Genomic DNA, 115,343 nt, shown 5'->3' with positions numbered 1-115,343 from the left:
TATTGATTTTTTCATTGGGATAGTTATTTAGTATCTGTTTATTGTTTTATTCAATTCTTAACGCTTCAATGGGTCTAATTTTTATGGCATTTTGTGCAGGAATAAATCCAGCCAATAATCCTGAAATAATTAATATACTTAGTGCCGCTATTACAACACCGAGGTTAACGCTTGGGTTTGCAAACATATCTACAGGTCCGCTACTGTCAATTGCAAAATTGATTAGAAAGATGATTAGTGATGCAAATACAATACCTGCCATACCCGATATGATCGTTAAAAAAACAGATTCCGTAAGAATCTGTCCCCGTATATTCCATGGAGATGCACCTAATGATCTTCTAATTCCTATCTCCTTGGTGCGTTCTCTTACCACGATAAGCATAATGTTACTTACGCCAATAACACCGGATAATAACACCATTATACCTACAAAATAAGCGATGATTCTTATGGCCGAAAAAAGACGTTGTACTTTACTATATTGCTCAAATAAGTCAAAATGTCCAATAGCTCTTTCGTCTTCTGGGTGTATTTTATGATTTTTTCTTACAATGTCAAATACACTTTCCTTTATGTCTGTAATCGGTTTGCCATCAACTGCTGTTACGGCCATCCAGCCCACACGATTCCCCATGTTAAAAGCTTGAGAAAATGCAGTGAATGGAATGTATATTTGTTTTTGATCTTCTTCACCATCACCACCAGAAGATTTTTTCTTATAAACCCCAATAACCATAAAGTTTACCCCTTGAATTTTAATGTAGGAACCTAGAGCATCTTCACCTTTTTCATATAAACTACTTCTTACACCTCTTCCAATTATGGCAACCTTGCGGTTTTTATTAATATCATTTTGGTTTATAAATCTACCTTGGATAATATCCATGGGTTCTTGCTTTATAATTTCAGGATAATCGCCATACACATCAAAAGCACCTGTTTTAATTCCTCTAACAACATTGTTTGCTCCATTGAAGCCACCTAATTGATTACGTGGAGAAATATATCTAAGGTTTGGAACATTTAGTCGTATATCTTCAACGTCTTGTGTTGTGTAATTTATGCGTCTATCTTTCGGCATACCTTGATAGGCTTTGGTTGCGGTTCTTGTCCACATAAACATAGTGTTTGTGGCAGTATCGCCAAAGTCAATATTTACACCATTTTCAAAACCTTTTCCTGCAGCTAATAAAATAATTAATATAAAGATTCCCCAAAAAACACCAAATGCAGTTAGTGTTGTTCTGAACCAATTGGCAGACATTACTTCTAATATTTCGCTCCAGCGGTCTCTACTAAACATTATTCATCTCTTAACGCTACAATGGGTTGAACTTTTGCCGCTTTCCATGCAGGAAAAAAACCTGCCAAGGCACCTGCTACTATTAATAAAATTACCATGGTCATGGCAATTGAAAAATTGACGGTTGGGTTTGAAATATAATCGACTTCAATATTGGGCCCCAACACTTCCAATAATCCCATACTTAAAATTAATCCTGCAAATCCCGATACTGCGGTTACAAAAATAGACTCATGCAGAATCATACCTACAATTGATAAAGGTTTAGCTCCTAATGCTTTTCTAATTCCAATTTCTTTGGTTCGTTCTTTCACGATGATTAACATAATATTACTTACGCCAACTACGCCAGCTATAATAGTACATATGCCTACAAACCAAAAGAATAGTGAAATGTTATCTGTTAATGTGAAAAAGCGTTTGGCTTCTTGCTGGGCATTAAAAATACCTATGGCATTATCGTCTGGAGCTACTTGATGCGATTGTTGGAGATACTGTTTTAATTTATTTGTGAATTTGGTTGATGCTATTACTGATGCTTCAAAAGTTTCTTGAGGGGCAATCGTAAAAGACATATTGGCCATTCTATTTTTACCATTAAAAACACTTTGAGCTGTACTAGTAGGTACATAAACTCTATTTTCTTCACGTTCTCCACCAGCATCGGTATATACACCAACAATTTTAAAATTAATACCTGAGATTTGTAAAAATTCATTCAAGGGGTTTTCAACCTCCTTCATTAATTCGCGTTTGATTTTTTTACTGATAATAACCACTTTTTGAAGTTTATCCATATCAATTTGGTTCAAAAAACGTCCAGTAATCATTTTTACATTTTCTATTTTTTGATAATCAGGGCTCACGCCTTGAATACCAAAAGAGCCAGATTCTTTCTTGTAATTTATGGTAGAACCCCAAACTCTAAATACTCCAGATTTATATTCTATATCATCACTAAAAAGGATAGAAGCTTGGTTATAGTCTGAGTTGCTCAAGTGAATTGATCTTCCAGGGTTTAAGCCGTTAAATTCTTTGGTAGTAACTTCGGTCCAAACCCAAACTCTATTGGTAGCATCACCTTCAAATTCTTTTTGAATGCCATTTTGAAATCCTTGTCCAAAACCTAATAAAATTACCAAAATAAAAATACCAGAAGCCACAGAAATACCTGTAAGAAAGGTTCTTAATTTGTTTTTTGATATAGTATCAAATATTTCTTGCCAACGATCAATGTCGAACATTAATTGGATTTTAGTGTTGAATGAAAAATGTATAAAAGCGTATTGCTTTTATAAGAGACGCCTTAAGACATAGGTTTGTTACACAAATACTGGAAAACTTTGAAATTTAACACTTATCGTACTTCTATTATCTATAAATACCACTTTAGAAAGGAGCCATTGTGAATTGATTTTTTATAGAAATAATTTTAATCGAAATTGAAAAATAATATTTAGTAAAATGTAGGGAATTAGTTACTTATGTTGACCATAAAAAAAGAACTATTTAACAACTGTTTTTTTGTGAAATAAAAGATAAGAGTCATCGTTTACATTGTTTAACAAAATAAAAATTAATTAAATCATGAAAAAATTATTAGTAGTTGCAGCAGTTGCATTGTTTAGTTTTAATGTGAATGCTCAAGAGGAAAATGTAAGTCAAAATGCTAGCCAAACATCTCAAGGTAAATGGTTAATAGAAGCTAATACTAAGTTTGCTGCTTTTGGTAGCCTAGGTTATGGCGGTAATACAGGTTTTTCTTTTACCGATATTGATGGTGATAATCAATGGAATGTTGGTGCAGAAGGGGGTTACTTCGTTATAGATGATTTAGCTGTAAAAGTTGGATTGGGTTATGGTGATTCTAGTAATGGTGATGGAATTTTCTCTTATAAAGTTGGAGGTAAATATTATATTATGGGTAAGATTCCTGTAGGAATAGATTTAAACGGAGTTTCTGGAGATGAATTTAGTCCAATGTTTATTGGTGCACATGCAGGATACGCTTGGTTTTTAAATGAAAATGTGAGTATCGAGCCAGGTATAAGATATGATTATGGATTCAATGAAGATGCAGGAGATGGTGAAACTAATCCTCTTTCATTAAATATTGGATTTGCTCTTCACTTCTAAGAAAAACAAATAATAAGTACAAAAAAACCGAAGCCTTGGCTTCGGTTTTTTTATCAATCAAATTCAAATATTAAATAATTGTCGATTGTCCAATATGAATATTATGATAATTCATATTTGTATCTTCTGGATAATGAATATAGTCGGCAATGAAATCGCCCACTTTAGACGTTGTGATTTTAGAATCTGGTAAAATATCAGGTGTTGATATTTTTAATTCTAAAGATTTATTTACCGCTTTATGAATTACCGCAGCTTCTTCATTCAAACCAAAATGTTCGAGTAACATTGCAGCAGATAAAATAGAAGCAATTGGATTTGCAATTCCTTTTCCTGTTGCTTGAGGGTATGATCCGTGAATAGGCTCAAATACAGCATGTTTTTCACCTATAGAAGCTGATGCTAATAAACCAATTGAACCACCTATTACACTAGCTTCGTCAGAGATAATATCGCCAAATAAATTATCAGTTAAAATAACATCGAATTGTGTAGGGTTTAAAATCATTTGCATTGCAGCATTGTCTACAAAAAGATAGTGCAATTCTACATCTTTATATTCTTTAGCAATTTCAGTAACTACTTTTCTCCATAATCGAGAAGATTCTAATACATTGGCTTTATCAACCAAGGTTAATTTTTTTCTTCTAGTTTGAGCTGCTTTAAAAGCTGCGTGAGCAATACGTTCAATTTCGTAGGCACTATATTCTCCTAAATCAGAAGCCGTTTTACCATCTTCGCTTATTTTTTTCTCACCAAAATAGATACCGCCAGTAAGTTCACGGTAAATTGTGAGGTCAGCTCCTTTAATAATTTCCTTTTTTAGAGGAGATTTATCTAATAATTGTTCAAAAGCTTTTACAGGTCTAATATTAGTAAATAAACCTAAATCTTTTCTCATTTTTAATAAACCTTGCTCAGGTCTTACTTTTGCAGAAGGATCGTTGTCATATTTAGGGTCGCCAATAGCACCGAAAAGTACCGCATCAGTATTTAAACATAAATCCATTGTTTCTTGTGGAAATGGTTCTCCTGTTTTATCAATTGCCACAGCACCTACTAAGGCTTCCTTAAAAATAAAAGTATGATTGAATTGATGAGCAACTGCTTCTAATACTTTTTTAGCCTGTTTTGTGACTTCTGGTCCGATACCATCTCCTGGTAAAACTGCTATATTTAATTTCATATTATATGTTCTATTATTTATTCTTATTTACTGTTTTTTCTATTCTCTATTTTTTTAATTAAGCAACTATAGAGCAATCTACACTACTATTCTTAATTATTAGATGAATATCCATATCAACAATTTCTTTCTTTTTATCCGCAAAGTTTAGAAATATTGGATACACTTCATCCAATTGAATTTTAGTAAGATCATAACCTACTTTTTTAGCTCTATATGCCAAAGCCGCTCTTCCACTTCTAGCAGTTAATATAATAGCTGAATCGGTTACGCCTACTTCATTTGGATCGATAATTTCGTACGTTTTTTTGTTTTTTATCATTCCATCTTGATGAATTCCTGAGCTATGAGCAAATGCGTTTGCACCAACAATTGCTTTGTTCGGTTGAACATAAATACCCATGTTCTCAATAACCATTTGACTCGTGTCATATAATAATTGTGTATTGATATTAGTGTCTAAGTTCAAATATGGATGTTGTTTTAATATCATTACAACCTCTTCCAAAGCAGTGTTACCAGCTCTTTCTCCAATGCCATTAATGGTACATTCTATCTGTCTTGCACCATTTACTACACCAGCAATGGAGTTGGCAGTTGCCAAACCTAAATCGTTGTGACAATGACAAGACAAGATAACTTTATCTATACCTTTTACATTTTCTTTTAGGTATTTCATTTTTGCACCATATTCTTCAGGTAAACAATACCCTGTAGTATCTGGAATGTTTAATACCGTAGCTCCTGCTTTGATTACAGCTTCACAAACTTGGGCTAAATAATCGTTATCCGTTCTACCCGCATCTTCGGCATAAAATTCAACATCTTCTACAAACGATTTTGCATATTTTACGGAATCAACAGCACGTTCTATAATTTTTTCTCTAGTTGAATTAAATTTATGTAGAATATGAGAATCTGATGTTCCAATACCAGTATGAATTCTTGGTTTTTTAGCATATTTTAATGCTTCAGCAGCTACTTCAATATCTTTTTTTACAGATCTTGTTAATCCGCAAACAGTAGCATTCTTTATTAATTTTGAAATTTCTTCAACCGATTTAAAATCACCTGGACTAGAAACGGGGAAGCCTGCTTCAATAATATCAACACCTAACTCGTCTAAACGTTCTGCAATAACTAACTTCTGTTCTGTATTTAGCTTACATCCAGGGACTTGCTCTCCGTCTCTTAGTGTGGTGTCGAATATTTGGACTTTATCTTTGCTCATTTTTTAATGATATATTTCTTTATTATTTAACGAATTTATATTTTGCTGTGCTTTTTAAAGCGAAATATAATGTATTTTTACAATGCTTAACCAAAGCGTGAGGTATTTAAAATACTGATAATAAGAGGTATATCACTTTATTTGTTACAATGACTAGCCAGCAAAAAGATAATTTATTTGTTTTAGTAAAATCACTATCAAAATCAGAAAAAAGACAGTTTAAACTTTATGTAGGTCGACTTGGAGGTAATACTGATTCTAAGTTTTTGGCTTTGTTTAATTTGCTTGACAAATTAAACAAATATGATGAGAAATCTATTCTAAAGAGCGATATCGTTAAAAAGGCACAACTCTCTAATTTAAAGGCCCACCTATACAAGCAAATTTTAATTAGTCTACGATTAAATCCGCTTCATCAAAATACTAGAGCTCAGATAAGAGAGCAGCTTGATTTTGCTACCATACTTTATCATAAAGGGTTATACAAACAGAGTTTAAAATTATTAGATAAAGCCAAAAATACAGCTATTGATAATGAAGAGAAAATATTAGCTTATGAAATTGTAGAGCTTGAAAAAGTAATTGAATCTCAATATATTACACGAAGTCTTAGTAATCGTGCTGATGAGCTTACCGAACAGGCAAAGATGTTGAGCATTCAAAATACCATAACCAGTAAATTGTCGAATTTATCCTTACAACTGTATGGTATTTTATTGAAGTCTGGTTATGCCAAAAACAATGCAGAATATCAAGAAATTACAGATTATTTTAATGCGAGAATGCCAAATTTCAAGCTTTCCGAATTGGGGTTTAGAGAAAAATTATGGCTGTATAAATCCCATCTGTGGTATAGTTTTTTAATCCAAGATTTTTTAAATTCTTATAAATATGCCACCAAATGGGTTGATTTATTTATGAAAAATGACAGCATGATTCGTTTAAATCCTGTATTCTTTTTAAAAGGGTATCATTATTTATTAGAATCACTTTTTTATACCCAATACGATTCTAAATTTAAAAAAGCGTTAGCTAAGTTTGAGATTATAATTGCAGATAAGGACTTGTTGCCAAACGAGGATAATGTAAACGTGTTGAGTTTTATGTATCTGTATAGCAATAAACTAAATTTACACTTTCTGGAGGGTACCTTTAAAGAGGGATTGCCTTTAGTTGATGAAATTTTAAAAGGAATTAAGCTTTATAAGGATAGGATTGATAGTCATCATGTTATGGTGTTTTATTACAAAATTGCGAGTTTGTATTTTGGAGCTGGAAACTGTAGGAAATGTATTGAATATTTAGATAAAATTATCAATAACAAAACCTTAGAAATGCGTGAAGATTTACTCTGTTTTGCAAGGGTGCTAAGTTTATTTGCACATTATGAGGTTGGTTTAGATTATCATTTAGAAGTACAGTTGAAGAGTACTTACAAGTTTTTACTGAAGATGAATGAGCTCAATGAGGTGCAAAAAGAAATGATTAAATTTTTAAGAACTATTGGAGATGTGTATCCGCATGAATTCAAAAAAGAATTTATAAAATTACATACTACATTGAAACAATACGAAGACGATCCTTACGAACGAAGAGCATTTTTATATCTAGATATTGTGTCTTGGTTAGAAAGTAAAATAGAAAATAAGCCCATAGACGAAATTATACAAGCAAAATTTAGATTAGCAAAGCGGTAATATTATTAGGTACAGCTGTTCCATACTGGTTCGTTGGGTGTCTCACTGATTATAGAAATCAACTCTTTACTTACGGGGTGTGTAAATGCTATAGCTTTGGCATGTAAGCTTATTCCGCCGTCTGGGTTACTTCTTTTAGCACCATACTTTAAATCGCCTTTGATAGGGCTTTTTATGGCCGCTAATTGTGCTCTGATTTGATGATGACGTCCGGTTTCTAAATCTACTTTTAGTAAGAAGTAATTATCTAACCTTTTAATAAGTTGATAGTGTAGAATTGCTTTTTTTGCTTCTGGTGTTGGGTTAGGGAAGGTCGTTGATTTATTGTTTTTCGGATTTTTTTTCAAGTAGTGTATTAGTGTGTCCTTTTCCTTTTCAGGCTTGTTTTTTACAATGGCCCAATAGGTTTTCTTAATTTCTTTATCACGAAGCATTTTATTAAGACGTTCTAAGGCTTTTGAAGTTCGTGCAAAAATAACAATTCCACTTGTTGGTCTATCTAAACGATGCACTACGCCTAGAAATACATTTCCTTTTTTTTGATATTTAATTGCAATGTATTGCTTTACAATTTCACTTAGGGGTGTGTCGCCAGTTTTGTCTCCTTGAATAATATCCCCAACGCGTTTATTCACGATAATAATATGATTATCTTCGTGTAAAACTTGTAAATTGTCTTTGGTGGATTTCACTTTATAAAAATTATTTTACTGCTATTTTTTTTACTCCTCTTGCGATGCGATCATTGCATTTAATTCGCCTATATATTCTAGCAGTTCTTCTTTTCCGTCTTTTCCTGTTGCGGAGGTAACAAAAGCTCTAGGGATAGCTCCCCAACCAGCTTCTAACATTTTCTTTTCAAATATTTTTAAGTTTTTGTGAATCGCACCCGGTTTTAGTTTGTCTGATTTGGTAAAGACAAGCATAAATGGAATTTCATGCTCTCCTAAAAAACGCATAAATTCTAGATCTACTTTTTGCGGTTCGTGTCGGCTGTCAACTAAAAGAAAAGTACAAACGAGTTGTTCTCTTTTTAGGAAATATTCAGTTATAAACTCTTGAAAAACTTTACGTTTACTTTTGGAAACTTGGGCATAGCCATAGCCAGGTAAATCTACTAAAAACCATTCGTCATTAATTTTAAAATGATTGATTAGTTGTGTTTTCCCAGGTCTTCCTGAAGTTTTAGCCAATTTGTTTTGATTGACTAACATGTTAATCAATGAAGATTTTCCTACGTTAGATCTTCCGATAAAGGCATACTCTGGAATTTGATCTGTAGGACATCTTTTTATGTCTGTATTGCTAATAACAAATTCAGCGGTTTTAATTTTCATATTTCAAAAATCAATTTATAAGTACTATCAGGAAGTATCTTTATTTAATGAGTGAAGCAGATATATGTCTTACAACTTCTCTTGATTTAACCATGCTTCCAAATGCTCATTGAACTTATCTGGATGCTCCATCATAGGGGCATGTCCACATTTGTCAATCCAATATAGTGTAGAATTTGGGAGTAGCTGATTAAACTCTTTAGCAACTTCAGGAGGTGTAACCTCGTCGTTTTTACCCCAAATTAATCCTGCTGGTAACTTCATTTTAGGCAGGTCTTTTGCCATGTTATGACGTATAGCACTTTTGGCAATGGCTAATGTTCTAATCAATTTGTTTCTGTCGTTTATGCTTTCATATACTTCATCAACAATTTCTTTTGTAGCCACTTTTGGGTCATAAAAAACACTTTCGGCCTTGTTTCTTATATATTCATAATCACCTCTTTTTGGGTAGCTTTCACCCATAGAGTTTTCGTATAAACCAGAACTTCCAGTTAGCACAATTCCGTCAACTTTTTCTGGATATTGCTTTGTGTAGTAAAGTGCAATATGGCCACCTAGTGAATTGCCTAATAAAATATAATTATCGAGTTTTTTATGTTCGGTAAATGATTTAATAAATTTTGCCAGATTTTTTACATTAGTTTTTAGTATCGGAAGCTTATAAATAGGTAATTCTGGCATTAAAATTTTGTACCCTTTTTTGGAAAAATATTCAAAAACTTTATCGAAGTTACTTAGGTTACCCATCAATCCATGTAAAATAATGATAGGTCTTCCTTCTCCAGCTTCTAAGTAATTAAATTTCCCTTCTTCCTTGTATTCGTATCCCATTAAAAATTGGTTTGTTGCGTTATTGACAAAAATAATGATTTTGGATTAAAGTACTGCAATTCTTTAAAATGATCTATCATTTATTGCCAAAAAAATGAACAAAAAATTTAAATGCTTATCAATCAATGCAATAAATTTCAAGATATAAAGTTATTAACAAAGTGGTAAAAAATGGTAAAAAGTGGTAAAAATCTGTATATTTGTCCTTAAATATTGCATCAAGTGGTAAACCTGATTGGGACATACGAATGTAAGGCCGATAAAAAAGGTCGGTTAATGTTGCCATCTCAGCTTAAAAAACAACTGAATTCTGTTATAGATGAAGGTTTTGTTATTAAGCGAGCGGTGTTTCAACCCTGCCTGGAAATTTACCCAATGAGTGAGTGGAATGTGCTAATGCAAAAAGTGAACAAACTGAATAGGTTTGTGAAAAAGAACAATGATTTTATAAGAAGGTTTACGGCTGGTGTAAAAATGGTCGATTTAGATGCTTCTGGCCGGTTATTAATACCGAAGGACTTGCATTCTTTTGCAAGTATTTCTAATGAAGTAGTGTTGTCTTCAGCTGTGAATATTATTGAGATTTGGGATAAGGATAGTTATGAAAAAGCAATTGATGATGCTACGGGAGATTTTGCTCAATTGGCAGAAGATGTAATGGGTGGTGAAAATGACATTCCAGATGAGTTATCATAATCCTGTATTACTTACTGAAAGTATCGATGGTTTAGAAATAGAACCTAATGGCATATATGTAGATGTTACATTTGGTGGGGGTGGTCATTCTAAAGAGATTTTGAGAAGGTTGGGTCCAGAAGGAAAACTTTTTGCTTTTGATCAAGATGAAGATGCGTTGCTGAATACTATTGATGACGATCGATTTGTGTTAATTCATGAGAATTTTAGATATGCTTCACGATTTTTAAGGTTTTATGGAGTAAAAAAGGTAAACGGAATTTTAGCTGATTTAGGTGTTTCGTCACATCAATTTGATGTTGCAGAGCGTGGGTTTTCTACTCGTTTTGATGCTGAATTAGATATGCGAATGCATCAGAAAGCTAAAAAATCTGCCTATAAAATTATCAATCAGTACAGTGAAAAGAGGTTGGGTGAAATTTTGTTTATGTATGGCGAGTTGAGAAACTCAAAGGCATTGGCAAAAGAGATTGTAGAGAAAAGAAAAAACGAACCAATTAAAACTAGTTTTCAATTAAAAGAAGTTTTAAAAAGGTTTTTACCAAACAGTAAAGAGCATAAAATTTTAGCTCAGATTTTTCAAGCAATTAGAATTGAAGTTAACGAAGAGCTAGATGTGTTAAAGGAGTTTTTATTACAAACTGAAGATTTATTGGAAGTGGGTGGTAAATTAAGTGTGATTTCGTATCACTCGTTAGAGGATAGATTGGTAAAGAGGTATATCAGAAGTGGTTTGTTTGAGGGTGAGCCTGAAAAGGATTTTTATGGAAATTATTCTGTTCCATTTAAAAAAGGAAAACTGATAGTGCCATCTGCGAAAGAAATAAAAGTAAATAATAGGGCACGAAGTGCAAAATTAAGAATAGCAACAAAATTATAAATGGCTAAAGTAAAGCAAACTTTATATAACATTTTAAAAGGAAAGTTTTTGGTAGACGAAGGTGCACCTAAGACTTGGTACATGCTTGTTTTTTTAGCGGGACTCGCTTTGTTTATGATTGCAAGTTCTCATGCTATTGATAAAAAAGTACAAGAAATAGCTGTTCTAAATAAGGAAATGCGTGAAAAGCGTGACGTTTTTATAGCCACTCGGTCTCAGCTGATGAAGTTGAAAATGGAGTCGTCAATTGTGTCAAGGTTGGAGGAAAGAGGTTTGTTTATGCCTGAGAATCCACCAAAAAAAATAATGGTAAAATCAGAATAAAAAATTGGCAATAGAAAAAAAGAACATATTGAATAGATTGTATTTGTTAGCTGGTGCTATGTTTTTGTTTGCATTGGCTATTACTTACAAAGTTATTGATATTCAGTTTATTCAGGGTGATTTTTACAAGGAAAAGGCAGAGAGTCTTACTGTAAAAGATTTTGTAATAAAGGCAAATAGGGGCAATATATATTCTTCAGATGGAAGTCTTTTGGCAACCTCAGTTTCACGATTCGATATTAAAATGGATGCTGTGACAGTGTCTAAGGAGAATTTTGAAAAAAATATAAAAGGACTGAGTAAATCCTTGTCTCAAATGATTGGAAAATCGGCTAGCTATTGGGAGAATTACATACGTAAGGGTAGAAAAACGGATAGTAGGTATATGCCAATTACTCGTAATCTGGGATATAATGACTATTTGAAAATTAAAAGCTTTCCTATGTTCAATTTAGGAACGTACAAAGGAGGGATTATTACAGAGCAACGTACGGTGCGAGAGCATCCCATAGGCAAAATAGCAGAGCGAGCAGTAGGATATGATGATGGTAGAGGAAGAGTGGGTATAGAAGGTAATTTTTATGAGTTTTTAAGAGGGAAAAATGGTAAACGTTTAAAGCAAAAAATTGCAAAAGGACAATGGAAGCCGTTAAATGATAATAATGAGGTAGAGCCAATTGATGGTAAAGATGTTATCACTACGATAGATTTAGATATTCAAGATGTTGCTCATCATGCGTTGTTAAGTCAGCTACAGAAATTTGAAGCTGAACATGGAACTGTGGTGGTTATGGAAACTAAAACGGGTGAAATTAAGGGGATATCGAATTTAGGTCGAAATAAGGAGGGTAATTATTATGAGCGATTAAATTATGCGGTAGGTGAATCGCATGAGCCGGGTTCTACCTTTAAGTTAATGAGTCTGATGGTAGCTTTAGAAGATAAGGTTATTGATACATCTACAGTTATAGATACAGATGATGGAACTTATAAAGTTTATAACAGAACGGTGCGTGATTCGCATCGAGGGGGTTATGGTAAGATTTCTGCAGGTCGCGTTTTTGAATTGTCTTCAAATGTTGGTGTGGTAAAAATTATAGAGAAGTATTATAAAGATAATCCTCAGAAATTTATTGATGGTCTAAATCGAATGGAAGTGGGTTATAAATTAGATGTACCTATCAAAGGAGAAGGGGTGCCAACTTTACCAAATCCGAATGATAAAGAACATTGGTTTGGAACTTCTTTGGCTTGGATGGCCTATGGTTATGGTGTGCATATAACACCATTACAGACATTGGCAATTTATAATGCCGTAGCAAATAATGGTGAGATGGTAAAGCCACGATTTATAAAGGAAATAAGAAATCAACACAGCGTTGTTAAAACATATGATAAGGTAGTTATTAACCCGAAAATAGCATCTCAAGCCACTATTGACAAGATGAAAGTGCTAATGAAAAATGTTGTTAAAAAAGGTACAGCTACAAATATTTACAATAAGAATTATGAATTGGCGGGTAAAACAGGTACGTGTCAAACTGAATATTGGACAGATAATACACAGTATATAGCCTCTTTTGCAGGTTATTTTCCAGCTGATAATCCTGAATATTCATGCATTGTGGTTATTCACAAGCCTAATAAGAAAATCGGATACTACGGTAATGTAGTTGCAGCACCTGTGTTTGAGCAAATAGCTCATCAAATATATACAAAAACACCTGTAATGGATGAGGTGAGTGGTTATAAACAGAGCCCTGAGCTAATAGTTGAAAATTTTGATCGCTATAATGTTAAGGCGAATAAAAAATATGAAACCATGCCTAATCTAAAGAATATGAATGGGATGGATGCTGTTGCGTTATTAGAGAATTTAGGATTTACAGTAGTCTTTAAAGGTACTGGAAAAGTATTAAATCAGTCTTTAAAAGCGGGTCAAAAATTTGATAAAACTAAAATTATAGAATTAACACTTTCGTGAAAAAGTTAAAAGACATATTGTATAGAGTAGCTGTTGAAGCGGTGTATGGTAGTACCGATATTCACATAAATACGCTTGTTTTTGATTCGCGGAAAGTGACAGAAAACGATGTTTTTATAGCCATAAAAGGAACCGTAGTTGATGCTCATAAATACATTTCTTCAGTAATTTCTCAAGGAGCTACTGTTGTTGTGTGTGAAGATTTACCTGAAAATCCACTAGATAATATTGTTTTTATTGTGGTGAAAGATTCGCAAGAAGCCTTGGCAATCATGGCTGATAATTTTTACGGAAATCCTTCTCGGGAATTAAAATTGGTAGGTGTTACTGGTACAAATGGGAAAACAACCATTGCAACATTACTTTATAATTTGTTTAAAAAAGCAGGATTTAAAGTGGGGTTGTTATCAACTGTAAAAGTATTGGTTGATGATCAGGAGTTCCCTGCAACACATACAACTCCAGATTCTTTAACCATCAATACATATTTAAGGTCGATGGTTGAAAATGGTGTTACGCATTGTTTTATGGAGGTAAGTTCGCATGGAATTCATCAAAAACGAACAAAAGGATTGCATTTTACGGGTGGTATTTTTAGCAATTTATCACACGATCATTTGGATTATCATAAAACGTTTGCAGAGTATAGAGATATAAAAAAGTCATTTTTTGATGAATTACCAAAAACGGCTTTCGCTTTGGTAAATATTGATGATAAGAATGGTTCGGTAATGCTACAAAATTGTGAGGCAAAGAAATATAGTTACGCTTTAAAAACGGTTGCAGATTATAAAGCGAAGATTTTAGAGAACCAACTAGGTGGATTGCTATTAACTATAAATACACACGAAGTTTGGTCTAAGCTCATCGGTACTTTTAATGCTTATAATCTTTTGGCAATTTATGCTACTGCAGATTTAATGGGGTTAGAGTCTATAGAGAATTTAAGATTGCTAAGTGAATTAGAGAGTGTAAGTGGTAGGTTTCAATACTTAATTTCTGAGAGCGGAATAACGGCAATTGTTGATTATGCCCATACGCCAGATGCATTAAAAAATGTATTGGAAACCATAGGTGCTATAAGAACTAATAATGAAAAAGTAATTACCGTAGTAGGTTGTGGTGGTGATAGAGATAAAACAAAACGGCCAAAAATGGCACATATAGCTACACAATTATCCAACCAAGCCATTTTCACATCTGATAATCCTAGAAGTGAAAATCCACAAACGATTATTGAGGAAATGGAAGCTGGTGTAGAGCCTCAAAATTTTAAGAAATACATTTCTATTGTAGATAGAAAGCAAGCCATTAAAACGGCGAGTGCCATGGCTGAAAAAGGAGATATTTTATTGATAGCGGGTAAAGGTCATGAAGCTTATCAAGAAGTGAATGGGGTAAGAGCTCATTTTGATGATTATGAAATCATCACAGAAACATTAAAGGAATTACAAAAATAAAAACAACAGTATATAGATGTTATATTACTTATTTGACTATTTAGACAAACATTACCAGCTTGCCGGTGCGGGGTTATTTCAATTTATCTCCTTCCGTTCTGCAATGGCATTTGTTTTGTCATTGTTGATTTCTACCATTTTTGGTAGAAGGATTATCGACAAGTTAAGACGTCTTCAGGTTGGTGAAACCGTAAGAGATTTAGGGTTAGATGGACAAGTTCAAAAAGCGGGTACGCCTACTATGGGTGGTATTATTGTTATTCTAGCAACGTTGGTTCCAGTATTTCTTTTTGCCAAATTAGACAATGTATACATCATCATTTTAGTGGTTTCTACTGTTTGGATGGGGCTCATTGGTTTTATAGACGATTATATAAAAGTATTCAAAAAGAATAAGGACGGGTTAAAAGGAAAGTTTAAAGTTTTAGGACAAGTTGGTTTAGGTGTTTTTGTGGGGCTAATGCTTTATTTTTCACCGCAAGTAGTAATTAAAGAAAAAATAAACAGTCCAGCAATTGTACAAACACAGGAGTTTCAAACTGCAAACCCATCAGCCTTATTTGGTAAAGAAACGAAGTCGTTGAAAACAACTATTCCGGGAGTAAAAAATAATGAATTTGACTATTCAAAACTAGTAAGTTGGATGGGAGATGGGTATGAGAAATATGCTTGGATTCCTTTTGTACTGATGGTGATTTTAATAATAACGGCTGTTTCAAATGGAGCTAATCTAACCGATGGTGTTGATGGTTTGGCAGCAGGTACTTCCTCAATTATTGTATTAGCCTTGGGGGTTTTCGCTTGGGTTTCTGGTAATATTATTTTCGCTAGTTATCTGAATGTGATGTATATACCCTATTCAGGTGAAATGACCATTTTTATTAGTGCTTTCGTAGGTGGGCTTATTGGTTTTTTATGGTACAATACCTATCCCGCACAAGTATTTATGGGAGATACGGGTAGTTTAACAGTAGGTGGTATTATTGCGGTAATTGCTATTTCTGTGCGAAAAGAATTATTAATTCCTATTCTGGCGGGTATCTTTTTGGCTGAGAATTTATCGGTCATTATTCAGGTGAGTTATTTTAAATACACCAAAAAGAAATATGGTGAAGGAAAAAGAATATTCTTAATGTCTCCTTTACATCATCATTATCAGAAAAAAGGATATCACGAGAGTAAAATTGTTGTCCGTTTTTGGATTGTAGGAATCATGTTAGCTGTATTGTCAATAATCACATTGAAAATAAGATAAGATGAAAAAGATAGTAGTGCTTGGTGGTGGTGAAAGTGGAGTAGGGACGGCAATGCTTGCTAAAAAAAAAGAGTATTCAGTTTTTGTTTCTGACAAAGGAACAATAGCTGATGAGTATAAAAAAGTTCTTTTACATAATGATATTCTTTTTGAAGAAGAAGGGCATACGGAACGTAAAATATTTGATGCCGATTTGGTGATGAAGAGTCCTGGAATTCCAGATAAGGTAGCTCTTATACAAGAGTTATTGAAAAGGAATATTCCTATAGTATCAGAAATTGAATTCGCCTCCAAATATACGGATGCTATGCTGGTGGGTATTACGGGTAGTAATGGTAAAACCACAACGACCATGCTAACCAACCATATTTTAACAAAAGAAAGGTTAAATGTGGGTATGGCAGGTAATATCGGCGATAGTTTTGCTTTGCAAGTGGCAAATGAAACTTATGATAAATATGTATTAGAACTGAGTAGTTTTCAGTTAGATGGAATTGTTGATTTTGCTCCACATATTGCGGTGATCACCAACATTTCACCAGACCATTTAGATAGATATGATTACAAATATGAAAATTATATCAATTCTAAATTTAGAATTACAATGAATCAGACAGCTGACGATTTTTTAATCTATGACGCCGATGATGAAGCCATTGAAAATTGGCTTAAAAACAATAAAACAAAAGCACAATTGTTGCCTTTTTCTTTAGAGAAATCATTTGATAAAGGAGCGTATGTGCAAGATGATAAAATTATAATTAACACTAATTCAAACCTATTTACAATGAGTATAGCAGCATTAGCATTACAAGGTAAACACAATACAAAAAATGCTATGGCATCGGCCATGATAGCAAAATTACTAGGTGTGCGTAACAATACGCTTAGAGAGAGTTTAGAAGACTTTGATAGTGTTGAGCACAGGTTAGAATCTGTCTTAAAAATAAATGGTGTCCAATATATTAACGATTCAAAAGCGACCAACGTAAATGCTGCTTATTATGCGTTGGAGAGCGTTCGAACTCCAATTGTTTGGATAGTTGGTGGTACGGATAAGGGTAATGACTATACTTCATTATTACCTTTGGTAAGAGAAAAAGTGAAAGCCATAATCTGCTTGGGATTAGACAATGCAAAAATTATAGAAACTTTTGGTAATGTGGTTGATTTTATGATAGAAACTGCTGGTGCGGAAGAAGCTGTAAAGGTAGCTTATAAAGTTTCTGAAAAAGGTGATACGGTGTTATTAGCACCTGCTTGTGCAAGTTTTGACTTATTTGAAAATTATGAAGATAGAGGTAGACAATTTAAAGATGCGGTTAGACAATTGTAAATGACAAAAGTATTAAAAAATATAAGTGGCGACAGAACCATTTGGGCTATTATTACAGTATTGGCAATTTTTTCCTTTCTCCCTGTGTATAGTGCCAGTACTAATCTAGTAGGTGTAGTCGGAACCGGCACCACCCTAGGGTATTTGCTTAAACACGCTATGCTATTGGTCCTTGGTTTTGTAATCATTTATGCTACACACAAAATTCCGTATAGATATTTTAGTGGCCTTTCGGTGCTGTTAATTCCGGTGGTTTTAGTGTTGTTAATTTATACTTTATTTCAAGGAAAAACAATTAGTGGTGTAAATGCGAGTAGGTGGATCAACATTCCATTTGTCGGAATTGGTTTTCAAACTTCAACGTTGGCAAGTGTTGTGGTAATGATGTTTACAGCGAGGTATTTAGCTAGAAATAGAGAAAAGAAAATATTTTTTAAAGACAGTCTATTCCAATTGTGGATTCCTGTAGGTGTTGTGTTGGCATTAATATTGCCCGCTAACTTTTCAACGACTGCAATCATTTTTGCAATGGTTTTATTAGTGGCTTTTTTAGGAGGTTATCCAATAAAATATATAGGAGCTATTTTAGGTTCGGGTATTTTAATATTTACTCTATTTATTCTTTCGGCAAAGGCATTTCCTGAGACTTTTAAAAATAGTAGAATCAAAACTTGGACCGCAAGGATAGAAAATTTCTCTAGTCCTAATGAAGATGCTAATTATCAGGCTGAAAAAGCAAAATTGGCAATTGCATCTGGTGAAATTCAAGGAAAAGGGCCGGGGAAAAGTGTTCAAAAGAATTTTTTACCGCAATCATCTTCAGATTTTATTTATGCAATAATTGTGGAAGAGTTTGGCTCTGCAGGTGGGTTTATGTTAATGATTCTTTACCTTTTATTGCTGTTTAGAATTGTGATTGTAGCTACAAAAACAGATACCATATTCGGTACATTATTAGTGCTCGGTGTTGGTATCCCTATTGTGTTTCAAGCCCTGATCAATATGGCAGTTGCTGTAGGTTTATTTCCTGTAACGGGGCAGCCATTGCCGTTAATAAGTACGGGTGGAACTTCCATATGGATGACCTGTTTTGCACTAGGTGTTGTGTTAAGTGTAAGTGCTGATAGAGAGGCGAAAATTGCTACCCATAAGAAGATAAATGATGATAACCCTTTAAGTGTACTACATGAAGCAATCGGTTAACATATTGATAAGTGGAGGTGGTACAGGTGGACACATCTATCCTGCAATAGCGATTGCCAATGAGTTAAAAAAACGCAATGTAAATGCTAAATTTCTATTTGTTGGTGCAAAAGATAGAATGGAGATGGAAAAAGTACCACAAGCAGGTTATGAAATAAAAGGATTGTGGATTACAGGTTTGCAGCGAAAGTTAACCTTAAAGAATATGGCTTTTCCATTTAAGCTAATAAGTAGCTTATGGAATGCAAGGAAAATTATTAGAAAATTTAAACCCGATGTGGTTATAGGAACTGGTGGTTTTGCATCAGGACCCACCTTAAAAATGGCTCAAAGTAAAGGGGTGCCAACCTTGGTTCAAGAACAAAATTCGTATCCAGGAATTACCAATAAGTTGTTGGGGAAGAAAGTAAATACCATATGCGTCGCTTATGACGGATTAGAACGCTTTTTTCCAAAAGATAAAATAGTCAAAACAGGTAATCCTGTAAGGCAAGATTTAATTGAAATTTCAGATAATAGAGTTGAAGCACAAGATTATTTTAAGATCAGCAAGGACAAAAAAACATTGTTGATTTTAGGAGGTAGTTTAGGGGCGAGGGCAATAAATCAGTTAATTGAAAAAAACATAGAATGGCTAGTAAAACAAGAAGTACAGGTATTGTGGCAATCAGGAAAATTGTATTATCAAGAATACAAAAAATACCGCAATTTAGAAGGCGTAGAAGTGCTTGAGTTTATCAATAGAATGGATTATGCCTATGCTGCCGCAGATGTGATTATAAGTAGAGCAGGAGCTAGTTCTATTTCGGAATTATGTATTGTAGGAAAGCCTGTAATATTTATACCGTCACCCAATGTGTCAGAAGATCATCAAACAAAAAATGCGTTAGCGGTTGTAGAAAAGAATGCCGCTATTTTGTTAAAGCAAAGTGAGTTGGATGGTTTTGTAAGTGTGTTTGAAGGTTTGTTGCATGATGATTATAAGCAACAAGAATTAAGTGAGAATATTAAGAAGTTAGCCTTGCCAAAAGCAACGGAGCATATTGCAAACGAAGTAGAAAAATTAATTAATAGTTAGCGAGTAATGGATTTAAAGAACATACATAACATTTATTTCATCGGTATTGGCGGAATTGGTATGAGTGCTTTGGCTCGTTATTTTAATGCCAATAATTTCTTTGTGAGTGGTTATGATAAAACACCATCTCTAGTTACTAAAGGACTTAATGAATTGGGTATTTCTATTCATTTTGAAGATGATATCAAGGCTATTCCTAAGCAGATTTTTGACAAAAAAGATACAGTAATAGTTTATACACCCGCTATTCCGAAAGACCATGCAGAATTTAATTATTTTAAGGATAAGGGTTATACCATTTATAAGCGTTCTGAAATTTTAGGGGCCATTACTAAAAATACCTTTTGTTTTGGTGTAGCGGGTACACATGGTAAAACAACAACATCAACTATTTTAGGTCATATTTTACACGAAGCAAAGTTAAATGCAACTTCCTTTTTAGGTGGTATTGCTGTGAATTATAATTCAAATCTGATTTTAGGTGGTGATAAGATAAGTGTGGTTGAAGCCGATGAGTTTGATCGTTCGTTTTTGCAGTTGTCGCCCAATTTTGCTTGTATTACATCAATGGATGCAGATCATTTAGATATTTATGGTGAAGAGGCTGCGTTGACACAATCGTTTAACGATTTTGCAAATCTAGTTTCCGATAAATTATTTATCCGTAAAGGTTTGCCTATTGAAGGAATTACTTATGGAATAGAGGAAGGTGCAGATTACGATGCTAAAAATATAAAAATTGAGAATGGGACTTACATATTTGATGTACAGACACCAACAGAATTATATAAAAATATTGAGATAAATATCCCAGGAAGACATAATGTGCTAAATACTGTGGTTGCTTTGGCAATGGCTGATAGTTACGGAGTTCCGTTGGCTACCATTGCTGAGGCATTAAAGTCTTTTAAAGGAATAAAGCGTAGGTTTAATTATAAAATTAAAACGGATAATTTAGTATTGATTGATGATTATGCACATCACCCAACAGAAATAAATGCGGTGGCAGATGCTGTTAGAGAATTGTTTCCATCAGATAAAATACTTGCTGTTTTTCAACCTCATTTATTTACAAGAACAAGAGACTTTATTGATGATTTTGCAACAAGTTTATCAAAATTTGATGAATTAATTCTTTTAGATATTTATCCCGCAAGAGAAAAACCAATTGAAGGAGTAACCTCTGAATGGTTATTAGGTAAAATTGACACTCAAAAGAAGCAAATTTCTTTAAAAGAAGAAGTTATAAAAAAAATAAAGGCGTCAGATGCTAAGATTATTGTAATGATAGGAGCTGGTGATATCGGAGTATTGGTAGAGGAAGTGTATCAGAACTTGAAAATTGAAACACAAAATTGAGAACAATGAAAAAATACATACCATTTCTGAAAGGTCTGCTATTGCTGGTTTTTGTGATGTTTCTATATGGGTTTTCAGCATCAAGAAATAAAGCAAAACGAGTAGAAAAGGTGAATGTTACTTTTGAAAATGGAGATAATTTATTCATTACATACGAAACGGTTAATAAATTGTTAATACAAAATTACGGAAGACTACAAAGTCAGCCAAAAGAAGAATTATTTTTGAACAAATTGGAAGAGACGCTGCTTTCTAATGAAATGGTTGAAAATGCGGAAGTTTTTATTAACATAGATGGTGAATTAGGAGCTACCATTAAGCAAAAAACACCGATTGCAAGAATAAATGAGAATGGATTCGCTTACTATATGGATAGTAATGGCAAAAAAATGCCATTGTCTAAAAGTTATTCTGCCAGGGTTCCAATTATAGAAGGTGTTAAAGATGGTCAGATTTCTGATGAACTTTTTGAGTTGGCTACCATTGTTGATAATGATGACTTTCTTAGAAAGCAAGTTGTGGGTATCGTTCAGCAGCCTAAAAAAGAATTTGTATTAAAAACGAGAGTTGGAAATCAACAAGTAGAATTGGGAACATTGAACCAACTGGAGGAGAAAATAAAAAAATTAAAAGTATTCTATCAAAAGGTGATTAAAGATAAAACCTTAGAAAACTATAAAACTATTAATCTTGAGTATATTAATCAAGTTGTGTGTACAAAAAAATAAATTATGGAAGAAGATAATATAGCCGTAGGACTAGATATTGGAACAACAAAAATTGTTGCCATAATAGGAAAGACGAATGAATATGGAAAGCTAGAAATACTTGGTATGGGGAAGGCCAAAAGTATGGGCGTTCATCGTGGTGTAGTTAATAATATTACACAAACCATTCAGTCTATTCAACAAGCAGTTGAGGAAGCTGAGAGTGTTTCAAATCATAAAATAAAAGATGTTGTTGTAGGTATTGCAGGTCAACATATTCGTAGTTTACATCATAGTGATTATATAACAAGATCAAATTCAGAAGAGGTTATTGACGAGTCTGATATTGAAAAATTAATCAATCAAGTACATAAATTGGTAATGCTTCCTGGTGAAGAAATTATTCATGTATTGCCACAAGATTATAAAGTGGACGGTCAAGCTGAAATAAAGGCTCCAATTGGTATGTATGGAGCTAGATTAGAAGCAAATTTTCATGTAGTTGTTGGCCAAGTTTCATCGATTAGAAATGTTGGTAGATGTATTAAAAGTGCAGGTTTAGAGCTTTCTAATATTACATTAGAACCGTTGGCATCGTCAGAAGCGGTGTTGAGTCAAGAAGAAAAAGAAGCAGGAGTAGCACTAATTGATATAGGTGGTGGTACTACAGATTTAGCAATTTTTAAAGATGGAATTATTCGACATACGGCTGTAATTCCTTTTGGTGGTGGTGTTATTACCGAAGACATAAAAGAAGGGTGTTCAATTATAGAGAAACAAGCTGAATTGTTAAAAACGAAGTTTGGATCGGCATGGCCAGGTGAAAATAAAGAAAATGAAATTGTTTCGATTCCTGGATTACGAGGAAGGGAGCCAAAAGAAATAACATTAAAAAACTTGTCGAAAATTATCCATGCTCGCGTGGTAGAAATTATTGAACAGGTTTATTTAGAAGTGAAAAATTATGGTCATGAAGAGACCAAAAAGAAATTGATTGCTGGTATTGTTTTAACAGGTGGTGGGGCTGAATTAAAACATATAAAGCAATTAGTAGAATATATTACTGGAATGGATACAAGAATTGGATATCCTAATGAGCATTTAGCGGGAAGTACCGAAGTTGATTTGTCAAGCCCTGCTTTTGCAACGGCAGTTGGTTTATTGATGAAAGGCTTAGAAGCTAAAAAGAGTGAAATCAGTAAAACAAAGCATAAAGAAGTTGTAGAGCCGCAAGCGAATAGTAAAAAATCAATTCCTGTTGAAAAAGTTGACCGCAAATCAATTTTTGAAAAGTGGGCTGACAAGTTTAGAGAGTTTTTAGACAACGCAGAATAGAGCTGATAAAATGTTTTTTTACATTTTAATAAAATAAGAAGAATTATAATATCCCCAAAAAAATAAAACTATGAGTACTGAATTTGAAAATCTTGCTTTTGATTTACCCAAAAATCAATCTAGTGTAATTAAGGTAATTGGTGTTGGTGGTGGTGGTAGTAATGCCGTTAATCACATGTTTAAAAAAGGCGTTGCAGGTATCGATTTTGTGGTTTGTAACACAGATGAACAAGCGTTGCATAACAGTCCGGTTACAAATAAAATACAATTAGGTGTTTCTTTAACGGAAGGTTTAGGAGCTGGGGCTAATCCAGAAGTTGGTGAAGAAGCAGCTATTGAAAGTATAGAAGAGATTAAGGCAATGCTTAGTACTCGTGCAAAAATGGTTTTTATAACTGTTGGTATGGGTGGGGGAACTGGTACTGGAGCAGCACCTATTATTGCTAAGGTTGCAAAAGAAATGGATTTACTTACTGTTGGGATAGTAACAATACCTTTTTCTTTTGAAGGAAAAATGCGAAATGAACAGGCTCAAAGAGGGATTGAAAAATTGAGCAAACATATTGATTCATTGGTTGTTATTAATAACAATAAATTAAGAGAAGTATATGGTAATTTAGGCTTTAAAGCGGGGTTCTCTAAGGCAGATGAAGTATTGTCAACTGCAGCCATGGGTATTGCAGAGGTAATTACTCATCATTACACACAAAATATAGATTTAAAAGATGCTAAAACAGTGCTTTCTAATAGCGGTACTGCTATTATGGGTTCTGCTATAGCAACAGGTCAAAATAGAGCTCAAGAGGCTATTACAAAAGCATTAGATTCTCCACTATTAAATGATAATAAAATTACAGGAGCTAAAAACGTATTATTGTTAATTGTATCTGGAACTACAGAAATTACAATTGATGAAATTGGAGAGATCAACGATTATATTCAGAGTGAAGCTAAGAGTAATGTTGATATTATAATGGGTGTTGGTGAAGATATTGAATTAGGAGAGTCAATAGCTGTAACAATTATAGCTACGGGTTTTAATAAGGAGCAACAGATGGAGATTTCGCATACTGAGGCTCCAAAAATTGTTCATGATTTAGAGCCTTCTAAGGGTATTAATGAGCCTATTGCGAAACTGAATCCAACAGAGCCTATTGTAAAGCATACATTAGAGATAGAACAAGAAGAAGTTGAGGTTAAGCCAAAAATTACAAATCTAACTCAAAACCCACGTACTATTAATGAAATAGATGTTGTTTATGAAGAGGTTAATGGTGATGATACGCTAGATGATTTTGTAATAAATCAGGTTACTTCAATGGAAGAAGTTAAAGAAGTAGTTCAAGAAACACAAGGGATGCTTTCTTTTGATTTGCCATTGACTCCAAAAAGGAAAGTGGAGACGTTAGAAACTGAAGAAGTTGTAAAACATGCATTGTCTTCTTCAAGTATTAGAGATATAGAAGTTATAGATCCTGAGTTTATTGAGCCAACCATAACTTTTGATGGTAAAATAAAGCATGGATTGGAACACTTTATGGAAGATGAAGTTAAACAAAATAGTAAACCAATAGCTGAAGAAATTAAAGATCAAGAATTAGCTTTTAATATTAGAGTTGAAAAGAAGAAAGAAGTTGAAAAAAAGATATTGAGCTCAGATGAAGAAGAATCACCTTTAAGTCTTACAATTGAAGAATTGCAGAAGAGAGCAGATGATAGAAGAAGAAAAATGAAAAATTTTAATTACAGGTTTACCAATAGACCGAGTAATAATGATGAATATCAAAGTAAACCAGCTTATAAGAGGATGGGTGTAGATTTAGATGATGTTGAACCATCATCAGAGCCTACAGAAAGTAAATCTAGAATATCATTAAGTTCAGATGAGAATGATGATATTCAGTTACGTTCTAATAATTCATATTTGCATGATAATGTGGATTGATTAGTATTTAGTTTTGTTTGTAAAACCCAAAATGATGTTTATCATCGTTTTGGGTTTTTTTATTTCCGTCATTTGGTTAAATCTTTCTGTGTTAGGCGTAAATTAATGTTTTAATTCGATGTAATATTAATCCCCGTTTTCTATCTTTGCAGTTATAAATTAAAAAAAATGAGTTTACAAGATAAAGTAATGGGAAAGCTTAAAGAGGCTATGAAGGCAAAAGATACTGTTGCCTTAGAATCTTTAAGAGCTATAAAATCAGCGATATTAATAGCTCAAACAGAATCAGGAGCTAAGCAAGAGTTGACTGAAGATGAAGAGTTAAAACTAGTGCAAAAATTAGTAAAGCAACGAAAAGATAGTGCCACACTTTATCAAGAACAAGGAAGAGCAGATTTAGCAGACCCAGAATTGGCACAAGTTGCTGTAATTGAGCAATTTTTACCAGAACAAATGAGCGAAGAAGAGCTTCAGAAAGTTGTTGCTGGTATTGTTGAAAAAACAGGAGCTACTTCAATGAAAGATATGGGTAAGGTAATGGGTATGGTTTCAAAAGAGTTAGCAGGTAAAGCAGATGGTAAAGCAATTTCTAATGTTGTCAAGAGTTTATTAAGTTAAAATAGAATAGTACAATAATAACGGCCTCGTAGTTCAACTGAATAGAATATCAGATTTCGGCTCTGAGGGTTACAGGTTTGAATCCTGTCGAGGTCACAAAGAGCACAAAGTCCATTCCTTTTTTGGAATGGATTTTTATTTTTATAGAATGTCAAAAGCCAGAGCTTTTGTAGATGCAATAAAAATAAAAAACAATCGCCTATGCGATTGGACTTTGTATTGTAAAATGTGAGTTTTTCAGGATGGCGAAGCCAATCCTGTCGAGGTCACTTTAAGCATAAAACCTGTAATTGATAAATTGCAGGTTTTCTTATTTTTGAATGATTGAACTGTAACTTCAGAATCAAGAAAAAATAATAAAAGCGGTAACGCTTTGCGTTACAGTTTTATATTTACAGAAGAGAGTTTATTCAGGAAATGTAATCCTGTCGAAGGTAATCCTGTATAATAAAGCATAAACTCTGCATTTTGCGTTTTGTCATTGTGTTATTGTTCAATTCATGGGTAGGAGGGTTTCTGTTAGGACTGCCTAAGCCAGCCCTTTAGAGTTTATATTTCATTGAAAAGACTCCATATATTTTATAAGGTAACTCACTTGTGATTTTAAGAATGGTCTTTTATTCTTTATTTAAAATATCTTTTACTGACATTTCATTATCTTTTTGATCAACGATTGAACCAAAATCTTTATCAGTTATTACTCTAAATTCGTCCAATGACTTATTGTTTTCATACTTTTTCATTAAACCTGTTAGTTGTATTTTTAAATCGGAAATAGTATTTGAGTAGGCCTCGTCATTTATAATGTTATTCATTTGTTGAGGATCTTTTTCTAAATCGTACAATTCCCAAAGATCTATATTGTAATAAAAATGTGCTAAAGTATATTTTTGAGTTCTTATTCCGTAATGTGGTTGAACATGATGCCAATACGGAAATTCATAATAATGATAATACATAGCCTGTTGCCAATCTTTCGGTGTATTACCCATCAAAATAGATTTGAAACTTTTACCTTGCATTTTTTGTTCGGTATTAATATTTGCTAAATCTAATAATGTTGGAGCAAAATCAATATTTGTTATAATATCTTCATTTATAGTTTTTGATTTAACTTTTTTAGGATATTTAACTATAAATGGCATTCGCAAAGATTCTTCATAAATAAAACGCTTGTCAAAAAAGCCATGGTCACCTAGGTAAAAACCTTGATCTGAAGTCAAAACAATAATTGTATTTTCTGTTAAATTATTTTCATCTAAATAGTCTAATATTCGTCCAACATTATCATCAACGGATTTTACACAGGCCAAATAATCTTTAATATAGGTTTGGTAACGCCATTTTTTACCTTCATGTGCCGACATTCCTTTCGGTTGAACTATTTCTTCTTTTTTTGCCCCATAAAAGGCCCAAGCAAGTTTTTCTTTACCTTTTAAATTTTTAGGTTCAACGTATTTCATATCTCTTCGTGAGAAATAATCCATGGTCATTTCAGTATCACCAGCGGTTTTCTCACGACCTTTGTAATCGTCATCAAAGGTAGCTGGGTAAGGCATTTCAATATCTTCCCATAGCTGTTCGTATTTAGATTCTGGTTGCCAAGATCGGTGTGGTGCTTTATATTGTAAGAGCATCATAAAAGGAGCTTCTTTTTTTCTCCCTGATTCGAGCCAGTTTATGGCAAAGTCAGTGCTTAAGTTGGTTGCATAACCTTTTTCTTTGATGTCTTTACCATTTTCATTATAAATAGGATCCCAATAATTACCTTGCTGACCCGCTGAATTATGATATTTATAATCATCAAACCCTTGTGGTTCAGTTCCTAAATGCCACTTGCCAAATAAGCTTGTTTGATATCCGTTTTTTTGAAATTCTTGTGGAAACGTCCATTGACTTTTATCAAATTTACCACCACTTTCATTTTTATAATAGCCATTTTTATTGCTGTAATTACCTGTTAAAATTGAGGCACGTGATGGGCCGCAAATAGCATTAGTGCATAATACGTCTTGAAACAACATACCTTCGTCGGCAAGTCTATCTATATTTGGTGTAGGAGCAATGTCTTTATAAATTCCACCGTAAACACTTATGGCTTGAGTAGTTAAATCATCTGCCATTATGTAGATGATATTTGGTTGAATACTATCAAGCCCTTTCGTTTCATTTACAGCTTGAGTTTTATTCGCTTCTTTACAAGAAGTCATCATGATTAAACAAACAAATAATATCTTTATCGCTTTTAGCATTTGACTTTTTTTTATTAGAATTGTTTATGTTTTATTATCGCTCTCTATATTATATCTATTCAGATCACAAATAGGTTTAAAACGCAATTTGTACTGTAGTAATTTTCAGAAGAGACAAAACAAAGTTATGAATTAATGAGCAACAGCACCATTACTTTCAACCTTAAAAATGGCTTTCTTTATTATAAAGTAATTCAATTATGGAGTACTATTTATTTCATTTCAATGTGATGTGTTAATTATCAGCTTAAATATAGTATTAACTTGTAGTGATATTTCAGGACTAGACACAATAAAGAGATTGGGTTAAGGTCATAAAATATTTGTTCACGCAGTCTTTATACTAGTTCCTTCACTAGGCATGGCCTCAAAAGCCGTGAGTTTAATTTTGTATTTGTCAAAATAGGCTTTAGAGGCTTCTTTGATAAAAGAGATTACAGCATCTTGATGAATAATATTTATAGTACATCCACCAAAACCACCACCCATCATTCTAGCTCCAATAACTTCGTCATAATTTCTAGAAAAATCAACTAGGAAATCTAATTCAGGACAACTCACTTCATATAAATTCTGTAAGCCTTCATGCGTTTTATACATATTTTCTCCTACCTTGTGCAAAAGTGATTTTTTTAATGCTGCTACAGTGTTTAATACACGTTCTTTTTCTTCAACAACATAGGTGCATCTTTTGAAAATAACCTTAGAAAGTTCGTTTTTAAACTCGTTTAGCATAGTACTAGAAACATCACGTAAAGAATGTACATCTGGATATCTTTTCTTAATAATTTTCACACCTTCTTCACATTGACTTCTTCTAATATTATATTCTCCAGAAGCCAGATTATGTGACACATTTGTATTTAATAGTAAGATTTTAAAGGGTTCTATTTTAATAGGGACATATTCAAAATCTAAAGATTGGCAATCGAGAAGAATCACATGGTCTTTCTTGCTCATAACAGATGCAAATTGATCCATTATACCACATTTGGTTCCTACATAATTATGCTCTGCACGTTGAGACAATTCTACAATGGTTAGTTTTGATAACTTCAAATCAAACAATTCATTCAAGCCAAAAGCCAACCCACATTCTAAAGCTGCTGATGAACTTATTCCTGAACCAACAGGGATGTCACTATCTAATACGCAGTCGAACCCTTGTAATTGATCAGAAAGTTGCTGTATTTCGTAAATAACTCCCAAGACATAATTTTCCCATTGCATTTCACTTTTAGCTATCGCATCTAGCTCAAAACTAAAACCTGTATTGAAGTTGTTACTATGAATGTTACACGTGTTTAAACTTCCGTTTTTATTAAATTTAAATTGAATTTTTTTATCAATAGCTGTGGGTAAAACAAAACCATGGTTATAGTCTGTGTGTTCTCCAATAATATTTATTCTTCCAGGAGAATCTATAATTAAATCCCAATTGCTTGCATTAAATTCTATTTCTTTCATATCCTTGAATGAAGTTTAAGTGTTTACTATTTGGTTCTATATTTGTCAAGACTAAGTTATTTTTCTTTTAAGTATAATCATAAGATCATTGGTCAAGTTGACCTAAAAAGAGTTAAAGTTACAAAACTTTAATCTCAAAAAAAGATTGAATTATTATTTCTTGCGTAAATCGTCTTCAAAAGATTACCATAACTTTCAGAACCTATAGGTTAATCAAATTCGTTTTTGCCAATTAGAGGTTTTTAGTCCTAATAAAAATCACTTTCCTTAATCAAATTTCTTCAACAAAAGGTTTTTAATCATTTTTTTTACATTTCTAATTTATTTTCAATTTATTCATGAAATTTGCACCTTTGTGTTCAATGAAATGTCAATAGAATCGTAAAATTTAAGAGACGCATCATTTGTCTTATAGGTTGATTGATTTGTGATAAGTATTAGAAGAACCTAGATGTAAATTTGTAGCTGACTCCAAGGGATAATTAAAAATGAAATGGAAGGGCTTTGGAGCGATTTTAAAAAAAACGAACTATTTATTTTATCACCTCATTTATGAAACTCACTTTACAATTTAAAAAACCGTGTATTACATTAGTTTTAATGCTCATTATTGGTATTTGGAATTCATATAGTCAAAGTCAATTTAAATATCAAAATACATCACTTTCTAACAAAGAGCGTGTAGCTGACTTGATTTCACAGATGACTCTAAAAGAAAAGGTGTCTCAAATGAGATATGATGCTCCTGCAATTACTCGTTTGGGAATACCTACCTATAATTGGTGGAATGAATGCCTTCATGGTGTTGCTAGAGCCGGTGAAGCTACAGTCTTTCCTCAGGCAATTGGTATGGGTGCTACTTGGGATCCGGATTTATTGTTCAAAGTAGGAACGGCAATATCTGATGAAGCAAGAGCAAAGCATCATAGTTTTGCAAATAGCAATCGAAGGGGTATTTATCAAGGACTAACATTTTGGTCACCTAACATCAATATATTTAGAGATCCTAGATGGGGTAGAGGTCAAGAAACATATGGTGAAGATCCTTTTTTAACGAGTAAAATGGCTGTTAATTTTATAAAAGCTTTACAGGGAGATGATCCAAAATATTTAAAAGTTATAGCAACAGCGAAACATTTTGCGGTACATAGTGGTCCTGAAAAGTCAAGACACGAGGACAATTATCACACCTCTAATCGTGATTTACGTCAAACCTATTTACCGGCATTTGAGGCGGCGGTTAATGACGCTAAAGTACATTCTGTAATGTGTGCATATAATCGCTATAATGATGAGGCTTGTTGTGGTAGTAATTTATTGTTAACAGATATATTACGCAATGAATGGAAGTTTGATGGATATGTAGTTTCTGATTGTTGGGCAATTAATGATTTTTGGGAGCCAAACAAGCATGAGCTTGTTGATACTCCGGAGGAAGCTGCTGCATTGGCTGTTGATAGAGGGACGGATTTGAATTGCGGTAGTGTTTTTGATCCAAACTTAACGGAAGCTGTGTTAAAGGGTATAATTAAAGAAGATAAAATTGATCTAGCATTATCTAGATTATTTATGGCCCGCTTTAAATTAGGGATGTTTGATGGAGATGAAAATGTAAAATGGGCAAAAATACCTTACAGTGTAGTTTGCAGTCCAGAACATTATCAATTGTCTGAAAAAGCAGCAAGAGAGGCAATGGTATTGTTGAAAAATGAAAACAATATGTTACCTCTTAATAAAAATATCAAGTCCATTGCTGTTATTGGCCCAAATGCAGATTTTGAACAAGTTCTTTTGGGTAATTATCACGGAACTCCACATAATAAAATAACTCCCTTAAAAGCAATTACAAACAAGTTACCAAATGCAACAGTTTATTACTCTCAAGGTAGTGAAATTGCTGAGGGTTGGCCATTGTTGACTGCAATTCCATCAGCTAATCTTAAAAATGGAGAATTTAGTGGTTTAAACGGTGAGTATTATCAAAATGAAAATTTTGAAGGAAAGCCCTCATTTAGCAGAAATGATGTTCAAGTAGATTTTAGTTGGTTGTTAAAAAAGCCGATAGAAGAATTGAAGAACGATGATTTTTCAGTCAGATGGACAGGGGAATTAATCCCCGAAGAAACAGGAAAATACAGAATTGGTCTTAAAGCGAGAACCGGAGGTAAAGTTTACTTTAATGATTCATTGCGAGTTGATTTTACTAATGAGCACGAACCTAAAACGGGTTATTTTGATGCTGAATTGAAAAAAGGGAAGGCGTATTCTGTTAAAATTGAATATACGAACCATCATACAGATTCTCAAGTACATTTATTATGGGCTAAAACAGATAAGGATTTATTAAAGCCTGCAATTGAAGTCGCTAAAAAAGCAGAAGTTATCATACTTTGTTTAGGCTTGTCTCCTGAAATTGAAGGCGAAGAAATGCCGGTCGTTTTAGAGGGTTTTGATAAAGGAGATCGCTCTGAAATTACGTTGCCAAAGTCGCAAATTAAACTAATGAAAGAAATTCAGGCTTTAGGTAAACCAACGATTTTAGTTTTAATGAATGGAAGTGCCTTGGCAATAAATTGGGCAGGTGAAAATATTCCAGCAATTTTAGAAGCATGGTATCCTGGAGAGTTTGGTGGTAATGCAATTGCTGATGTATTATTTGGAGATTATAACCCTGCAGGAAGACTACCAGTTACCTTTTATAAGTCCGTTGATGATCTGCCAGATTTTAAATCTTATGACATGGAAAATAGAACTTATAAATTTTTTAAAGGAAAATCTCTTTTTCCTTTTGGTCATGGATTAAGTTATACTAACTTTACATATCGAAATTTCGCGGTGCCAAATGGCTTAAAAGCTGGGGAACAAATACCAGTATCAGTGGAAGTTACTAATGCAGGAGCATTAAATGGAGATGAAGTAGTGCAATTATATGTGTCGTTAGATGAGAGTAACGAAAAAACTCCAATTAGATCACTGGTTGGTTTTAAGCGGATTCAGTTAAAAGCTGGTGAAACAAAAATTGTAAAATTTAATATTTCTTCAGAGAAATATGCCTATATAAAAGAAAATGGAGAAGCAGAAATTAGAAAAGGAATGGTTACCGTCTCAATTGGAGGTAAACAGCCTTCTTTTAATGGAATTGCAGATGCATCATCGACTCAGGTAATAACAAAAAAAATAAAGATAACGAACTAAACGATGTTAATTTAAGAATAGAAACATGAATAAACAAATTGATCAACAAGCAGCTGATAATATACGTGCATTAGCAGTAGCAATGGTAGAAAAGGCAAATTCGGGACACCCAGGAGGTCCAATGGGTGGAGCAGATTTTATGCATATCTTATATTCAGAATTTTTTAAGTATGATCCAACAGATATGACATGGCCGTTTAGAGATCGTTTTTTTATGGATGCAGGCCATTTATCAACATTAATGTATGCTCAGTATTATCTTTTAGGTAATTATAAGAAAGATGATGTTGCTAATTTTAGACAATGGGGTTCAATAACTCCTGGTCATCCAGAAGTTGATGTAAAAAGAGGAATAGAGAATACTTCTGGGCCATTAGGTCAAGGACATACTATGGGTGTTGGAGCAGCTATTGCAACTAAATTCTTAGAAGCTCGATTTGGAGATTGGATGAATTATAAAACGTATGGTTTTATTTCTGATGGTGGTGTTCAAGAAGAGATTTCGCAAGGAGCAGGTAGAATTGCAGGACATCTAGGCCTAAGTAATTTTATTATGTTTTATGACTCTAATGATATTCAATTGTCAAGTTCTACAGATGAGGTGACAAGTGAAGACACTGAAATGAAGTATAAAGCTTGGGGCTGGAATGTATTGACTATTGATGGTCATAACCATGATGAAATTAGAAAAGCATTAACTGATGCAAATAATGAGACAGAAAGACCAACTTTAATTATTGGTAAAACCATAATGGGTAAAGGTTGTGTTGCCGCTGACGGAAGTATGTTTGAGGGCTATTGCGAATTGCACGGTCAGCCTATTGGAAATACGGGGGCAGATTACGCAAAAACAATGGTAAATTTAGGGGCAAATACTGAAAGTCCATTTGATATTTTTGCTGATGTAGAGCAATTTTATAAAAACTTGATAGCACAAAAAACTGCTGAAGCGGCGAAAAAGAAATCAGAAATTGCGACTTGGAAAAGTGAAAATGAAGCATTAGCTAAAAAATTAGATTTCTTTTTATCTGGAGAGTTACCAGAATTAGATTTTGAATCTATAGAGCAAAAAGCAGGATTGGCAACAAGAGCAGCTTCTTCTAATGTGTTAGCGTATTTAGCTGAAAATGTAGAAAATATGATTGTGTCATCTGCAGATTTATCAAATAGTGATAAAACGGATGGCTTTTTAAAGAAAACACATGCATTACAAAAAGGAGACTTTAGTGGTTCATTCTTACAAGCAGGTGTTGCGGAGTTAACAATGGCTTGTATTGCAAATGGTATTGCATTACATGGTGGAATTATCCCAGTAGTAGCAACATTCTTTGTGTTTTCAGATTATATGAAACCAGCCATTCGATTGAGTTGTATTCAAGAGTTACCTGTAAAGTATGTGTGGACACATGATGCTTTCCGCGTAGGAGAAGATGGACCTACACATCAGCCAGTTGAGCAAGAAGCTCAATTGCGATTGTTAGAAAAATTAAAAAATCATAGCGGTGATCCAAGTTTTTTAGCCTTAAGACCTGCTGATTCAGCAGAAACAAGCGTAGCATGGAAAATGGCGTTGGAGAATAAAAGTACACCTTCAGGTTTAATACTTTCAAGACAAGGTATTAAAGATTTAGAAGCAATTGGTTCTTCAAGATATAGTGAAGCTTTAGCGTCAGAAAAAGGAGGTTATTTAGTGAAAGAAGTTGAAAATCCAGATGTTGTTTTAATAGCCAACGGATCAGAAGTTGCCACTTTGGTTGCTGCAGCTGAAATTTTAGAGTCTAAAAATGGATTAAAAGTGAGCATTGCTTCAATAATTTCAGAAGGTTTGTTCAGATTACAGTCTAAAGACTATCAAAAAAGTGTAATTCCTAATGATAAGCCATTGTTTGGTTTAACGGCAGGTTTACCTGTAAATCTACAAGGATTAGTTGGAGGTAACGGTAGTGTCTTCGGATTAGATCACTTTGGGTACTCTGCTCCGGCAAATGTGCTTGATGAAAAATTCGGATTTACAGGAGAGAAAGTAAGCAATGAAGTATTAGAATATTTAAAAACCTTATAAAAACAAATTATATGAAATTTTTTATAGACACAGCAAATCTTGACCAGATTAAAGAAGCTCAAGATTTAGGAGTATTAGATGGTGTAACAACAAATCCATCATTAATGGCGAAAGAAGGAATTACTGGAGCTGAAAATATTTTACAACATTACCGTGATATCTGTGAAGCAGTTGAGGGTGATGTATCAGCAGAGGTTATTGCAACAGATTATGATGGAATGGTAAAACAAGGTGAAGAGTTAGCAGCCTTAAATCCTCAAATTGTTGTGAAATTACCAATGATTGCAGCAGGTGTTAAAGCTTGTAAATACTTTTCAGATAAAGGCATTAAAACAAATGTAACATTAGTGTTTTCAGTTGGGCAAGCATTGTTAGCAGCCAAAGCAGGAGCTACTTATGTTTCTCCATTTTTAGGACGTTTAGATGATATCTCAACAGATGGATTGAATTTAATAGAAGAAATTAGACTTGTTTATGATAACTATGGTTTTAAAACTCAAATATTAGCCGCTTCTATTAGAAATACAATGCACGTAATTAACTGTGCAAAAATAGGCTCAGATGTAATGACTGGACCTTTATCATCAATCACGGGATTATTGAAACACCCACTAACAGATAGTGGATTGGCTCAGTTTTTAACCGATTACGCTAAAGGTAATTAAGAATTTTTTTTAATGAGTTAGCCGGTGAATCAAATTTCATCGGTTAACTTTTTTATATAATGAAACGTCAGAACAAATTTATTGGTAATTTATTAATTGTAATTTCCCTTTGTTTTTTATTTCAATGTAAAAAGGATATAAAAAGCAGTTTAAATTTAAAGGATGACGCTTTAAAAAATCATGCTATGACTATTAATAAAAGTAAGTATGGAACTACTCCTGATGGAATTTCTATAGACTGTTTTACCTTAAAAAATAAAAATGGTGTTGAGGTTGAAATAATAAATTATGGAGGAATAATAAAATCTATTAAAGTGCCTAATAAAAAAGGTGTAATAGAGAATGTTGTTTTAGGTTACGATTCGTTACCCCAATATATAAATGGTGATTCTTATTTGGGAGCTACTATTGGACGTTTTGGAAACCGTATTGCAAATGGCAAATTTAGCTTAGATGATAAGGAATATACCTTAGCTTTAAACAATGCTCCAAATAGTTTGCATGGTGGCGATAAAGGCTTTGATAATGTAGTTTGGAACGCCACTACTAAATCAGATGAAAATTCTGTTTCTTTGGTCTTAAACTATCTAAGTATAGACATGGAAGAAGGATTTCCAGGAAATTTAAATACAACGGTAACGTTTACCTTAAATTCTGAAAATACTCTGGATATTTTATATGAGGCGAGTACAGATAAAAAGACAATAATCAATTTAACAAACCATTCTTATTTTAATTTATCTGGGGATTTTAAGAATGACATTTTAGACCATAAATTACAAATACGAGCAGATAAAATAGTGCCCGTAAATAAAAATCTTATTCCCACTGGTGAGCTTGTTTCAGTTGAAAATACACCCTTTGACTTTAGATCATTTAAAATAATTGGTGCTGATATTGATGCCGATAATCAACAAATAAAGTTTGGTTTTGGGTATGACCATTGCTGGGTGTTGAATAATCAAAATGAAGATGTCAGGCTAATTGCAGAAGCATATCATGAAGAAAGCGGAAGAGTGCTTGAGGTTTTTTCTGATGAACCTGGCGTTCAGTTTTATACAGGGAACCACCTTAATGGCACGCATGGTAAAAGAACAGGGTTTTGTTTAGAAACACAACATTATCCGGATTCTCCAAATCAGCTCAATTTTCCATCAGTTGTACTGAATGTTGGTGAAACTTATAAATCAAGAACATCTTATAAATTTTCTGTTAAGTAGCGTATTGCTAATAAATAACGATATAGTGATAGTTCATACTTTTTACCAAGATAGATGTACTAATTATGACGAAGATTTATATGCTTACTAAAAGGTACTTGATATTGGCAATGAAATATTAAGTATTTTTTTTTATTTTAGAATCCGCTTATTTTAATAAAATAAAAATTTTCAATACGTTTAAAGAACAATTACAGGTTTATGTTAAAAGACAATAACAGCGTGGTTAATAGAGTAAGTTTGAAAAAACTGATGTTACTATTTCTTGTTGTTTGTTGTTTTTTTACAAGTAATTTGTCCGCACAATTGCCAAATTTGGACTACAGTTTTGTCAATATAAAAAATGGTATTTCTAATGTCGCCATTTCTACAATTATTCAAGATCAGTATGGTATTATTTGGATGGGTACCAATGGAACCGGATTAATAAGGTATGACGGTATTGATCATATTTCGTACAAACATAAATTAAATGACGATAGCTCTATAAGTAATAGTCTCGTTAATTGTGCAAAGTTAGATTCTAAAAATAGAATATGGATTGGCACTGAAGAAGGACTGAATTTGTACAATCAAGATTTAGATCAGTTTAAAAAGATTTCTTTGGGCAGTGAAAAACAAACCAATGCTTCCATTCGTAGTATAGAGCAAGATAGTTTGGGTAATCTTTTTGTAGGTACCTATAAACAAGGGCTTTTTAAGTTGAATTTAGAAAGCTTTAAGGCTGAAAAAGTATCCAATTCTACTTTAAACAATCAATCTGTTATCATAAATATAAATAGAATTCAACTAGCAGGATCAGGAAGACTATTTGTCGGTACAAATTTAGGCCTAAAGGAAGTTGATGTTGAAACAAATTCATTAGTTAATGTGGTGTATGTTGATAAAAACAAGAGAACACCAATAGCTAATTTTATAGAAACCATGTTGGTAGATACCGATAATAATTTATGGGTAGGAACTTTGTCTGACGGGGTTTTTAAATTTAAGATTGGGAATAGTCGTAGTAAAGAACTAACTGAATATAATCATTTTGCGATTTCTGATAAAATGATTATGACGATGATTCAATTAGACGACCATAGCCTAATGATTGGTACTGAGAATGATGGACTGTTTCATTTAGAGACTTCGGGTAAAGTAATTAAGAATTATTTACTGAATAAGCAAGATGAGAAAAGTATTCATTCTAATTCTATTTGGTCTTTGTTTTTAGATTCTAATAAGAGAATTTGGATGGGATACTATAATAGTGGTCTTGCAGTAAGTGATAATCTATATGATAAGTTTAGAAATATAGAGAGTTTATCACGTAATCCAAATTCTTTAAAAGCAAATTCCGTTATGGGAATTGTAAAAGATAAATCAGAAAGGTTATGGATTGGTATGGATGGTGGTGGTATAGATATTTATAATCTGAAAACGGATAAATATACGCACATTAATAAAGTAGACAATTTCCCTTATTCAGGATTGACGAGTGATTATATTGAAACTATTTTTATCGATAGTAAAGAGAATATTTGGGCAGGAAGTTGGGATAGTGGTGTTTTTCTATTGAAGAAAGGTAGTAATAAATTTATTAATTACAATATAAAAAACACAAAAGGGAAGTTAACCTCTAATACCATATTAAGTATTAGTGAAGATCCTAATGGTACTATTTGGATAGGTACTTTTTTTAAAGGGCTTCACTCTTTTGATCCGGTTAGTAAAGAAATTACGCATTATAAGTCAAAACCTTTTGTTGAAAATGGTATTACTACAAGTGATGTTAGAAAAGTGTTGATTGATCCAGAAAGTAACATTTGGTTAGGTACTACAAAGGGGTTGTTTAAGATAAAAAAACTACCAAATGGCCAATTTTCAATAGTTTCTATGGAAAAAAGGTTAGCTGAAAAATATGGTAATTATGCCAGTGCTAATCATATTTTATCATTACACTTAGGTACTGATAATATTTTATGGATTGGTACAAGAGGGGCCGGTTTATGTAAATACAATATTAATACTGATGAGTTAGAGTGGTACAACAGGTTGTCGGGTTTGCAAGAAGAAAATGTTGCAGGAATTATTCAAAGTAAAGAAGGCGATTTATGGTTAACAGGTAATGAGGGCATCTCAAAATTAGATAGAAAGAGTAATACTTTTATAAATTATACAGTTAATGATGGTCTACTTTCCAATGACTTTAATTTTAATGCTGCGTTAAGAGATAAAGAGGGTATTCTTTATTTCGGTAATTATAAAGGTATTGATTATTTTAATCCTAAAGACATTAAAATTAATATTAGTGTACCTTCATTATATTTAGTAGGCTTTAAATTATTCAATGAATCCATATTGCCTTATCAAAAAAACTCTCCATTAAAAAAAGTAATTGCAGAAACTAAAAGTATTACGTTAGATAATTCACAATCGGTATTTACAATAGAATTTGCTGCAATTAATTATACAAGATCAGAAAAAAATCAATACGCTTATTATTTGGAAGGCTTAGAGAGTTCTTGGAATTATGTGGGCAATTTACGCAGTGCTACTTACACACATTTAAATCATGGTGAATATGTTTTCAAATTAAAAGCAGCTAATAATGATGGTGTATGGAATGAGGTACCCTTAAGTTTGTCGATTAAAATCCTACCCCCTTGGTGGAAAACGAATTGGGCATTTTTGACCTATTTAGCTCTTCTTTTATTGATTTTATATTTACTCTATACGATTACTCAGAACAGAATTAGAGAAAAACAAGTAATCGCTAATGAGAGAAATAAAAGGTTTCAAGAAGAGGAGTTAAATGATAAGAAATTTCAATTTTTTACAAATATATCCCATGAGTTTAGAACACCATTAACACTTATTCTAAGCCCGTTAACAAATTTAATTAATAATAAAGTTGCAGATTTTCCTGATGATGTCAAAGGAAAACTTCAAATTATTGAAAAAAATGCAAAAAGATTATCAAGGTTAACCAATGAGTTAATGGACTTTAGAAAACTGGAGCAACATAAATTAAAAATTAAAGCGAATAAATTAAATCTAATTCCATTTTGCGAAGACATTGTTAGTTACTTTGACGAAGAGGCTACACGGAGGAATATTTATTTGAATGTAGATGCAGACGTTTCTGAATTAGATTTGTGGGCAGATAAAAATATGCTTGAAAAGATAATTTTTAATATTCTTTCCAATGCATTTAAGGTAACTCCAGAAGGAGGTGCTATTACTATTGAAATATCAATGAAAGATTCTAATTCTAAATTAGAGGAATTAAACGATAATTTATTGATCAAAGAATACGTAGCAATTAGTATATCTGATACAGGGCCAGGTTTAGAACCTGAGCAGTTAACTAAAATATTTGAGCGGTTTTATCAGGTTGATAACTTAAATAAGGCTTATTATGGAGGAACAGGCATAGGTCTAGAAGTTGTTCAGAGTTTTGTTAGATTACATAGAGGAATTATTGATGTGGAAAGTGAAATAGGTAGTGGAACAAAATTTAAAGTTTTATTGCCTTTCGGTAAAGAACATTTAGGTAAAGATGAATTGGCTACTACTATTGAGACAGAAAATTTTGTAAGGAATAAACATCCATTATTAGAAAAATTGCCTAATGAACAAAACAAAGTTGGTGTAACAGAAAAGGGGTCACGGACAGATACGCTTTTAATTGTTGAGGATAATGTAGAATTAAGAGACTATCTAAGAGGTGAATTAAAGGAGTATTATAAAATAATAGTAGCTAACAATGGTGTTGAGGGTTTAAAGTTGGCTCATGAAAATTTGCCAGATATTATTATTACTGATATCATTATGCCTGAAATGGATGGGTTAGAGTTTTGTAAAAAAATTAAAAGTGATATTAGAACCAGTCATATTCCAATTTTAGTGCTTACCGCGAAGTCTAAATTGGATGATAGAATAGAAAGTGTTGAAATTGGTGCAGATGCCTATATGAAAAAGCCCTTTGATATGAGGTTGGTTAAATTAAGGTTGGCACAATTAATACAAAGTAGAAAATTGATCTTTAATAAGTATTTTAGTGAAATTAGTGGTGCTGAAGAGAATAAAAATGCAACATCCATAGATAAAGAGTTTATTCAGAAAATTTTGACTTACATTAATGATAATATTAGTGATTCAAATCTCAGTGTTGAAGTTCTAGCATCTCAGTTAAATCTCAGTCGCAGTCAGTTATATAGAAAAGTAAAAATGCTTACTGGGCAAACGGTTAATGAATTTATAAGAAATATTAGGCTGCAAAGAGCAAATCAATTGCTAGAAAGCGGCAGTGCCACAATAAGCGAAATTTGCTATCAAGTAGGTTTTGCATCTCCTTCTTATTTTACAAAATGTTTTAAAGCTCACTTCGGAATTTTACCTACCGAGGTTAAGGTTAAGTAATCATAAAAATTTAATATTTAAGTCTAATAAGATTAAATAGTAGAGTGAGATTATTTTTTATTAAATTAAAAGTGTAAATTGCACACTTAAAGTTTTAAAATGATGATATAATGTTAATCTATTTGATTGACCTTTAAAGGGGTTATTTGACAATAAAAGACGATGATATAAATAATCTCGATATTATTTATTTTTGAAATAGCCTTTTGATTCTAAAACAGATGTTGTATTGAATTTTTTTAATAGGCCAGTTTACTTGTGTTTTTGGCATTTTGCAACAAATGTATTACGGCATGCATGATTTGTATTATATAATATACAGTACTACTCTTTATATTTGAACACTGGAAATCAGATACTGTAATTTGATATTTTTATTGTTTAACAGGTTAGTGCAGGATAATCTAAATTAATAATAGAATTAACATTGTAATAATAGATATTGAAAATAAACTTAAACTCAGACTTAAAATTTTACTAACTTAAATATAATTAAATATGATGAAGCTTAAAATCGCAATGATCGCTTTGGTGATGATTTGCACACAAAGTGTTCTTGCACAAACTAAAACCGTGAGTGGAACGGTGATAGATAGTGACGGAATGACACTGCCGGGAGTTACAATTCTCGTGGTTGGAACAAGTAATGGTGTAACTACTGATTTTGATGGTAAATATCAAATTGAAGATGTAAGTGCAACAGATCAATTATCATTCAGTTTTATTGGAATGAGTACACAAACAATTACTGTTGGTGAACAAGCAACTATTAATGTAACCTTATTAGTGTCAGCCGAAGCTTTAGACGAAGTTGTTGTAGTAGGTTATGGAACACAAAGTAGAGCCGAGGTTACGGGAGCAATTTCTTCAATTGATTCAGATGAGCTAGCTGCACTTCCAGTTGCAACAGCAGAACAAGCCCTACAAGGTAGAGCATCTGGTGTAACTGTAATAAACAGTGGTTCTCCTGGTACAGCTCCAATAGTAAGAATTAGAGGTTTAGGTACGGTAGGTAATAATAATCCATTATACGTTATTGATGGTGTTATTACAGGTAGTTTAGCAGGTATTAGTACCAATGATATTGAATCGGTGAACGTTTTAAAGGATGCATCTACTACTGCTATTTACGGGTCGCAAGGTTCTAATGGTGTGGTTATGGTAACTACTAAAAAAGGAAAATCAGGTAAAGCCAAAATTTCCTTTAATACTTATGCAGGTTTTCAAGATATAACGCAACGGTATGACGTGTTGAATACACAACAATATTTACAATATGCTTCAGATGCTTATGGTTTTACGCCTTCTTCTCCTAATAGTTCTTCAAATGCCGAAACAAATTGGCAAGATGAAATTTTTCAAAGTGGATTGATACAAAATTATGATTTAAGTGCGTCAGGTGGTAACGAAAATTCTAATTATAGATTTTCAGCAGGTATTTTAGATCAAGAGGGGGCAGTTGTTGGAACTGGATTTAAAAGATATTCTTTTAGAGCAAATAGTGGTTTTACATCAGGTAAATTCAAATTTGGTGAAACAATGGCCATTTCTTTTAACAATCAGAATCCAGAATTGCAAAGCGGAGGTCGTTCAATAATTGAACATGCGATTAAGATGGCACCCTATTTAAGCGTTTATAATGCAGATAATTTAGGTGGATTTCAAGGTCCAGATAATACTTTAGATGGTCAAGATTCAGAAAATCCTGTAAGAATTATGACGTTAGGTAATAACTTAAATAAAACAACTGCGATTACAGGTAGCTTATTTGCAGAATTTGAAATTATTGAAGGATTAAAATTTAAATCTCAAGTTGGTTTAGACTACTATACCTATAGTAATAATAGATTTGTACCGTCTTATAACGATGATAGTGTAGCAGGAGCTTTTACCGGCTCACAACTTTTTGCATCAATAACAAAAAATACAGGTGTAGGTCAGACGATCACATTTACCAATAGTTTAAACTATGAAAAAACCATTGCAGATGTTCATAATTTTGATGTGTTATTGGTAGCAGAAAAATATGAAAATAATACATCGTATATTAATGCCGCTAGTCAAAATCTTATTAGTGACGAGGTAGATCAAGTTTCAGATCAGGGTTCTGCATTGAAGAGTGAATCTTTTGAAACCAATAGAATAGGTTATTTAGGAAGGGTTAATTATAATTATGATGGTAAGTATATTTTTGCAGCTTCTATTCGTAGAGATGCTTCATCACGTTTTGGTGAAAATAACCGATGGGGTACTTTTCCGTCATTAGCTTTAGGTTGGAATATTGCCAAGGAAAGTTTTATGGGAGATAGTAAATTCAGTAATTTAAAAATTAGAGGAAGTTGGGGGCTTGTAGGTAATGACAATATTTCAAATTATTTATATAGTCCAACACTAACCAGTGATTTTACATACCCAATTGGAGGTGTAGCAGCAGTAGGTACTACCGCAGCAGGTTTAGCCAATCCAGACTTAAAGTGGGAGGAAACTACCATGGTTAACATCGGTTTAGATTTTGGTCTTTTTAATGAAAAAGTTACAGGTTCTATTGAGTACTATAAAAATACGAGTGATGACTTGTTAATGAGCAGAACAACGCCTGTATCTTTAGGATTCCATGCGGGGTCAATTACAGAAAATGTGGGATCAGTGGAGACCAATGGTTTTGAATTAAATTTAGGCTACAATCATTACGGAGATGATTTCTCATGGTCAGCCAACCTAAACTTAGGAACTAGTAAAAATGAAGTAAAATCTTTAGGTCAATTAACTGAGATTACTGGTGCCCTTTTTGAAGGATCTGATATTTCAAGAATATCGGTAGGTGAATCTTTATTTTACTTTTATGGTTTAGAAACGGATGGTATTTATCAAACGCAAGCTGAAGTTGATGCTGTATTTACGGCTAACCCTGGCCAAACAACGGTTCAGCCTGGAGATATTCGCTTTGTAGATCATAGTGGTGATGGAGATATAACTTCTGATGATAGAGTTGTTATCGGTAATCCTTACCCTGATGTTACATATGGTTTAAATTTAAGTGGTGATTATAAAAATTGGGATCTTAATTTATTTATTGCAGGAGTTGCAGGTAATGATGTCTATAACACAAATATTTATGATTTAGAAGGAATGCCAAGATTGTTTAACGCAGGTACTGCTGTTTTAGATAGATGGACGCCAACTAATGCTTCTAATAGTGTGCCTAGGGCAGGTGGAGCTCCGCAAAACGTTGCTATTTCTGATCGATTTGTAGAAGATGGTTCGTATACAAGGTTAAAAAATATATCTTTAGGCTATACTTTACCAGAAAACGTATTTGGAGAAAAATTATTCTCTTCATTTAGAATTTATGTAAGTGGACAAAATTTAATTACATTATCTGACTATTCAGGTTTGGATCCAGAAATTGGAAATTCTACAGTGCTAACGAATTCGGCATTCGAAACAGGAATTGATAGAGGTAATTATCCTCAACCTAAAACATTTTTGTTGGGTTTACAAGTAACATTTTAAAAAATAAACATTTAAATTATGAAAAAATATAAAATAATCTTTACAATTTTCACTATGCTATTGCTTGTAAATGCATGTAGTGAAAAAGATTTGGAGTTAACAAATCCAAATCAATTGTCTCCTGACACATTCTTTAAGAATGAGGCACAGGTTCAGTCTGCAGTAAATGCAGCCTATGCAAACTTTCAAACGCATGGTATGTATTCTAGAGGAATGTTTTTTTCTTCCGATAATATGTCACATGAAAATGCGGGTAATCCACAATTAGAAGCAGATAAAAAGCAATATCTAGATTTTTCTTTTGATTCTAGTCACGGTCTTAATAAGGCCTTTTGGGATAGCTGTTTTAGAGGTGTTAACAAGGCAAATTTTGTAATAGAAAATAAAGAAGCGATAGATGCCATACCAGAAACTTTAATGAGTACCACTACCAAAGCAAAATTTATGGGTGAAGCCAAATTCTTAAGAGGACTGTATTATTTTTGGTTAGTTGTTAGATATGGTGATGTTCCTTTGATTACGGTAATTCCAGAAGCTCCAGTGGGCTTTCCGAAAAGTTCAGCAGATTTAGTGTATCAGCAAATAATAGACGATTTAAAAGATGCCCAAACCACATTACGTGATAAAGGAGTTGAAGATAATGGAAGAGCTAATAAAGGGGCTGCTACAGCATTATTAGGTAAAGTATATTTATATAGAGGTGAGCATGCTTTGGCATTAGCTGAATTTAATAAATTGTCAGGTTATGCATTGGAGGCAAACTTCTTTGATAATTTTAAGGAAGAAACTGAGCATGGAATTGAGTCTATTTTTGAAATTGAATATGATGATGATTTAGGGTTTTCTGCACAATGGAATTCTGACGCTTCTGGTGCAGGTCCAAATGAAGCTACTTTTAGAGGTCAAGAATACGGATGTTTAAATTGGTTTAACGTGTATCCTTCTGATGATTTGTTAGATGAATATGAGGCTGGTGATACTAGATTTGGTGACACTTTTTACTCTGTGGGTGATTCTTACGCAGAAGGAGCACTTACAATTACTACATCAAATTTAACTGTTGGAACAGATGTTCGTAGAGCAGGTTGGAAAAAGTATCAAAATTATTATAAAGATGCTTCTGAAGATCAAACTTCTGGTATAAACTTTAAATATCTTAGATATGCAGATGTTTTATTAATGATGGCTGAGTGTGAAAATGAAGTGGGAACACAATCAGATGCAGTGGGTTATATTAATAGAGTAAGGCTAAGAGCCGGTTTAACAGGGTTAGCAACAACGTTAACTAAAGATCAGGTTTTTACTGCTATAGTACATGAACGTAAAGTAGAGTTGGCAGGTGAGCAGGTACGTTTTAATGATATTGTTAGATGGGGTAATGCATCTACTGAACTAGCTGGAACCAATTTTCAAGCGGGTAAACATGAGCTAATGCCAATACCAGATGCAGAGATTAGTTCAAATGAGAGCATTACATCTGCCGATCAAAATCCTGGTTATTAATATTAAAAAATAATATAGTAATTGAGTTAGTTTGAAAACAGCGTATTAAATTTTAATACGCTGTTTTTGTTTATTGTGGTAAAATAAATGACCTGGTGTTACTATAAAATTCGAATAATAATTAAATCAATAATTTACGTTGGATTTAAAAAAATAGTTATTGATTAAACAACTAATTATAGTTAATCTAAATTACTGTAATATCAGCAAAAAAGGATGCTTTTTTAGCTCATAATAAAGCTACATTAATTATCTTTAATGCAAAATAAATTCAAAAAAAGTATAATATTTATAATTGTTAAAATGATTAATAAAATTAAAATATTCGTAAGTTTCTTTGGTGTTCTGTTATTATTATTATTATTATTAAATTGTACTGAATCAGAGAAGATAAGCCAAGAAAAAATGTTTACCAGTTTAAGTGAATCTGATACTGGAATAAACTTTGCCAACAATTTGACTGAAAATGATTCTTTAAATTATTTTTCCTATTCTTATTTGTATATGGGTGGTGGTGTTGCTGCCGGAGATATCAATAATGATGGTCTCATAGATGTTTTTTTTACGGGTAATCAAGTCTCGAACAAATTGTATTTGAACAAGGGAGATTTAAAATTTGAAGACATTACAGAAAAGGCCGGTGTATCTGGAGATGAGCGGTGGTATACAGGTGTAACCATGGGAGATATCAATGGCGATGGTTTCTTAGATATTTATTGCTCTGTTGGTGGTAAATTTACTCCTAAAAACAATCAATTATTTATAAATAATCAAGACGGCACTTTCACAGAAATGGCTGAAGCCTATAAATTAGATGATATAGGGAATGGTGTACAAGCTACTTTCTTAGATTATGATAGAGATGGCGATTTAGATTTATATGTAGCCAATTACCCTCCAACCTTATTTACTTCTCCAACTTTCGTTTATAAATATAAAATGAATAACGTTGAAGACGTTGAATCGAATCACTTATATAGAAATGATGGAGATACATTCACTAACGTAACCGAAGCTTCAGGTTTAAAAGCTTTTGGACTTACCTTAAGTGCTACAGTAGGCGATTTAAATAATGATGGTTGGCCAGATCTATATGTTTCACAAGATTTTAATTCACCAGATTTTATGTATCTAAATCAACAAGATGGTACTTTTAAAGAAGTGTTAAAAGAGGCCACTGCTCATACTGCATTTTATGGTATGGGGTCTGACATAGCTGATTTTAATAATGATGGAAATCTTGATATTTTCCAAAACGATATGGATGCTAATAGTAATAAAAGGCAAAAAGCGAATATGGCAAGTATGAACCCTGAATTATTTTGGGATGTGGTTAATGCTGGTTTTCATTATCAGTATATGCAAAATTGTCTTCAGGTAAATTCAGGTGTTTTTAACGATGGTGTGCCTTACTTTTCAAATATATCAAGACTAGCAGGGGTTTCTTCTACAGACTGGAGTTGGGGCCCTCTATTTGCTGATTTTGATAACGATGGATTCAAAGATTTATTCATTTCTAATGGAACAAGGAGAGAAATCAATAATAATGATTACTTCAACAAGCTAAAAAAGGTAAAAGTAGAACAAGATACCATGCTAAAACTGAGTTTAGAAATTCCTTCAGAAAAAATAGACAATTTTATGTTTAAGAATACTGGAGATATGAAATTCGAAAGAACCAATAAAGATTGGGGTATAGAATTTAAAGGCTTTTCAAATGGTGTTGTATATGCCGATTTAGATAATGATGGCGATTTAGAAATAGTTACAAATAATATAGATGATAATGCTTCACTATTTAAGAATAATAATGCCAATGCTAATAATTATATTACTGTAAAATTTCAAGATGATTCTAAAAATAAATTGGGAATTGGGAACAGAGTGTATCTGAAAACTGGAGATAACACACAACTGCAAGAACTGACGTTGTCGAGAGGATTTCAATCTTCAGTAGCTCCAGAATTACATTTTGGAATCGGTAAAGTAGAAAAAATTGATGAGTTAAAAGTAGTTTGGACAGATGGTAAAGTACAAGTTGTAACGAATCCAACCATCAACAAAACAATAGTTCTAAAACATAGTGATGCATCCGAAGAAAAGGTAGAAGTTGCAACTAGTGATAAATTATTTATGACGGACAATAGCAATCTATTTCCATCTTATAAACATGAAGAGAATATCAATGACGATTTTGAAACCCAAGTACTATTACCACATAAAATGTCAACTTTTGGTCCTGCTCTAGCTGTAGGCGATTTGAACAATGACAACTTAGAAGATTATTACATTGGTGCTTCTAAAGGTAAAAAAGGAGCTATTTTCTTACAAAATGAAAATGGATTTGAAGCATCGACTCTTGATTTCGATGAGAATAGTGAAGATCTTGGGGCTACAATTTTTGATGCTGATGGAGATGGTGATAATGATTTGTATGTAGTCAGTGGAGGATATGAGTATAAAGCTGATTCAAAAAATCTACAGGACAGATTGTATTTAAATGATGGAAAAGGAAATTTTACCAAAGCAAATGAAGGGGCGTTGCCTAAAATGATTACCAGTGGTTCTAAAGTATATCATGCAGATTTTGATGGTGATGGTAAGGAAGATGTATTGGTTTTGGGGCGTCAAACTCCTGGTAACTATCCGTTACCTGCAAGTAGTTATTTACTGAAGAATAATAGTAAAAATGGAATTGCAAAGTTCGATGTGTTTACTGAAATGATGCCAAAAGAATTTACTGATTTGGGTATGGCCACGAGTGCTGTTATTACAGATTACAATAATGATAAGATGTTAGACATCATCGTTGTTGGAGAGTGGATGCCAATTCGAGTATTTAAAAATACAAAAACCGGATTTAGTGATGTTTCTGAAGAGCTTGGGCTCACTGTAGACACCACGGGTTGGTGGTGGAGTATCAATCAAGGTGATTTTGATAATGATGGTGATATGGATTATATCCTAGGTAATAATGGCTTAAATTATAAATACAAAGCTAATGAAAATGAAACCTTTGATATTTTTGTTAATGATTTTGATAAAAATAATAAAAGTGATATTGTACTAAGTTATTATAATGGAGGAAAACAATATCCCGTAAGAGGCCGTGGATGCTCTTCACAGCAAATACCATCAATAAAAAAGAAATTCGAAAATTACGAAACATTTTCCGAAGCCACCTTGGTCGACATCTATTCAGAGCAAGCATTAAATGCTTCTTTACATTATCAAGTAAAATCTTTTGCCAGTATTTATCTTGAAAATCAAGGAGACAAATTTGTAATTCACCAACTTCCAGTAGAAGCTCAAGTGTCAAGTGTTAATAAAGTTTTAATTGACGATTTTGATAAGGATGGGGCATTAGATGTTTTATTAGCGGGTAATCTTCACATGTCTGAAGTAGAAACACCGCGTAACGATGCAAGTTACGGCTTGTACTTAAAAGGAAATAACAAAGGGGCATTTGAAGCTATTCCAGCCTCTGAAAGTGGCTTTTTTATGCCTGGAGATGTAAAAGACATCCAAACAATTAAAGTGAAAGGTGATAATTACATTATTTCGGTAAAAAATGATGACTATGTGCAGTATGTAAAGCAAAATAAGTAAAATGATGATTTTAAAAAAAGAATATAATTTAGTTTTAAAGTTGTCCATTATTTTGTTACTCATAACAAGTTGTAAGCAGTCTGAACCGTCACAAACAGGTTTGAAAGATGTCGCAAATTTTCCAATTGGTACCGCTGTTCGTATCACAACGTTACTATCTGATTCAGAACTACAAGTGTTAGAAAAGGCAAATTTTAATAGTATCACGGCAACTAGTGATATGAAAATGCAGCAAATTCTTCCAAAAGAGGGAGCGTATCAATGGTCTAGAATTGATAGTATTTTAAATTATGCAGAAAAAAATAAGCAACGACTTTTTGGGCACAATTTAATTTGGCACAGTTCTACACCTAAATGGGTGATAGAAAAGGCAGAGAAAGACAGTTTGTGGTTAGCTGAATTTATGAAAGAATATATTCATAAATATGTGGGTAGATATAAGGGTAAAGTACATGGATGGGATGTGGTTAACGAAGGTTTAGAAACGAAAGGTGGAGCCTATAGAGAAACAATCTGGTATAAAGCGATGGGTAAAGATTATATTGCGAAGGCCTTTACATATGCTCATGAAGCAGATCCTGATGCTGTATTATTCTATAATGATTTTAATATTGAACGCGACACTGCTAAATTAAATGGAACACTTCGCATGGTTGAAGAATTAAAAGCACAGGGAGTTCCTATTTCTGGAATTGGATTTCAAATGCACATTCGAATGGATATTCCTGATGAAACAATAGCAGATGCCTTAAAAAAAGCGGCAGCTACGGGTTTGCAAATACATTTATCAGAAGTAGATATTATTTTTAATACACATGACGATTCTAGATTAGGAGGAGTTCAATTATATGATGAATTGACTGACGAAATGAAAGAAGCTCAAGCAGAAAAATATAAGAACCTCGCCAAAATGTATCGTAAAATTGTGCCTAAAGAACAACAGTACGGAATTACTTTTTGGGATTTTACAGATAGAGATACATGGATTAATGGGTTCTTTAATTTGAACGATTGGCCGTGTATATATGATGAAAATTTAAAGGAAAAACCTGCTTACTTTGGATTTTTAGAAGGCCTAAAGGAAAATAACTAACGGACATTTAAATATAATTAATAGCACAAATTCAGTAAGAAGTTTATTGATATTTCTTTGTGCGTTTTTAAGTTTAAAAAGATATAGTGATAATCGCTATGACCTTTGGCTGATAGTATCAAAAGATAGAAAATAAAGCGTCACTGAATACCTATGAAAACACCCTAAATTCAATTTCATTTACTGGTAATGCAGCAATATTAAATGTAGCTAAAGAAGAAATTGTTAGAGATCTATGTGGTTTTTTAAATCATGAGTATACTATTTCAAATACTGTGGCGTCTACGAATACTTTAATTATTGCGACTAAGGCGAATATTGATAGCCAATTTACCCAGCAGTTAAAAAACGATTTTAAAAACGTAGTAGAAAAGAATTATTTGAAATTAAGAATTTAGATAAATAGTAATCTGTAACCTAGTGTGTAAAAAGCTCATAAATTATCTATATGTAAATGCAAATTAGTATCAGTGAAATGTTGGTTTTCAAATAGTAATGAAAACATATTTTAAAAAAAAATATAAAACTAAAAGTTTATTAGTTATGCGTAAAGTAAGTTTAATTATTCTGTTGTTGTTTTTGCAAAATGGATTTAGCCAAGAGGTAATCCCTCGTTTTAATTATAATGCTAAATACGAACCAGAAACAGGAGTTTATCACGGTGCTGGTCAGGATAAAAATGGCTTTCAAGATTATGTAAATGCCGTTGGGCAAAATAAGATGCCTGCAATATATATGACTTATGTTAATATAACCGCACCAGTGAAAAAGATTGAATCTTGGGGAAAAGATTTAAAACATGTTTTAGATAGTTTGCCCAAAGGGATTATGCCTCAAATTGGTTTAGGTTTTACTGGTGGTAATGATACTGGGGCAGGCTTAGATAAAGAAGTAGCTGATGGAAAATATGACAAACAATTACAAGCATTCTATAAATTGCTTTTGGATATAGACAGACCATCCTTTACCAGAATAGGGTATGAGTTTGAGGGTGATTGGAATGGATATTCTCCTGAAAGTTTTAAAAAAGTTTTCATAACTATTTCTAAAGCATTTAAAGAAAAGAATATAAAATCGGCTACGGTTTGGTGTTCTGGTGGTGGTTCGGCTGACTTTATAGGGCTTGAAAAGTTAATGGCATATTATCCCGGAGACAAATATGTCGATTGGTGGGGTATTGATATTTTTAGTCCAGAAGAATTTTCAAATATTGGCTTACAAAACTTTTTTGATAGAGCTCATATGCATGAAAAACCAGTAATGATTGGCGAGTCGACACCACGATATGTTGGAGTTTTAGATGGTAAAACTTCTTGGGATAAATGGTTTAAACCTTATTTCGAGATGTTATATGATAATCCAGGGATAAAAGCATTTTGCTACATCAATTGGGATTGGATATATTGGTCTAACAAAAGTGGTTTTCAATGGCATGATTGGAAAGATGCCCGTATAGAAAAAAATCCATTTGTTTTAGAGGCTTATAAAAAGGAAATGGAGAATCCATTATTTATTCACCTTAATAATAATTAAGTAAAGATGAAAAAAGTTATATTTTTAGCTGTAATTTTTATGTGTTTTGTCGGTTTTGCTCAAGAAAACTATAGTATATCTTCTCAAAAAGATAGACTAAGACAATACGCTGGTCAGTGGATAAGTGCTGTAAATCCCAGCACAGATAGTGTAGCAAAATTTCCAGAAATAAAAATGAGTAGTATGAATAATTTCAATAATCATTCTCTCACAGTTAAAGTTTTACAAAAAGATAGTAGTAACCAATATAATCCTTTGCTTCATGAAATTATTGGTTATGATAGTTTTACTGATACTATTTTTGCTGCAGGTCATAATACACAAGGCGTATTTTTTACTGGAAAAGGAATCTTTGCTTCAGAAAAAAAATGGACGATGCAAGACAAAGACCTTAATGGTAATAACACAATGAGGGTTGATTTTAACTTTCAAAATTATACGGATGTTATATTAGAAGGGTTTGATAATGAGAATCAAAGCTTATGGAAAACCAGATACATAAAAAATAATCCTAAAAACAAAAACATTGGTATTCAGCTCGTTTCTGTACATGATAACATGCTTGATAACCCAGAAGAAACCTTAATTCAACTAGGTAGAATGGGGTATAGCTATGTTGAAACTTTTGTATATAAAAATGGTAGTTTTTACGGTCAAACCCCAAAACAGTTTAAGGCTATGGTTGAAAAATCAGGTATGAAATTTTTGGGTTCTATGACTTTTTTCGATCCTGAAGATAAAAATGATGATACTGTAATAAATACGTGGTGGAATAAAACGATACAAGACCATAAAAAAGCTGGTGTTGAATATCTATCTACCTCAAATAGTAAATTAAAAGACATTAAGACGATCAAAGAACTTCAAGAGTATTCTAATTATTATAATAAAGTTGGAAAACTTTGTAAAGAGAACGGACTTAAGTTTGTGTATCATAATCATGCTGATGAATTTTTAAAGGTAGAAGGCGTAACCATTTATGATTATTTTCTTCAAAACACCAATCCTGAGTATGTCTATTTTCAATCAGATGTATATTGGATGCAAGTGGGAGGAGTGAATCCTGTCGATTATTTTAAAAATTATCCTAAACGATTTATTAGTTGGCATGTGAAAGATTATAAAGAATTAGGTGAAAGTGGTAAAATAGATTTCAAGGATATTTTCAACTATCAAGAAATAGCTGGAGCTCAATATATCTTGTCAGAAGTTGAAGATTATAGTTTTCCACCTTTATTCAGTGTTAGTTTAGCTTGGGAATATATTTATTATGAATTATTAAAATAAGCGTTTGATTCTAAAAATTTTTACAATGAAGTATCTTTTATTAATTATAAGTGTCCTTACAATGATTAAAACAAATGCTCAAGATCAGTTTAGTGTTTTATTGTTTACCCAACATGATACTTGGCATTACAATACTATCCCTGTTGCTATTCAAGCTTTTGAAGAAATGGCAGAAGAACATCAGTTTACGTTTAATTGGACACAAAGGCCAAATGATCTTATAAAGAAATTACCAGAACATGATGTCGTAATATTTATGAACGCTAATGCTGATTCGTTGAAGACAAAGCATATGGTTGCTTTAAAAGCATTTATGAAACGAGGAGGAGGCTTTGTTGGTATCCATGGAACAGCAGATGGTGAAAACAATAATTCTTGGTTTGATGGTCTTGTTGGAGCAAAATTTGTAAATCATCCAAAATTACAAGCAGCAATAGTAAAAGTTGAGAATAATGATTTTCCTGCAACTTGGCATCTACCAAAGAAATGGCTTCGTAGTGACGAATGGTATAACTTTGAAAACATGAATTTAGATAAACTAAATATTCTTTTGACTGTTGATGAAGCTTCTTATGATTTTACTGCGGGTTATGATGATATCCCGTTAAAAGGTATGGGAGAGAAACATCCTATTTCATGGTATCAAGAGTATGAAGGAGGAAGGTCATTTTACACTGCTTTAGGTCATAAACCTGAAACGTATAAAGACAAAAACTTTTTGAATCACATTTTTGGTGCAATATACTGGACACTTAATAAATAAATTATTTTGTTATGATTTTTTAAAAGTTCCTTTTTTTTAATGATTTTATACCAAATGAAAGTGCTGAAGTGGTCTATCCGTTTATGTATTATAATAATTTTGTTAAATTTTATTCAAATGAATATGAAAAAAGTAGTTATCCAAATTTTAAGAAAATTAAAAGGGAGCCTAGAATTTTTGTCATTTTTCTTTCTATTGTTTTTATTAGTAGCATGTAATGTTGAGTCTGATATTAAATTTCCAGTTAAAGTGGGTATAAAACCTGAAAGTATTACCAAAGGATTTAATGATAATTATTATGTATCTGTAATGAATGGTAAAGAGAAAGGAGATGGTGAGATTGTTGAAATTTCAAAAGAGGGAGTACGTGTATTTGCAAAAGGATTTGATGAACCAAAGGGGATTGTATTTATAGAGGGACACCTCTATTTTTCAGATCTAGATTGCGTTTGGAAAGTAGACAAGGATGGAAAAACGGGTGTTTTTGTAAAAAAAGATGATTTTCCAAAAGAAGTATTATACTTAAATGATGTTGCTGTTGATGCGGACGCTAAAGGTTTTTACGTGGTGGATATGGGAGCAACCAAATATATGCGAGATGAAAAGAACAACCTTTGGCCTTTAGATAGTGATGAGGCAAAGTTAGTACCAGAATTAGGTCGAGTTTACCATGTAGATTTACAAGGAAAAGTGTCTTTAGTGCAAGATACATCTCCTCTTATGTTGAATCCAAATGGCGTTGGGCTGGATAATAATAACAATATTATGGTTACATCATTTTTTCTTGGAAATGTGTTGGTAAACAAAGGAGGTGAATTAGCACCTTTAAAAGGTGTGTTTAGAGGTGCAGATGGTATAGAGCAAGACAGTGCAGGTAATTATTATGTGAGTAGCTGGAGTGAAGGAAAGGTTTGGAAAATAAATGGAAAAACAGAAGAAGCCACTGTGTTGATTGACGGATTAAAATCGGCGGCCGATTTTTATTTAGAAGAGCATAACGAACGATTACTCGTTCCTGACATGCTCTCAGGAATTATTTATGCTGTTGATATAAACAAGTAACTCAAACTTACGGATTCGAAAGTCTGAGTTATTGTTATAAAAACGATGATATTAATACATTAAAAAAATCAATTAATTTTCATAGATAGCATCATTGCCAGTATAGGTAAAAGAATCAAAATACGCTTTATTAATGCTTTCTTTTCCATTTGAAGTGGTATACATCCCTAAGGTAACTCCAACAAAACCACCCGCTACTTTAGTGCTTAAGTACTTTCCGTCAATCTTTTCTGCAAGGATTTTCCAGTCGTTTTCTATAGCGTAAGAAAAGTTATAGGTGTCTACATTCGCTTCTATTTTTAATTGGATTGTAGAAGTTGTTTCGGGTAAATCAACAGAAGCAATTACGGTCGGCTCTTTTTCACCGCCTTTTATCAATTCAACAACAGGTTTGCCATTTTTAATTGATTTACATAAATAGTAAAAATGTGCTTCGTTCTGAAAGGCAACTAAACCTGCACTTTCATTAGGAGTCTGAGTAGAAAAGTCTATCGTTACACTAGCAGAACCTTTTAAATGTTGCTGTCTATGCCCAATAAAACTCGGATTCTTTATGCCAGATAGTGTTTCTGGCCTTGTGTTTATAGTTAAATAACCTATCTTTTCTTCTAGACTATACCAAGTATCTTTTGGAGTTCTTAAGAACATCCAATTATAACCTAATTTATCATTGTCAAAATTTTCAGTATAAGTGAAGTTTCCATTGAGGTTGAAAAGTTCTTTGTTGATTTTTACACCTTTTGGTAATGGATATTGATATTTAATAGTTTCACCATCCAAATCAAAGATTGGCCAATCATCAATCCACTTTACAGGAGCTAAAAAGGTTTCTCTACCCGTGTTGTAATGATCGTCTCCATAATCTCTTGTAGCCAAAAATACGCCATACCATTCCCCCTTTTTAGTTTGAATTAAATCAGCATGTCCAGCGGATGTTATCGGGTCTTTTCGATTGGGATCTAATTGTCTTTGCGTAAGTATTGGATTGTCTTTATAAGGTATAAATTCGTCATTGATGTTTTTATTTCTCAGGATCACCTCAGAGTGGTCTACTGAAGTTCCTCCTTCTGCCGCCATTAAATAGTAATAACCATTCAACTTATACATTCTTGGGCCTTCAATCCATACTGGTTTTTTAGAAATGTCAACACCTCCATTAATTAGTATTCTATTTTCACCAACTACTTTTAAATTTTCTTTATCAAATTCAAACATTCTAATGGTACGATGACCTTGATATAATGGTTTGTTATCAGGAGCATCACTATTATAAATAATATATGATTTGTCATCGTCAAAAAATAGGGCAGGGTCAATACCATTAACTTCAGGTAAGTAAGTGGGGTTAGACCATGGACCTGCTGGATTTTCTGCGGTTACTACAAAATTACCTTTGCCATCAACTACGGTACAGGTAAGATAAAAAATACCATTATCATAACTGATATCTGGGGCAAAAATTCCTCTAGACATTCCTAAACCCTCCAATTCTAATTGTTCAGGTCTATCTAAAACATTACCAATTTGTTTCCAGTTTACTAGATCCGTACTATGAAAAATAGGGATGCCCGGAAAATACGAAAACGTAGAATTAACAAGGTAATAATTTCCTTTACCATCATCCGTAATGCTAGGGTCAGGATACCAACCCGCCAAAATTGGATTATTGTAATAGCTTTGTTCTATTTCTTTTTGTAGGGTCGTATTGTTTTCTTTGCTTTTGGTATTACAACTCCACAATGCAATTGCGATGATTAGAAATGGTATAACTTTTCTCATAAAATTAAATTTATGTTTTTATCAATCTTTATACGGATCTAATGTTACAATTGTTCCATCTTCCAAATAGGTAATTTCAGCAACTTTTACCGATCTTAAATGTGTTACTCCTTTAGATAAAGAAGAATCATGGTAAAATAAATAGGTTTTTCCTTCAATTTCACAAACCGAATGATGCGATGTCCAACCTACAACTGGATTTAATATTCTTCCTTTATACGTAAACGGACCATAGGGATTATCACCAATTCCATAACATATAAAATGCGTATCACCGGTAGAATAAGAGAAATAATAGTTACCATTATGTTTATGTAACCAAGCAGCTTCAAAAAAGCGACGCTCGTTATCTCCTGCTAATAATAAAGCACCCTTTTCATCTACAATTTCTATTGTTTTAGGTTTTTCTGCAAATTCCAATAAGTCATCTGTCATTTTAGCAACATAGGGTAATAATGCAAGTTCATTATCATTAGGAAGAAAGGCAGTGGGACTATCAGGTTCCGCAGCATTAAATGTTCCAGTTCTCCATCGCTGTAATTGTCCGCCCCAAAGGCCTCCAAAATACATATAACAGCTTCCGTCATCATCTTTAAAAACAGCAGGGTCAATGGAAAAACTCCCTTTAATAGCTTTAGGTTGAGCCGTAAATGGACCAGTAGGTGATGAACTTGTAGCTACACCAATACGAAATATGCCATCATAGGCTTTCGCTGGAAAAAATAAATAATAAGTACCATCCTTTTCATTAGCATCAGGAGCCCACATTTGTTTTTCTGCCCATGGTACATCATTTACATGTAAGGCGATGCCATTGTCTATAGCTTTACTGTCAATACTGTCCATTGAAATTACATGATAGTCTTCCATGGCGAAATGACTTCCAAGATCATCAAAGGCTTCTCCGGCATCAACATCATGTGAAGGGTATATATAAATTTTCCCATTAAAATAATGTGCCGATGGATCAGCCGTATAAATATGTGAGACTAGGGGCTGAGAGATCGCTTTTTTGTTTAAAGCATCAAAATCGATATGTTCTATACTTTCTTCTGGCATAATTTTAAATTTTAATTTCTTCTTTCGTTTAATTCTGATTCTATTTGTGTTTCCATTTTTTTATTTATTTCATAAAAAAACAACAACACAACTCCTAATAAGAATGGAATTGCAGGGTAAATACTTACGAGCATTTTAGTCCCTTGTATGGCACTATCAGGTTGTATAATAGCTTCGCCAGCAGTAGCTAATTCTTTTGTAACATAGCCATAAAGACCTAAAATCCATGTTAATAATGCACTACCAATACTTAGTCCACCTTTTAAACCAACCATCATGGCGGAGAAAATTATGGCTGTAGCTCTTCTATTGGTTTTCCATTCAGAATAATCAGCAACATCTGCGATCATTGCCCATAGTAACGGAATTGTAATTCCATAGAAAAAACCATGGAATATTTGTGAGATAAACATTAACTCCACTGATTTTGAGGAGAAAAAATAAAAGAAAATAATAAAAAGTGTTGATATAAATAAGAACACTTTAAAAACATCTCTTTTGCCATATTTATCTGCTAATTTTTTGGATAAACCGATACCAACAATCATAAAAATAATTCCACCAGCATTAAACAAACCAAAACCAGCAGAAACCGGGTCTTCTCCAAAGAAGTTAATTCCGATATTAGATAAGAAATCTAAAATGGGACTAATGAAAGTGGTTAGCTCATTGGCATCAACATAATTTTTAAAATAATAAACGTATGAACCACCTTTCATAGCGAGTGTAATAAAAATTAATGTTGTTAAAACCAACATGATAATCCATGGTTTATTTTTGGTTAAATCACCAATATCTTCTTTTAAGCTCGATTTTTGTTCAGGTTTAGGTATTACACGTTCCTTTGTTGTTAAAAAAGTTATGATGAGCATAATAGTACCAATAATAGCTAGCCAAGTCATTACAATTTCAATACCAACGGCTTTGTCACCACCACCAGCTGTTTCAATGATAGGTAGCATAAATACTTGCACAAAAAATTGAGCGAACATTACGGCTACAAATCGATATGATGATAAGCTATTTCGCTCTCCCATATCACCAGTAATTACACCACTTAAAGCAGAGTAGGGTAAGTTGTTAGCAGCATAGAGTAATAATAAAAGAGAATAGGTTGCTGCAGCGTAAATAACCTTCCCCTTATACTCAAAATCAGGCGTGCTAAATGCTAAAAGGGCAGCAACTCCGAGTGGTACAGCTGTCCATAATATCCAAGGTCTAAATTTTCCCCATTTAGAGGTTGTTCTATCTGCAAGTGCTCCTATAATTGGATTAAAACCGAAAGCGGCAACCAAACCTACTGTTAGAATAATAGCCGAGGCATGATTTGTTTCAAGCCCATAAATATCGGTATAAAAATAGGCGAGGTAAGTCATTAGCGTTTGAAAAACCAAGTTTGCGGCAAGGTCACCTAAGCTATAGCCTATTTTTTCTTTTATGGATAATTTTTGTGAAATAGAACTCATAATTTTATGTGTTGATTAGTTTTGTTTTTTAAGCCCTATTATTTGTTGATACGCTTTTTTTGGATTCAATTTTCTGTCAAATAAAAGCGGGTGATTTGTTCTTCCTTTTATAGGCCAGTCATTGAGCCAAGATTGACCATCATGTACTCCCCAGAAAGTTACCCTACTTATTTTATCTTTATGTTTTAAAAATAAGTTAAAAATGTCTTCATATCGTTTAGCTAGTTTGTTTTGTATTGAATCAGGTAATGTATTCGGATAAGGGTTCATCGTAGGATCTCCTTCAAACTTATCATAATTTTGTTCCACTGCCGCTCCGTTTAAATCCCATGGATTTGGCAATACGGTTACATCTAATTCCGTGAACATCACCTTTACACCTAAATCTGAATAGGCAAGAATACTGTTTTCAATATCTTCTATTGATGGGCCTTCTAAACTCCAATGTGCTTGCATGCCAACGCCATCTATCTTTGTACCTTTTGCTTGTAAGTCTTTCACGAGTTGAACTACACCTGCTCTTTTTTCAGGTTTCCAAAGGTTATAGTCATTATAATTTAGTTCCGCTGCTGGATCTGCCAGAGCCGCAAGTTGAAAAGCATAGTTAATATAATCGTTACCCATTACTTTTAAGAAAATAGATTCTCGTAAGGTACCATCTTCATTTAAGGCTTCATTTACAACATCCCAACTATGTATTCTTCCTTTGTATTTACCAACTATTGTGTTAATATGACTCTTAAGGTTGTCAGCCATTGTAGCACTGTCACTTATCGTATTTATATACGGAGCTAGTTGGCTATGCCAAACTAAAGTATGGCCAACGATATGCATGTTGTTTTTTTCACCCAAAGCCACATATTGATCAGACATATCATAATTAAAAGTATTTTCTTCAGGATGAATATTCATCCATTTCATAATGTTTTCTGGTGTAAGTGTATTAAACTCTTTTCCAATTAATTGTAAAGCCAGCGTGTCTTTTCCGTTAATATGATTATCATTTACGGCAGACCCAATAAAAAAGTCGTCTGCAAAGGCACTTTTTAATGTTAATGATTCTTCATTAACTTGTTCTTCTACTTCTTCTACTTCTTCTTTTTTTTCGCAACCAATTGCTGAAACCATAAATAGGAGTAGGAATACGGTGATTTTAAAGTTGATTTTCATGTGATGATTATTAGTTAATTGTGAATTTAATTTTTTTTGTGATATGATCCGAGGCGTTACCCACATAAATGTAGTAATTGCCAGTTTCAAGTTGCCAATTGGCAGTAGATTCATTATAAAAAGAAAGGTCATCAGTATTTATTAAAACCTCAATAGTTTTTTGTTCACCAGCGTTGAGATTTACTTTGTTGAACCCTTTCAGTTCTTTGAAAGCTCTTTGGACTTTAGATTTAGATTTGCCCACATATACTTGTACTACTTCGGCACCATCTTTAGTCCCAGTATTGGATACCGTGCAAGTCACTTTAATTTGACTTTTAGGAGTATATGATTTTTTGTCAGTGGTAATGTCGGTTAAGTCAAAAGAACTATATGATAATCCGAATCCAAAAGGAAATAATGGTTTTATTTTTTTAGTATCGTGCCATCTATAGCCTACTAAAATTCCCTCTTTGTATTCTTGATTAATAGAGTCGCCAGGATAAGAAATATCACCATAAAAATGAGCTGCATTATCTTTTAATTTTTTAGGAAAAGAAAAAGGTAATTTACCAGAAGGGTTCACATTGCCTATAACAACATCAGCAATGGCTTGACCAGCCATACTTCCTAAATACCACGATTGCATTAATCCGTTCACCTGCTCTAACCAAGGCATTTCTACTGCGTTACCACTAACTAGAATAACACCCATGTTTTTGTTAACCTTTAAAAGTTCATCGATTAAATCTTCTTGACCAAAAGGAAGTCCGAATTTTAAACGGTCACCACCTTCACAATCTTGATGATGATTTTTATTTAATCCACCCACAAATAAAACAATATCCGCTTTTTGAGCTGTAGCAATAGCTTCTGTTTTAAGTTTCTCAGCATCTAATGTAGATGGTAGAACTTTCGCATAAGCAGATGGTCCTGAGGCATAACCCATAGCATGAATTATAGTTGCGTTTTTGTAGATTTTTTTAAGGCCTTCCAATGGTGAAATTTCAAACTGTGCTTTTAATTCTGAAGAACCACCACCTATAGTCATAGAACGTGTAGCATTTTCACCAATCACAGCTATTGTTAGGTTTTTATCATCTTTAATAGGAAAGAAATTGTTTTCATTTTTTAATAATACGATACCTTCAGAAGCTACTTTTCTTGCAACTTCGTGGTGTTCCACATTATTCATTCTACCCATCGGTCTATTAGAACTCATGGTTGTTCGATACATCAACCTTAAAATTCTACGTACTTTATCATCTACATATTTCTCGTCAATTTCACCACTTTTTAATAATTGTAAAAAAGGGTACGCCAGATAATAATTGTCATAGGCATTTTTTTGGTTTGTAGTTAAACCGTCAGTTCCTGTACCCATTTCAATATCTAATCCATTAAGAATTGCCTCTTTGGTATCATGTGCACTTCCCCAATCGGTAATTACAACACCATCAAAACCCCAGTCGCCTTTTAAAATTTTATTGATTAATTTATCATGATGACTACAATATTGTCCGTTGTGTTTATTGTACGAACCCATAAGCGACCATGCACCGCCTTCCATAATGGCAGCTTTAAAGGCAGGTAAATAGATTTCATGCAACGCTCTTTCGCTTACTTTCACATTTATATGATCACGCCATTCTTCCTGGTTATTTAGAACATAATGTTTTACACAAGCTGAAACACCATTTTGTTGTACTCCTTTTATATAAGGAACTACCATTTTTGAGGCAAGAAAAGGGTCTTCACCCATATATTCAAAATTACGGCCGTTCAAAGGTGTGCGGTAAATATTTACACCAGGTCCTAATAAGATATCTTTCTTTCTATACCGTGCTTCTTCACCAACACTTATTCCATAATCATTGGAAAGACTTGGGTTAAAGGTTGCGGCAAGACAAGTTAAAGCAGGAAATGCTGTTATTGAATCATTTGTCCAATCTGCATAGCCCCAATTGTCCCAATTAATTTCTCCTCTAACACCATGTGGTCCATCTGACATCCAAATTTCAGGAATCCCTAATCTAGGAATTCCGGGAGTGCTAAATTTTGATTGAGCGTGGACTAGCGATACCTTTTCTTCTAATGTTAATAAAGAAATTATACTGTCAATTTTTACTTCAGTATTTTTTGAATGAATATTACTTGATTGTTGAGCGTTTGTAAGCGAATAGCTTAGTAAAAAGCACAAAGTAATTATAGAATGTATTACTTTGTGTCTTTGAATGATGAATGTGTTCATATTGTAATATTTTTAATAGTTTATCCCATGATTACTTCTATAGTATGTTCTTTTCCTTTTTCTAGGATAGGAACGATAGTAGAATCGATAGCTTTTCCATTTACATTAATTAATTTTATTCCTTTACTAACATGATCAGGGTTTTTAACTTCTATATGATAGGTAGCACCTCTAAAATCTCTTTTCATTTTAAAACCATCCCATTTTTTTGGAATACAAGGATTAATGTTTAATCCATCATAATCAGTTTTAATACCTAATATATATTGAGTAATTGCAAAGAAGTTCCAAGAAGCAGTTCCAGAAAGCCAAGAATTTTTAGCCTCTCCAGGCTTAAAAGCCTCTTTACCTGCAATCATTTGACAGTATACATACGGTTCAACGCGATGCAGTTCTGATATATCTTCTAAAAAGCTAGGAGCTATTTTTGTATAATAGTCATAAGCTTGATCACCGCGACCTAATACTGTTTCTCCTATCATTATCCATGGATTATTGTGACAAAAAATGCCTCCATTTTCTTTGTAACCGGCAGGATATGTTGAAATCTCTCCATATTCAATATGGTATTTTGTAAAAGCAGGGCTATTTAAAACAATACCATAATCACAATCTAAATGTTCTTTAACAGCATCTAATGATTTTTTAACCATTCCTTCTTCTTTACCAATTTCGGCCATAGTACACCAGCCTTGAGATTCTATAAAAATCTTTCCTTCTTCATTTTCATTAGATCCAATTTTGTTTCCATAATAATCATAGGCACGCAAATACCAATCGCCATCCCATCCGTGGTTTTTTACAGCTTCGATCATATTGTTTACATGATTTTCAGCTTCATTAGCTTCTTCCTCTTTTCCTATTCTGCGACATAATTTTACATATTCTTTACCATAAACCACAAAAAGACCAGCAATCATTAATGACTCTGCTTTTCCATCCTTTTTATTTCCTGTAGTTTGAAAAGATTCATTTGGATCTTCTGAAAAACAATTTAGATTCAGGCAGTCATTCCAGTCTGCTCTTCCAATTAGAGGAAGTCCATGTGGACCAAGATTATGAACAACATGGTAAAAAGACACTTTTAAATGTTCAAAATGTGGTTTTGCTTTTGAGGCATCATTATCAAACGGCACCATTTCATCTAATAAAGAAAAGTCACCTGTTTCTTTAATATATTCTGTCGTTGAAAGGATTAACCATAAAGGATCGTCATTAAAGTCTCCTCCAACGGCTGAATTTCCTTTCTTAGTTAAAGGTTGGTATTGATGATAGCACGAGCCATCTTCAAATTGCGTTGAGGCAATGTCAAAAATACGTTCTCTTGCTCTTTCCGGAATTTGATGCACAAACCCAATCAGGTCTTGGTTAGAATCTCGGAATCCCATTCCACGTCCAATACCTGATTCAAAGAATGAAGCAGAACGAGACATATTAAAGGTAACCATACATTGGTATTGATTCCAAATGTTTACCATTCTATCTAATTTATCATCGTTAGATTGGATATTTATTTTACCTAAAAGATTATCCCAATAGGTTTTTAGTTCATCTAAAGCAGCTTGCACCTTTTCAACAGTATCAAACTTGGCAATCATTTCCTTTGCAGGTTTTTTATTAATGATTGATTTACTTTCCCATTTATCTTCCTTATCAACTTCTACATAGCCTAACATGAATACATAGTCTTTTTCTTCACCTGGTTGTAACTCAACTTCAATATAATGAGATGCTATTGGTGACCAGCCATGAGCAACAGAGTTTTTAGGTTTTCCTTCGGTAACAACATCTGGTGCGTCAAAACCATTATATAAACCAATAAATGATTCTCTATCGGTATCAAAACCATGTATAGGTTGGTTAACTGAGTAAAATGCATAATGGTTGCGTCTTTCTTTAAATTCAGTTTTATGATAGATTACAGAATCTTCAATTTCAACTTCACCTGTATTAAAATTTCTTTGAAAGTTGGTCATATCATCTTCAGCATTCCATAAACACCATTCTACAAAAGAAAATAATTTCAATTTTTTAACTTCTGAAGATGTGTTTTTAAGGGTTACTTTTTGAATCTCTCCCCAAAATCCAAGCGGTATAAACTGAATAACTTCAGTCTCTACGCCATTTTTTGAGCCTTTGAATTTTGTGTAACTCATACCATGACGGCATTCATAACTATCTAGTTCTGTTTTAGAAGGTTTCCATCCTGGAGACCAAACCGTATCACCGTCTTTTATATAAAAGTATTTACCACCATCATCTACAGGGACGTTATTATATCTGTAGCGAGTTAATCTTCTGAATTTAGCATCTTTATAAAAGGTGTAACCTCCAGCTGTGTTTGAGGTTAATGAGAAAAAATCTTCATTACCAAGATAATTTATCCAAGGATAAGGAGTCTTAGGGTTCGTAATTACATATTCTCTGTTAGCATCATCAAAATGTCCGTATTTCATAATATATATCTTTAATCGTATTAGTTGTTTTGTTCTTTTAATCTTCTGGTATTTAATTCTAAAGTAATCTCATCAAGTTTCTTTTGGTTAAGAGGATATAAGGTCATTAATGCAGCAGTTACTACCGTTATTATTGCTGGAACCCAACTCATAAGCATAATAATACCTGGAATTGCTCCTTTTATAGATGTTGTATCTTGTCCATTATAATGAAAAGCCCCTAATACTAATCCAATTATTGCTCCTGCAATTCCGCCTCCAAATTTAGTGGCAAACGAACCTGCTGAATAGATAAGACCTGTTGCTCTTCTTCCATTTTTAAATTCTGAAAAATCTGCAGCATCACCCAACATCACAAAAAACAAAGTTGGAAACATTGCAGAGGCAAACTCTGAAACAATACCGATGGTGAAAATGGCACCAATATCTTCTGGGCCACAAAACATCAGTAATGCATTTATACCTCCAGAAAAGAGTAAAGCATATATAAATAAATTGCGTTTACCTAGTTTTCTTCCTAAAGGAGAAGTAAGCATGGCACCAGCTACAGAGGCTAACATGAGTCCAACCAAATAAGAAGCCGCTAATAATTGATCATTTAAATAATGTGTAAAATAGATAACAACAATACCTTGTTTTATGGAATTGTAAACATTGAATAGGAGTCCGATAACCAATAGAACAACCCAAGGTTTATTAGAAATAAGGTCTTTTAAATCTTGTTTTAAATTATTTTTTTGAGCTTTAGGGGGTTGTACTCTTTCTCTTGTTGTGTAAAATGTAATGAACATGAATAGTGCTAAAAAAGCAGACATCACATACATGGAATTACTATAGCCTTTCTTTTGATCAATAATTGAAATAGTACTGTTGGTAATATTTTCTTCTCCTGTTACAATAAATGAGTACTTTTTACCGGCTTGCATTGCAAAACTCTTTCCATGGGTTGGAATATTTTCTTCAGAATCCATATTCGCATCTTCCCAAACAAATGTTGCGATACCGTCTTCTGTTTTTATATTGACACTCTCTACATCTTTTGATGTAGAAACTTCTACTTTAAACTTTTCATTAGCTAATTTATTGATCTCAATGTCTGGGTTCACATTCCCAAAATGAGCTACTAAAAACAATAAGGCACCTTGAACAAGCATACCACCTGCAAATGCTCCTACCATTCTATAGGAACCTAAAGTTGTTCTCACTTTATCATCTCCTGTCATAACTGCCATAAGAGCACCATATGGAATATTATTGGCTGTATAAAGTAGCGTAAAAAAGATATAGGTAACATATGCGTAAGCAATTTTACCAGATGCACTTAAATCAGGGCTTGTAAATAATAGTGAGAGTATTACAGCCAATGGTATAGCTGTCCATAATATCCAGGGTCTAAATTTACCATATTTAGATTTGGTTCTATCGCCAATAACACCCATTAAGATATCACTTATTCCATCACTAAATCTAGCTACTAGAAATAGAACACCAACGGTTACTGGACTTAGTCCAAAAACATCAGTATAGAATATAAATAAGAAGGTGGCTACACCTCTCCAAGCAATATTTGCTGCTCCATCACCTAACGCGTAGCCGATTTTTTCTTTTAATGATATTTTCTGATTTATGTTCATTGTTGGTTTTGAAGATTTAACTAATTAATGGTTATAGAAAAGCTTATGTCATTTGTTCTTTTTCAAAAAAAATCAATTATGGGTAATGAAGTAACTATAGTATTACACTGTAAAAATAATCCAATACAAAATGAAGTGATATAAATGATGAAGCGTGTAATAATACAATTGTTGTATAGGTAATATTTTTGTGTAAGTTTTCACTAAAACATGTATGTTATTAGGGTTTTGTTAAATATATTTACAATAGGTCGGATTGATTTTATGATATATAATATTTTATTATAGACAATTCAACTTATTATATGAGTGGATTTATTGATACAATTGAAAGAACTTATCATTTGAAATATTTAGAATTATGAAACATTTTTTATTTGCTTACGTATTGCTCAGTAGTGTTTATTTTTATGGACAGCAGAAAGTAGATTCTACTCAAATTTTTACTATTAATACTTTGGAGTATTTAGAAATGCAAGGTGCTAATGTTATGTTGGCACATGATTTTTACCCCGAGAGTCATCAAGGAGGTGTCGGAATTATTCAAAATGGTATTCGAGTTGCTACTAATGGTGATTTAAGATTAGAACCTACACCCGGTCAATGGCAACCTGTTCCAAAAGTAGGTGAAAGAAAAGTGGATTGGAAAAGCCATGAGATTAGTGTAAAAATGACCTATCCTGATGCTACAAAAAACCAAACAGGGTTTAATCCTATTGTGTATCCTGATTTAAACATGTCTTATAATTTAAAAATTGTTCCTCAAGGAAAATCTTTTAAAATTGTAGTTGATTTAGATGAGCCAATTCCAGAAAAGTGGGTTGGCAAAGTGGGTATGAATATAGAACTGTTTCCTGGGGCGTTATTCGGTAAGAGTTATTATATGGATGATCATTTTGGGTTATTTAACAGACAAGCTAATGGACCCGGATATAAGGATGGCGATGATGAGTTTCAATTGACTCCCATGGCTAAAGGAAAAGAACTGGTTATAGTTCCTGAAAATGAAAGTCAAACACTACATATTAAAAATCTTCAAAATACGGATTTACAATTAATAGATGGTAGAGCTAAACATAGTAATGGATGGTTTGTGGTTAGGTCTTTGGTGCCTTCTGGTAAAACTAAAAATGCTATAGAATGGCTAATTACTCCAAATGTTGTTGATAATTATAAATACAGTCCAGTAGTACAAGTGTCGCAGGTTGGTTATCATCCAAATCAAGAAAAAATTGCCGTTGTTGAAACTGATAAGCTTGATAAAAACATTCAAGAAATAAAGCTATTAAGAATTAACAATAAAGGCGGATTTACAGAAGTGTTATCGCAAAACCTTAAAGATTGGGGCAACTTTTTACGGTACAAATACTACCAATTTGATTTTTCTGAAATAAAAGAACCTGGAATGTATGTAATTAAATATAATGAGTTTACAACACGTCCATTTCAAATAAGTACAACTGTTTTTCAAAGAAATGTTTGGCAACCAACATTAGAATATTTTTTACCTGTGCAAATGTGCCATATGAGGGTAAATGATAGGTATAAGGTTTGGCATGGACGCTGCCATATAGATGATGCAAGAATGGCACCGGTCAATACCAATCATTTTGATGGTTATTTACAAGGCCCAAAAACGCTTACCACTTTTAAATCTGGTGATCATGTTCCCGGAATTAATTTAGGAGGTTGGCATGATGCCGGAGACTATGATCTTAGAGTAGAATCTCAAGCTTCAACCATTCAAGGATTAGCTCATATTTACGAAATCTTTAAGGTAGATTATGATAATACCAGTATTGATCAAGAGACAAAAACGGTAGAAATGCTTCAGCCAGATGGCAAAGCGGATGTGTTGCAGCAAATAGAACATGGAGCCTTGTCAATTGTAGGAGGTTATGAGTCCTTAGGTAGATTCTATAGAGGGATTATTGTACCTCATAAGCGTCAATATATTCTACTAGGAGACGCGGTGAACCATAGTGATAATGTAGTTTATTCAGGAAATGATAAATTATCAGCATCAGGAGTATCTGACATTGAAAAAGGATTGGATAATGCACCAGATGACAGATGGGTTTTTACAGAAAACAATCCCAAAAGAGAAATTAATACAGCGGCAGCACTTGCGGCTACCGCAAGAGTTTTAAAAGGATTTAATGAGGGCTTAGCATCAAAATGTTTAACAATAGCAGAAAATATTTGGGCAAATACGTCCACCAATAATAAGTTAGATAAAATTGAGTTGGCTGTCGAGTTATTAAGAACTACAGGCAATGCTAAATATGCAGAATATTTAAGTGATAATGTTAAGGTGATAACTGAAAATATAGAAAAAGTAGGATGGGTCGTAGGCCCTGCATTACCACTCGTGAAAAGTAAAAAGTTCAGAACAAAAATTGAAGGTGCGGTAAAAGAATATTTAGAAAAAGTTCAGCAATTGGAAAATGAAACACCATATGGCTTAGTTTATAAACCAGACATTTGGGGAGCCGGTTGGGGCATTCAAAACTTTGGAGTAAGACAATATTATTTCCATACTAGCTATCCAGATATTTTTCCTAAAAAGTATATGTTAAATGCTATGAATTTTATTTTGGGCGTACATCCTGGTATAAATACATCCTCATTTGCTAGTGGTGTAGGATCAAGATCTTTAACACAGGCTTATGGAATAAATAGAGGAGAACATTCTTATATTCCGGGAGGTATTGGTTCGGGTACAGCATTAATTCGTCCCGATTTTCCAGAATTATTAGAATGGCCCTTCTTATGGCAACAAACTGAATATGTGCTGGGAGGAGGAACAACAGATTATATATTTTTAATATTAGCAGCAGATCAACTGTTGAATAAAAATTAAATATGAAATATTATTATTTACTAATTGCCTTGGTCTTTAGTGTCGTGTGTAATGCACAGATGGAACCAGTAAACAAAGAAGCCTCTAAAGAAGTAAAAGATTTATTGACTTATATAGGTAATTTAAATGGTCAAATTCTTTCAGGCCAACATTGTTATAGTCATGAAACAAATCGATTTTATGACAGTGTAAAAAATATGACCGGAAAATACCCTGCCATTTGGGGAGCTGATTTTTATTGGAGTAATGGTGAGGTTGATCCTGGTTATAAACTTGTAAACGAAGTCATAAAAAAACATGAAGATGGTGCGATAATTACATTAATGTGGCATGTAGGTAAACCATCAGATGATGCACCTTATGGTTGGAAAGAGAGTGTTCAAAGTGAAATTTCTAATAAAGATTGGAAAGACCTTGTAACACCAGGAACTTTAGTGCATAAGAGATGGCTAGATCAAGTAGATCAACTGGCAATTCACTTAAAAGAGATTCAAAAAAATAAGATACCTGTATTGTTTAGACCTTATCACGAAATGAATGGTGTTTGGTTTTGGTGGGGAGACAAAAAGGGTGAAGAAGGGTTTATGAAACTATGGAAAATGTTATATCAACGTTTGACAGATTATCATAGCTTAAATAATTTAATTTGGGTTTGGAATGCCAATGCTCCTAGAGATATACCCAAAGATGAAGCTTTTGAATACAAAGATTTTTATCCAGGACATCAATTTGTTGATGTGTTAGCTACAGATGTGTATCATTATGATTATGAGCAAAAAGATTATGAACAATTATTGGAATTGGCAGATGGCAAACCAATCGCTCTTGGTGAAGTGGGACAATTACCAAATGTTCTTATTTTAGAGGCTCAACCAAAATGGTCTTGGTTCATGGTTTGGTCAGGATGGCTTAAAACTGCAAATACAGATGAAGGTGTTAAGGATATTTATAAGTACTCAAATACGATAACCAGAGATGAATTAAAAAATGAGCATTAATATTAATATTTATTACAGTTTGGATGTTAAAAAACAGAAAATTTGTAATTAAAACAGTAAGTAAAGAAAATCCAAATGCGTTTAATTATAAGCCCGAGGGGCAAACAGTAACGTACAACGGGGAAGTAATAACAATCCAATTAATTTAATACTTAAAATATAACAGAAATGAAAAATAAAATAGTAGTACTAATAGTCATAGCAATTTCCTTTATATCGTTTAATGGCCATGCTACGGATATGAAAATCTCAAGCGAAGGTGATTTTAATAAAGAAAAAGATTTATTATTAGTTCAATTTGATTGTAAAACGGATGTAGACGACTTACACACGGCTGCAGCATTAGCTACTATTTTGTCTGACACCTTGTATTCGAAAATAAACTTTCATGCAGTAGCGGGTACATATGGTATTCAAAAAGGGTTATATGTGCCTCCAAATGATTTAATGAAATTGGCTTTTGGAGATAATTGGACAGATGCACATGAAAATTTTAAAAATGCGATAAAAAAGGTTAGCGTTATTGTTAAAAATACAGTACTCAATGAAGGTGATATTTGGATTGCTGAAGCAGGTCAGTCTGATTTTACAGCAGCCCTTTTAAGGGTGATTCAATCAGATATGCCTAACGTGGACATTTCTAAACGTTTTCATGTGGTACAGCATAGTGATTGGAATGAAAAGACAACAACTCCAGAAGAGTTACTCTTTGTGAAAAATAATACGGATTATCAAAAAATACCAGATGGTAATGCAGTTGGAAACGGAACTCCAGGGTTTCATGATTCTGAGTTTAAAAATTGGAAAAGTAAAATTTCTGATCCAAAATTACTTGCTATTTGGCGACTAGCCATTAAAACCTCAAATAAATACAACGGTCAAGAGGGGAGATACAAAAATGAGGCTATTTTTGAAGGCGGTTTAGACTTCTCAGATCTTTCTGAAGTCTGTTGGATATTAGGTTTGAAAGATTTAAAAGACACCGAACAGTTTTTTAATGACTACGCAAAATAGAAAAATGAACTGAGTACTATCGAAGAAATAAATTGTGGGTGGTTTCTCTTAAGCTTTTCAATGTCTGGGAATACCCATTATTTAGAAAGGCCAATTAATCATATTCCATATGCTTTAGGTATTCATAAAATTGTCAAAAATTTCGAATATTGATACTATATTATCAATCTTATAAACTAAAAATTCAGGCGACAAATTTTTATAAATATTATTAAGACCTTTACGTAACTATTCAATGTTTAAGTAGCAATTATTTAAATAATGGAATAGGTGTAGCACTCGTAACAACTGCTAATCAAAATAGTAATAATCTTATAAAAATAAAAACATGAAAATTTTCTTGAATAAAACTGTGGCAACTTTTATCTTACTTCTTGCTATTAATTTTGTGCATTCTCAAGAGGTCTTAAGTAGGGTTAGTGTTTCAGGGAATAGCTTTGTGAAGGAAGATGGAAAAATTGCAGTTTTTAGAGGGTTAAATACTAGTGATCCTGATAAACTCGAACGTCAACAGTTGTGGAATAAATCATACTTCGAAGAAATGAAGCATTGGGGAGCTAACTTGGTGCGGTTTCCAGTACATCCAACAGCATGGAAGAAAAGAGGAAAAGAAGCGTATCTAAAACTTTTAGACGATGGTATTCAATGGGCAGGTGAATTGGGAATGTATGTTGTAATAGATTGGCATAGCATCGGGAATTTACGTACTGAAATGTATCAACATGATATGTATGATACGGATAAAAAACAAACCTTTGATTTTTGGAGAACAATAGGTAAAAAATATGGAAAGAATACAACCGTAGCTTTTTATGAGCTTTTTAATGAGCCTACTACTTATAATAATGAATTGGGAACAATTACATGGGAGCAATGGAAGGAACTAAATAAAGAAATGATTGGCATTCTTCGGACCAATGGGGGAGAAGGTATTCCGTTAGTTGCCGGATTCAATTGGGCCTATGATCTTACTCCAGTAAAAGAGAGTCCTTTGGATGTTGAAGGAATAGCTTATGTTTCTCATCCTTATCCTCAAAAACGTGAAAAGCCTTGGGAGGAAAAATGGACAAAAGATTGGGGATTCGTAAAAGATAAATATCCAGTAATTTTAACAGAAATTGGTTTTTGCGGTCCTGAAGATCCGGGAGCTCATTCTCCTGTGGTTAGCGATGAGTCTTATGGTGATGCTATTACCAACTATTCAGATGAAAAAGGTATTTCTTATGTGGTTTGGGTTTTTGATAAAGAATGGGCACCCCGCCTTTATATTGATGAAAAATATACACCTTCAAGACATGGGAAGTATTTCAAAAAGAAATTACAGAGTTATAAATACTAAGAGCAAGGAAAAAGGATTTTGAGGCTGATCCCTTTGAAAACTAGTTCTTTGTTTTTTAGAAGTTATTGATAATCTAGAATTGACTCAAATGTTAGAAAAACTCCTGATAGGTACAATAAAATTGTAGTTATCAGGAGTGTAATTAAATAGTTAATAATAATAATAATTGAGTGCGTTTTAACTAACGACTCTATTTTAATTCTAGTTTGATCATCAATACATCATGCACACCAATTCTGCCTTTTAAGTTTTTAGCTGTACTCCCTAAGTTTTTATGGTTAAATAGATCTTCAATAGTATAAGTATCTTTCTTAGTATCCAAATTACGTTCATTAACATCATCTCCAATGTTATGTTTTTTCCAATCAAAATTAATTTCAATTGGTTTATCATTCATATTTACAAAACACATTGCCCAGGAATTTTTATTTAAAGGTTTTAACCAAATTTCTATCTTGTTTTCGTTTGAAAACCTAAAACCTTGTATGCCTAGGTTGTCTTGATTTACTGAAATTACTTCTTTGTTTGTTAGTGTTTTGATTGTTTGGGGAGAAGCAACTCTTAAATCATTACCCATAATTAAAGGTGAGGCCAACATGCTCCACATAGCAAAATGGCTTCGATCCTCGGCATCAGTCATGCCATTGCCCACTTCCATCATGTCGTAATCGTTCCAATGACCAGGGCCAGCCGCCTTACGTATAGCTTTACGCATATTAATAATCTTCCATACACCCCATGAAGACCAAGACCCATGGCCAATTTCACAATCCCAACAATTGATAATATCTCCTGTAACTCTCCAAGAGTGACCAACATCTTTTGCCCATTCCCAAGGCTTATTATCTCCCCATTCGCAAATGCTAAATACCATTGGTCTTCCTGCAGTTTTTATGGCATCTCTCATCGTAATATAAGCTCCTTCTGCATTTAATTTATCTGTATTACACCAATCGTATTTCAAATAGTCAACATCCCATGAGGCATATGAACGGGCATCTTGATATTCATATCCTCTACTGCCTGGATACCCGGCACAAGTCTTAGAGCCGGCACAATTGTATAATCCGAATTTAAGTCCTTTTGAATGAATATAATCGGCTAAAGCTTTCATACCACTTGGAAACTTTACTGGATCGGCAATTAAATTTCCATTTACATCTCTCTCCTTAGCCATCCATCCATCATCTAATACAATATATTCATAACCTGCATCTTTCAAACCTAATTCAACAAACTTATCGGCAATATCTTTTACCAATTGTTCATTGATGTTAGTTGAAAAAGTATTCCAGCTATTCCAACCTAATGGAGGTGTTTCAGCTATGCCTTCAAATTTTTGTGCGTGTGTATGTGCACAAAGTAATAGGACAAGAATTCCGATTGTTATTTTCTTCATAATTTAAATAATTTAAAAAAAGCATCTCGAAAATATTCCAGATGCTTTTTATTACTACTAACTCAATTAACAACAATTACTATTTTAATATGTATCCAAAATTATCGAAATAGTATTCTCCACCATTCCCGGTAAATTCTTGAAATGATATATTTTGTACATGTCCGGCATCTAGCAATTCTGCCCAAGTAAAATAATACTCTTTCCATTCAGAGGTAAGCGTAATTATGGGTGCGGTATCATCACTCCAATTTCCATTAAAAACTAATTTTAGTTTAGAGCCGTCAGGGCCTTTTAAAGACATTCTGATTCCAGCATATTCGGCTATTTGATCGTCCCAACTCCATTCTCCTTGTAGATTATCCCAACCTCCCATATCTTTTTTGAAATAGGTTGTGCCTTGGGCAGCCGTGTTATTGGTTTCATAAACATGGTTGTTCCATTCTGGTGGTGCAAATCCTCCATACCAAATATCATCATAAAGTGCTGTACCTACTGCGTAAGTAGATGTTATATCACCCGAAATTGTAGTTACAGTAATGTATTGTTTGTCACCTCCTGCAGGAACAATGGCTATGATTTCTGTTAATGTATTTGAAACGATAGTAGCTTCGGTTGATCCAAAAGAGACCACAGGATCTAAAAAGAAATCTCCATAAATTGTAATTTGTTCACCTTCAGCCGCATTTACAGGTTGAAAACCTCTCGTTAATTGTGGAGCTGGTGGAGCAATAACAAATGGGTATATTACGGTACCACCTTTGGTTACCACTTTTAATTCGCTTGATGCGTTTTCATAAGGTGTATTCTGATCAATATTGACAAATATATCCGTATCTGTAACCATTGTTGGATTAAAATAGGTGTCTACATCGTTAAAATATATTTTTTCTAACGTTGAAAAACCTGATCCTTGAATAATGTATACGTTATTTGCGTAACCTACAGTTGTTGGTACTAAATCGCCTGCACTGGCTATACTTACATTGTTTATAACTGGAGGTGCGGAAGAATTAATACTTTCACTATCATCGCTGGTACATGAAGTAAGTGTACCTACCAATATTGACACTATAATAAGAAAGCTAAATATGTCTTTGATTTTGAATTTTTTCATGATCTTTTTATTTTTTAATTAAAAGTATATGGTACTGGTTCTTCTAATAACTTAGGATTTTTTGCCACATCGTTATCAGGATAATCCATAAAAAAGTCGTTGGCATTATGATCGGAAGAAAATGTAGGAGTAAAATATTCTGCGTTATCCTTGTTTCCTCTGTTTTGTGCAGACATAATAGCGATAGCATCTGTTTTATCTAATCTGCCAAGGTCGAACCAATAATCACCTTCAAAACATAATTCCTTTCTTCTTTCATTGAAAATATCATCAAAAGTAATGGAAGTTAAGCTTGATAACCCAGCTCTATTTCTAACGGCATTAAATGAATTCAACGCCATAACATCAGAAGTACTTGAACCACCTGCCAAAATAGCCTCTGCATGGATTAATAAGAGCTCTGCATATCGCATAATATAGGTATTGTTATCCATCATTGCCCAAGCATCAACAGGGCCTGTAGCATCAGATTGTACGCCAATACAGTACTTTTTAATACCTCCTCCAGAATTTTGAGCATTATTTTCGTCTGGAACTGTAAAACCTAAACCAATAGATGTATTTAAATCAGGATAAACATTGCCTGGTAGCATTACAGTTTCATGTCCTCTTACGTCGTTGGCTGCATATATTGTCATTACATCTTGAGATGGGCCAAAAACACCTCCGTATGAAGCATTAGATGTAGAAACTGTTGATGAACTAATACCAAATTGAGTGTTACAGTTATTTGCTGAACCGTAGTTTCCGTCTCCTTTCCATTGAATGGCAAAAATTGATTCTTCATTATTGTTATTTGCATACGTAAACAAATCTGCAAATGATTTTGAGGGTAATTCACTACCGCCTAATAATTTAAATTCACCACTATTAATTACATCTTCCGCCATGATTTTGGCATTAGCATAATCCTTTTGATATAAATAAACTTTAGCAAGCAATGCTTTTGCGGAACCTTTTGAAATCCGGGCATTTTCTCCATAATTACCTCCTCTTGTCTTTTCTTGTAACCTATTTATTGCTGCTAAATAATCACTTACAATCAATGTGTAGATGTCAGCTTCAGGGTTTGTATTAATATATGGGTCATCAGAATAATCTAAATTGTTCTCAATAATTGGAACTGGGCCCCATAAACGAACTAAATAAAAATAAGCCGTAGCTCTCATAAAATAAGCTTCTCCTAAGGTATTATCTATTACCGCTTGATCTACTTCTGCACCAACCCTAGATTCTAAGAAATTAATTATGGCATTAGCTTGAGCAATGTTTGCCCATAAGGACGCCCAGCCATTTGTTAATTCTGGATCACTCCCGTTCATTGAAAAAGTTCTTAATCCACTAACATCTGGAGAACCAGAATACATGTTTCCAGAACCAACTTCTAGTGCCCAAAAGAACTTGTTGCATAATTGAAACCAAGTTCTGCTATACATTCCATTGGTTGCCGAAGCTACTTGCTCATTACTATTATAATAGGCATCTAAACTTATGGTATCCTCTGGTGGCCTATTTGTAAAATCTTCAGAACAAGATCCAAGGGCTACAATTAGTAGTGCTACACTAAATAATTTATACAAATTAAAAAATATTTTATTATTCATTTTCTTATTTTTTTAAAATTCAACGTTTATACCTAGTGAAAAAGTTCTTGGAGATGGGTATCTTCCATTATCTATACCTGTCAAAAGCGGACTTTGATTAAAGGATCCAATTTCAGGGTCATAGCCTGAATAATTAGTAAGGGTATAGAGGTTCTGAGCAGAGCCGTAAATTCTTATTCTAGACATTTTTATTTTTTCTAAAACATCTTGTGGTAAAGAATAGCCAAAAGTTAAGTTTTGAATTCTTAAATAAGAACCATCTTCTAGATAACGACTAGAGATTAATAAGTTTGTATTTGCCGTATTATTAATTGGTCTAGGGATGCTGGTATTTGTGTTTGTTTCAGTCCAATAATTTGAAGCTTCAACAAATTGATTTTCATATAATGATGCATTAGTTGTACCTTGTCTTCGGGTTAAGTTCATAATGTCATTTCCATAAGTTCCTTGAACAAATACAGATAAATCAAAATTCTTATACTTAAAGTTATTGGTAAAACCAAACGTAAAATCTGGATGCGGGCTTCCAATCAATGTCTTATCTAATGCGTCAACTATGCCGTCTGGCACACCATTTGGACCACTAACATCCTTGTACTTATAATCACCCAAATAAGTTTCACCAGAGCCAGTCCCTACAGGTTGTCCAAATTGCAACGGTGCAGCATTTAAAGTGGCCATATCGTCAAATATTCCCTCAGAAACATAACCGTAAAACATTCCTATTGGCTGGCCAACGATGGTGTTTGTGACAACTACTGGTTGATAACCATTTGTATTTATTTGTTGTGTCAACACAATACCGTCTTGAATGCTAATTAGGTTATTTGAATAGTGTGAATAGTTCAATGAAGAATTCCAGCTAAAACTTTTAGAATCACCTAAATTTAATCCTAATGTAATTTCATAACCTTTGTTCTGCATGGTTCCAAGGTTTGAGTATGGTGCTGAAATTCCACCGTATTGACCTCCACCACCAGTTAAGTAATCCGGTAACGGCACTTGGAATAAAAATCCTTCTGATTTTTTGTCATAAACATCAACACTGGCTGTAAGTCTTGAATTAAATAGTGTAAAATCAAGACCACCGTTTGTTTGATTTAAAGATTCCCAAGTTAAATTAGGATTTGGAGAGTTAGACACTAAAAAACCGCTTCCTAATCCAGAATTTTGAGCCGCTAAAAGAGCGGTGTATCTGTTGTTTTCAATTTGTTGATTTCCTGTTTCACCATAACCAACTCTAAATTTTATATTATCTATATATGTATCAAACCCTTCCATAAATGATTCATTTGATAATTTCCATGATCCAGCAATTGATTTAAAAATACCAGTTTGATTATCTGTAGTTGGGTCAAATTTAGAAGATGTATCAGCTCTTATAGAACCTGTTAAACTATATCTATTGTCAAAACTATAAATAAGACGGCTAAAATAGGACGATATTGAGGCACTACCTTTATAACCTGTTACGGTATTGTTATCTACATCAGCTAAATTTATGGTGTGGTTTTCATTTGTCTGGAAACCGTTTGAAGATGTTATGATACCTTCCCAATGACTATCATTCGCTTCTTGACCTAGCAATAATGTAAAACTATGCTTTTGTATAGACTTATTATAAGTTAGTAAGTTTTTGAAGTTTATTGAATACCAGTTTTGGTTTCTTGTATCTAAATCAGCAGTAAGATTTACTTGAGATCCCCATTTGTAAGATGGTCTAAAATCTTCATTTTGCGAATATTCGGTATTTCCAGATAACTCCATTCTGTATTTTAAGCCATCTAAAATTGTTATTTCAGCATAAATATTACCTAAAAAGTTTTTCCTGATTAATTTATTTTCTCTTGTAAGTGCTTCAGCAACGGGATTGTAGTAAGTAACACTTTGGTCTGCACTTGGTGGTCCTGCAAAAGAACCATCTGAATTTCTTACTGGAATATCAGGAGATTGGAGTAACGTATTACTAATTAAACCTGTAAAACTTTGGTTAACAGTAACCTTCTCATTCGTTATACCCGTAGTTAAATTGGCACCAACTTTTAGCCAATCTTTAACCTTAGAGTCAACATTTAATCTAGCGGTATACCTTTTAAGTCCCGAGCCGATAATTGTACCTTCTTGATCTAAGAAACCTGCCGATAAGTAATAGTTTATATCTTCTTTTCTTCCTGAAAAAGACAATTGATGGTTTTGAGCAACAGCGGTCCTGTATACTTCGTTTTGCCAATCAGTTCCTTCTCCTAATAATTCTGGATGTGAAAATTCTGGACGAACTTCGGTTCCATATAGATTGGCCAAATTTGTTTTATGTTCAGCAAACTCTTGTAAATTCATTACATCAAGGTCTTTATAATTCTTTACAATAGAAGTATACCCTTCGTAAGCAATTTTACCATTTCCTTTTTTTCCAGATTTTGTTGTAATAATAATTACTCCGTTTGCACCTCTAGACCCGTAAATAGAGGTTGCTGAAGCATCTTTTAAAATGTCTACCGATGCGATATCATTAGGGTTTATCATTGATAATGGACTCACGGCGTTATTACCATTTCCGCCAGTTGAAGAAAAGCCATCTTTACCTACTAGTGGTTGGCCACTTGTAGATTTTCCTGTAGCATCACCAGAAATTGGTACACCATCTATAATATAAAGAGGTTCGTTTGTACCTGTTAATGAAGTGGTTCCTCTAATTCTAATAGAAGCGGCTCCTCCTGGTGCACCAGAATTAGAAGTCACACTAACACCAGCGGCCTTACCTTGTAGCATCTGATCTAATGAAACTTGTTTTAAATCTTTTAGATCATCTGAACTTACCGAAGAAACGGCACTGTTAATGTCTGATCTTTTCTGAGACCCGTAACCAATTATGACTACCTCATCTAAGTTATTAGAATCTTCTTCTAAGGTAATATCAATAGTTGATTTGCCGTTAATTGAAATTTCTTGTGTCTTAAAACCGATGAAACTATAAACTAAGGTGGTACCTTTATTTACTGATATTTGATAGTTTCCATCAAAATCTGAAGATACCCCATTTAAGGTTCCTTTTTCAATAATATTGACTCCGGGTAGCGGAGCACCATTTGAATCTGAAACTACACCACTAATCGTACTTTGAGCTATAATTAATTGACTTAATAAGCCAAATAATAACAGCAAGTAATAGCGATTTACATTACAATAAATGATTTTTGATTTTAATTTTTGCATATGATTTTGAGTTAATCTAGTTAATTCTAATTTTCACTAAACATAAATTATAGAATGTATAATTTAACTAGTAAGTTATTATCAATACCAAAATTATACTTAAAGTTAATAGAATGTTAATATTATTTTGTCATTTATCGATAAAATATTTTCTTGTTTGTATGTTATTCACTTTTATTGTCTTATTTATTATAAATGAATTATAGGTTTATTAAGTGTTTTTAAAACATTTAATTGATTGATTTATCTGTCAATAGTCATTCTATCAGGGTGTTTGATGGAGATGCTAGTTCTGTTTACTAATTCATCAGATGTTGTGAAATAATACTTTATTATTATGATAAAATAATACCATATTAGTAGCTAGATTGATTCTTATATTTACACAGAGATAATTTATGTCAAAAAAGAAATACATATTAATACTTTCAATTTTAATGGTTTTGGGGGTGAAAGCTCAGAATACTATTGAGGTAAACTGCCAAAATTTATTTTTAAGCGGAACAAATTTAGCATGGAATCAATTTAGTGGAGATGTTGGGTTTGGTACTAATCCAAACCTGACTTATTTTGATAATTTCTTTTCAGAAGTAAAGGCTTCAGGCGGTAATTCTGTGCGTTGGTGGCTCCATACAGATGCAGCTTTTACTCCAGAGATACAAACAAGTGGCAATATTACTGGTTTACATCATTCATTAACAAATCAGCAAATTATAGATCAGATAAAAGATGTGTTAGACGCGGCGTGGTCAAATAATGTGCTGGTAAATATTAGTTTGTTTTCTTTTGATATGCTTCAAGACCCAACGGCTAAAAGTTGGACCGACATAAATTATGACGGTAACTTGGCATTTTTAAAATCATCGACTAATGTACAATCCTATATAGATAATGCCTTAACCCCTATGGTTAATGGGTTAAAAGATCATCCGGCACTTATGAGTTGGGAGATTTTTAATGAACCAGAAGGGATGACTAGTGAATTTGGTTGGACACCAGTTAGAATTTCGATGGCCGATGTTCAAATGGTAGTAAATAAATTAGCGGGTGCAATTCACGATGCTGATTCTGAAGCTCTTGTTACCAATGGGACTTGGTCTATGTTAGCAAATACGGATAAAAATGTTTCCTCAAATGTAAATCAGAAAAATTATTATTCAGATGCAGCATTAATTGCAGCTGGAGGTTCTGATAATGGTACCTTAGATTTTTATCAAGTTCATTATTATGATTGGCAATCATCTTCTATTTCACCATTTCATCATCCTGCAAGTTATTGGGAGTTAGATAAACCCGTTATGGTTGGTGAATTTCATGCGGCAGAAGCGGAGTCACTAATGACTGGGTTTGGTTATCCTATAAATGCTACATATGATTACTTATATGATAATGGTTATTTTGGAGCATGGGGATGGCAATATAAAGAGTCTACACTCTGGATTGCTATAGAGCCTCAAATTAAGTATATGAATGTGACTAATGGAAGTGTAATAGCTCTTGATAAAGATGCTTGTAATACCGCTGGAATTAGTGATTTTGGACTTGGCTCTATTTCTGTCTTTCCAAACCCATCAGTACATAAAATTCAAATCAAAGGTTTGCAAGGATTAGGAGAGGTGCTCGTTTATTCTATCGATGGTAAAGTAATAATTAACGAAGCTTTAGAGAATGATCAACTGGATGTGTCTCAACTAGCATCAGGTATGTATTATTTGCGAATTTCAACAGAAAATGGAAGTGTATCTAAAAAAATGGTAAAGGAGTAAAATCATTTTCGAAATCAAATTGATCTAAAATTGAACTATCAATCCTGCACATCGTAATAATAATTTAAGATATTGATAAAATAATATCAATATCATAATTTTAGTATAGCTAAATTTGATTTTTACAATAAATAACTAGTAACCTCTATTATAAATACAATTTATGATGATCTCCATTAAAAATAAAAATCTTAAATTTTACTGTAAATCTGTTCTTGCATTGTTACTTATGGTATCTTTTTATTCATGTACAACTACTCAAAAACAAAAAGAAAAAAAGCCTTTGTTAGTTGACGAAAAAGCTTCGGAAAGTTGTTTGAATCTTTATCAAAAATTAAATGAAATTTCAAAAAAAGGTTTTGCTATTGGGCATCAAGACGCAACATCTTATGGCATTAGCTGGACGCAAAATGATGACAGTTTAATTATAAAAAGCGATGTAAATGAAGTGGTGCAAGATTTCCCTTCGGTATATGGTTTTGATTTAGGACGTATTGAATTGGCTTCTGATAGAAATTTAGATAGCGTTTCGTTTGTTACGATGAGAAAACTTATGATTGATGCTCATAAAAAGGGCGGTATTATAACCATTAGCTGGCATGCAGATAACCCAACATCCGATGGAGATTCTTGGGATAAAACACCTGCTGTTGCTGACATTATTAAAGGTGGTAAAAATAGAGCCAAATATGAGCTTTGGGTAGAACGAATGGCGAATTTTATAAAGTCATTGCAATATGATAATCAACCCATACCTTTGGTATTTAGGCCTTTTCATGAAATGAATGGGGCTTGGTTTTGGTGGGGAGATCCAAACTGTACAGCAGCCGAGTACAAACAATTGTGGCAAGAAACAGTACAGTTGCTAAGAGATACTCATAACGTGCACAATTTGTTATATGCTTATTCACCAAATAAATTAAATCCGTCCGATGATTATTTGAAATACTACCCTGGAGACGATTACGTAGATATTTTGGGTATTGATATTTATGATTTTAAAAATGCAAAAGAGTATGCAGAAGCAGTAGTTAAAGATTTAGAACTCGTAAAAAATATTGCCAAAGAAAAGAACAAGCTTTATGCTTTTACGGAAACAGGATTAGAAACAATTTCTACTGAAAATTGGTATTCAGAAGTTTTATATCCTAGTATAGAAAATTCAGGGATTGCATGGGTGTTGTTCTGGAGAAACGGAAGACTTGATCATCATTATATGCCTTATAAAGGACATTCTAGTGAAAGTGATTTTAAAAATTTCGAAAAGCTATCGAAAACACTGTTTTTAAAAGATATTAATGAGTTAAAAATTAATTAAAGTTAACCACAACCAACCTATGAAATTACTCAACACAGTAGATATTATAATTATTTTATTGTATTTGCTAACTATAGTTATAATTGGACTTGTTCTAAAAAAAAGAGCACAACGAAGTAAAGATGATTATTTGCTAGGTGGTAAGTCCATTCCTTGGTATTTGTTAGGGCTTTCTAATGCCTCAGGAATGTTTGATATTTCTGGCACAATTTGGCTTGTAACTTTGATGTTTGTCTATGGAATTAAAAGTGCATGGATACCGTGGTTATGGCCTGTTTTTAATCAGGTATTCTTGATGGTGTATTTGTCTAAATGGTTAAGGCGTTCAAACGCAACCACAGGTGCTGAATGGATAGGTACACGTTTTGGGTTTGCAAAAGGAGCAAAACTGTCACATGTTATTGTGGTCATTTTTGCATTGATAATGTGCTTGGGCTATTTAGCTTATGGATTTATAGGTTTAGGTAAATTTATTGAAATTTTTATTCCTTGGGAAATGGTAAGTAATTATGTTCCCTTTGATGTAACGCCAGAGTATGTGCCACATTTTTATGGTACTATTTTTACCTTTTTTGCCGTATTTTATTCGTTGTTAGGTGGTATGTCTGGAATTGTATGGGCAGACGTTGTCCAATTTGGAATTATGACTGTAGCTGCTCTAGTTATCGGTTATTTAGGGTTTCAAGCCGTTGGAAGTAACACGTTGAACGTACCTGATGGTTGGATGAGTCCGTTTTTTGGATGGGAATTGAATATGGATTGGACGCATATAATACCTGAAGTAAATAATAAAATTAAAGAAGACGGATTTGGATTATTTACAATTTTCTTTATGATGATGGTCTTTAAAGGGTTGCTGGTGAGTGTAGCAGGGCCAGCTCCAAATTATGATATGCAGAAAATATTATCTACAAAATCAGCAGCCGAAGCTTCTAAAATGAGTGGATTTGTATCTGTAATTCTAATGCCAATTCGGTATTTAATGATTGCAGGTTTTGCGGCCTTGGCTTTAATTTATTATGAAAAATTAGATTTATTAAATTCTGCAGGAGAAATTGATTTTGAATTGATTTTGCCAACGGCTATACAGCAGTTTGTTCCAGTAGGTTTGTTGGGGCTTTTATTAGCGGGATTAATTGCTGCATTTATGTCAACATTTGCAGGCACTTTAAATGCTGCACAAGCATATTTAGTGAATGATATTTACTTAAAATACAAAAAGCCAGATGCAAGTCCTAAAGAGATAAGAAACATGAACTATATGACTGGAGTGATCGTAGTTATAGTTAGTATAATTTTAGGATTATTTGCGAAGGATGTAAATTCAGTATTGCAATGGATAGTCTCTGTTTTATATGGAAGTTATGTCGGTGCAAACATTTTAAAATGGCATTGGTGGAGGTTTAATGGCGAAGGTTTCTTTTGGGGTATGGTAGCTGGTTTAGTATCTGCAGCGGTGATTCCGGAATTGTTTCCAGATGTGTTAGGTTTGTATCTATTTCCCTGGTTATTATTGGCATCATTAATAGGTTCTGTCATTGGAACGTATTCTGCCCCGCCAACAGATGAAGCCGTTCTTAAAAAATTCTATAAAAATGTTAAACCGTGGGGGTTTTGGAAACCAATCCATGATAAATTACTAATTGAAGATCCGAATTTCAAAAAGAATGAAAGTTTTGGTATGGATTTGTTTAATGTGTTAATAGGTATAACCGCACAGACAACGTTGGTAATTTTACCTATGTATATCATTTTTAGACAACAAACGCCTATTTATATTTCTCTTGTTGTTTTAGTAATATGTTTAGTGCTATTAAAGAAATTCTGGTGGAATAAATTAGAAGAAAAAATTGATTAATTATATGTACAAAATAAATGGCACAATAGCCAAGAAAAAAAAGAGATATGCTAAATTGATTAGCAAAAAAAATAAACCCGTTTCCAATTCAAATGGGATCTATACACGATATAAATATCCTGTCGTAACAGCAGATCATACGCCAATTCATTGGAGGTATGATTTTGACCCTAAAACAAATCCATTTGAGTTAGAACGAATAGGTATTAACGGCACTTTTAATGCTGGAGCCATGAAATGGAATGGCAAGTATTTGCTGTGCTTAAGAGTAGAAGGAAACGATCGTAAGTCATTTTTTGCAATTGCAGAAAGTCCCAACGGTGTAGATCATTTTAAATTTTGGGATAAACCATGCGTAATTCCTGAAATTGAAGGAGATCCAGATACCAATATTTATGATATGCGTTTGATAAACCATGAAGATGGTTGGATATATGGTGTGTTTTGTACGGAACGTAAAGACCCAGAAGCTCCAATAGGTGATACTAGTTCTGCAACCGCTAACGCAGGGATTGTTAGAACAAAAGATCTTATTCATTGGGAACGTTTACCTGATTTAATCTCAAGTTCTGGTCAACAACGAAATGTAGTGTTGCATCCAGAATTTGTTAACGGTAAATATGCTATTTATACGCGTCCGCAAGACGGGTTTATAAATGTTGGTAATGGTGGTGGTATCGGGCTTGGTTATATCGATGACATGATAAATCCTGTTGTGAAAAATGAAAAGATTATTAATAATAAAATTTATCATACTGTTTTTGAATTAAAAAATGGACAAGGACCTGCACCAATAAAAACTAAAGAAGGTTGGTTGCACCTCGCTCATGGTGTACGAAATACCGCAGCAGGTTTACGTTATACATTGTATATGTTTATGACAGATTTAAATGATATTTCAAAAGTAATTCATCAACCTGCAGGTCATTTTATGGCTCCAATAGATGATGAGAGAATTGGCGATGTTTCAAACGTTTTATTTTCAAACGGCTGGATTGAAGATGATAATGGCACTGTTTATATTTATTATGCTTCGTCAGATACTAGGATGCACGTTGCGGTATCATCAATTGACAAATTGTTAGATTATGTTATGCATTCTCCTGAAGATAAATACTCATCCGCAAATTCTGTACAAACAATCCTCAGCCTTATAGATAAAAATAGCAAACTACGGTGATGTCTAATGCTTATTCCCAACTAAAAAACGAACTGAACATTGAGTTAATAAATGTACTAAATTACTGGTCATTAAATACTTTAGATCATAACCATGGCGGTTTTTTAGGTAAAATTAATCACTTCAATGTTGTCGTGCCAAAAGCCTCTAAAGGTATTATTTTAAATACACGAATTCTTTGGTCATTTTCAGCAGCTTCAAATCATCTAAAAACAAATGAATACAGGTCTATTTGCGATAGAGCGTATACCTATTTAAAAAGCTATTTTAAAGATTCAAACCACAAAGGTGTTTTTTGGGAGTTAGATTATAAAGGAAATCCGATAGACACGCGAAAGCAAGTTTATGCTCAAGCCTTTACTATTTATGCACTGTCTGAATACTATATGTTTACAGAAAATGAAGAGGCTAAAATTTGGGCACTAGAAATTTTTAACCTTCTTGAAGAATATGCCAAAGATGATGTGAATGTAGGCTACTTCGAGGCATTTAATGAAACTTGGAGTCCGATTCAAGATATGAGATTAAGTGAAAAGGATATGAATGCATCTAAAACGATGAATACACACCTTCATATTTTAGAAGCTTATACTGCTTTGTTGAAAATTTGTGATAATGGCGAGTTAAAAGCATCATTAAAACATTTGATTGAAATATTCTTTGAAAAATTTCTTAATTCTAATAATCATTTTGATTTGTTTTTTGATGATCAATGGAATTTGTTAGGTAATACCATTTCTTATGGACATGATATTGAAGCAGCTTGGTTATTGATAGAAGCAGCTAAGCTCGTTGAAGATGAAGCCTTACTGAATAAAGCAAACAAATTAGCAATAATGATAGCTGATTCTTTTTTAAATGAGGGAATAGATAGTGAAGGGGCTGTAATAAATGAAAAGAATTTAGATAACAATCATATTGATACTGATAGGCATTGGTGGCCCCAAGTAGAAGCACTTGTAGGGTTGAATTATGCTTATAATTTAAAAAAGAATCAGAGGTACATTGAAAGTTCATTAAAGATTTGGGAATTCACTAAAAAGTACCTGATTGATTATAAAAATGGAGAGTGGTTTTTTAGAGTCGATAAAAACGGTGACCCTTATAGAGAGGAAGATAAAGTAAGTATGTGGAAAGCACCTTACCACACCTCAAGGGCGTTTATAATCTTAAACAGTTAGAATATGAAAAAAACAACATTAATGTATTTTATGGCCTGTGTTATTCTGTTGTTCTCATGCAAGAATAAACAATCTGATGATGATAATAGTGATACTAATACTAATGCTATTCCTTTAATAACGGTTAAAGATTCTAAATTTTACAAAGGTGAAGCTCCATATTATTTCGTGGGTACAAATTATTGGTATGGTCCTTTAATAGCCGCCAAAAACATTGGAGATCGTGATCGGTTAATTAAAGAGTTAGACCTTATGAAATCAGTAGGTATTGATAATCTGCGTATTTTAGTGGGAGCGGAAGGTGATGGTGGTGATTCTAGAGTGCATCCAGCTTTACAGCCAGAACAGGGTGTGTATAATGAAGATTTACTTGATGGGTTGGATTTTTTAATGTCAGAAATGCGTAAGAGAAATATGTACGCCGTTTTGTATTTAAATAATAATTGGATCTGGTCTGGTGGTATGTCTGAGTATTTGCAATGGAATGGGTATGGAGAAGTTCCTAATCCGTTTTTAGAACAATATTCATGGGATCAGTACATGACTTATACAAGTCAATTTCACAGTTGTAAACCTTGTAAAGAGGCGTTTTATAAACATGTAAAATTTATAATACAACGAACAAATGCGTATACGGGTTTAAAATACTCAGAAGATAATACAGTAATGTCTTGGCAAGTTGCTAACGAGCCAAGAGTTTTAATGAGTCCTAATCATGAAAAAGCTTTTGCATCATGGCTTAATGAAACCGTAGATTTAATAGCTTCATTAGATTCAAATCATTTAATATCAACAGGTACCGAAGGTAAACACGGTTTTTTACAAGATATAGATATGTATGAAAGAGTGCATACGAATAAGAACATTGATTATTTAGTAATGCACATGTGGCCCAAAAATTGGGGTTGGTACGATATTGATAATGAAAAGGAATCTACACTACTTTCTGTTGAAAAAGCAACTACTTATATGGATGAACATATACTGGTTGCTCAAAGGTTGCAGAAGCCCATTGTAATGTCGGAATTTGGATTTCCACGTGAAAAGGAAAGTTTATCAAAAGAAGCTTCCGTTGCAAATAGAAATATTTTTTACAATGCCATTTTTGATAGAATTATAGAGAGCAAAAAGAAGCAAGGTGTTTTGGCGGGTTTAAATTTTTGGGGATTTGCTGGCTATGCAAAAACGAATCCTGATAATGGAAAATGGATGCATGGTGATGATTTTACAGCAGATCCACCCCAAGAACCTCAAGGTTTAAATTCTGTATTTGCTTCAGATACTTCAACGCTCAAGATGATTAAGAAAGCGAATAAGCAATTAATGAAATAGTTTGAAATTCTTAACTATTGTTTTCATTTCGTAATTTTATATCATATAAAAATAGCATGAAATATTATATTCTAGTTGTGTTCATCAGTATTTCATTTTTGATGCAATCGCAAACACTGTCGAAATACATTGTAGTTGATCAATTTGGGTATCGTCCTGATTCTGAAAAAATTGCAGTTATGAGAGATCCTGTTACGGGTTTTGATGCCGCTGAATCATTTTCCCCAGGTGTTCAATATGCATTAGTTAACGCTAATAATGGTGCAACTGTTTATACAGGAAATATAGTTTCTTTCAATTCCGGTTTAGTAGATCCATCATCGGGTGATAGAGCTTGGTGGTTCGATTTTTCTTCATACCAAACTCCAGGCATTTATTATATTCTCGATGTAACTAAAAATTTAAAATCATACGATTTTGTCATCAATGATAATGTTTATGAAGAAGTTTTAAAACATGCTTTTCGTACTTTTTTCTATCAACGAGCCGGGTATTCTAAAGGTGTGCAATATGCTGGTGCAAAATGGTCTGATGGAGCAAGTCATTTGGCCACATTACAAGATTCGCAGTGCAGAAAATTTGATACACCTAATGATGCCTCTTCGCAAAAGGATTTAAGTGGAGGATGGTATGATGCAGGCGATTACAATAAGTATACCTCATGGACGGCCAATTATATTGTTAGCTTATTAAAAGCGTATAAAAAAAATCCTGATGCATGGGGAGATAATTATAACTTGCCTTATTCTGGTAATGGTATTCCTGATCTAATTGATGAAGTAAAATGGGGGCTCGATTACTTGCTAAAATTGCAGAAAACCAATGGTTCCATGATAAGTGTTGTAAGTCTTTCGCAAGCTTCACCGCCGTCCTCAACTACGGGAAGAAGTTTGTATGGAGGTGTAAATACATCTGGTACGTTGGCTTCTGCTGCTGCATTTGCTTATGGGGCTAAAGTATTTAATGAAATGGGAATGACTGTATATGGGGCTGATCTTTTACAAAGTGCGACCAATGCTTGGAATTGGGCAGATAATAACCCGAATGTAGTTTGGGAAAATAATAGTGCTTCTTATAATTCAGTGGGCATAGGTGCTGGTCAACAAGAAACGAATGATTATGGCAGATTGGCTTTTAAAGTAAAGGCGGCAACCTATTTGTTTGATCTTACAAATAATGTATCCTACAAGACATTTGTAGAGAATAATTATCAAGATATTCATTTAATGCTTTGGAATTTTGCGTTCCCCTTTGAACATGAAGATCAAGAGTCGTTGTTGTATTATGCCAGTCTCACGGGAGTATCTTCAATAGTTGCTAACGCGATAAAAAACATCTATAAAAACGCCATGCAATCTTCAAGAAATTTTGGAGGTTTAACAAATGAATTAGACCCTTACTTAGCACATTTGGAGGACTATGTTTGGGGGAGTAATGGTACAAAGTCAAAAAAGGGACTTATGTTTTCAGATTATGTAGGTTATAATATTGATAATACGAATAATGAAGATGCTTTAAGGGCTGCAGAGCTTTATTTACATTACCTTCATGGAGTAAATCCTTTAAATTTTTGTTATCTCTCAAATATGTATGATTACGGGGCTGATAATGGTGTAAATGAATTTTATCATGCATGGTTTGCAGATGGAACGGATTGGGATAATGTGCAGAATGATCCAAAGGGGCCTGCTCCAGGGTTTTTAACGGGTGGACCAAATCCTAGTTACGATTGGGATGATTGTTGTTCATCAGGAGGTTGTAGTGGTCAAACGTGCAATACGGCTCAGGTTAGCAGAATTAAAGGGCAGCCTAAGCAAAAAGCCTATGATGATTTTAATACAACTTGGCCAATGAATTCATGGGAGGTTACCGAAAATAGTAATGGTTATCAAGTTGCGTACATAAGTTTACTATCACAATTTGTTGCCAAAAGTGGTTCTTTATCAGTAAATGAAAACGAAGTTAATTCGCTTAACATAAAGTATTTTCCAAATCCTTTCCATGCAGAATTAAATATTGAAGCCAGCGAAAATTTTAGCTATACTTTTTATGACTTAACAGGGAGGGCAATCAGTTCAGGTAATTGTGATGCTCATTGTAAAATTAATGAAGTTGCTGTAATAATAGGTATTTATCTTTTAAAGATTAAAACTTTGTATGGTTCGAAAATCTTAAAATTAATCAAGCAATAGACAATTTTTTAACACTTATTAGTCTGAACAAAACCCTTCGTTGAGGTCTGAATTTGAGGTTCCTTATGTTATCTATTTATCTTTGATGCCTTTGCCCGTTGCAGCATAATAGATCCCTCCATATAAATGATCTTTAAACCATTGATTTTCATATACTTTTTCAATATGCCCTAAAGCAGTATAAAAAGATCGTCCACCATCAAATTCATGATACCACGAAATTGGATGAAAATTACCCATCCCTTTTCCAGTTCGGTCAACCATTTTACCATTTTTATCCATATCCCTATTTTTCCAAGTAGCTGCAGGGGTATAATAATTTTCATCTACGGTAATAAGATAATTTAAATCACTTACTTTTTCTTCACCAAATTCATACCATTCATCTGTCCATAAAAGTTCATTAGGAAAATGCTCTAAGCCTGGAAAATCATGATTGATAATATTAAGTTTTGCTGTTTGTATTACGGGATGTATATGAAACATTCTACCTACAAGTTTGGTGTACCATTCCCACTCGTATTCTGTATCTGATGCTGCATGGATACCAATATATCCTTTACCAGATTTAATAAAGTTTTCAAAGGCTTTCTGCTCATCGTCATCAAAAATGTTTGCTGTGGTATTTAAAAAGATTACGGCATCCATATTTTTTAACCCATCTTCGGAAATTTTTATGGCTTCTTGTTGTCTTACGACTTTAAAATTATGTTTTGCAGCCAATTCATTGATGGCTGTAATTCCATTTGGAATTGATTCATGATGCCATCCTGCGGTTTCTGTAATTAATAAAACTGTAAATTGCTGCTGGGCAATACTATTCTTAGTAACGAATAGGCCCAAGGAAATAATACATATAAATTGGATAAATCTTTTTTTTAAAATCATTTGAAATAAGTATTGAATCAGTTTAATATTTTTTTTACTAAAAAATGTCTTTACACTAATTAGAATGTATCGGAATTAGTTACAAATGCTATATGCTTACTGTCTTTTGACCAGCTTGGAACGTTTATAGTGCCTTGACCACCATAAATGTATGCAATAATTTTTGGAGTACCTCCTTCAATAGGCATTAATCGTAAGGTACAATGCTTATAAAAAGGATGATTACCAAAAGCAATAGTTGGTGGGAAAGAAATAAAAGCTATCCATTTGCCATCAGGTGAGACATGTGGAAACCAATCTTTAAAATTAGTATTAAAAGTTAATTGTGTAGGATTGCTTCCATCGGCTTGCATTCTCCATAATTGCATATTACCCGTTCTGTTAGAATTAAAAAATATGTATTTACCATCTGGTGAATATTCAGATCCGTCATCAAGATCTTTGGTGTCTGTTAATTGTGTCTCTTTTCTTGATTCAATATCGATACTATAGATGTCATATTTATTATTTCGGTGACCCGTAAAGATTAATTTTTTATTGTCAGGCGAAATTCCATGTAAATAAGAAGCTCCAACACCATCTGAGGTAATCTTTCTTGGAATTGAATCACCTTTTGGATCCATAATATAGATAGAGGAGATTCCATTATTTTTTTGATTATGATGGCTTATGCCCAATATTTTTTCGTCAAAGGAAAATACATGGTCATTATTATTACTAGTTGCAAAGCCCGTTTCTATCTGTTTTACTTCCTTTGTTTTAATATTAAAATTATATAAGAATCCATTAGAGTTGTAGACCAACTCTTTATCTTGATTTATCCAATTAGGAGCCTGTAATGAATGCCCTGAACTAAGTAATGTTTTCCGCTGTCCAGTCTCTATATTCATTATTTCTAAGGTACTTCCTATATAGTCTCTATATTCCATAAAGTCTTTGGAGGCTGGCTTAACAATACGTACATTACTAAATATTGCTTTTTCCATGACATCCGGATTATGCGAACATACATACAAACCTACGAATACCTCATTTCTTAAATTTACTCCCTCTAACTTTGTTGTTACAAGTGAATCACCAAATTTGGCGGTTGACATATAATAATCATGACCTCGACGTTCTAATTGAACAACATCTGGCATTTTATTATCTGATTCAATTATTTGCTCCGTTTCTCCTCCATTTGTTTTTCGGTATTGTAATGATGTCAATCCATCTCCATGAATTGAGGCATGTACCTCAGGTGAATTTGAACTTAAATTATTACGAATCATCCAACCTATTTTACGATGTGGGTCTATACCTTTTCCGACAAATTTCACTCTGGCTCTCAATATGAAATCTCCTTGAATAGATTTGTAGATATATTGAAATTGATCATTTGCTCCCCAAACATTTACTCCGGAACCCGTAATTGTATATTCTTGTGTATCATTATTATAATCAATAGAGCCCTTATTTACAGGGTTTCCAACATTTGTTTGATTCTCAAAAATTCCATAGTTATTTGAATTTTTCATTTGATGATTTGGTTTGATTGATTCCTGTCCATTGGCATACATAATACTCAAGGTGATTGCAATAAGAAATAAATGTTTCATAATTGAAGTTTTTAATTTGTTCTCACTCGTATTCTAAAATCAAATCTAAAGTTTTACCAACCTTTATTTTTAATGATTTTTTTAAACCATAAAGCGGAAGCTTTAGGAATTCTTTTAAGCGTTTTATAATCTATAAAGTTTATTCCAAATCGGATAGAATAGCCCGAGGCCCATTCGAAATTATCAAAGAGACTCCATGCAAAATATCCTTTTAGTTTTATTCCGTTCTCAATTGCCTTATTGCAAGCCTCTAGATATTGTCTGTAATAATCTAATCTGTCAGTGTCATTTATTTCCCCATTTTCTAATTTGTCGTCACAGGCAAATCCATTTTCCGTAATATAAATATCAGGATTGTCATATCGTTTACTAATCCAGTCAAGTAATTTATAACAACCCCAAGGCACAACTGCCCAATTAAATTCTGTTAGAGGCCATGATTCATCTTGCGTTAGTAGTACATCTTGATCTTCAGAAATACCTCCATTGCCATAAACGCTACTTTTTACGTCTTTGTTATCATCTTGAGCAGCGTACATCGTGGTGTAATGATTAAGTCCAAAAAAATCTGAAGAGTTTTTAATCAATTTTTTTTCGTCTACTGTAAATTTAGGCAGTCTATCTCCAAGTCTATCTTTCATTACTTTAGGATAATCTCCTAAGTAAATAGGATCTGCAAACCAGCCAATAAAAAATAAAAGAGCACGCTGGGCAGCTTCAATGTCTTCAGGTTTATCTGTAAGTGGTTCTCTCCAATCGCAATTATTTGTAATTCCTATTATACCATTTTGATGTGCAAATTCCGTTTTGTATAAATTCACAGCATGGGCATGTGCTAATAATAAATGATGACCTACCAAATATGGTTCTGAATTAGAAACTCTGCCTGGTGCGAAAACACCTTGACCATAGCCTAAGATAGAAACCACCCATGGTTCGTTAAGTGTTATCCAGTTTTTAACACGATCACCAAAACGTTTAAAACACACTTTTGCGTAAGCTTCAAAGTAGCAAGTAATATCTGGATTTAACCATCCATCATTTTCCATTTGAAGAGCTAAAGGTAAGTCCCAATGATATAAGGTTACCCAAGGAGTTATATCATTAGCTAACAATTCATCAATTAAATTATTATAAAAGAGGATGCCTTCTTCATTGATTTTTCCTTTCCCTTCTGGCATAATTCTAGACCAGGAAATGGAAAAGCGATAGGCGGTAAATCCTTGAGATTTTAATAAGGCAACATCTTCCTTGTAATTATGATAATGGTCTATGGCTTGATTTGCATTTTCTCCATTTTTTATGCGATTAGGGATGGTACAAAAAGCGTCCCATATTGATGGTCCTTTTCCGTCAATGTTATGTGCACCTTCTATTTGGTAGGAAGAGGTGGCCGTACCCCATACAAAATCATTTGAAAATTTTATCATACGTTAATTGTCTATTTTGTTATAAAAGTTGAAGCAGGTAGATTTGCTTTGTTAAATAAATTTGATTGTACGGTGTTGCCCCATGCAAATCTTACTTTTGTTGGATGTTTTACTTTTTTAGATGAAACCTTTATGGTTTCCTTAAAAATTTTGGCTTTGGCATGGTAAAACTCACCATCATCACCAGCTACTTCAAATAATAGTTGCTTATTACTAAAGTACAGTCCTTCTGCATAGTCAAAATAGACATTTACTTTATTTTTAGTAACGCTAATTTTTTTGAATGATGGGCCATTTACCAAGTCATTATTCTTTTTGTAATGTTTTGTCAAAGCTAAGTTTGCTAACCGTATTCCAACCGTTTTTTTATCTTTAGGATGTATGTCATCTATAGTTGAAATATCACTAGTTACAACCATATCGGTATTTGGGATTTCCATAGATACAATGCGTTGAGCATCTCGTATTATGGCACCATTAAAGTTATTTTCACCATATTGATACGGTGCAATTTGAACAATATAGAATGGAAAGTCATTTTTCCATAAATCACGCCAAGACTTAATTAATGCTGTAAGTGTATGGGTATAATTATTAGAACCGACATTTGCTTCTCCTTGATACCATAATGCACCTGCAATTGTGTAGTCTATCAACGGGTTTATCATCGCGTTAAAAGTTCTGGCTGGTTCTACTGGTCCCCAAGGTACTGGTTTTAATGAATTTGCGGTTTTTAACAATAGTGTATCGTTGTTAATTACTTCTTCAGGCATCCAAGTTTCAGCTGGTGTGCCTCCCCAAGCTGAAATAATTAGCCCTACGGGTACATCTGGATCCACTTCTTGCAATCTTTTTGCGAAAAAATAAGCTAAAGCACTATTTTTTTTCATGGAAATAGGACTGCAAACTTCCCATTGTGAAACAATATTCAGTTGTGGAAATTTTGCACTAATTTTTGGTGCGGTATAAAATCGAATAGTTGATTGATTGGCAGTTTTTACTTCCTCATCACCATTTTCAATACCCCATGCTGCAGACATTTCCATGTTAGATTGCCCAGAACACAGCCAGACCTCACCAATTAAAATATCATTAAGAATTAGTGTGTTATTGCCATTGATGGATATTGTAAAAGGTCCTCCAGCAGATGGAGTTGTAATAATAGTTTCCCAATACGCTTGGTTAGATCCTTTAACTTTATATTCTGTAGCACTCCAAGAGGGTGTTATGACAATTTCTTCATCAGGGTCCGACCATCCCCAGAGTTTAACTTCACTTTTTTGCTGCAATACCATATGGTCTGTAAATATGCTTGGTAGCCTGACGTCAGCAAATGCTATTTGCGAAGCGATTAAGAAAATATATAATAAATGTTTTTTCATATTTAATGATTTAAGGTTAGTGGTGATCATTTTAATTTGTAGAGATTTCAAAAGATTAATTTAATATATTTTTAAAAAATGGTATTAATTTTTCTGCCATTTCTTTGTGCTCATCAGTATTAGGATGTGTAGAGCATCCATGGTTATAGATTTTATCAAATTCAAAAAGTAATATTTCCTTTTTTTTATTTGTAAGAAAGTAATTTTGGATGCTTTTTAAACATGAAACGAGTAGGTCGTTATTTTCACCTTCAATCATTGGGCTATTTAATACTACAATTTTTGCTTCAGGTTGGTGCGAAATCACCATTTTTAGAAAATTAATATAATTCGAAATAAATTTTTCTTTATTAAAAGGCAATCGCATTTTTATGCCATCACCATTAGACATGTCGTTTGTTCCAAGGCATATGCTAATAATATCTGGTTTGTAATTAAAACTATAAGGTTTGGAAGTATCAAGATTCATATATAGATTTTCATATACTTGAGGCATGATAGGTTCTTCGATATTTTCATCATTCCAATTTCTGTAGATTCCTATTCCTGACACAGAATTTAGTATAAAATCTGCTTGTAAGGCCCGTGCAACTCTTGGTCCGTAAGACATATATGCATTGTGTTGATCTATATATGAGCCCGAGCCACATGGGTTTTCGCTAGTGTCTGATGCGGCACCACAGGTAATTGAGTCGCCAATGAATGCTATCTTTATTTTATTCGTTTTTGTGTTTTTTACAAGTTCGTTTACTTCAATGCCTCCAAATAGTATTGCTCCACTAGTGGCTTCTGTAGTTTTAAAAATTCGAAGTGAGTGTTCTTTGTCGGTTTTAGGAATTTTTATGGTATAAGGTCTTATTGAGTCGCTTTTTATTTTTATGCGTCCACTATAATTGCCATCTATTTCTACGGTTACATAATTATACGGTTCAAACTCTCCTTTTAAATAAACGTTGCAAAAGGTTCCTTTAAAAGTAGATGTCACGGAAGCTCCAGATGTAATTAAAGCTATAGTGCTGTCATTTATTATTTCAGTTCTACCTTGATAAGATAAAAAGTGATTATTTGTTTTGTAAAATGTCGTTTTGTTCTTTTGTTGTTGGCATCCAGCTATTGCAATAAAAAAAATGAGAAGATATATTTTGTTAAACATGTAGAAGTTTTAAACTATAAAGTTATGCTAAATCACTAAATTCCACTTAAAATTATTTATCAAATTGTGATATTATTAAAACAAAACTTAAGTTATAAAACTCTTTTAATACCTTCAAATTCTTCTTTGTACTCGCTAGGGGTACAGTCTTTAACTTTTTTGAAGACTCGATTAAAGTTGGCTATATTATTAAAGCCGCATTTAAATGCAATTTCTCCAATACTTAAGTCCGTTTCTATCAACCATCTAGTGGCATAGCTAATACGTGTGTCATTAGTGTACTCTACAAAAGTTTTTCCTGTGCGTTTTTTTATAAATCTGTTAAAGGAAACGGCACTCATGTTTGCAAGTTCGGAAATCTCGTTAAGTGTGATTTTTCGTTCAAAATTTGCCTGAACATATTCATATACTTTTTTTATTTTTTTACTGTTTTCGAAATTTTCATTTTGTGATATATAGGTAGAAAGTAGTCGCTGATTTCTTGAGTTTGCCAAGTCATGTAAAATAGAAATCAATTCCAGAAAATAATCTATACTATCAATTTTAGATAGTTTTAAGATTCTGGGCATTAAGTCTTGAGTAATTTTTTTTGAAAAAAGAATCCCATGATTTGCACGATTAAAGAGGTCTTTTATAGGTTTGAAAATCCTTCGAGATAACATTTTTGAATCAAATAAGTCATCGTGAAATTGAATAGTTATCTCATGAATCTCTTTTTTATCACAATGATAGAGCTCCCAGCCATGTGATAAATTTGGGCCCACTAAAACAAGTTCAAGGTCATCAATTTCTTCTAAACTATCACCAACAACTCGTCTTACTCCTTTTCCATTGTGAATGAAATTTAATTCATATTCAGGATGGAAATGAATTGGAAAGTCGAAGTCGTCTTTAACGCGGTCAAAAACCAAAAAACTATCTTCTGCGGCCAAAGGTGTTATTTCTCTATGAATGTCTTTATACATAATATTTAATTGTAAATGGTAATATAATATCTATAAAATGACAAATTACGATTTATATTTGAAAGTGTTGCTTTAGATCTGTTTTTATTGATAATATCAAATATTTTTAATGCTATTTTCTTAATATTTACGTGTTCTGTTTCTTGAATAGTTTATAGTATTCGTAGAAATATTATTTTTTTGACAATTTAAGCTGAATATAAGTCTATTTGTTTGTCTTGAAGGTTTGTGAATTAATACCGGTGTTTTGCTATTTAAAGAGTGGCATTTGATTAAAAGTGTTAAATGAATTGTTAAGCTCTAGTTTTCTATTTGAAGTAATTTAATTGATAAGTGGATTTTGAACATCAATATGTTCTAAATTAATAAGAAGTGTTATACGTTTAGCAACATTCAATAAATTCCAATACTTTTGCGATTATATAATTTAACAAATCACCTTTTTTTTGAAAAAAGCAATTCAATTTATGATAATTAGTGCCTTAGCATTTGCAATGTTAAATATAGGTGTGAAGTATTTAGGGAAATTTAATGTATATCAAATAGTGTTTTTCAGGGCCTTGGGGTCGTTGTTTTTTACCTATCCATTTTTGATAAAAAAGAAAATTCCTATTGTTGGCAATAGAGTGAAGCTCTTACTTTTGAGGAGTGTCATTGGTTTAATAGCCATGATATTGTTCTTTTCTTCATTGAAGTTACTGTCAACAGGATCGGCTGTTTCAATACGATATATTGCTCCAATTTTTGCTGCTGTATTCGCGTTATTTATTTTGAAAGAACGAATTAAGCCAATCCAATGGTTATTTTTTCTAACAGCATTTGTTGGTGTACTGATGTTAAAGGGTTTTGATTTTAGTAGTTTCGGACTCGGGTATGTTTTTGCATTACTTTCTGCAATTTTTACGGGACTTGTGTTTGTGCTTATACGATTAATTGGAAATAAGGACCATCCGATGGTAGTCGTTAATTATTTTATGACACTAGCATTTTTAGTTAGTGGAGTGCTGTGTATTAATTACTGGATTACACCAGAAGGATGGGAGTGGCTTATGTTATTGAGTTTAGGGGTTTCCGGATATTTTGGGCAGATTTATATGACCAAAGCAATGCAGCAATCGGAAACGAGGTTGGTTGCACCCTTAAAATATATTGAGGTAGGTTTTACAATGATTGCAGGTGTAATTTGGTTCCATGAAGGCTATACTTTACTAAGTGTTTTAGGTATTACTTTAATTGTAATAAGTCTTGTACTTAATGTTTTAGTCGTAAAAAGAAGTTGATGTTAAGTAGATTGTACTTAACTATTTTGAAAAGTTGAGGTTTTAGTAATCGACCATTTCCAAGTTGCATTTTACTATTACTTAATTATAAATGGCACGTGCTTTTTCAAGGAATAATTATCCTTCAAAAATTTTGAGTTTAATTTAGAATCTGAAATGGCTATAGCGGCTCCTAAAGCAGATCCTAATGATGACGTCGTCGTTTTTAATTTCATATCACGTAAATAATGTGATAATAACCGGATAAAGACATCATTGTCTGTAAACCCTCCGTCAACATATAAGCGTTTTATTTTATCGTTTCCAATAACTGTTTTTATACTTTCAACTTGTAAAATTACCAATTCGGTAATTAAATGGTGATAGGCCAATTCAAAATTATCGTAAGGTAATTTAGTTTTTTTAGGCATTGTTTCAGTAGTCAACGATTCCCAAAAAAATAAATGTTCAAAATCAGCTACAATTTTAGTGTATAAATTATAGCTAAAGTCGACTGTTTTATGATAATCAGACGCAACATTATAATGCTTCGCTAACTTTTGAACTTGAATTTTATATTCGTTTCCTAAAAAAATACGAGATGATTTTACAGCCTTACCATTAATACGCATATAGTTTATGCACTCGTTTTCAACCTCTTTCTCAGTAAGTTTCGGGTTAGTGGCGTGTGGATTTAATGAGATACTCCAAGTGCCGGTTGAAACTAAAATAAAGGGCTTTTTGATGCTTCTCACATAAGGAAGTAGTGCTGAAGAACTATCATGAATACCAACGCCAATTTTAATGCGTTTGCCATTGTAGTTCATATTAATACTCGTTTCTGTAGATACGATAGGAGGTAATATTTTATCAATTTCTTCTTCGTAGACCCATTTGTGATAGTCTTTCGTCTCGTAATTCCATAACGAAGTGTGACAACCTATGCTTGTGTATTCACTTAGAGGGATACCTGTAAATATAAAGCTTAAATATTGTGGAAAATGTAATGCGTATTTTACGTGCTTATAAACATCGGGTCTCGTTTGCTTTATCCAATACAATTGCATTCCTGAGTTTAACATTCCTGATTTAGGTGAGCCTGTTTCCGTAGTAAAAGTTTCTTCGGGACCGTACTTTTTATAGAAATCATTTATGATTTTATCATCAATGGGTTTAGTATAATTATAAAGGGGGGTAAGTACGTTGCCATTTTTATCTAAATAAACAATACTTGCACCATAGGTCGAAAAATTAATTGCTTTTATATTGTAATTTTCAGAATCTAAAATTCTGTTAAAAACATCTTTCAACCATTTTTGTAAGGCAGGTAAATTTTCTGTAGGATGCCCATCCTCATCTTCTATTTCATCAAAACGTATATATTCTCTATAGATTTCTTGGTGATCATTATCAAAAAGGAAAAACTTCTTATTTGTTTTTCCGATATCAAATATGGCAGTAACGTGGGTCTTCATTTTATAAACCAGTTGCTTGAGTGTGTTTTCCTCGTTCTTTTAGTAATTGATTTCTCACTTTTAAAGCTCTAAAGGCTGTAATAGGATGTAGGGCACCTCCTTTTTCTAGTCTTGCTTTCTCTAGTAATGGTCTTACATCTGTACGGTACGCCTCTTGTATTATTTCTTGGCAACGCACTACATCGTGTTCTTGCTGAGCGGTTCTTAATGATTTTTGATCAACAAGTAAAGCTTTTGCGTAAGCTTCTTGAATAGCTTCTAATGATTGAATTAAATCTTCTAAAGGATCTTTAATGTTGTGGCTGGCATCAATCATCCAAGCTAAATCTGGATTTTGAGGGTTATTTTCCATACCGTAAACGAGCTCATTAAATATTAAAAACAAAGCATATGGTTTTATACTTCCAACAGTTAAATCATCGTCACCATATTTACTATCATTAAAATGAAATCCACCCAATTTTCCTTTTAGCATTAACGTAGAAACTATTTGTTCTATATTAGTATTAGGAAGGTGGTGACCTAAGTCAACCAAAGTAAAAGCTTTATCTCCACAAGCATTTGCCAACATAAATGAGGTGCCCCAATCTTGTATTACGGTACTATAAAAATTGGGTTCATAGGGTTTGTATTCAATTAATAATTTCCAATCGTCAGGTATGTTTTTATATATTTCTTTAAGGCTATTTTCAGTGTTTGATAAAGCTGATTGAAAATTGCTTTGTCCTGGGAAAGTTGAGCCATCTGCCAACCAAACGGTTAGTGCTTTTGATCCCAGTTTTTTGCCGATTTTTATAACATTAATATTGTGAGCTATGGCCTGCTCTCTGACTCCTTGACTAGAGTTGCTTAACGAACCATATTTATAACTTTCTTTTGCGTTTTTCTGATCTTGAAACGTATTTGAGTTTACAGCGTCAAATTTTAAATCTAACGAAGATGCTAATTCTTTAATGGCACTATAATCTTCTGGTACATCCCATGGAATATGTAATGAAATAGCTCCTGCGGTCTGTGTAAGTGCATGTAATAAACCAACATCTTCCAGTTTTTGTTCTAAATTGGAAGGTTCACCATAAAAGGAAAATCTGCCAAACCGAGTTCCTCCTGCACCCAATGCCCAGCTTGGTATTGCTACTTGGAAGTTGGCAAGTTTGTCAATAATACCCTTAACGTTATGTCCTTTTTCAGATAAAGTGTTTGATATATAATCGTAACTAGTTTTATGAACGGATAACGATACTTTATTAACATGTGCAATTTGATTTTCTGTAATTTTCATATGCTCTTTTTAAAAAAGAGAACTTTCTATAAATTAATACTAATCTATAGAAAGAATCTCAAAATTAATTCAAATAATAATTTTTTTATAATTAGCTATCTTACAAAAGCAGCTGGCATTCCTCCGTCTATATTGATAATGTTTCCTGTGGTTTTATCTAAAATGCCAACTAAGGCAAATACACCATTCGCAATGTCTTTAGGGTAAATTATCTCATTCAATAAGTTTCTTTTTGCATAATGAGCGGGAAGTTCATCTACAGTGATTCCATAAGCTTTTGCTCTTCCTTCTGCCCAGTCTCCTTCCCAAATTTTACTACCGACAATAACGCCATCCGGATTTACAGTATTTACACGTATTTTATCGCTACCTAATTCGGCGGCTAATAATCGTGCCATGTGTTGTTGAGCTGCTTTAGCGGTGCCATAACCAACATTATTAGGGCCAGAAACAAGTCCGTTTTTACTGGCAATACTTATAAAGTCGCCACCTAAGTTTTGTTTTCTCATGACCTCAACAGCTTGCTTTGCAAGCTCAAACTGACCTTTTACAAGTACGTTTTGTAAAATATCCCAATCCTTTTCGGTCGTTTCTTCTAAAGGTTTAGAAATTGCTAAGCCGGCACTGTGTACCACAATGTCAACACCACCAAACTCTAAACAAGCTTTTTTATAAGCGTTTGCTATAGATTCCGATTTAGTAACATCACAAATTGCATAAATGGCGACATCATTTTTGTAGGTTCCAAGAGCTTCTTTTAATCGCTCTTCAGCGATATCTCCGAGTACAACATTTGCTCCTTCTGATGCTAATTTATCTGCAATTGCTTTGCCAATACCTCCACCGGCACCCGTTACAAAAGCAACTTTTCTTGAGAGAGGTTGTTCTTTTGGCATCCGTTGTAACTTCGCTTCTTCTAAAAGCCAGTATTCAATATCAAATGCTTCTTGTCGGGGTAACGAGGTGTATTCCGTAATTGCTTCAGCTCCTCTCATTACATTAATTGCATTGATATAGAACTCACTAGCAACTCTAGTGGTTTGTTTGTTTTTAGCAAAACTAAACATGCCTACTCCAGGGTAAATAATAATTACAGGGTTAGGGTCACGCATTTCAGGACTGTTACTACGTTTGCAAGTATCGTAATAATCTTTGTATTCTTGTCTGTAGACCTCAAAAGCAGGCTCTAATTTTTTTAAAGTTTCTTCTGTATTGCTAACATCATCTTTTGCGTCTAATTTTAGTACTAAAGGTTGTATTTTAGTCCTTAAAAAGTGGTCAGGGCAAGAGGTACCCATTGGTGCTAATCTTACCAGATCATTACTGTTAATGTATTGTAAAACAACCTCATTATCTGTAAAGTGACCAATCATTCTGTTTTCTGAAGAGCATAATCCTCTTAAAAGCGGCATTAGTTGAGCTGCTTTTTCTTTACGTTCATTTTGTGGTACTGATTTTATTTTTTCTCCACCAAAAACATGGTCTTTAGCTTTTATTTTTTGCTCTATATATTCGGAAGCTTGTTCTATTACTTCTAAACTGTTCATGTAACATTCATACGAAGTATCACCCCAGGTAAATAACCCATGACTCCCTAAAACAATTCCTCTGATTCCAGGGTTGTCATTTAAGCACTTTTCTAATTGGAGTCCTAAATCAAAACCAGGTCTTTGCCAAGGTACCCAGCCCATAGTATCTCCCCAAATTTCTTTGGTTACCTTTTCGCTATCCTTTGCCGCCGCAACTGCTATTAATGCATCAGGGTGTAAGTGATCTATATGCTTAAAGGGTAGTAGTCCATGTAAAGGGGTGTCAATAGATGGAGCTTTACTATCCAAATCGTAAATACAGTGGTTAAATAGTCCAACCATTCTGTCTTCATCGTCTAAACCTCCATAAACGTTTTTTAGGTCTCGTAACCGTTCTGTATAAAGTCCAGCTATTCCACTTCTTGTTAACGTTCCAATATCTCCTCCAGAACCTTTTACCCACATTACTTCAACTTCTTTATTGGTTAAAGGGTCTTTTTCAATGGTTTTGCAACTTGTATTTCCACCTCCATAATTCGTTATTCTTAAATCAGCTCCTAAAATATTTGAGCGATATAAAAATAAGGCAACTTGATCATCTCCTAATTTAGAGGCTTTATCGTGGTTCCATAAGTAGGTTACGTGGTTAAATGTATTTTTATCAATGTCCATTAATAATCTTTTTATTATAAGCCTTAAATTTAATTATGAATTAGCAGATAAGTATCCTGTGCTGTACTGTAATTTTATGTTGTTAAAATAACACTTTTAGACTACAAAAATGGTATTTTTGTTAGATTAACGCTCCCTAATACTTGCAAATTTCTTACTATGAATGTATCAGTTATTATTGACGAAAAATCTAAAGTCCCTAAGTATAAGCAAGTTGTAGATTCAATTGTTAGTGATGTTTCAAGTGGTAAACTAAAGTTAGGTGACAAGTTGCCTTCAATTAACGAGTTAAGTGAAGCATCATACCTATCTCGAGATACTGTTGAAAAGGCCTATAAGAATTTAAAAAATAGAAAAATTATAATATCTGTTAAAGGGAAGGGGTGTTATGTTTCTAAAAATGAACTTATCTCTAAAATTAATGTTTTTTTTCTCATTAATAAATTAAGCTCATATAAAATGAAGATATACAATTCATTTGTAAAGCATCTTGAAGGTCTTGGTCATGTTTCATTATTTATTTATCACTGCGATGAATCTTTATTTGTTAATTTAATTAATCAACATGTTGGTGGGTTTAACTATTATGTAATTATGCCACACTTTAAAACTGATAAATTAGATCATATCAGTTTGACAAAAGAGGCATTAACGGTAATGGATAAAATTCCAAATGAAAAAATTATTGTATTAGATAATAAGGTAGATAAAAAGAATGCGTATTCTGAAGTGTATCAAGATTTTGAAAATGATATTTATGATGCTTTAAAGAAAGGTGTTGACAAAATATTAAAGTTTGATAAAATAAATCTAGTTTTTCCTAAAAACACATTCTATCCGTACCCTAGAAGAATTTTACATGGGTTTAAAAAGTTTTGTTTCGAGTATTCTCTAAATTTCGAAATTCTATCTGAAATTTCTGAAAATATGGATATAAAGAAGAATGAAATTTTTATTGTTATTGAAGAAAGTGATTTGGTTAATCTTGTGAAATTAAAACGAGATAATAATTTGGTGCTAGGTAAGGATATTGGTGTTATTTCGTATAACGATACACCGTTAAAAGAACTTCTTGGGATTACAGTAGTGAGCACTGATTTTAAACAAATGGGGGAAACTGCCGCTGAACTTATTTTAAATAAAAAGCACGATAAAATTAAAAACCCGTTTAATTTTATTGATAGAAAATCTACTTAAAGATATAAAATGATTCTGTGAAAGTATGTACTAACGTATGTGATGTTAGTAATTAACTGTTATAGATTCTTAACTGTTGTAAACAGGATAGCACAGGATAAATTACAACAATCATAAATGTATCATTGTGTATAAATTCTATTAAAGTTAATAGTACAACTGTAATTATTAATAGATTTAAGCAGTATATAATACAAAAGAATATGAAACATAAATTATCTGAAACACAAATAAGCTCTTATAGAAATAACGGATTTCTGATCATTGACGATTTTTTATCACAACCTGAAGTTGAGCATTGGAAAACGACTATTGACGAAGCTGTAAAAGCTAGAAAAGGAAGAAAGTTTCCGCATTCTGAAATTAAGACGGGAGCTTCAGATGGTATTAATAAAGATGCTGAATATTTTGGAAAAGTTTTTGACCAAATTATTAACTTATGGATGACCGATGATGGCGTAAAAGAAATTATGTTTGATAAGAATCTCGGTAAGATGGCAGCCGAACTAGCTGATGTTGATGGAATTCGAATTTGGCATGATCAATCATTGGTAAAACAACCTTGGGGTAACCCAACAGCATGGCATTTAGATACGCCCTTTTGGTCATTTAGCCATAGGGAAGCCCTAAGTGTTTGGGTGGCACTAGAAGATGTAACCTTGCAAAACGGATGTTTATATTTTATGCAGGGCTCTCAAAAAGATACCGATTTTATAGAACCAGGAATTGGAGCAAATATGGGCGATATTTTTAGTGATTATCCCAATTATGCTAAAAAGGACCCAACACCATCAATTATTAAGGCAGGATCATGTTCCTTTCATAATGGATTAACAATACATGCCGCAGGTGTAAATATGACACCGTATACAAGAAAAGCAATGACCTGTGCTTATATGCCTGATGGAAGTGTTTTTAATGGAAAACAAAATGTGTTACCAGACGACTATTTCAAATCATTAAAAATTGGTGATCTATTAAATAATGAAGCTCAAAATCCTTTAATTTATCATAAAGATTTGGAGTAATGAAAGATGATATAAAATGGGGGCATTTTGATAAAATGCGTCCTACCCAAATAGAAGAAATTAAAAAGGACTATCCTATTGCTTATTTGCCTTGGGGAGCCATAGAATATCATGGTAGTCATAATCCTACAGGATTAGATACACATAAAGCGACTCATCTTTGCTCTTTGTTAGCAAAAGAAGTAGGAGGATTAGTTTTTCCTCCAATTAGTTTAGCTGCTAATTTAATAAAATCATATCCTGGCGTTGATTTTCCCAATCACTCAATCGAGTTTTCTGAAAAATTAATTCAATTAATTTGTGAAGAGTATTTCGAGCAATTAGCAGAGCAGAACTTTAAAATAGTGGTGTTGTTGTCAGGACATGCAGGTGAGCCACATCTTCAAATATTAAGAGATGTTGCACGTGATTTTAATAAAAAATATCCTCATAAATTCTTTTGGGCTTTAGCAGAATTTGATGTTATACCTGATCATCTTTTGGTAGCAAATCATTCTGCCTTAGGTGAAACTTCCTTACAGTTATATTTTGATCCAGAAACGGTTGATTTAACTAGTTTGCCAAAAGACAGAGAAATATCTTTGGAAATTGATGCGGTTTCTGGAGAAGATCCGCGACCATCAACTGCTGAACATGGAGCAAGAATAGTCAATTCATTTATTGAAAATGCAACTGATAAGTTGGGAGGCATAATAAAAAATTACATTTAAGAATATGAAATATAGAACTTTAGGAAGGACAGGTCTTGAATTAAGTGAAATTAGCCTAGGTACTTGGGCTTTTGGGAATAATGTATATGGTGGCGTTGCGGAGAAAGATGGAATTAAAACGATTAATGCCGGTATAGACCTCGGTATAAATATATTTGATACCGCCCCGCAATATGGAACTGACAAGCAAGATGGTGTTGCAGAAATTGTATTGGGTAAAGCTTTAAAAGGAAAACGAGATAAAGTACATATTTCATCAAAATTTGGTAGAAATCCATGTATTGAAGGTGGGCGTTCTTTGTTTTATAAATCTCGGGTAATCGATTCTGTTGAAGAAAGTTTAAAGCGATTGCAAACAGATTATATAGATGTCCTTTTCTTTCATTCTCCATTTTCCTCAGATGAAATTCACGATGATGTTTGGGAGGGGATCGAGCAAGTTAAAAAACAAGGGAAAGTTCGTTTTATTGGACATTCTATTTCTATGTTTAATCAAACGGAGAATATGGCACGAGAATGGGCAAAAGAAGGGAAAATAGATGTTGTTCAGGTGGTGTTAAGTTTAATGAATAGAGAAGCTCAACAATTGGTGAATACGTTGTCAAAAGAGCTTAATATTGGTGTTTTTGCGAGAGAGTGCTTAGCGAATGGTTTTTTATCAGGTACAATAACAAAAAACACCGTTTTTGAAAAGAATACACTCAACGCTCGGTACTCAAAAACAGCGTTGGCAGATAGGGTAGATCAAGTAGAGGCATTTAAGTTTTTAATTAGAGATGATATTACTAATATGCCACAGGCCGCATTAAAATGGGTGCTAGATCAAGAAGGAATTTCAACTGTGTTATCTGGTGCCAAAAATAGTTATGAATTAGAAGGAGCTGTTTCGGCATCAACAGCAAAATCATTTACAGCAGATGAGTTAAAATTGGCAAAAACCCTGCTAAAGAAAGATTTTGAAGCAGCATAAAACGTTATAAATTCCGAGCATTAATTATATTCTTAAAAAAATAACTAACTAAACAACAAAAGAAATGGGTGCACTAATAGGTTTATTGTTACATGCAATTGGTGGATTTGCCGCGGGTAGTTTTTACATTCCATTTAAGTTGATAAAAAAATGGAGTTGGGAGACATCTTGGCTCGTTTTAGGATTTGCTGCATGGATTTTTGCACCAATTATTATGGCATGGTTTACAGTTCCAAATCTTATTGAAGTATTGGGAGCTAGTGATTCTGAAACCAAATTTTACACTTTCTTTTTTGGAATGCTTTGGGGTATTGGTGGACTCACTTTCGGGTTGTCAATGCGTTATTTAGGTATTGGTTTAGGTATGGCGGTTGCATTAGGTTTTACAGCTGCTTTCGGTACTTTAATACCACCACTTTACAACGGTACTTTTTCGGAATTGCTTCAGACAAAAGGAGGTATTCTTGTTTTAATAGGTGTAATAATAAGTCTTATAGGTATAGCCATAGCGGGTAAAGCGGGTATCTTAAAAGAGAAGGATTTAAATGCAGAAGAGCAAAAGGAAGCTGTAGCAGAATTCAATCTTTCTAAAGGTATGGTTATCGCTGTGATCTCGGGTATTTTAAGTGCTTGTTTTGCATTTGGATTAACAGCAGGTAAGCCTATTGCAGAAGAAGCGTTAAAGCTAGGTGTTAAAGATATTTTTCAGAATAATCCTGTTATCGTTTGGGTACTTTGGGGAGGGTTTTTAACTAATTTTATTTGGACCATAATTTTAAGTATAAAAAATAAAACATTTAGTGATTTTACAGACAAAAACATTCCTAATAAACCAAAAAATTACTTATTAGCAATAGCTGGAGGCGTAACTTGGTATTTTCAGTTTTTCTTTTATGGTATGGGTACAACTTTTTTAGGCGAAAAATATGAGTTTGCCAGTTGGACTTTGCACATGGCATTTATTATTATATTCAGTACCCTTTGGGGAATATACTTTAAAGAATGGAAAGGTGTATCAACGAAAACCATGCGTACTTTATGGCTTGGACTAGCCGTGATTATTTTTTCAACCGTTCTGATAGGAATTGGAAATAGTTTTTAGACGGAGAAACATAATTAGTTAGTGATAACGCAAATTAAAATGATACAAAAATTATACATATCAGTTTTTCTGCTATTCGCAATGGGTACTTATGCACAAGATACTTTTATTCTTGAAGATACTGCACTTGCTAGATTTGAAATAACGGATAAAGTTTGGTCACAAACTATTGGAGAAGCTTCCGTATGTCTTTGGAATGATGACAAATTGAGTGCTTTTACCATTACCATTGATGATAATTATGAAAAAGATATTTACTTTTGGATGGAACTTCAGAAGAAATATGGTTTTAAATATACATGGTTTGTTATTACGGAAGCTGATAAAAAATATAATGTAAAGAATTGGGATTTGTTTAATGAACTCTCCAAGGCGGGAAATGCAATCCAGGGGCATGATGATAGAAATTGGTATGAAGATAAAGTCAGAGGTATAGAATATCCTTCATTAAAAGTCTATAATAAAAGATTAAATCGTACAAAAACTAAAATTGAAAAGCATATTGAAAACCAGAAATGTTTAACCTATGCTTATCCTTGGGGAGAAGGAAATGTAGATGAAGTTGCTAATCATTTTATTGCGAGTAGAGGGGTGATTGGTCTGTTAAATCCCGCAAATAAAATTGATTTTAAACAAGTTAGAAGCATCAGTAATCCACACATTTATAGTAATGATAGTACACGGAATCATTACATGTTGCCTTTGCTCGATAATACTTCAAAGCTAGAGGGAAAGAATTATTATAGAGGATGGGGAAGTACACATTTTCATGAGGTTTCAACACCTGATGAACAAGAAAAGACAGATGCGTTTTTTAAATATCTAAAAGAAAAAGAGGATAAGCTATGGATTGGGACTTTTCCTGATGTTGCAAAATATGCTCAAGAATATGCTACCCATTCTTTAAGTGTAGATTCTATTTCTGAAAATTCCATGTCAATAAGTTTAACGGATAAAATGAAAGATGAAATCTTTGATTATCCCTTAACTATAAAAGTACGTTTAGCAAATAATTGGTTGTCCCTTTCTGCAACGCAAAATGGAAATGAAATAGAAAGTGAAATTATTAGTTACAATCAAAATAAATACGCTTTAGTAAAGGCAATACCAGATCATGGTCAGGTCATTTTAAAAGGATATATTTTTAAGTAATGCCTTTCGATTTCATAGGGTTTTAGATAACTTTGATAAAGAAGTTATACTTGATGTCTATGAAGGAATGTGGCATGTTTGACAAGGAGATTGTCTGCTGCCTGAATCAAAAAAAGCAGTAACTATACAAAGAGGTTTATGTTTAAATATTTAAAAATTTAAGAGTTTGTTTATGAAAATACGTTTTTCGATAGTAGTAATTTGTGCATTAATTACCATCAGTTGTGGTTCAAATAAACTTCAAGTAAATAACTCAAATAATGAGGTTTTTAATCTTGATTTTGAGGGTAATACTATTGGTCCGTACACTGAAAATAATTTAAATAAGGATGTTGGAGATGTAAATTGGAAATTACTTAAGGATAGGGCTACGATTGAATTAGATGAAACCCATGGAAAAGTGTTGAAAGTACTTTATCCTAAAGGTTCAATAGGTCCCAAGCAAGGAGGAATACAGTTTGACAAGCCATTACCAAAAGCTTCAGAATATACATTGGAGTATAACATAAAGTTTATGGAAGGTTTTGATTTTCGCTTGGGAGGTAAATTACCAGGGTTAACAAGTGGTGGGGAGAAATATACAGGAGGTGTTCATCCTGATAATGGTGAAGGCTGGAGTGCTCGTTATATGTGGATCGCAGATGGAGAAATAATCGTCTATTTTTATCATATGGACATGGAGCACAAATGGGGAGACAGTGTTAAAACGAATGTTTTTTTTAAACCAGGACAATGGTATAAAATAAAACAACATATAAAATTAAATGACAGTGATCAATTCAATGGTGTAATGGAGGTTTGGATAGACAATGAAAAGGTAATACATGATGATAAAGTAAGGTATCGTTTGGCTCCATTAGGTGAAATTGATTCGTTCTATTTTTCAACATTTCATGGTGGTAATGCTGAAGATTGGGCACCAAAGAAGGATTCATATATCTATTTTGATAATTTTAAAGTCACAAAACCCCAAAATTAGATTTATCCGAGATTAAAAAAAATTATAATAAACTACATCAAGTTTGCTAGTTTATAAGATATAAAAATTAAATATGAAAAAACAAGAATTAGCAATTGGTACTGTCAATAAATTTTATCTTTCATTTTGCCTGTTGTTTTGTTTGTCAATCTTTAGTGTTTTATCGCAAGAATCTGTTGTGAAAATTAATCATGAAGGAAAAGAATTTACACAACTTAAACATGCATGGACTTCACAATGGATTACACATCCCACAGAATCAACTTTAGATGCACGTAAATTCTTATTTAGACGAACCTTTGACTTAAAAGCGATGCCTGAAAAGTTTATAGTTCATCTTTCAGCAGATAATCGTTATCGTTTGTTTGTAAACGGTAGATACATTATTTCTGGACCATCATCTTCTGATATTAATAATTACAGATACGAAACAATTGATATTGCGAATGAATTAATAGTTGGTAAAAATATAATTGCAGCTGAGGTGGTTAATTTTGGGGAATATAGGAAAGCATCTTCTATGACTTTTCAAACCGCATTTATTTTACAAGGTGAGAAAAGTAATCCAGTTGATTTAAATACGGGAAAGGCTTCAAAATGGAAAGTGATAAACGACGAAGGTTTTAAAAGTATTCCTTTTGTTAGTGATTCTTTACGTGGTTATTATGCGGCCGGTCCTGGAGAAAAACTGATTTCAAAAAAGCACCAATGGGGATGGAAAGAAATTGATTATGACGATGTAAATTGGTTAGACCCTAAATTGGCTACTGTTGAGTTTGCGGTAGGGCGTGGTTTTTTATATGGAAGTACTTGGTATTTAGTGCCAAGATCAATTCCGTTTTTAGAAGAGTCGGAACAACGTTTTAATAAAATTGCCAGAAGTGTTGGAATAGATGCTAATGATGACTTTATAAAGGGAAAAGGAAGTATTACAATACCTCCCAATAAAAAAGTAAGTCTTTTGTTAGATCAATCGCACCATACGATTGGACATCCAGAACTGAAATATTCTAAGGGAAAAGAGAGCCAGATAAAGGTGACGTATTCGGAAGCGATGTATGAAAAAGACTGGAAAAAAGGAAATAGAAATGTGGTAGAAGGAAAACATATTCTGGGATATTATGATATTATTGAGCCTGATGGCGGTATGAATAGAGAATTTAAACCCTTTGGTCAGAAAACATATCGATTTGTACAATTAGATATAGAAACAGGTGAAGAGGACTTGCTAATTGATGATTTTTATGGGGTTTATACAGCTTATCCTTTTAAAGAAAATGCTAAGTTTAAAACAGACAATGAAGTATTAACTCAAATTTGGGATGCCTCTTGGTTAACACTTAGAAATTCAGCCGTTGAGAGTTTTATAGATCCGTATTACGAACAGTTGCAGTATGTTGGTGATACTAGAATAGAAGCCATTGTATCTATTAGTGTTGATGGTGATGATAGATTGATGCGAAAGGCAATTGAAATGTTTGATAATTCAAGGTTGCCTAGCGGTTTAACGCAAAGTAGATATCCGTCATATATTGTTCAGGTAATACCTACCTATTCTTTATTATGGGTTAATATGTTGCACGATTATCACATGTACAAAAATGATGATGAATTTGTAAAGAAGTTTATTCCAGGAATGAAAACTGTAATTGATTGGTGGACAGCTAAAGTTGATGAAAGCGATATGCCAACAAATATGGAATGGTGGAATTTTACAGATTGGGCACAGGGGTATCCAAATGGAATTCCTCCAGGAGCAGATGATGGTTATTCGGCATCCGTTGCCTTACAATTTGTAAAAACATTACAAAATGCAGCACAAATTTTTAGAGATTTAGGCTATAATGAGGAAGCTGATAGGTATCTAGAGTTAGAAAAAAGAATCCGTCAAAGTGTTGTAAAAAACTGTTTTGTAACGGAAAAAGGAATGTTTGCGGAAACACCTAATAAAAAACAATTTTCACAACATACCAATATCATGGCCATTTTAACTGATGCAGTCCCTAAAGAAGATCAAAAAGCGTTGATGCATAAAATATTAGATGATAAAGATTTAATTCAAACCACCATTTATTATAAGTTTTACTTATTTGAAGCGTTGCAAAAATCAGGTTTGGGTAATTTATATAGTAGTTTATTGCAAAATTGGACAAATCAGTTAGATCAAGGGCTTACTACTTTTGCAGAAACCGATATTAATCCGCGTTCAGAATGTCATGCTTGGTCAGCTTCACCTAACTATCACTTTTTAAAAGTTGTTGCTGGAATTTATCCGCTAAGTAAGAATTTTGAAGAAATAGCTATTGAACCTCATTTTGGGGATTTAAAGGGTTTTGAGGCTGTTATGCCTCATCCTAACGGTGATATTGTTGTAAATTTAAAAAAGAAAGGCAATAAAGTAAAGGGAGAAATAGTATTGCCTAAAGGAACAACAGGTATTTTTAAGTTTAACAATAGGGAAATAAAACTAACAGAGGGTTTACAAATAATTAAACAGTAGAAAATGAACAACAATAAATGGGTATTAATAATTGCAATAGTTTTTAGTTTAACATGTTGTGAAGATGTTAAGAAAAAAGATGCGATTGCAACAACAGTTGAGACCAAAGAAGAACTTATAAGCAGGGTTTTTGCGTTTTCAGAAAAACAATACGACAGTTTGATTCATCGTATTGAAAATAATAAGCCATTGTTACAACCTAGAGGTATTACGGAAGAGGGTGAATTGCGTTTAAAACCTTTTCAAGATTGGACAAGTGGATTTTTTCCCGGATCATTATGGTATATATATGAATATAATCATTCAAATAAATGGAAAGATTATGCAGAACAATTTACGCTAGCACTTGATTCGGTGAAATAC

The 115,343-nt window shown here is 33.1% G+C and carries 81 protein-coding genes and 1 tRNA gene (2 of these 82 only partly in view); 52 read left to right on the top strand and 30 right to left on the bottom strand.

What is annotated here, in order from left to right:
- The 3 genes in view from D3P13_RS09480 to D3P13_RS09470 are tightly spaced (at most 31 nt apart) and all read right to left on the bottom strand, a layout consistent with a single transcriptional unit that may run on beyond the window.
- A protein-coding gene (locus D3P13_RS09480) for an efflux RND transporter periplasmic adaptor subunit (RefSeq protein WP_117881717.1) crosses the window boundary here: on the bottom strand, positions 1 to 15 show its beginning. 1,092 nt of this gene lie to the left of the window's left edge; only the first 15 of its 1,107 coding nucleotides appear in the window; the start codon lies at positions 13 to 15; the stop codon falls past the left edge of the window.
- A gap of 31 nt (positions 16 to 46) precedes the next feature.
- Positions 47 to 1,306, bottom strand: a complete 1,260-nt coding sequence (locus D3P13_RS09475) for an ABC transporter permease (protein ID WP_117881715.1) — start codon at positions 1,304 to 1,306, stop codon at positions 47 to 49.
- Positions 1,306 to 2,550, bottom strand: a complete 1,245-nt coding sequence (locus D3P13_RS09470; RefSeq protein ID WP_117881713.1) for an ABC transporter permease — start codon at positions 2,548 to 2,550, stop codon at positions 1,306 to 1,308. The genes D3P13_RS09475 and D3P13_RS09470 overlap by 1 nt, the downstream gene beginning before the upstream one ends.
- A gap of 343 nt (positions 2,551 to 2,893) precedes the next feature.
- Between D3P13_RS09470 and D3P13_RS09465 the strand changes: the two genes are divergently transcribed.
- Positions 2,894 to 3,442, top strand: coding sequence for a hypothetical protein (locus D3P13_RS09465; protein ID WP_117881711.1), 549 nt, complete (start codon positions 2,894 to 2,896; stop codon positions 3,440 to 3,442).
- 70 nt (positions 3,443 to 3,512) lie between these two features.
- Here D3P13_RS09465 and leuB read toward each other — a convergent pair whose 3' ends face one another.
- Both leuB and D3P13_RS09455 read right to left on the bottom strand, forming a co-directional pair.
- Positions 3,513 to 4,628, bottom strand: coding sequence for a 3-isopropylmalate dehydrogenase (leuB, locus tag D3P13_RS09460; RefSeq protein ID WP_117881709.1), 1,116 nt, complete (start codon positions 4,626 to 4,628; stop codon positions 3,513 to 3,515).
- Positions 4,629 to 4,686: 58 nt separating this feature from the next.
- The gene (locus tag D3P13_RS09455; protein WP_117881707.1) at positions 4,687 to 5,859 is read right to left on the bottom strand and encodes a 2-isopropylmalate synthase; all 1,173 of its coding nucleotides are present in this window, start codon (positions 5,857 to 5,859) and stop codon (positions 4,687 to 4,689) included.
- Positions 5,860 to 6,008: 149 nt separating this feature from the next.
- On the opposite strand from D3P13_RS09455, the gene D3P13_RS09450 reads away from it, so the two are divergent.
- Positions 6,009 to 7,556 carry a hypothetical protein gene (locus D3P13_RS09450; protein WP_117881705.1) on the top strand — a complete coding sequence of 516 codons (1,548 nt, stop codon included), beginning with the start codon at positions 6,009 to 6,011 and terminating at the stop codon, positions 7,554 to 7,556.
- Positions 7,557 to 7,561: 5 nt separating this feature from the next.
- Here D3P13_RS09450 and D3P13_RS09445 read toward each other — a convergent pair whose 3' ends face one another.
- The 3 genes from D3P13_RS09445 to D3P13_RS09435 form a co-directional block, all read right to left on the bottom strand.
- The gene (locus D3P13_RS09445) at positions 7,562 to 8,248 is read right to left on the bottom strand and encodes an RluA family pseudouridine synthase (RefSeq protein WP_117881703.1); all 687 of its coding nucleotides are present in this window, start codon (positions 8,246 to 8,248) and stop codon (positions 7,562 to 7,564) included.
- Between the two features lie 30 nt (positions 8,249 to 8,278).
- On the bottom strand, positions 8,279 to 8,893 hold the full coding sequence (gene yihA / locus D3P13_RS09440; RefSeq protein ID WP_117881701.1) for a ribosome biogenesis GTP-binding protein YihA/YsxC: 615 nt from the start codon (positions 8,891 to 8,893) through the stop codon (positions 8,279 to 8,281).
- A gap of 69 nt (positions 8,894 to 8,962) precedes the next feature.
- A complete protein-coding gene (locus D3P13_RS09435; RefSeq protein ID WP_117881698.1) occupies positions 8,963 to 9,727 on the bottom strand; it encodes an alpha/beta fold hydrolase in 765 nt (254 codons plus the stop codon).
- 222 nt (positions 9,728 to 9,949) lie between these two features.
- Here D3P13_RS09435 and mraZ point away from each other — a divergent pair, with 222 nt between their 5' ends.
- From mraZ to D3P13_RS09360, 15 genes are all read left to right on the top strand, one after another.
- Positions 9,950 to 10,423 carry a division/cell wall cluster transcriptional repressor MraZ gene (gene mraZ, locus D3P13_RS09430; protein WP_117881696.1) on the top strand — a complete coding sequence of 158 codons (474 nt, stop codon included), beginning with the start codon at positions 9,950 to 9,952 and terminating at the stop codon, positions 10,421 to 10,423.
- Positions 10,398 to 11,303 carry a 16S rRNA (cytosine(1402)-N(4))-methyltransferase RsmH gene (gene rsmH, locus D3P13_RS09425; protein ID WP_198680000.1) on the top strand — a complete coding sequence of 302 codons (906 nt, stop codon included), beginning with the start codon at positions 10,398 to 10,400 and terminating at the stop codon, positions 11,301 to 11,303. Before mraZ ends, rsmH begins: the two co-directional genes overlap by 26 nt.
- The gene (locus D3P13_RS09420; RefSeq protein WP_117881695.1) at positions 11,304 to 11,627 is read left to right on the top strand and encodes an FtsL-like putative cell division protein; all 324 of its coding nucleotides are present in this window, start codon (positions 11,304 to 11,306) and stop codon (positions 11,625 to 11,627) included.
- A 4-nt stretch (positions 11,628 to 11,631) separates the two neighbouring features.
- The gene (locus tag D3P13_RS09415) at positions 11,632 to 13,611 is read left to right on the top strand and encodes a penicillin-binding protein (RefSeq protein ID WP_117881693.1); all 1,980 of its coding nucleotides are present in this window, start codon (positions 11,632 to 11,634) and stop codon (positions 13,609 to 13,611) included.
- Entirely contained in the window at positions 13,608 to 15,071 is a 1,464-nt protein-coding gene (locus D3P13_RS09410; RefSeq protein ID WP_117881691.1) for a UDP-N-acetylmuramoyl-L-alanyl-D-glutamate--2,6-diaminopimelate ligase, read from the top strand. Before D3P13_RS09415 ends, D3P13_RS09410 begins: the two co-directional genes overlap by 4 nt.
- A 16-nt stretch (positions 15,072 to 15,087) precedes the next feature.
- Positions 15,088 to 16,326, top strand: a complete 1,239-nt coding sequence (gene mraY / locus D3P13_RS09405) for a phospho-N-acetylmuramoyl-pentapeptide-transferase (protein ID WP_117881689.1) — start codon at positions 15,088 to 15,090, stop codon at positions 16,324 to 16,326.
- A gap of 1 nt (position 16,327) precedes the next feature.
- A complete protein-coding gene (gene murD, locus D3P13_RS09400; RefSeq protein ID WP_117881687.1) occupies positions 16,328 to 17,662 on the top strand; it encodes a UDP-N-acetylmuramoyl-L-alanine--D-glutamate ligase in 1,335 nt (444 codons plus the stop codon).
- On the top strand, positions 17,663 to 18,865 hold the full coding sequence (locus D3P13_RS09395) for an FtsW/RodA/SpoVE family cell cycle protein (RefSeq protein ID WP_117881685.1): 1,203 nt from the start codon (positions 17,663 to 17,665) through the stop codon (positions 18,863 to 18,865).
- A complete protein-coding gene (gene murG, locus D3P13_RS09390; RefSeq protein ID WP_117881683.1) occupies positions 18,849 to 19,943 on the top strand; it encodes an undecaprenyldiphospho-muramoylpentapeptide beta-N-acetylglucosaminyltransferase in 1,095 nt (364 codons plus the stop codon). The genes D3P13_RS09395 and murG overlap by 17 nt, the downstream gene beginning before the upstream one ends.
- Before the next feature lie 6 nt (positions 19,944 to 19,949).
- The gene (gene murC, locus D3P13_RS09385) at positions 19,950 to 21,302 is read left to right on the top strand and encodes a UDP-N-acetylmuramate--L-alanine ligase (protein ID WP_117881681.1); all 1,353 of its coding nucleotides are present in this window, start codon (positions 19,950 to 19,952) and stop codon (positions 21,300 to 21,302) included.
- A gap of 5 nt (positions 21,303 to 21,307) precedes the next feature.
- Positions 21,308 to 22,030, top strand: coding sequence for a cell division protein FtsQ/DivIB (locus D3P13_RS09380; RefSeq protein WP_157972876.1), 723 nt, complete (start codon positions 21,308 to 21,310; stop codon positions 22,028 to 22,030).
- Positions 22,031 to 22,033: 3 nt separating this feature from the next.
- Positions 22,034 to 23,344 (top strand): cell division protein FtsA, encoded by a 1,311-nt coding sequence (ftsA, locus tag D3P13_RS09375; RefSeq protein WP_117881677.1) that lies wholly within the window; start codon positions 22,034 to 22,036, stop codon positions 23,342 to 23,344.
- A 70-nt stretch (positions 23,345 to 23,414) separates the two neighbouring features.
- Positions 23,415 to 25,289, top strand: a complete 1,875-nt coding sequence (ftsZ, locus tag D3P13_RS09370) for a cell division protein FtsZ (protein ID WP_117881675.1) — start codon at positions 23,415 to 23,417, stop codon at positions 25,287 to 25,289.
- Between the two features lie 168 nt (positions 25,290 to 25,457).
- Positions 25,458 to 25,907, top strand: coding sequence for a GatB/YqeY domain-containing protein (locus D3P13_RS09365; RefSeq protein WP_117881673.1), 450 nt, complete (start codon positions 25,458 to 25,460; stop codon positions 25,905 to 25,907).
- Positions 25,908 to 25,929: 22 nt separating this feature from the next.
- A tRNA-Arg gene (locus D3P13_RS09360) sits at positions 25,930 to 26,003 on the top strand.
- A 521-nt stretch (positions 26,004 to 26,524) separates the two neighbouring features.
- Here D3P13_RS09360 and D3P13_RS09355 read toward each other — a convergent pair.
- Together D3P13_RS09355 and galK are read right to left on the bottom strand one after the other, a co-directional pair.
- The gene (locus tag D3P13_RS09355) at positions 26,525 to 28,159 is read right to left on the bottom strand and encodes a sulfatase family protein (protein WP_232829166.1); all 1,635 of its coding nucleotides are present in this window, start codon (positions 28,157 to 28,159) and stop codon (positions 26,525 to 26,527) included.
- Between the two features lie 327 nt (positions 28,160 to 28,486).
- Entirely contained in the window at positions 28,487 to 29,626 is a 1,140-nt protein-coding gene (galK, locus tag D3P13_RS09350; RefSeq protein ID WP_117881669.1) for a galactokinase, read from the bottom strand.
- Between the two features lie 552 nt (positions 29,627 to 30,178).
- Here galK and D3P13_RS09345 point away from each other — a divergent pair.
- The 14 genes from D3P13_RS09345 (at position 30,179) to D3P13_RS09280 (ending at position 55,538) form a co-directional block, all read left to right on the top strand.
- On the top strand, positions 30,179 to 32,821 hold the full coding sequence (locus D3P13_RS09345; RefSeq protein WP_117881667.1) for a glycoside hydrolase family 3 protein: 2,643 nt from the start codon (positions 30,179 to 30,181) through the stop codon (positions 32,819 to 32,821).
- Between the two features lie 25 nt (positions 32,822 to 32,846).
- A complete protein-coding gene (locus D3P13_RS09340) occupies positions 32,847 to 34,883 on the top strand; it encodes a transketolase family protein (protein ID WP_117881665.1) in 2,037 nt (678 codons plus the stop codon).
- Positions 34,884 to 34,894: 11 nt separating this feature from the next.
- Positions 34,895 to 35,548: a fructose-6-phosphate aldolase gene (gene fsa, locus D3P13_RS09335; protein WP_117881663.1), complete on the top strand. Its 654-nt coding sequence runs from the start codon at positions 34,895 to 34,897 to the stop codon at positions 35,546 to 35,548.
- A 185-nt stretch (positions 35,549 to 35,733) separates the two neighbouring features.
- On the top strand, positions 35,734 to 36,768 hold the full coding sequence (locus D3P13_RS09330; RefSeq protein ID WP_232829165.1) for an aldose epimerase family protein: 1,035 nt from the start codon (positions 35,734 to 35,736) through the stop codon (positions 36,766 to 36,768).
- 315 nt (positions 36,769 to 37,083) lie between these two features.
- Positions 37,084 to 41,175 carry a hybrid sensor histidine kinase/response regulator transcription factor gene (locus D3P13_RS09325; RefSeq protein ID WP_232829164.1) on the top strand — a complete coding sequence of 1,364 codons (4,092 nt, stop codon included), beginning with the start codon at positions 37,084 to 37,086 and terminating at the stop codon, positions 41,173 to 41,175.
- 498 nt (positions 41,176 to 41,673) lie between these two features.
- The gene (locus tag D3P13_RS09320) at positions 41,674 to 44,688 is read left to right on the top strand and encodes a SusC/RagA family TonB-linked outer membrane protein (protein WP_117881659.1); all 3,015 of its coding nucleotides are present in this window, start codon (positions 41,674 to 41,676) and stop codon (positions 44,686 to 44,688) included.
- A gap of 18 nt (positions 44,689 to 44,706) precedes the next feature.
- Positions 44,707 to 46,191 carry a RagB/SusD family nutrient uptake outer membrane protein gene (locus D3P13_RS09315; RefSeq protein WP_117881657.1) on the top strand — a complete coding sequence of 495 codons (1,485 nt, stop codon included), beginning with the start codon at positions 44,707 to 44,709 and terminating at the stop codon, positions 46,189 to 46,191.
- Positions 46,192 to 46,494: 303 nt separating this feature from the next.
- Complete coding sequence (locus D3P13_RS09310) at positions 46,495 to 49,800, top strand: VCBS repeat-containing protein (RefSeq protein WP_117882248.1); 3,306 nt, start codon at positions 46,495 to 46,497, stop codon at positions 49,798 to 49,800.
- A gap of 1 nt (position 49,801) precedes the next feature.
- On the top strand, positions 49,802 to 50,893 hold the full coding sequence (locus tag D3P13_RS09305) for an endo-1,4-beta-xylanase (protein WP_232829163.1): 1,092 nt from the start codon (positions 49,802 to 49,804) through the stop codon (positions 50,891 to 50,893).
- 125 nt (positions 50,894 to 51,018) lie between these two features.
- Positions 51,019 to 51,291, top strand: coding sequence for an alpha-glucuronidase family glycosyl hydrolase (locus D3P13_RS22440; protein ID WP_117881655.1), 273 nt, complete (start codon positions 51,019 to 51,021; stop codon positions 51,289 to 51,291).
- A 145-nt stretch (positions 51,292 to 51,436) separates the two neighbouring features.
- Positions 51,437 to 52,426 (top strand): glycoside hydrolase family 26 protein, encoded by a 990-nt coding sequence (locus D3P13_RS09295; RefSeq protein ID WP_157972875.1) that lies wholly within the window; start codon positions 51,437 to 51,439, stop codon positions 52,424 to 52,426.
- A 6-nt stretch (positions 52,427 to 52,432) separates the two neighbouring features.
- Positions 52,433 to 53,713, top strand: coding sequence for a sugar phosphate isomerase/epimerase family protein (locus D3P13_RS09290; RefSeq protein WP_117881651.1), 1,281 nt, complete (start codon positions 52,433 to 52,435; stop codon positions 53,711 to 53,713).
- A 25-nt stretch (positions 53,714 to 53,738) separates the two neighbouring features.
- Positions 53,739 to 54,476, top strand: a complete 738-nt coding sequence (locus D3P13_RS09285; protein ID WP_117881649.1) for a ThuA domain-containing protein — start codon at positions 53,739 to 53,741, stop codon at positions 54,474 to 54,476.
- A 117-nt stretch (positions 54,477 to 54,593) separates the two neighbouring features.
- Positions 54,594 to 55,538 (top strand): SMP-30/gluconolactonase/LRE family protein, encoded by a 945-nt coding sequence (locus D3P13_RS09280; RefSeq protein WP_232829162.1) that lies wholly within the window; start codon positions 54,594 to 54,596, stop codon positions 55,536 to 55,538.
- 72 nt (positions 55,539 to 55,610) lie between these two features.
- On the opposite strand, the gene D3P13_RS09275 is transcribed toward D3P13_RS09280, so the two are convergent.
- From D3P13_RS09275 to D3P13_RS09245, 7 genes are read right to left on the bottom strand one after another with little or no spacing between them, the layout of a single operon-like run.
- Positions 55,611 to 57,317, bottom strand: coding sequence for a glycoside hydrolase family 43 protein (locus D3P13_RS09275; protein ID WP_117881647.1), 1,707 nt, complete (start codon positions 57,315 to 57,317; stop codon positions 55,611 to 55,613).
- 21 nt (positions 57,318 to 57,338) lie between these two features.
- Positions 57,339 to 58,376 (bottom strand): glycoside hydrolase family 43 protein, encoded by a 1,038-nt coding sequence (locus tag D3P13_RS09270; protein WP_117881645.1) that lies wholly within the window; start codon positions 58,374 to 58,376, stop codon positions 57,339 to 57,341.
- An 11-nt stretch (positions 58,377 to 58,387) separates the two neighbouring features.
- A complete protein-coding gene (locus D3P13_RS09265; RefSeq protein WP_117881643.1) occupies positions 58,388 to 59,842 on the bottom strand; it encodes an MFS transporter in 1,455 nt (484 codons plus the stop codon).
- A gap of 15 nt (positions 59,843 to 59,857) precedes the next feature.
- On the bottom strand, positions 59,858 to 61,012 hold the full coding sequence (locus D3P13_RS09260) for an endo-1,4-beta-xylanase (protein WP_117882242.1): 1,155 nt from the start codon (positions 61,010 to 61,012) through the stop codon (positions 59,858 to 59,860).
- A 10-nt stretch (positions 61,013 to 61,022) separates the two neighbouring features.
- Entirely contained in the window at positions 61,023 to 63,242 is a 2,220-nt protein-coding gene (locus D3P13_RS09255; RefSeq protein WP_117881640.1) for a glycoside hydrolase family 3 C-terminal domain-containing protein, read from the bottom strand.
- A 20-nt stretch (positions 63,243 to 63,262) separates the two neighbouring features.
- Complete coding sequence (locus tag D3P13_RS09250) at positions 63,263 to 65,698, bottom strand: GH36-type glycosyl hydrolase domain-containing protein (protein ID WP_117881638.1); 2,436 nt, start codon at positions 65,696 to 65,698, stop codon at positions 63,263 to 63,265.
- 20 nt (positions 65,699 to 65,718) lie between these two features.
- Entirely contained in the window at positions 65,719 to 67,332 is a 1,614-nt protein-coding gene (locus D3P13_RS09245) for an MFS transporter (RefSeq protein WP_117881636.1), read from the bottom strand.
- 361 nt (positions 67,333 to 67,693) lie between these two features.
- On the opposite strand from D3P13_RS09245, the gene D3P13_RS09240 reads away from it, so the two are divergent.
- The 4 genes from D3P13_RS09240 to D3P13_RS09225 all read left to right on the top strand — a co-directional run bounded on the left by D3P13_RS09240 (position 67,694) and on the right by D3P13_RS09225 (position 73,546).
- Complete coding sequence (locus D3P13_RS09240) at positions 67,694 to 70,195, top strand: glycoside hydrolase family 9 protein (RefSeq protein ID WP_117881634.1); 2,502 nt, start codon at positions 67,694 to 67,696, stop codon at positions 70,193 to 70,195.
- A 2-nt stretch (positions 70,196 to 70,197) separates the two neighbouring features.
- On the top strand, positions 70,198 to 71,193 hold the full coding sequence (locus D3P13_RS09235; protein ID WP_117881632.1) for a glycosyl hydrolase: 996 nt from the start codon (positions 70,198 to 70,200) through the stop codon (positions 71,191 to 71,193).
- Between the two features lie 168 nt (positions 71,194 to 71,361).
- Positions 71,362 to 72,207, top strand: coding sequence for a hypothetical protein (locus D3P13_RS09230; protein ID WP_117881630.1), 846 nt, complete (start codon positions 71,362 to 71,364; stop codon positions 72,205 to 72,207).
- 328 nt (positions 72,208 to 72,535) lie between these two features.
- Positions 72,536 to 73,546 (top strand): glycoside hydrolase family 5 protein, encoded by a 1,011-nt coding sequence (locus tag D3P13_RS09225; RefSeq protein ID WP_117881628.1) that lies wholly within the window; start codon positions 72,536 to 72,538, stop codon positions 73,544 to 73,546.
- Between the two features lie 190 nt (positions 73,547 to 73,736).
- Here D3P13_RS09225 and D3P13_RS09220 read toward each other — a convergent pair whose 3' ends face one another.
- From D3P13_RS09220 to D3P13_RS09205, 4 genes are all read right to left on the bottom strand, one after another.
- A complete protein-coding gene (locus D3P13_RS09220; RefSeq protein ID WP_117881626.1) occupies positions 73,737 to 74,945 on the bottom strand; it encodes a glycoside hydrolase family 27 protein in 1,209 nt (402 codons plus the stop codon).
- Between the two features lie 79 nt (positions 74,946 to 75,024).
- Positions 75,025 to 76,062, bottom strand: coding sequence for a hypothetical protein (locus tag D3P13_RS09215; protein WP_117881624.1), 1,038 nt, complete (start codon positions 76,060 to 76,062; stop codon positions 75,025 to 75,027).
- 14 nt (positions 76,063 to 76,076) lie between these two features.
- Positions 76,077 to 77,666: a RagB/SusD family nutrient uptake outer membrane protein gene (locus D3P13_RS09210; protein WP_117881622.1), complete on the bottom strand. Its 1,590-nt coding sequence runs from the start codon at positions 77,664 to 77,666 to the stop codon at positions 76,077 to 76,079.
- Positions 77,667 to 77,678: 12 nt separating this feature from the next.
- A complete protein-coding gene (locus tag D3P13_RS09205; RefSeq protein ID WP_117881620.1) occupies positions 77,679 to 80,879 on the bottom strand; it encodes a SusC/RagA family TonB-linked outer membrane protein in 3,201 nt (1,066 codons plus the stop codon).
- 398 nt (positions 80,880 to 81,277) lie between these two features.
- Between D3P13_RS09205 and D3P13_RS09200 the strand changes: the two genes are divergently transcribed.
- The 7 genes from D3P13_RS09200 to D3P13_RS09170 all read left to right on the top strand — a co-directional run bounded on the left by D3P13_RS09200 (position 81,278) and on the right by D3P13_RS09170 (position 91,706).
- A complete protein-coding gene (locus D3P13_RS09200; RefSeq protein ID WP_117881618.1) occupies positions 81,278 to 82,645 on the top strand; it encodes a T9SS type A sorting domain-containing protein in 1,368 nt (455 codons plus the stop codon).
- 163 nt (positions 82,646 to 82,808) lie between these two features.
- Positions 82,809 to 83,963: a glycoside hydrolase family 26 protein gene (locus D3P13_RS09195; protein WP_117881616.1), complete on the top strand. Its 1,155-nt coding sequence runs from the start codon at positions 82,809 to 82,811 to the stop codon at positions 83,961 to 83,963.
- Positions 83,964 to 83,982: 19 nt separating this feature from the next.
- Positions 83,983 to 85,821, top strand: coding sequence for a sodium:solute symporter family protein (locus tag D3P13_RS09190; RefSeq protein WP_117881614.1), 1,839 nt, complete (start codon positions 83,983 to 83,985; stop codon positions 85,819 to 85,821).
- Positions 85,822 to 85,825: 4 nt separating this feature from the next.
- A complete protein-coding gene (locus D3P13_RS09185) occupies positions 85,826 to 87,001 on the top strand; it encodes a glycoside hydrolase family 130 protein (protein WP_117881612.1) in 1,176 nt (391 codons plus the stop codon).
- Positions 87,001 to 88,182, top strand: coding sequence for an AGE family epimerase/isomerase (locus D3P13_RS09180; protein ID WP_117881610.1), 1,182 nt, complete (start codon positions 87,001 to 87,003; stop codon positions 88,180 to 88,182). Before D3P13_RS09185 ends, D3P13_RS09180 begins: the two co-directional genes overlap by 1 nt.
- Positions 88,183 to 88,185: 3 nt before the next feature.
- Positions 88,186 to 89,514 carry a glycoside hydrolase 5 family protein gene (locus D3P13_RS09175; protein ID WP_117881608.1) on the top strand — a complete coding sequence of 443 codons (1,329 nt, stop codon included), beginning with the start codon at positions 88,186 to 88,188 and terminating at the stop codon, positions 89,512 to 89,514.
- 56 nt (positions 89,515 to 89,570) lie between these two features.
- Positions 89,571 to 91,706: a glycoside hydrolase family 9 protein gene (locus D3P13_RS09170; RefSeq protein ID WP_117881606.1), complete on the top strand. Its 2,136-nt coding sequence runs from the start codon at positions 89,571 to 89,573 to the stop codon at positions 91,704 to 91,706.
- A gap of 72 nt (positions 91,707 to 91,778) precedes the next feature.
- Here D3P13_RS09170 and D3P13_RS09165 read toward each other — a convergent pair whose 3' ends face one another.
- The 6 genes from D3P13_RS09165 to D3P13_RS09140 form a co-directional block, all read right to left on the bottom strand.
- A complete protein-coding gene (locus D3P13_RS09165; protein ID WP_117881604.1) occupies positions 91,779 to 92,594 on the bottom strand; it encodes a ThuA domain-containing protein in 816 nt (271 codons plus the stop codon).
- A gap of 59 nt (positions 92,595 to 92,653) precedes the next feature.
- Positions 92,654 to 94,195 carry a TolB family protein gene (locus D3P13_RS09160; protein ID WP_198679999.1) on the bottom strand — a complete coding sequence of 514 codons (1,542 nt, stop codon included), beginning with the start codon at positions 94,193 to 94,195 and terminating at the stop codon, positions 92,654 to 92,656.
- A gap of 53 nt (positions 94,196 to 94,248) precedes the next feature.
- Positions 94,249 to 95,625, bottom strand: a complete 1,377-nt coding sequence (locus tag D3P13_RS09155; RefSeq protein WP_117881599.1) for a GH1 family beta-glucosidase — start codon at positions 95,623 to 95,625, stop codon at positions 94,249 to 94,251.
- A gap of 11 nt (positions 95,626 to 95,636) precedes the next feature.
- Positions 95,637 to 97,007 carry a sialate O-acetylesterase gene (locus D3P13_RS09150; RefSeq protein WP_117882240.1) on the bottom strand — a complete coding sequence of 457 codons (1,371 nt, stop codon included), beginning with the start codon at positions 97,005 to 97,007 and terminating at the stop codon, positions 95,637 to 95,639.
- A gap of 55 nt (positions 97,008 to 97,062) precedes the next feature.
- Complete coding sequence (locus tag D3P13_RS09145; protein ID WP_117881597.1) at positions 97,063 to 98,160, bottom strand: SGNH/GDSL hydrolase family protein; 1,098 nt, start codon at positions 98,158 to 98,160, stop codon at positions 97,063 to 97,065.
- A 92-nt stretch (positions 98,161 to 98,252) separates the two neighbouring features.
- Entirely contained in the window at positions 98,253 to 99,125 is an 873-nt protein-coding gene (locus D3P13_RS09140) for a helix-turn-helix transcriptional regulator (RefSeq protein WP_117881595.1), read from the bottom strand.
- Between the two features lie 446 nt (positions 99,126 to 99,571).
- On the opposite strand from D3P13_RS09140, the gene D3P13_RS09135 reads away from it, so the two are divergent.
- Positions 99,572 to 100,405, top strand: coding sequence for a DMT family transporter (locus D3P13_RS09135; RefSeq protein ID WP_262511829.1), 834 nt, complete (start codon positions 99,572 to 99,574; stop codon positions 100,403 to 100,405).
- A gap of 77 nt (positions 100,406 to 100,482) precedes the next feature.
- On the opposite strand, the gene D3P13_RS09130 is transcribed toward D3P13_RS09135, so the two are convergent.
- From D3P13_RS09130 to D3P13_RS09120, 3 genes are all read right to left on the bottom strand, one after another.
- Positions 100,483 to 101,859 carry an FGGY-family carbohydrate kinase gene (locus D3P13_RS09130; protein ID WP_117881593.1) on the bottom strand — a complete coding sequence of 459 codons (1,377 nt, stop codon included), beginning with the start codon at positions 101,857 to 101,859 and terminating at the stop codon, positions 100,483 to 100,485.
- A gap of 1 nt (position 101,860) precedes the next feature.
- Positions 101,861 to 103,141 (bottom strand): sugar isomerase, encoded by a 1,281-nt coding sequence (locus tag D3P13_RS09125; RefSeq protein WP_117881591.1) that lies wholly within the window; start codon positions 103,139 to 103,141, stop codon positions 101,861 to 101,863.
- Positions 103,142 to 103,236: 95 nt separating this feature from the next.
- Positions 103,237 to 105,342 (bottom strand): bifunctional aldolase/short-chain dehydrogenase, encoded by a 2,106-nt coding sequence (locus D3P13_RS09120; protein WP_198679998.1) that lies wholly within the window; start codon positions 105,340 to 105,342, stop codon positions 103,237 to 103,239.
- Between the two features lie 159 nt (positions 105,343 to 105,501).
- Between D3P13_RS09120 and D3P13_RS09115 the strand changes: the two genes are divergently transcribed.
- The 9 genes from D3P13_RS09115 to D3P13_RS09075 all read left to right on the top strand — a co-directional run.
- Positions 105,502 to 106,539 carry a GntR family transcriptional regulator gene (locus D3P13_RS09115; protein ID WP_117881589.1) on the top strand — a complete coding sequence of 346 codons (1,038 nt, stop codon included), beginning with the start codon at positions 105,502 to 105,504 and terminating at the stop codon, positions 106,537 to 106,539.
- Between the two features lie 203 nt (positions 106,540 to 106,742).
- Entirely contained in the window at positions 106,743 to 107,567 is an 825-nt protein-coding gene (locus tag D3P13_RS09110) for a phytanoyl-CoA dioxygenase family protein (protein WP_117881587.1), read from the top strand.
- A complete protein-coding gene (locus D3P13_RS09105) occupies positions 107,567 to 108,277 on the top strand; it encodes a creatininase family protein (RefSeq protein ID WP_117881585.1) in 711 nt (236 codons plus the stop codon). Before D3P13_RS09110 ends, D3P13_RS09105 begins: the two co-directional genes overlap by 1 nt.
- 4 nt (positions 108,278 to 108,281) lie before the next feature.
- On the top strand, positions 108,282 to 109,247 hold the full coding sequence (locus D3P13_RS09100; RefSeq protein ID WP_117881583.1) for an aldo/keto reductase: 966 nt from the start codon (positions 108,282 to 108,284) through the stop codon (positions 109,245 to 109,247).
- A gap of 64 nt (positions 109,248 to 109,311) precedes the next feature.
- The gene (rhaT, locus tag D3P13_RS09095; protein ID WP_117881581.1) at positions 109,312 to 110,349 is read left to right on the top strand and encodes an L-rhamnose/proton symporter RhaT; all 1,038 of its coding nucleotides are present in this window, start codon (positions 109,312 to 109,314) and stop codon (positions 110,347 to 110,349) included.
- Between the two features lie 39 nt (positions 110,350 to 110,388).
- Positions 110,389 to 111,501 carry a polysaccharide deacetylase family protein gene (locus D3P13_RS09090; RefSeq protein ID WP_117881579.1) on the top strand — a complete coding sequence of 371 codons (1,113 nt, stop codon included), beginning with the start codon at positions 110,389 to 110,391 and terminating at the stop codon, positions 111,499 to 111,501.
- Between the two features lie 172 nt (positions 111,502 to 111,673).
- Positions 111,674 to 112,480, top strand: coding sequence for a polysaccharide lyase (locus D3P13_RS09085; RefSeq protein WP_117881577.1), 807 nt, complete (start codon positions 111,674 to 111,676; stop codon positions 112,478 to 112,480).
- A 73-nt stretch (positions 112,481 to 112,553) separates the two neighbouring features.
- A complete protein-coding gene (locus tag D3P13_RS09080; RefSeq protein ID WP_117881575.1) occupies positions 112,554 to 114,980 on the top strand; it encodes an alpha-L-rhamnosidase-related protein in 2,427 nt (808 codons plus the stop codon).
- A 3-nt stretch (positions 114,981 to 114,983) separates the two neighbouring features.
- Positions 114,984 to 115,343 carry the start of a glycoside hydrolase family 88 protein gene (locus tag D3P13_RS09075; RefSeq protein WP_117881573.1) on the top strand. 879 nt of this gene lie beyond the right edge of the window, so the window shows 360 of its 1,239 coding nt (coding positions 1–360); its start codon is at positions 114,984 to 114,986; its stop codon lies beyond the right edge, outside the window.

The organism is Aureibaculum luteum (assembly GCF_003449015.1).
GTDB classification, from domain to species: Bacteria; Bacteroidota; Bacteroidia; order Flavobacteriales; family Flavobacteriaceae; genus Aureibaculum; species Aureibaculum luteum.
Note: the sequence above shows the minus strand (reverse complement) of the source record. Positions and strands in the feature narration are given on the sequence as shown.

What these genes read in the sequence shown, in the direction of transcription:
- D3P13_RS09090 (WP_117881579.1), top strand. Translation starts at nt 110,389, where the DNA reads ATGATACAAAAATTATACATATCAGTTTTTCTGCTATTCGCAATGGGT.
- D3P13_RS09270 (WP_117881645.1), bottom strand. Translation starts at nt 58,376, where the DNA reads ATGCCAGAAGAAAGTATAGAACATATCGATTTTGATGCTTTAAACAAA.
- D3P13_RS09330 (WP_232829165.1), top strand. Translation starts at nt 35,734, where the DNA reads ATGACTATTAATAAAAGTAAGTATGGAACTACTCCTGATGGAATTTCT.
- D3P13_RS09115 (WP_117881589.1), top strand. Translation starts at nt 105,502, where the DNA reads ATGAATGTATCAGTTATTATTGACGAAAAATCTAAAGTCCCTAAGTAT.
- D3P13_RS09240 (WP_117881634.1), top strand. Translation starts at nt 67,694, where the DNA reads ATGAAACATTTTTTATTTGCTTACGTATTGCTCAGTAGTGTTTATTTT.
- D3P13_RS09455 (WP_117881707.1), bottom strand. Translation starts at nt 5,859, where the DNA reads ATGAGCAAAGATAAAGTCCAAATATTCGACACCACACTAAGAGACGGA.
- D3P13_RS09340 (WP_117881665.1), top strand. Translation starts at nt 32,847, where the DNA reads ATGAATAAACAAATTGATCAACAAGCAGCTGATAATATACGTGCATTA.
- rhaT (WP_117881581.1), top strand. Translation starts at nt 109,312, where the DNA reads ATGGGTGCACTAATAGGTTTATTGTTACATGCAATTGGTGGATTTGCC.
- murC (WP_117881681.1), top strand. Translation starts at nt 19,950, where the DNA reads ATGGATTTAAAGAACATACATAACATTTATTTCATCGGTATTGGCGGA.
- D3P13_RS09210 (WP_117881622.1), bottom strand. Translation starts at nt 77,666, where the DNA reads ATGAATAATAAAATATTTTTTAATTTGTATAAATTATTTAGTGTAGCA.
- ftsZ (WP_117881675.1), top strand. Translation starts at nt 23,415, where the DNA reads ATGAGTACTGAATTTGAAAATCTTGCTTTTGATTTACCCAAAAATCAA.
- rsmH (WP_198680000.1), top strand. Translation starts at nt 10,398, where the DNA reads ATGACATTCCAGATGAGTTATCATAATCCTGTATTACTTACTGAAAGT.
- D3P13_RS09450 (WP_117881705.1), top strand. Translation starts at nt 6,009, where the DNA reads ATGACTAGCCAGCAAAAAGATAATTTATTTGTTTTAGTAAAATCACTA.
- D3P13_RS09260 (WP_117882242.1), bottom strand. Translation starts at nt 61,012, where the DNA reads ATGAAAATCAACTTTAAAATCACCGTATTCCTACTCCTATTTATGGTT.
- fsa (WP_117881663.1), top strand. Translation starts at nt 34,895, where the DNA reads ATGAAATTTTTTATAGACACAGCAAATCTTGACCAGATTAAAGAAGCT.
- D3P13_RS09295 (WP_157972875.1), top strand. Translation starts at nt 51,437, where the DNA reads ATGCGTAAAGTAAGTTTAATTATTCTGTTGTTGTTTTTGCAAAATGGA.
- D3P13_RS09225 (WP_117881628.1), top strand. Translation starts at nt 72,536, where the DNA reads ATGAAAATTTTCTTGAATAAAACTGTGGCAACTTTTATCTTACTTCTT.
- D3P13_RS09475 (WP_117881715.1), bottom strand. Translation starts at nt 1,306, where the DNA reads ATGTTTAGTAGAGACCGCTGGAGCGAAATATTAGAAGTAATGTCTGCC.
- D3P13_RS09150 (WP_117882240.1), bottom strand. Translation starts at nt 97,007, where the DNA reads ATGAAAAAACATTTATTATATATTTTCTTAATCGCTTCGCAAATAGCA.
- D3P13_RS09165 (WP_117881604.1), bottom strand. Translation starts at nt 92,594, where the DNA reads ATGATTTTAAAAAAAAGATTTATCCAATTTATATGTATTATTTCCTTG.
- D3P13_RS09285 (WP_117881649.1), top strand. Translation starts at nt 53,739, where the DNA reads ATGAAGTATCTTTTATTAATTATAAGTGTCCTTACAATGATTAAAACA.
- leuB (WP_117881709.1), bottom strand. Translation starts at nt 4,628, where the DNA reads ATGAAATTAAATATAGCAGTTTTACCAGGAGATGGTATCGGACCAGAA.
- D3P13_RS09435 (WP_117881698.1), bottom strand. Translation starts at nt 9,727, where the DNA reads ATGGGATACGAATACAAGGAAGAAGGGAAATTTAATTACTTAGAAGCT.
- D3P13_RS09280 (WP_232829162.1), top strand. Translation starts at nt 54,594, where the DNA reads ATGAATATGAAAAAAGTAGTTATCCAAATTTTAAGAAAATTAAAAGGG.
- D3P13_RS09105 (WP_117881585.1), top strand. Translation starts at nt 107,567, where the DNA reads ATGAAAGATGATATAAAATGGGGGCATTTTGATAAAATGCGTCCTACC.
- D3P13_RS09110 (WP_117881587.1), top strand. Translation starts at nt 106,743, where the DNA reads ATGAAACATAAATTATCTGAAACACAAATAAGCTCTTATAGAAATAAC.
- D3P13_RS09365 (WP_117881673.1), top strand. Translation starts at nt 25,458, where the DNA reads ATGAGTTTACAAGATAAAGTAATGGGAAAGCTTAAAGAGGCTATGAAG.
- D3P13_RS09120 (WP_198679998.1), bottom strand. Translation starts at nt 105,342, where the DNA reads ATGGACATTGATAAAAATACATTTAACCACGTAACCTACTTATGGAAC.
- D3P13_RS09305 (WP_232829163.1), top strand. Translation starts at nt 49,802, where the DNA reads ATGATGATTTTAAAAAAAGAATATAATTTAGTTTTAAAGTTGTCCATT.
- D3P13_RS09265 (WP_117881643.1), bottom strand. Translation starts at nt 59,842, where the DNA reads ATGAGTTCTATTTCACAAAAATTATCCATAAAAGAAAAAATAGGCTAT.
- D3P13_RS09215 (WP_117881624.1), bottom strand. Translation starts at nt 76,062, where the DNA reads ATGAAAAAATTCAAAATCAAAGACATATTTAGCTTTCTTATTATAGTG.
- ftsA (WP_117881677.1), top strand. Translation starts at nt 22,034, where the DNA reads ATGGAAGAAGATAATATAGCCGTAGGACTAGATATTGGAACAACAAAA.
- D3P13_RS09380 (WP_157972876.1), top strand. Translation starts at nt 21,308, where the DNA reads ATGAAAAAATACATACCATTTCTGAAAGGTCTGCTATTGCTGGTTTTT.
- D3P13_RS09155 (WP_117881599.1), bottom strand. Translation starts at nt 95,625, where the DNA reads ATGATAAAATTTTCAAATGATTTTGTATGGGGTACGGCCACCTCTTCC.
- D3P13_RS09140 (WP_117881595.1), bottom strand. Translation starts at nt 99,125, where the DNA reads ATGTATAAAGACATTCATAGAGAAATAACACCTTTGGCCGCAGAAGAT.
- D3P13_RS09170 (WP_117881606.1), top strand. Translation starts at nt 89,571, where the DNA reads ATGAAATATTATATTCTAGTTGTGTTCATCAGTATTTCATTTTTGATG.
- mraY (WP_117881689.1), top strand. Translation starts at nt 15,088, where the DNA reads ATGTTATATTACTTATTTGACTATTTAGACAAACATTACCAGCTTGCC.
- D3P13_RS09420 (WP_117881695.1), top strand. Translation starts at nt 11,304, where the DNA reads ATGGCTAAAGTAAAGCAAACTTTATATAACATTTTAAAAGGAAAGTTT.
- D3P13_RS09310 (WP_117882248.1), top strand. Translation starts at nt 46,495, where the DNA reads ATGATTAATAAAATTAAAATATTCGTAAGTTTCTTTGGTGTTCTGTTA.
- D3P13_RS09275 (WP_117881647.1), bottom strand. Translation starts at nt 57,317, where the DNA reads ATGAGAAAAGTTATACCATTTCTAATCATCGCAATTGCATTGTGGAGT.
- D3P13_RS09245 (WP_117881636.1), bottom strand. Translation starts at nt 67,332, where the DNA reads ATGAACATAAATCAGAAAATATCATTAAAAGAAAAAATCGGCTACGCG.
- D3P13_RS09175 (WP_117881608.1), top strand. Translation starts at nt 88,186, where the DNA reads ATGAAAAAAACAACATTAATGTATTTTATGGCCTGTGTTATTCTGTTG.
- D3P13_RS09200 (WP_117881618.1), top strand. Translation starts at nt 81,278, where the DNA reads ATGTCAAAAAAGAAATACATATTAATACTTTCAATTTTAATGGTTTTG.
- D3P13_RS09255 (WP_117881640.1), bottom strand. Translation starts at nt 63,242, where the DNA reads ATGAACACATTCATCATTCAAAGACACAAAGTAATACATTCTATAATT.
- galK (WP_117881669.1), bottom strand. Translation starts at nt 29,626, where the DNA reads ATGAAAGAAATAGAATTTAATGCAAGCAATTGGGATTTAATTATAGAT.
- D3P13_RS09100 (WP_117881583.1), top strand. Translation starts at nt 108,282, where the DNA reads ATGAAATATAGAACTTTAGGAAGGACAGGTCTTGAATTAAGTGAAATT.
- D3P13_RS09315 (WP_117881657.1), top strand. Translation starts at nt 44,707, where the DNA reads ATGAAAAAATATAAAATAATCTTTACAATTTTCACTATGCTATTGCTT.
- D3P13_RS09130 (WP_117881593.1), bottom strand. Translation starts at nt 101,859, where the DNA reads ATGAAGACCCACGTTACTGCCATATTTGATATCGGAAAAACAAATAAG.
- D3P13_RS09250 (WP_117881638.1), bottom strand. Translation starts at nt 65,698, where the DNA reads ATGAAATACGGACATTTTGATGATGCTAACAGAGAATATGTAATTACG.
- D3P13_RS09235 (WP_117881632.1), top strand. Translation starts at nt 70,198, where the DNA reads ATGAAATATTATTATTTACTAATTGCCTTGGTCTTTAGTGTCGTGTGT.
- murD (WP_117881687.1), top strand. Translation starts at nt 16,328, where the DNA reads ATGAAAAAGATAGTAGTGCTTGGTGGTGGTGAAAGTGGAGTAGGGACG.
- D3P13_RS09180 (WP_117881610.1), top strand. Translation starts at nt 87,001, where the DNA reads ATGTCTAATGCTTATTCCCAACTAAAAAACGAACTGAACATTGAGTTA.
- D3P13_RS09145 (WP_117881597.1), bottom strand. Translation starts at nt 98,160, where the DNA reads ATGTTTAACAAAATATATCTTCTCATTTTTTTTATTGCAATAGCTGGA.
- D3P13_RS09290 (WP_117881651.1), top strand. Translation starts at nt 52,433, where the DNA reads ATGAAAAAAGTTATATTTTTAGCTGTAATTTTTATGTGTTTTGTCGGT.
- D3P13_RS09320 (WP_117881659.1), top strand. Translation starts at nt 41,674, where the DNA reads ATGATGAAGCTTAAAATCGCAATGATCGCTTTGGTGATGATTTGCACA.
- D3P13_RS09190 (WP_117881614.1), top strand. Translation starts at nt 83,983, where the DNA reads ATGAAATTACTCAACACAGTAGATATTATAATTATTTTATTGTATTTG.
- D3P13_RS09205 (WP_117881620.1), bottom strand. Translation starts at nt 80,879, where the DNA reads ATGCAAAAATTAAAATCAAAAATCATTTATTGTAATGTAAATCGCTAT.
- D3P13_RS09085 (WP_117881577.1), top strand. Translation starts at nt 111,674, where the DNA reads ATGAAAATACGTTTTTCGATAGTAGTAATTTGTGCATTAATTACCATC.
- D3P13_RS09345 (WP_117881667.1), top strand. Translation starts at nt 30,179, where the DNA reads ATGAAACTCACTTTACAATTTAAAAAACCGTGTATTACATTAGTTTTA.
- D3P13_RS09355 (WP_232829166.1), bottom strand. Translation starts at nt 28,159, where the DNA reads ATGCTAAAAGCGATAAAGATATTATTTGTTTGTTTAATCATGATGACT.
- D3P13_RS09470 (WP_117881713.1), bottom strand. Translation starts at nt 2,550, where the DNA reads ATGTTCGACATTGATCGTTGGCAAGAAATATTTGATACTATATCAAAA.
- D3P13_RS09080 (WP_117881575.1), top strand. Translation starts at nt 112,554, where the DNA reads ATGAAAAAACAAGAATTAGCAATTGGTACTGTCAATAAATTTTATCTT.
- D3P13_RS09220 (WP_117881626.1), bottom strand. Translation starts at nt 74,945, where the DNA reads ATGAAGAAAATAACAATCGGAATTCTTGTCCTATTACTTTGTGCACAT.
- D3P13_RS09395 (WP_117881685.1), top strand. Translation starts at nt 17,663, where the DNA reads ATGACAAAAGTATTAAAAAATATAAGTGGCGACAGAACCATTTGGGCT.
- D3P13_RS09195 (WP_117881616.1), top strand. Translation starts at nt 82,809, where the DNA reads ATGATGATCTCCATTAAAAATAAAAATCTTAAATTTTACTGTAAATCT.
- D3P13_RS09185 (WP_117881612.1), top strand. Translation starts at nt 85,826, where the DNA reads ATGTACAAAATAAATGGCACAATAGCCAAGAAAAAAAAGAGATATGCT.
- murG (WP_117881683.1), top strand. Translation starts at nt 18,849, where the DNA reads ATGAAGCAATCGGTTAACATATTGATAAGTGGAGGTGGTACAGGTGGA.
- yihA (WP_117881701.1), bottom strand. Translation starts at nt 8,893, where the DNA reads ATGAAAATTAAAACCGCTGAATTTGTTATTAGCAATACAGACATAAAA.
- D3P13_RS09160 (WP_198679999.1), bottom strand. Translation starts at nt 94,195, where the DNA reads ATGAAACATTTATTTCTTATTGCAATCACCTTGAGTATTATGTATGCC.
- D3P13_RS09125 (WP_117881591.1), bottom strand. Translation starts at nt 103,141, where the DNA reads ATGAAAATTACAGAAAATCAAATTGCACATGTTAATAAAGTATCGTTA.
- D3P13_RS09465 (WP_117881711.1), top strand. Translation starts at nt 2,894, where the DNA reads ATGAAAAAATTATTAGTAGTTGCAGCAGTTGCATTGTTTAGTTTTAAT.
- D3P13_RS09230 (WP_117881630.1), top strand. Translation starts at nt 71,362, where the DNA reads ATGAAAAATAAAATAGTAGTACTAATAGTCATAGCAATTTCCTTTATA.